A 112,766-nucleotide genomic window follows, 5' to 3' on the forward strand; every position below is an offset into this window, starting at 1 on the left:
GCACCAGTGGCAGCAGTGACCGGCGACGAGGGCGGGTGTCCGGCGTTCGGGCACCCGCCCCCGACCGTCACGGCGAGCGACGACCGGGGTGCGCGGGACTACCCTGGGTACGTCATGGACGGCCGCGTGCTGGTGGTCGAGGACGACGCCTCCATCAGGGAGGTCACCGCCCTCGGGCTGCGCCGCGCCGGGTTCCGGGTGGACACCGCCGCCGACGGTCGACAGGGTCTGGCCGCCTGGCGCGCCGGGTCGATCGATCTGATCGTGTTGGACGTGCTGCTGCCGGGCCTGGACGGCCTCCAGGTGTGCCGGGAGATCCGGCGCAGCAGCGCGGTGCCGATCCTCATGCTCACCGCCCGCACCGACACCATCGACGTGGTGGTCGGGCTGGAGTGCGGCGCCGACGACTACCTGCGTAAACCCTTCGACCTGCCCGAACTGGTGGCCCGGGTACGGTCGCTGCTGCGCCGCGCCGTCGGGACACCCGAGCCGGGCCCGCTGCGGATCGGTCGCCTGGAGATCGACCCTGGCGCCTTCGTGGCCCGCCGGGACGGTCACGAGCTGCCGCTGACCGCCACCGAGTTCCGGCTGCTGCTGGAGCTGGCCCGCCGCCCGGGGCAGGTCTTCACCCGCGAGCTGCTGCTGGAACGGGTCTGGGAGCAGGGCTACCTCGGCGACAGCCGGCTGGTCGACGTGGCGGTGCAGCGGCTGCGCGCCAAGGTCGAGGACGATCCGGCCAGTCCACGCCTGATCCGCACCGTACGCGGTGCCGGCTACAAGCTGACCGCGAGCTGAGCGGGGGAACGGCGATGGCCACGGACCCGGTACGCCCCGGCCGGCTACGTCGCCGCCTGACCGTCGCGTTCGTGCTGGTCGCCGGGGTCTCCGCCGGGGTGCTCGCCGGCGGGTCGTACCTGCTGCTGCGGCAGGCCAGCTACGACGCCTCACTGCACGCCGCCGCCGCGGACGCCCGGTACCGGCTGGTGCTGGCCGGGCAGTTCCTGCCGTTGACCGAGCAGCGCCGCACGGAGCTGCTCACCAGCTTCGAGGGCAGCGGCCGGCACGTGGTGCTGGTCGCCGGGGACGTGTGGCCCTCGCATCCGCAGCACGCGCCGGCACTGGGCGCACCGCTCCGGGCCACCGTCGCGGCCGGACAACTCGGCTACCAGCGCAGCGACGGGCCGCCCCGGCTGCTCGTGGTGGGCGGGCGGATTCCCGGCTCCACCGCCGAGCTGTACGTGATCACCGGCGAGGACGACGTCGCCGCCGACCTCGATCGGCTGCGCAACGCCCTGGCGGCCGGCTGGGTCCTGGTGACGGTGCTCGCCGCCGCGGTCGGACACACCCTCGCCCGGCGCACCCTGGAACCGGTCGGGCGGGCGAGCCGGGCCGCCCGGGCGATCACCGAAGGGCTGCTGGCCACCCGGCTGCCGGTGCGGGGCCGGGACGAGTTCAGCGCCTGGGCCGCCTCGTTCAACGAGATGGCGGAGGCGTTGCAGGCGAAGATCGTCGCGCTGCGTCGGGCGCAGGATCTCCAGCGGCGGTTCACCGCCGATGTAGCGCACGAGCTGCGTACCCCCGTCACCGCTCTGGTGGCCGCGGCCTCGCTGCTGCGCGAGCACCTCGACCAGCTGCCCGGCGACGCCCGACGCGCAGGTGAGCTGCTGGTCGACGACGTGGTCCGGCTGCGACGGCTGGTCGAGGACCTGATGGAAATCTCCCGGCTGGACGCCGGGCAGGAGGCCGTCGTGGTCGCCGACGTGGACGCACCGGCCCTGTTGCGCGCGATCGTGGCGACCCGAGGCTGGCAGGGTCGGGTCGAGGTCGACGACGAGCCGGTCCGGTTGCGCACCGATCCGCGTCGTCTGGAACGGGTGCTGGGCAACCTGATCGCCAACGCGGTGCAGCACGGGGAAGGTGAGCTCCGGGTCCGGGTCGCGCGGGCCGATGACCGGGTGGTCTTCGACGTCGACGACCAGGGGCCCGGCATCCCGGCCGCACACCTGCCGCGCCTGTTCGACCGCTTCCACAAGGTCGACCCGGCCCGCTCTGGCGGTGGCAGCGGGCTCGGCCTGGCCATCGCCCAGGAGAACGCCCAACTGCTCGGCGGCCGGCTCACCGTGCACAGTGCCGTGGGCAGCGGCACCCGGTTCCGCCTCGACCTGCCCGACCGTCTCGACCTGCCCGACCGCCTGGACGCCGATCGGTACGACGCTGGCTCGTCGGACGTCACCGGTGGTGCCGGGTGAGCCGGCAGCCGGTCAGCACCACGGCGCGGCGGCGGTCGGCCGGAGTTGCTGCCGTGGTACTGGTCCTCGCCGTGGGATGCGCGCCGTCGCGGTCCGGATCGCTCGGCCCGGCACCCAGCGTTCCCGCGCCCACCACCGGCGTACCCACCACTGCGGCTGCGCCCGGCCGGCCCGCCACCGTCGCGTCGTCGGCCGCCACGCCGGCGGCCGGCAGCTCCGCTCCCCCGCCGCCGAGCACCGGGCCCGTGGCCGGCAGCCGGCCTGCGAACCTCACCCTGGAGCTGTGGTACGTCCGCGACGGTCGTCTCGCCCCGACCCGTCGCGCCCGCCCCACCACCGTCGCCACCTCGCGGCTGGCACTGACCGAACTGGTCGCCGGACCGAACCCGACGGAGGCCAGCACCGGTCTGGTCACCCTGCTGCCCGCCGCCGAGGTGAGCCGGATCGAGGCCGGGGTGGCCACGGTACGCCTGCCCGGGGCCCCCGATCCGGGCACCGCACGACTGCGCGAGGCGCAGGTGGTCTACACGCTCACCCAGTTCCCCACCGTCCGGCAGGTCGCCTTCGGCGCCGCCGCACCGGCCGGGCGCGTCGACTACGCCGACCTGCTGCCCGCGATCGTGGTCACCCACCCGGTCATCGGAGACCGGGTGACCAGCCCGGTCACCGTCAGCGGCAGCGCCGACGTGTTCGAGGCGACCGTCAGCGTCCGGGTACGCGACGCCACCGGCCGACAGCTGGCCACCGCGTTCACCACCGCCACCTGCGGCACCGGCTGCCGGGGCGGCTACCGGGTCACCGTCGGCTACCGGCTGGACCGTGAGCAGCCCGGCACCATCGAGGCGTACGAGGTGTCGGCCGTCGACGGCAGCCCGATCAAGCTGATCTCCGTACCGGTGACGTTGGCCGCCACCCGGTAACGCCGAGCGGCCCTGCACCCGGCGGCGGTGGTCAGCGGCGCTTGCGGCGGCCTCTCGTGCGGGACCGCTGGCTTACCTGCGGCTTGGACAGCACCAGCGTGCCCGCCTCGGCGGTCACCCGGCCGGCGGTCGGCGGACCGATGAGCTCCTGCTCCGGCAGCCGCCGTTCGAGGTCGGTGATGATGGCCTGCACCCGGGCCAACTGCTCGCGGACCGACGGCTCGTCCTCGGCGTGCCCGCCAATCGGGCGATCGCTGCGCTGGGCGGCGACCTGCTCGTCCTGGTGCGCCTCCTGCAACGCGGTCAGCACCAGACCCACCAGCAGATTGGTGAGCAGGTAGCAGGCGGCCACCATGTAGGAGACGTAGTACAGCACCGCCCAGCCGGTGACCTCCCGGCCGGCCTGGAGCGTGTCGGTGATGCCGTCCAGCGACAGCAGCAGGAACAGGGTGAGCATGGCCTGCCCCACGCTGCCGTACTCCTGCGGATAGGCGGCCCCGAACAGCATCCAGCCCAGCATCGCGTACCCGTACAGCAGCAGCGCGGTGACCAGCAGGAAGCTGCCCAACCCCGGCAGGCTGCGCCGGATGCCGACCAGGATCACCCGCAGGCTCGGGAAGAGCCGGAACGCGCGGACGATGCGGGCCAGCCGCAGCAACCGCAGCAGGGTCACGTTCTCCCGGACACCGGGCAGCAGCGGAGCGACCACGATCACCAGGTCGAAGACGTTCCACCGGTCACGGAAGAACCCGAAGGGGGCCAGCGCGTGGGCACCGAAGCGCACCAGCAGTTCCAGCACGAACAGGGTGAGACAGACGTACTCGACCGTCCGCAGCGCGGTGCCCACGATGGCCACGACCCCGCCGTACGTCTCCAGGCCCAACGCCATCGCGTTGACGATGACCACGGCGAAGCTGGCCAGATTGAACCAGGAGGCGCCGACAAGAGCCTGGCACCTGGCGGCGAGCCGGCGCAACGGACTACGGACAGTGCGTGCCATCTTACTCCTCGACCGGCTCACGACCGGACGGCAGCCTATGACACCCGTGGACCGCATCCGCACCCGGATCGGCCACAAAGGACAGTTTCCTGGTCACCCCGCTGAAGCCCGGACCTGTCCCCCACCGGCTCGACCGCCCGGCCCGGCAGCGGCTCGATCGTCCGGCCGGGCGACGGCTCAGCTGGCCCGCAGTTCGGCGGGATCGGTGGTGGAGCGGTGCATCAGCACGCTCGCCCCGATCACCAGGAGCACGGCCAGCAGCGAGATCGACATCACCGCGACGACGTCGACCCAGGGCACCGAGGCCTGGAGGGTGTGGGTGACCTGGCGGTACTCCAGGTGACGCTCGGCGTCCGGTCCGGCGCACTCGGCCGGGGTGCCGACGCAGACCGTCCGGCCCCACCCCGCGGTGGCGGTCGTGGTGAAGGCCCGCATTCCGGCCAGTCCGACCAGGCCCGCGATGGCGATACCGGGTACCGCCGGCAGCAGCACCCGCCAACACAGGGCACGGGCCAGCACCGCCCTCGGGGTGCCGCCGGCCACCAGGGCGGCGATGGCCCGGCGGCGGGCCACCCCGGCCTCGACCAGGGCGATCAGCAGGGTGAGTGCGGCCACCCCGATGAGACTGACCAGCACCGCGTCGACCAGGGTGCGGACCTCCGACCGGAAGGCCGCGGTGCCGCCGAGATCCAGGGGCGGGGTGTCGTAGCCCAGCGCCGGGTCCAGCATCGCGGCAGTCCGCACCGCCACCTCGGTGTCCAGCCAGGAGTGCAGCATCATCGCGGCGGCACCGAAGGCGGTGACGACCAGGATGACGGTGAAGCTGCGGCTGCCGGCGTGCGGATCGGCGAGGATCTGCCGGGCCGCGATCAACGCGCTGGGTCGCCGGGTCACCCGCAGCAGCAGCCGGGCGCTACGGTAGCCGATCCAGGCCACCGTGAACATCAGACCGAGCAGCATCACGACAGTGCAGCCGAGCAGGGCGATGACGAACAGGTCGTCCCGGTTGGCACCGAACCCGCCCTGCCGGACGTACTCGCTGCGCATCACCGCACCTGTCGACACCAGGCCGCCCAGGCCGAGCCCCAGCAGCAGGCTCGGCCAGGCCCGTACCGGCTGTTGCCGGCTCTGCCGCAGCACCCCGAAGGGAGTGATGGCCACCCGACGCAGCAGGACGACGGTGAGCAGCGTGGTCAGCAACGGCACCCCGACCGCGATGGCGACGATCGCCGTGACCGACGGCAGCACGTCCGTCGGCAGTGGCCGTACCCCGGCGGGGTCCGGGCGGTCGAGCAGCACCCGCCCGACGAGGTAGCCGACCACGCCGACCACCGCGCCGATCATCGCCGCCAGCCCGGTCTCCACGGCGGCGACCCAGGTGATCTGCCTCGGGGTGGCGCCGGCCATCCGCAGGGCCGCCAGTCGGCGGTTGCGGGCGGGCGCCCCGAGTCGGGCGCACTGGGCGACCAGGAACAGGATCGGGATGCTGCACAGCAGCATCGCCACCGCGACATTGAGCAGGAGATTCGGCTCGGTGAGCATCCGGTTGTGGTACCGACCGACGGCCGGCTCGATGCTGAGCACGGTGGCGCAGCAGAGCAGCACCAGCACCGCGACCGCCGCTCCGGCGGCGGTGACCGGCACCCGGGCCCGGTCGCTGCGGGTGCCGACGAAGGCCAGGCGGAACAGGCCTGCCGGTCTCACCGCGCCTCCCCGCGGATCACGACCCGCCGGTCACCGTCACCCCGACCGCCGCTGCTGTCGCCCCAGCCGTAGCTGTTGTTCCGGCCGTCGTTGTCCACGCGGCCGTCGCGCATGGTGATCTCCCGATCCGCGTACGCGGCCACCTGCGCGTTGTGGGTCACCACCAGTACCGTCGTGCCGTGCTCACGGGCCAGCCGGACCAGCTCCACCATCACCTGCTCACCGGCGAGACTGTCCAGCGCCCCGGTCGGTTCGTCGGCGAAGAGCACCTGCGGCTCGGTGACCAGGGCGCGGGCCAACGCCACCCGCTGCTGCTGACCGCCGGACATCTCGCCGGGCCGCTTACCGGCCAGGTCGCCGACGCCCAGCCGGTCGAGCAGCGCCTGGGCCCGTACCGCGGCGTCGCGGTAGCTGTGGCCGCCGAGTTGCAGCGGCAGGGTCACGTTCTCGATCCCGGTCAGTTCCGGCACGACCTGACCGAACTGGAAGAGCACCCCGAAGACCGTACGGCGTAACCGAGAGCGCTCCGCTTCGCCGGCGGTGCCGATCTCCCGCCCCTGGAACCGCACGCTGCCCCGCTGCGGAGCCAGGATGCCGGACAGGCAGTGCAGCAACGTCGACTTGCCACAGCCGCTCGGGCCGGTGACCGCCACGATCTCGCCCTGGTCGATGCTCACCGACACGTCGCGCAGGGCCGCGGTCGGCCCGTACCACTTCTCGATGTGCTCGGCGTGCAGGATCGGCGTGCTCATGACCGTACCTCCGCGCGAAGCTGACCGATCCGGTCCAACGTGGTCGCCATCCAGCGCAGGTCGGCATCGAGGTGATTGAGCAGGTAGTCGGCGGCGGCCAGTTCCGTCACCGAGGCGCCGCCACCGGTCTTGACGGCGGTCAACTCCCGCATCCGGGCCAGGTGGGCGGCACGTTGCGCGGCCAGGTACGACCGGGCGGTCGCCTCGTCCGGCGTGGCGAGCAACGCGACGATGACCTTGACGAACAACTCGCCCGACACATGCACCGCAGGCGGTACGACCCGGCTCAGCCACCCGTCGAGCGCGGTCCTACCCTCCGGTGTGAGCCGGTAGGCCACCCGGTCCGGCCCGCCGACGCGCTGGTGGGCCGCCTCCACGATGTGCCCGTCGCGCAGCATCCGAGCCAACGTCGTGTACAGCTGCCCGAAAGCCAACGGCCGAACCCCGAGCAGCCTGCGGTCATGCTCACGCTTGAGCTCATAACCATGGCTGACCCCCTGAGCGGCAAGAACACCAAGCAGCACATGTGCGGTCGACATGGCCCCACTATTCCCTGTGAGAATAGTGCCGGTCAACCCCGCTCCCGCCGACAGCTGACGACGCTGGTTGCCGGAGTCAGCCGCGCTCTGCGAGGTCGCGCGGCTCGGTGGCGAGGAAAACGCGGATGGCCTCGGAGATGGCGGGCCAGTCCGCGCCAAGCTCGAGGAAAATGCCGAGCACGGCCGCGACCTTGTCGATCCCGAGGTGCCGGCAGAGCTCGGCGGTGACGTCGGCGAACCCCGCACTGGTCGTACCGGTCGACAGCGGCGTCCGCCCGCAACCGGGACGCGACGGTGCCAGCACGGTGACATCCGCATCGGCGAACACGGCCTCGTCCCACGCCAGCCCGGCCCGCAGATGCCCACCGTGCAGAACCACCACGACGCTGTCGCCCCGCCGCTCCAACCGGTACTCCACCGCACCCCCTCGCCGCCCCCTCCGCGCCGATCTTGCACTCATGGTCGCCGATACGTGACTTGTGCGGCTTATGTCGCGACGGAAAGCGCAAGATCGACGGGGTGAGGGGGGCGGGGTGGTGGGGGGATGACAAGTGTCATGGGTGGGAGGTGCGCGGTGCCCTACCGCTGGTGAGGGGGTGCGGGAAAACTGATCCGCAACGCAGCCGAGCCGACCGGGCACGGAGAGCAGTCGGGTGAGGACGGGCTGGCCGTTCGTGGGGCGGCCGACATGAAACAGCTGTGGGTAGTCCAGATACCCACAGCTGGCTTCATCCTAGCCGGATCTGCTCGCCCGTGCATGAACCAAGATGCGCCACTTCAGGAGATACGACATGCGCGACTTCGGAGCAGACAGCATCAGCGTGATCCGTGCGCGGGCCGCAGCGCTCGCGGCCTCCTGGCTCGACGGTGAGGCCGGGGCCCCGCAGGACCTGCTACGGGTGGAGAACCTGGCCACCGAGCCGACCGAGCCGGTTCCGTGCTTCTGCCTCGGCACGTTCTGCTGGGTCGGCACGCCGTTGCCGGAGTAACACCGATGTCCGGGCTGCCCTCGGCAGGGCACGCGCTGCTGCTCGACCCGTCCACCCGCGACGACCCGACCCTCTACCGGCGGCTGCACGCCGAGGCGCCTGTTCTGCGTACCGCCGGGTTGTGGCTGGTGTCGGGCTACCAGCAGGTGTCGAGGCTGGCCGGTGACCCCCGACTGGTGATCGACCCGCGGGCCGGCGACCCGCCGTTGCCCCTGACCCAGTCGGAACGACTGGAGTCGATCTTCGGTCGGATGCTCAGCTTCCGCGACGGTGCGGCCCACCGACGTCTGCGGCAGCTCGTGTCCGGGGCGTTCAGCGCCCGCCGCACCAACGCCCTCGACCGGACCGTACGCGACCTCGTCGCCGACCTGATCGCGCAGGCCGGCGACGCCGAGTTCGACGTGGTGCCGGCGATCGCCGAGCGGCTGCCCGTGCTCACCACCTGCCGGCTGCTCGACCTGCCGACCGAGCACTGGTCCCGGGTCGACGAGTGGGCCCGGACCCTGACCGGCCAACTGTTCCGCTTCGGCCAGTCCGCCGACCAGCTGGCCGAGGTGCATCGTCAGGTCGACGAGATGACGCGGTTCATCGACGATCTCGCCGCGCAACGCCGCGACCGGGCCGGTGACCTCGTCGCGGAGCTGCTCGACGCCGCCCAGGGCGCCGATGCCCGGCTCAGCCACGACGAGTTCGTCTCGTTCGTGGTGCTGCTGTTCATCAACGGCCTGGAAACCGCCACCGCGGCCATCTCGATCTGTGTGGCGCACCTGCTGCGCCGCCCGGAGCTGGCCGCGCGGCTGCGCCGGGAACCCGACCACGCCCCGGAGGTGGTCGACGAGTGCCTGCGCCTGCAGAGCCCGGTGTGGCTGGCCGCCCGGCGGGCGCTCGCACCGATCGAGGTGGACGGTCAGCTGATCGCGGCCAACGATCCGGTGTTCCTGCTCTGGGCGGTGGCCAACCGGGATCCGGCCGTCTTCGCGCACCCCGACGAGTTCCGGCCCGGTCGCGCCGGTCGACATCTCGCGTTCGGGCGCGGGCCGCACCACTGCCTCGGCGCGGCGATGGCCCGGGTCCAGGCCGCCGAGGTGCTGCGACAACTGGCGGCGTACGAGCACCTGCGGGCGGGACCCGGCCCGGCCCGGCGGCGGCACACCACCGCCCTGCACACGTACGACTCGCTGCCGGTGACGGTCACGCCGGCCGGCGAGCCCCTGTCGAGGCGAACGGAGGCGAGGCTCCATGCCACGAGCCGGTGAACTGGACGACGTCGTACGCCTGACCACTCGACGTAGCTGGGCCCTGCTGGCGGCCGTGCTGCTGGCGCTCGGCGCCGGCACGACGTGGGCCGTGGTCGCCCGGATCGAGTCGACGGTGTCGCTGGACGGCATCCTGCTGGCCGGTGCGGGTCCGGCCCTGGTGACCGCACCGGCCTCGGCGACGGTCGCCTCGGTCAGCGCGGTCGTCGGCCGGCCGGTCGCGGCCGGAGAGGTGCTGCTGACCCTGCGGGGCACCGACGACGACGATGCGGTGCCGGTGACCAGCCCGGTGGCCGGGATCCTCACCACCCTGACCGCCCGCCCCGGCACGCAGGTCAAGGGCGGCGCCACCCTCGGCGTCGTCGACCGCGCCGATCAGCGGCTGTCCGCGCTGCTGCTGCTCGACGCCGGTCAGCCGGCCGCCATTCCGGCCGGGGCGCAGGTTCGCGGCGCCGGCCTGACCGGCACCGTCACCCACGTCGAGGCGTACCCGCTGAGCACGGTCGAGCTCGCCGGCCGGTACGGCATCGGGCGGTTGCCCGGCCACGACGACGACCGGCTGGTCCGGCCGGTGCTTGTCGACCTCGGGGTGTCGGCCTGGCCGGGCGCCACCCTGACCCCGATCCGGCTGGACCTCATCGTCGGTGCCGAACGGCCCGTCGACGTACTGCTGGGAGGTGGTCGCTGATGGTCGTGCTCGCCGACAGCCAGGCCACCACGCCGCCGGCGGAGGAACCGCAGCCGCAGCCACGCCGACAGCGGGCCGTACGCACCGTCGAGACGCCGCAGATGGAGGACGCCGACTGCGGTGCGGCCTGCCTGAGCATCATCCTCACCCACCACGGTCGGCGGGTGCCGCTGGCCGAACTGCGGGACCGCTGCGGGGTCGGTCGGGACGGGATGACCGCCTCCGGGTTCGCGCGGGCCGCCGCCGGCTACGGCCTCAAGGTCACCGGCCGGTGGATCGAGACCTCCGACCTGGACATGGCCTCCCGGGTGCCGGTGCCGGCGGTGGTGTTCCTCGACGGCCGGCACTACGCGGTGCTGGAGGGCGTCCGGCGCGGTCGGGCCTGGATCAACGACCCGGCCGTCGGCCGGCTGCCGTTGACGCCGGCCGAGTTCGCCACCCGAGCCAACGGCCCGGTGCTGGTCGCCACGCCGACGCCGGAGTTCGAGCCGGGTGGTGAGCGCTGGCCGTTCGCCCGCGCGGTGGCACAGCGCATCCGGCCGTACGCGCCGATGATCCTCGCCGGGGCGCTGCTCGGCGGCGTCGCCGCGGTGCCCACCCTGCTGGCCTCGTTGACCATGCGGGCGGTACTCAACCGGGTGCTGATCCTCGGCGACCTGGCCTGGCGGCCGGCGTTGCTGGCGATCCTGGTCGGCGGTGCGCTGCTGGCCGCGCTGGCCGGATGGGCCCAGCAGCGGATCTTCGCCACCGCGCTGGCGGCGATGGCCACCCGCTTCTCCAGCCGCTACCTGACCGCGCTGCTGCGGCTGCCCGGCGAGTTCTTCCACCGCCGACACCTCAGCGGCCTGGTCAACCGCACCCAGATGAACGACGGCCTCGCCATCGCGCTGTCCGAGCGGGTGGTGTTGCCCGCCGCCGCCGCGGTGACAGTGGCCGGGTACGGCCTGTTCATCGGCTATCTGGCACCCCGGCTGCTGGTGGTGATGTCGTTGGCGATGGCGGCACAGATCGTGCTGCTGAACGTGGTCCGGCGGCGGGCGGGCCCGCATCAGCAGCGACTGCTGTTCGAACAGTTGCGGCGGGACAGCACCGCGCACAGCGGACTCAAGATGATCGAGTCGGTGAAGGCAGACGGCGCCGAGCGGTGGCTCTTCGCCTCCTGGGCCCGGTCCGCCGGCCGGACCCTGGACGCCGCCAACGCGCTGGCCTCGGCGACGCTGGGCGTGATGGCGCTCAGCGCGGCGGTCGGCCCGGCCGCGTTGGCCGGGCTGGCGTTGGTCGGCGCGCACGACGTCGCCGCCGGCCGCATCGACCTCGGTACGCTGCTCACCGCCCAACTGGTGGGCGGTGCGATGCTCGCCCCGCTCGGGCTGCTCGTCGGGCTGGGCTCGGAGATCCAGGTGACCCGGGTGCACGTCTCGGTGATCGACGACGCCCTGGCCGCCACCCCGCATCCGGCCCGGGCCACCGTGCTGGCGCCGGACGCGCCGCCGGAACCGGCCCAGCCGGCCAGACTGTCCGGCCGCATCGAGTTCGACCGGGTCAGCTTCGGCTACGACCGGCACCGCCCGCCGCTGGTCCGGGACATCTCGTTCGCCGTCGAGCCGGGCCAGTGGGTGGCCCTGGTCGGTGTCAGCGGCAGCGGCAAGTCGACCCTGGCCAGGCTGGCCGTCGGCGCGGCCGAGCCGTGGAGCGGGGCGGTGCTGCTCGACGGCCGGCCCCGCGAGACGTACTCCCGCCGGACGCTGGCCGCGTCGATCGGCTACGTGGAGCAGCAACTGCGACTCTTCGAGGGCAACCTGCGCGACAACCTGACGCTGTGGGATCCGACCCTGCCCGAGGAGCGGTTGCGCGCCGCCCTGGTCGACGCCCGCATCGACCGCCTGGTCGAGCAGCGCGGTGGCCTGGACCACGGCGCGGTCAACGAACACGCCCGCAACCTGTCCGGCGGTGAACAGCAGCGCCTGGAACTGGCCCGGGCGCTGGCGGCCGACCCGCCGCTGCTGGTGCTCGACGAGGCGACCAGCGCGCTCGACGCGACCACCGAGTTCGCGGTCCTGGAAGCACTTCGCCGACGGGGGGTCACCTGCATGTTCATCGCCCACCGGATCTCGACCGTGCGGGACGCCGACCTGATCCTGGTGCTCGACCGGGGTGAGATCGTGCAACGCGGCACCCATGCGGAACTGATCGACACCGACGGCGTCTACCGCCGGCTGGCCACCGACGGACGGTCGGCATGACCACCGTCGACCCGACCACGGACACGCTGACCGCCGAGCGGACCGACACCGTCGTGGGCCGGGCCGCTGCGGATCTCGCCGCGGTCGACGAGGCCTGGCGGCGGCTCGCCGCGGCCGCCGCCGAACGGCCCGAGCGACCGGACGACGACGCCGCGCGGACCCTCGCCGCCCACTACGACCTGCCGCCGCCCACCCCCGGCACCGGGCTGGTCGCGGCGTTGCGCGCCGCCGGTCTGCACTGGACCGAGGTACGACTCGACGGACACTGGTACCGGCGTGGCGCAGCACCGTTGATCGTGTTCCCGGCTTCCGGTCCGGCCGTGGCACTCCTGCCGGCCCGGGGTGGCTACCGCACCGCCGACGGGCGTCGGGTCACCGCGGCCGACGCCGATGCGTACGACCGGACCGCCTGGCAGGTCTACCCGCCGCTGTCGGCCGGGCAGCCGGTGACCACCCGTCACCTGCTCCGGTTCGCCGCCCGGGGCGCCGGGCCCGACCTGCGTTTCCTGCTCACGGCCGGGCTGCTCGCCGCGCTGATCGGCGGTGTCCTGCCGTTCCTGTCGGCGTGGATCATCACCGGGGTGGCCGGTGGCAGTGTCGGCGGGCAGCTGCTGTGGAGCCTGGCCGCGCTGATCGCCAGCTTCGTGGTGGCGAACGCGCTGCTGCTCTCGGCCCGCAACGCCGCCCTGGTGCGGCTGCAGGGGCGGTTGCAGCTGCGCCTGGAACCGGCGGTCTGGAGCCACCTGCTCAGCCGGGACCTGCGCGCGCTCGAGGAGATGGGCACCAGCGACCTGGTGCAGCGCGCGAACTCGGTCACCGAGATGCGCAAGGCGCTGTCCGACAGCGTCGCCGCCGGCGTGCTCGGCAGCGCCTTCGGGCTGGTCAGCCTGGCCGCACTGATCTTCGTCGACCCGGTGGTCGGCGGTTGCGTGCTCGTCGCGACCCTGCTGCTGATGGCCACGGCGAGCTTCGCCGCCATCCGCCAGCAGCGCCACGAGTTGGCCAACCGGGAGGCGTTCGCCGCCGTCGCCGGCTTCCTGCACACCGCCCTGCTGGCGATCGAGAAGATCCAGGTCGCGGCCCGGGAGGAGCGGATCTTCGCCGGTTGGGCGCAGCGATACGCCCGGCAGCGGTCCACCGACGCGGCGACGCTGCGCTGGCAGGCGCGGGTGGCGGCCTGCTCGGCGGCGTTGCAGCCGACCCTGCTGGCCACGCTCGGCATCGTGGTCGCCCTGCGCCAGGACGTCGCGCTCGGCACCTTCGTCGCGGCCAGCATCGCGGTCGGGCAGTTCGCCGCCTCGGTCGGCATGCTCCAGGGCGGTGTGATCTCGGCGTTCTCCCTGGTCGCCGCGTACCGACGGCTGGTGCCGGTGCTGACCGCTCCGCCGGATGTCGTGCCGGGCACGGCCGATCCGGGTCGGCTGCGGGGGCGGGTGCAGCTGCACGAGGTCACCTTCACCTATCCCGGCACCGGTCGGCCCGTCCTCGACCGGGTCAGCATCACCGCCGAGCCGGGTGAGTTCATCGCCGTCGTCGGCCCGTCCGGGGCCGGCAAGTCCACTCTGATCCGGCTCTTGCTCGGCCTCGTACCGCCCAGCTCCGGCGCGGTCCGCTACGACGGGCGAGACCTGTCCGAGCTGGACGTACGGGCGGTCCGGGCGCAGCTGGGCGTGGTGCTCCAGCAGGCCCGGGCGGTACGCGGCTCGATCCGGGACAACGTCGCCGCCGGCACCGAGGACCTCACCGACGAGGCCGTCTGGCAGGCCCTGCGGCTGGCCGGCCTGGCCGACGAGGTCCGGGACATGCCGATGGGGTTGCACACCATGGTCAGCGAGGACAACAAGGCCTTCTCCGGCGGTCAGATCCAGCGGCTGATGGTGGCCCGCGCCCTGGCCAAGCAGCCGCCGGTGCTGGTACTCGACGAGGCCACCAGCGCGCTGGACAACATCACCCAACGCAAGGTGACCGACCGCATCGCCGACCTCGACGTCACCCGGATCGTCGTCGCCCACCGGCTCAGCACCATCCGTGCCGCAGACCGCATCTACGTGCTGGACAACGGCCGGATCGTGGCCGAGGGCACCTTCGACCATCTGGTCGCCACCGCACCGCTGTTCGCTCGACTCGTCGCCAGGCAGGAGGTCACCTGATGACCACAACCAGCGCATCCCTCGGTCTGGGTGCGATGTCCGCTCCCGACACCCTGCTCGGTCTCGGCGGTGCCGACGAACGGCTGCTCAACGTCATCGCGTTGGCCGCGCCGTTCGACGAGCGGGAGGCCGGCGTCTACTTCGCCCCGGTCCGCACCGGCGGGCGTCGTAAGCTCGCCGAACGGTCGCAGCGGTGGCTGCGCTCCGCGGTCGCCGACGACGACGTGTCCCTGCGGGCTCTGCTGCTGCACCGCCAGCAGACCAACCGGGACCTCGGCGCCGGCCTGGTCGACGTGGTCGTCCGCGACCCGGGCAAGCTGCCCGACTGGGCGTACGCCCTGGTGGACTTCCTGCTCGCCCAGCCGCCCACCGCCGCGCAGGACCCGGCCGCCGAACTCGTCGGCGGGGTCTTCGTCTCCTTCCAGCGGGCGGCGATCCGGCTGACCGGGCTGCGGCAGAACAACCTGCGTGGCGTCGCCCTGACACCGGAGGCCGCCGACGACGTCACCGGTCAACTGGTGCAACGCCTGATCAAGGTGTGCCACGCCGCGCTCGGCTTCGAACTCCAGATCGCCGACGGTGCGGCGACCCCGGTCAACTGGTACGGGCGCGCCGGCATCGACGTCAGCCGGCTCGGCTGGCTCGGCCGGCTGGAGAGCCTGCCGGGTCTGGCGTACCTGATCGGGGTGACCTGCCTCAACTACAAGCGGGCCGTCGGTGAGATCTTCGACCGGCTGCACCAGGACCTGCCGATGCTGCGCCGGGAACTGTGGGCCTGGGCGGACCCGGGTGCTCTCGCCTCGTACTCCGGTGACTCCGGTGACCTGCACGACAGCGGCCGTACGGTCAGCCTGTTGTCGTTCGCCGGCGGCCAGCGGGTCGTCTACAAGCCCAAGGACCTCAGCAGCGTCGCCGGTTTCATGGACGTGCTGACCTTCCTCAACACCCACGGGCTGCCGCTGGACCTGACGACCCGGCGGGTGCTGCTGCGCGACGGCTACGGCTGGGAGGAGTACGTCGTGGCGCGGCCCTGCGTCAGCGGCGAGGACCCGGCCCGCTTCTACCGGCGGCTCGGCATGCTCACCCGGCTGGCGCAGCTGCTGGAGTGCCGCGACCTGTGGGCGGACAATCTCATCGCCATCGGCGAACGGCCGATGTTCATCGACCTGGAGAACGTGCTTCAGGGCCGGATGCGTAAGCCGGTGCTGCTCGGCCCGCGCGCCGAGGCGCTGTGGCACGAGATCGAGGAGAGCGTCGCGAAGACCGCCGTGGTGTCGTACCCGAGGATCGGGGTGCCGGGCCGGCGGGCACACGACATCGGCTGCTGCGCGCCGATGCAGGAACAGTTGGCGGTCGACTCCGACGGTTTCCCGGACGGGTGGGAGCCGCCGCCGTACCGGCCGATGGTCGACGGCCGCTACGTCGACCCGGCGGCGCACGCCGACGACGTGTTGACCGGATACCGCGAGATGGACGCCTGCCTGGTCGCCAACGCCCGGGCGCTGGCCGCCGAGCGCGGCCCCCTGCACCTGCTGTCCCGGGCCCGGGTCCGCTACATCTGGCGCAGCACCTGGGACTACCTGACGATGCTGCAGGTGGCGTCCGGGCCGCTGGCGTTGACCGACGGGGTGGCCCGGGAGATCGTGCTGGCCCGGCTGTTCCGGGGCGCCCGCGAGGTGCTGCACACCGACCCGCGCCGCACCGACAGCCTGGAGATGATCGAACGGGAGATCGAGGCGCTGCGCCGGCTGGACATCCCGCTGTTCCAGTCCGAGCCGATGACCTCGACGGTCCGTACCCCCGAGGGCTCCCGGGTGGAGAACCACTTCTCCGGCACCGCCTGGCAGCGGCTGCGGGACCGCCTCGACGAACTCGTCGAACGGGCCGAGTGCGGCGCCCCGATGCCGGAGGAGGCGCTGGCCGCCTGCCTGGACTTCGCCTCCGGCGGCCGGCCGATCTGGGCCCCGCCGCCCGGTGACCCCGACGGCCGCCGCGACCCGGCGCTGCTGGGCATCTCCGTCTACCACCCGAAGGCGTTCCGGGTCGAGGTCGACCACGGTCAACTCCTGGCGGGCGCCTGCGCGGCGGCCGACGACATCATCGCCGCCGCCGTACCGGTCGGCGACGGGCAGCACGGCTGGGTCGGCGCGGTCCACTACCCGGCGTTCGGGCTCGACCAGCTCGAACCGCTGCACGGCGACCTGCTCACCGGCACCGCCGGGATCGCGGTCTTCCTCGCCGAGCTCTACCAGACCACCGGCAAGCCGACCTACTGGGCGTTCGCGCAGGACGCGCTGGCCGCCACCACCGAGTTCACCACGGTCGCCGGGCAGGCCAGCCTCTACCGGCGGATGGCCGGTGGTCGGCAGCCCGTCGGCGGGTTCGTCGGCATCGGCGCGACCATCTACGCCCTGGCCCGCTGCGGGCAGGTGATCGGCGACCCGCAGCTGCTGGCCCAGGCGCAGAGCCTGGTGCCCACCGCCCGTGACCTGCTGGCCGCCGGCACGAGCGTCGCCGACCCGGTGACCGGCCGGGCCGGGCTGCTGCTGGCCCTGCTCAAGCTCACCGAGGCGCAGCCCTGCGCGGCGGCCGACGAACTGGCCGCGAGCCTGTACGAGCAGCTCCTCGCCGAACTGCCGGGCGGAGTTCCGGCGCCCTACCCGGCCGGGGTCGCGCTGCTCGACGCGTTGCCGTCCGGGGCGCCGGGGGTGGCGATGGCGTTGGCCCGCTACGCCGAGCGGAACGGCCTGAGCGTCGACGACGAGGAGCTGGCGCCGGCCGTCGGGTCCACCCCGGGCGCACGGCTGGCGGCGACGGTGGCCGCGGCGGCGCTCGGCCGGGCCCGGCCCGCGCAGGCGCAGGCACCGACGCCGGCCGGGTCACCGTCCAGCGTCGACCTGCTCGACCGGATCGAGCTGGGCCTGGCGGCCTGGCGGGGTGACGGCGACGAGCAGCAGCACACGGCCGCGCACGCCGCCGCCCGTACGCTGCTGAGCCGCCGCGCCAGCCAGGGCCGCTGGTTCCCGGACCGGCGGCGCGCCGACCGGACCCAGCTGTCCGCCGTGGACGGTCTCGCGGCCGCCGGGCTGGCCTGCCTGGCCCTGGCCGAAGAGGACGTTACCTCGCTTCGAACGATGAGCTGACGGGAGAGATGCCATGACGATCCGTCCACGGGTACGCCGCAACCTGCGCCTGGAGAACCTGCCCGGTGAGGCCGTGTACGTGTTCTCCGAGCGTGGCCACCAGGTCATCGAGGGCGAGCTGACCGAGCGGGTCCTGCCGCTGCTGGATGGCAAGCACGACGTCGACGACGTGCTCGACGCCCTCCACGACGAACCGCCGGAGCGGGTGCTCTACCTCATCGAGCGGTTGATCCGGATGGGGGTCGTGCTGCGGGTCGACCCGGAGCTGCCGCAACGCGAGTCGGCCTTCTGGGACATGGCCGGTACCAGCGCCGAGGTGGTCGCCGACCGGCTCGCCGCGGCCACGGTCGGCCTGTCGGTCGTCGGCGAGGTCGACCCGGAGCCGCTGCTGGCCGCGCTCGGGGCCGCCGGCCTGCGGGTCACGCCGGCCGGCGCCGGCCCCGCCAGCCCGGTCGACCTGTCGGTGGTGGCCACCGACAACTACCTCAACCCGGAGCTGGCCGAGCTGAACGACGCGGCGCTGCGCAGCGGTCGCCCGTGGCTGCTGACCAAGCCGGTCGGTTCGGTGCTGTGGATCGGCCCGACGTTCAAACCGGCGAGCCGGGAGCACGGCTGCTGGGCGTGCGTGGCGTTCCGGCTGGCCGGACACCGGCAGGTCGACGAGTACCTGCGCGACAAGCTCGAACACGTCGGCCCGCTGCGGGTGCCGCTGGCCGACCTGCCGACCACCCGGGACATCGGTGCGCGGCTGACCGCGCTGGAGGCGGTCAAGCACGTCGCCGGCCTCGGCACCGAGCAGGAGAACGGCATCCTCACCCTCGACACGATCTACTTCGACACCCAGCGGCATCCGCTGCACCGCCGCCCGCAGTGCCCGTCCTGTGGGGAACCGGAACTGGTCGCCCGGCGGTTCGCCGCACCGGTTCGCCTGCAGTCGCGGGCGAAGACCTACACCGGCGACGGCGGCCACCGGGCCCAGCGGCCCGACGAGGTGCTCGCCCGGTACGCGCCGCAGGTCAGCTCGGTCACCGGCGTGGTACGGGAACTGCGTCCCTTCGCCACCGGCCGGGACTTCGTCAAGGGGTACTACGCCGGGCACAACTTCGCCCGCCGGGTGCACAACCTGCGGCATCTGCGCAGCGGGTTGCGCAGCATGGCGGCCGGCAAGGGCACCACCGACACCCAGGCCCGGGCCAGCGCGATCTGCGAGGCGATCGAACGCTACAGCGGCCTGTTCGTCGGCGACGAACCCCGGATCACCGCCACCCTGGCGGAGTTGGGCGACCGGGCGCTGGCCCCGAACGACCTGCAGCTCTACAGCCCCCGGCAGCACGAGAACCGGGTGGCGTGGAACGCGGCGCAACGGTCGAGCTTCCAGATCGTCTGCGACCCGCTGCCGGCCGACCGGCCGATCGAGTGGAGCCCGGTCTGGTCGCTGACCCACGAGCGGCACTTCCACGTGCCGACCGCGCACCTGTACTTCCAGTACCCGAGCCGACCCGGTGAGCTGTTCGCGTCGGCCTGCTCCAACGGCAACGCCGCCGGGTCGAGCATCGAGGACGCCGTGTTGCAGGGCTTCCTGGAACTTGTCGAACGCGACAGCGTCGCGCTGTGGTGGTACAACCGGCTCAACATGCCCCGGTTCGACCTGGACAGCTTCGGCGAGCCGTGGTTCGACGAGTTCCGCGAGGTCTACGCCGGGCTCAACCGCGAGCTGTGGGTGCTGGATCTGACCGCCGACCTCGGCATTCCGGTGGCCGCGGCGATCAGTCGCCGCACCGACAAGCCGGCCGAGGACATCCTGATGGCCTTCGGCGCCCACCTGGACGCGAAGACCGCGGTGCAGCGGGCGCTCAGCGAGATGAACCAGTTCCTGCCGGCGGTCATCGACGTGCAACCCGACGGCAGCGGCTACGCCTATCCGGACCCGGTCCAGCAGGGCTGGTGGCGGCACGCCACGCTGGCCTCGGAGGGTTACCTGGCGCCGTCGGCGCGGGTGTCGACCGCGACCACGCACCGCAACCTGGCCTCCGACGACCTGAAGACCGACGTGGACACCGTACGCGGGCTCGTCGAGCGGGCCGGCATGCAGATGCTGGTGCTCGACCAGACCCGGCCCGACCTGGAACTGCCGGTGGTCAAGGTGATCGTGCCCGGGATGCGGCACTTCTGGGCCCGGTTCGGTGCCGGGCGGCTCTACGACGTACCGGTGCGACTCGGCTGGCTCGACCGGGCCACGCCGGAGGACGCCCTCAACCCCATTCCGATGTTCCTGTGACCCCGTCCATGGTTGTTGAAAGGGGTGCGATGACCCTGACCCAGTCGACCCGGCCGTACGAGCGACTTCTGCGGCTGGACCCGTCGAGCCGGCTGACCTCCGGCGGCGGGCAGCTCGCCCTGTGGTCCCGGTTCGGCCGGGTCGCCGTGGGCGAACGCGACCGGCCGATGGTCGCGGTGCTGCAGGCCCTCGCCACGACCGAGGTGACACCGACCGACCTGGAGCGGCTGGCGCTGGCCACCGCCGGGGCCACCGCGACCGACGACGAGATCGCCGTACTGGCCCGGCTGCACTGGCTGCTCGACCGGATCGGCAACGCGCTGGAGCAGCAGATCGGTCCGGCCGGTGAGCCGGGCTGGCTGCGGGTGACCGCGTTGACCGGCGACCTGCGGTTCACCCACCGCCCGTACACCGGTAATGCTGCGGTGGCGCTGTCCCGGCTGGCGCTGCTGCGCCGCCGGGACGGCCGGATGGTGGTCGAGTCGGGCCTCGCGCCGTTTCGGGTCGGTGTGCTGCACGAGCAGGCGCTCGCCCTGGTCGGCGCGCTCGCCGAGCCGCGCACGGTGGCGGACCTGGCCGCCCGGCTGGGGTTGGACGAGACCGCGATCCGGCACCTGGTCGGTTTCCTCGCCGCCGCCCAGCTCACCGACGCGGTCGACCCGGCCGCCGACCAGTGGGACCCGCACGAGCTGTACTTCCACTCCCGCAGCCGGTGCGGGCGCACCGACGAGTCGTTCGGGGCCACCTTCCCGTTCGTCGACGTACGGCCACCGCTGCCGCCGGTCAAACCGGCCCCGGCCGGCCCGGCGGTGGTACTGCCCCGACCGGACTTCGACGCGTTGCGGGCCACCGATCCGCCGCTGGTGCTGGTGCAGGAGGCCCGCCGGTCGGTGCGGGGATTCGGTGTCGAACCGATGACGCTGGCGCAACTCGGCGAGTTCCTCTACCGGGTCGGTCGGGTGCGCTCGGTGTACGGGCCCGACCACGACAACCGGATGCCGTACGAGGGCGTCGACCGGCCGTACCCGACCGGGGGCGCCTCCGGTGACCTGGAAATCTACGTCACCGCGCACCGGGTGGCCGGTCTGCCGAGGGCCGCCTACCACTACGACGCCTGGGAACACCGGCTGGTCCAGGTCTGCGACGATCCGACGCTGATCCAGGGGCTGCTCGCCGGTGCCGCGCAGGCCACCGGCGGCACCCCCACACCCGACGCGCTGATCACCTTCACCTCCCGCTTCGGCCGCCTGACCTGGAAGTACGACGCGATGGGGTACGCGGCCACCCTCAAGCACGTCGGGGTGGCCTACCAGACCGCGTACCTGGTCGCGACCGCGATGGGGCTGGCCCCCTGCGGCCTCGGCAGCGGGGACGCCCACCTGTCGGCGCGGGCCTTCGGGCTGGACTGGCAGGTCGAGTCGTCGGTCGGCGAGTTCATGCTCGGCAGCCTGCCGCGCTGGGCCGACGGCACCGACCCGCACCAGGGCCGGACCAACTGGCGCGGCGCCAACGACCCGGACTGGGCGAGACGGGCCGGCCGGTTGCTCAGCGCCGCCCGCCACGACCGCGCCGTACCGGAGGAGCCGTCATGATCGAGGTGAACGACCTGACGGTGGCGTACGGCTCGGTGCACGCCGTCCGAGGGGTGAGCTTCCAGGTGACGCCCGGTGAGGTGGTGGCCCTGCTGGGCCGCAACGGCGCCGGGAAGACCAGCACCATGCAGGTGCTGGCCGGGCACCGGGCGGCGACCTCGGGGCGGGTACGGGTGGCCGGCGGCGACCCGTACCGGGACCGGGCGACGGTGCGCCGCCACGTCGGCATCATGTTGCAGGAGGCCGGTTTCCTCGGTGAGTTGACCGTGGCGGAGACGGTGCAGGCGTGGCGCCGGTTCGGCCGGGATCCGCTGCCCCGCGACGAGGTGCTCGATCTGGTGGACCTGCGCGCCCAGGCCCGGATCCGGGTCGGCCGGTTGTCCGGCGGGCAGCGCCGCCGCCTGGACCTGGCGCTGGCGATCCTGCACCGACCACAGGTGCTGTTCCTCGACGAGCCGACCACCGGGCTGGACCCGGAGGCCCGGCAGAACACCTGGCAGGTCATCGAGGGGTTGGCGCTGGCCGGCACGACAGTGCTGCTGACCACGCACTACCTGCAGGAGGCGGAACGGCTGGCCGGTCGGGTGCTGATGATGGAGGCCGGGCGGCTGACGGTCTCCGGCGACCTGCCGACCGTGCTGTCCGCCGGGACGGGCACGGTCAGTTTCGCAGCCGACCGGCTGCCGGAGGATCTGCCCGCCGACTGGCCGGCCGAGTACGCCGCCGGCCGCGTCGTGATCCGTACCCGCAGGCTCGACGAGACGGCCGCCGAGGTGTTCGCCTGGGCGGCGGCCCGGGGCCGGGTGCTGCCGCAGGTGGTGGTCCGACCGGCCAGCCTGGAAGAGGTCTACCTGGGGCTGAGCGATGATCGGCAGGGCGGCCCGATCGGTGCCGTGCCGGAGAAGGTGGGGCACCGATGAGCGCGGTGACGGTGGTCGGCGGGTCGGTGGCGGTGTGGCGGCTGGAGCAGCGGCTGTTCTGGCGCAACCGGGCCCTGGTGGTGCCGACGTTCCTGGTGCCGGTGGCGATGTGCGTCAGCATCCCGTTCACCGTGCCGGCGGGCCTGGACTGGGACGGGGTGCCCTACCGGGGTCACTTCCTGACCGCCATGATCGCCATGATCACGGTGTACTCCACGTTCACCACCCTGGTGGTGACGTTGACCAGCCGACGGGACGCGTTGATCCTCAAACGGTTACGCGGCACCGAGCTGCCCAACCGGTCGATCCTGGCCGGCAACGTGCTCACCGCGTACGTCCTCAGTGGGTTGCAGTTGGTGTTGCTGCTGACCATCGGGCTGCTCGCCCTGGGCGTGCCGGCGCCGGAGAATCCGCTCCTGCTGATGGTGGCCCTGGCGTACGGGACCGCGGTGTTCGCCGTGCTGGCGGCCGCCTACACGGCACTCATCCCCAATGCGGAAAGCGCACAGATTCTCTGCATTCCCGTGCTGTTCGCCTGTTTCGCCTGCTCGGGAATTTTCGTGCCATTGTCGGTCTTCCCGGACTGGCTACGGACGATCGCGGAACTGCTGCCGGTCACCGCGTTGGCCGACGCGGTCCGGGCCGCGTTCTACGGAGGCGGCGCGCTGCCCCGGGACGCGGCGGTGCTCGGTGTCTGGTGGGCGGTCGGTGTGATCACCACACGGCGCTTCTTCCGCTGGGAAGGAAAGCGGTAGGGCGGTCGAATAACGGCATCTGTTCGGCTGGTTGTTGCCCCCCATCGACGAATGTGAGGATTTCCGGGCAAGTGCTTGGGGGTAACTAGAGATGGTCGACGTGGGCAGTGCGCCCCATGCGGCGAGTGCGACGACGGGCGTCGCCGTACGGACCGCCCAGACGCTGGTCTTCCTCCTCTCCATCGCCTACCTGAGCATTCCCGCTTCCCGCGTGATCACCACACAGCCGGTGCCGAACGCCGGGCTGGCCCTGCTCGCGCTGACCGGGGTGGCGCTGCTGCAGTTCCGGCACACCTGGCACGGGCTGCGCGGCGAGCCGCCGGTCACCTGGTCGTGGACCCTGCTGCTGCAGGCGATCCTGTCGTACGCGCCGGCCCCGCTGGCCGGCGACGCGTGGCTGGGCGTGCCGTCCTTCCTGGCCGCCTCCCTGCTGATCACCCTGCGTTCGCCACTGTCCTATGTCGCCTACCTCGCGGTGGTGCTGGCGGAGATCCCGTTCGCCCTGCTCGTGCACGAAGAACCCAGCGACATCGCGTACGCCACGCTCGGCGTCGCGCTGACCGGCGCGGTGGTCTTCGGTTTCGTGAAGATGGCGACCCTGGTGTGGGAGGTGCACCGGCTGCGGGCCACGCTCGCCCACCGGGCCGTCGACGTCGAACGGCTGCGCTTCGCCCGCGATCTGCACGACGTGCTCGGGCACCAGCTCTGCGCGATCGCGCTCAAGGGCGAGTTGGCCGCCGCCGTCCTGCACAGCCGCCCGGAGTCCGCGGAGCGGGAGATCAACGAGGTGATCGGGCTGGCCCGGGAGGCGCACCGCGACATCCGGGAGGTGGTGGCCGGGTATCGCAGCGTCTCGCTCGCCGGCGAGATGACCGGGGTGACCTCGGTGCTCACCTCGGCCGGCATCGAGTGCGAGGTGGACACCGTGCCACTGGACACCCTGCCGCCCGACGCCGCCACCCCGCTGGCGTTCGCCCTGCGGGAAGGCGCCACCAACGTGCTGCGGCACAGCATCGCCCGGCACTGCTCGATCACCCTACGACCGCAGGACGACGGCCTCGTACTGCGGATCGTCAACGACGGCGTACCTCCCGGACCACCGCATCCGGCGGGCAGCGGTCTGGAAGGTCTGCGGGAGCGGCTGCTCGAACTGAACGGGCAGCTGCACGCCGGCCCGGTCGGTGGCGGATCTTTCGAACTTGTGGTCTTCGTGCCGAGCCTGGTCACGAAGGCAGCGATGGTGGAGGCAACCCGATGATCAGGATTTTGCTGGCCGAGGACATGCACATGGTTCGCGGTGCGCTCGTCGCGCTGCTGTCCCTGGAGCCGGACCTCGAGGTGGTGGCGGAGGTGGCCGAGGGCACCGCGATCCTGCCCAACGCGTTGACACACCGGCCCGACGTGGCCGTACTCGACATCGGACTGCCCGGCATCGACGGCCTGGCGGCGGCCGGCGCGCTGAGCCAACAGTTGCCGACCTGCCGGACCATCATGCTGACCAGCCACGCCGACTCGGCGAACATCGCCCGGGCAATGCTGATCGGGGTCTCCGGCTTCCTGCCCAAGGACGCCCCGCCGGCCCGGTTGGCCGACGCCATCCGGCGGGTGCACCGGGGCGAACGGGTGATCGACTCCGAGATCGTCGTGGCGGCGTTCCACCATGGCCCCAACCCGTTGACCGAACGCGAGCGCGACGTCCTCACCCACGTCGCCAAGGGCTCCGACGTCGCCGACGTCGCCGCGAAGCTCTATCTGGCACCGGGGACCGTCCGCAACTACCTGTCGGCCATCATGTCGAAGATCGGGGCCCGCAACCGGGTGGACGCGATCCGCATCGCCCGCGACCGGGGCTGGATCAGCGCCTGACCAGGACCGACGCCACCCTCGCACCGCGCGAGGGTGGCGTCGTCGTGTCCACGGTCCGGCGGTCGCACATGACACTCGTCATGCACAGATCGTGTCGATGATGACTGTTTGAGATCGCTCGCCTGACGCCACCATGTGTGTGGCCGATCCGCCGGAGAGCAGCAGACCGGTGACTCTCCGGAGGCGGCCCGGTGCCGCAATCCTGCGTCCACCGGAGCAGCGGACAGTCCAGATGTCCGCTCCTCGCACATCGCCAAGCGCCGGCCCCCGCCGGCGCGGTACGAGGAGGATCGTCATGGCCGAAGGGATCTACGTCCTGTCGGACGAGGACCGCCGGAAGTTTGCCAAGATCGTGTCGAGCGCCTGGTCCGACACCGAGTTCGCTGACCGCTACCAGAACACCCCGTACGAGGTGCTGGCCGAGCACGGCATCGACTACCCCGCCGCGGTGGCCCCGCCGCTGCTGCCGCCGAAGCCGAGCGGCGACCTGAGCATGGAGGCGCTGGAGGCCGTCGCGGCCGGCGCCGCCGAGGGCACGCTGGGCAGCGCGAGCTCGATCAGCACCATCGGTGGTACCGCCTTCACCGCCAGCACCGCCGGCACGTTCGGCATCGAAGAGCCGATCGTCAACTGACCCACCCGGTGCCGGCGTCCCGCGCCGCCTGTCCCGCTGTCCCCCGTCAGCGCCAGGCAGCGCGGGGCGCCCCGGCCCGGTCGCGTGGAGGGAGAAACCGATGGCCTCTGTACCGGCGGAACACCGTACCCGCTTTGCTCGGTTGGTCGCCGATGCGTGGTCCGATCCCACCCTCGCCAATCGATACCAGCTCGACCCCGCCGCCGTCCTGGCCGAGTACGGGATCGTGCTCGGTGCCGACGACGAGATTCCCGATCTACCGCCCGCGCCGGGCGAGATCGCCGTCGAGGACCTGAGCACCACGGCCGGCGCGGCGATGGCCACGATCGGCACCGTCAGCTGCCCGGGTGCCTGTGTCGGGATGAGTGCCTGAGATGACCTCCGGCACCGTTCAGTCCCTCACCCCGGCGGCGGGCGCTGACACGCCCGCCGCCGGGCAGGTTCGCCGGGCCCGGGCGGTCGTGGTCACCCGTACCGTCGCGTACGTCTTCACGGTCGTCATGCTCGCCTTCGGTCTGCTGCCCATCGTCACCGCGGTCACCGAGGGTCGCTCCTGGTGGGTGGTGACCGTCGGCGCCGGCGGCTTCGCGGTCGTCGCCACCGCCTTCATCCGGCTCGTCACCCACGCCATGCGCCATCCGTGGAGCAACCGCAGGCGTGACGACGCCCTGCTGGTCACCGGCATCGTGCTGCTGCTGCCGGTGCTCGTCGACCGGAACTGGCAGGTGATCGGCTTCCTGGCGCTCGCCGCCGTGGCGGTCACCTTCCGTCCCCGCTACGGCCTGCTCCTGGCCGTCGGGGTGCTCGTCCTGATCACGGTGGAACGGATCATGCTCGACACCCCGGGCGTCGTCTTCCTGACCGTGCAGGACGTGCTCACCGGCGCCGCGCTGGCCGGCATCATCGTGCTCGTCGCGTTCATCGAGGAACTGTTCGCCGCCCGGGCCGAGGTCGCCCGCCTCGCCGTCGACGCGGAACGGGTCCGGTTCGCCCGCGACCTGCACGACACCCTGGGCCACAACCTTTCCGCCATCGCGCTCAAGAGCGAACTCGCCCTGCGGCTGCTCGACCGCGACTCGGCCCGCGCCCGGTCGGAACTCAACGACGTGTACGGCATCGCCCGCGACTCGCTGCGCGATGTCCGCACGGTCGTCAAGGGCTACCGCCGCGACTCGCTGCAACGGGAGCTGGAGGGCGTGCAGTCCGTCCTGGTCGCCGCCGGCGTGCGGTGCGAGGTCGCGACACCGGTCGAGGCCCTGCCCGCACCGGTCGAGGAGGTGCTCGCCTGGGCCGTCCGCGAGGCGGCGACCAACCTGCTGCGCCACAGCAGCGCCAGCCGCTGCCACATCAGCATGCACCGCTCCGCCGACGAGGTACGCCTCGATGTCGCCAACGACGGCGCGGCCTCCCCCGCGCCCACCGACGACATCGGTGGCAGTGGGCTCACCGGTCTGGCCGAGCGCCTGGCCCCGCTGGGCGGAACCCTCACCGCCGGGCACCGCGCCGGCGGCGAATTCGTCCTCACCGTGCTCGTACCGTGCTGACAACCGAGGAGAAGCCATGATCAGGGTGTTGGTGGCTGAGGATCAGAACCTCATCCGGGGTGCGTTGGTGGCCCTGATGTCGTTGGAGAGCGACATCACCGTGGTCGCGGAGACCGAGCGCGGTGACACCATCCTGGCCGAGATCGAACAGCACCGGCCGGACGTCGCGGTGGTCGACATCGACCTGCCCGGCATGGACGGCATCGTCGCCGCCCAGCGGCTCAAGGACGCCGGTTCACCGGTCCGCATCCTGGTGCTGACCAGCGTCGGCACGCCGGGCAACTTCGACCGGGCCATGCAGGCCGGGGTGGCTGGTTTCCTGGTCAAGGACGCGCCGAGCGATCGGCTGTGCCGCGCCATCCGGGATGTGTACGCCGGACGCCGGGTCATCGACATCGAACTCGCCGACAGCAGTTCCGCGTCGGCCGGGCCGGCCGAACGTCCCCGAACCGGCCCGCTGACCCAGCGCGAACGCGGCATCCTGGCCGCGCTGCACGACGGCATGCCGGTAGCGGCGCTGCGGTCGGTCTTCGGGCTGTCGAGCGCGACCCTCCAGGCGCACGTGGTGGCCGCCGTGTCGAAGACCGGGGCACCCGACCCGCACGAGGCGGCCCGGGTGGCGTACCACAAGGGCTGGCTGTAGCCCGCGTACCTCACCGGTACGGGGTGAGCACACCGGACAGATACTGGCGTCGTCGCTCCGGCTCGAACTTCTCGATCGCGTACCGCAGCATCACCCGAGGCATGTCCCGGTGCCACCGGGACAGGAACTCCTCGGCCACCGCCCGGTCCCGGTTGCCCACTTCACGCAGCATCCAGCCGACGGCCTTGTGGACGAGGTCGTGCGGGTCGCCCCGCAACCGCTCGGCGAGCCGCAGGGTCCACCCGAAGTCGCCGGCCTTGATAAAGGCGAAGGTCGCCATGATCGCCATCCGCCGCTCCCACACCAGCTCGGAACCGGCCCACCGATCGAGGACCGCGCGGTCCTTGTCGATCAGCCAGGGCCCGACGAGGTACGGTGCGCACGAGTCCACCAGGTCCCAGTTGTTGATCCGCTCCGTGTTGGCCAGCACCAGCCGGAAGATCGCCTCGCGCTCCCTTTCGTCGCCCTTGGCGAACTTCCGCACCAGCACGAAGATCGCCGTCAGCCGCTCCTCATGCACGTCGCCACCCAACAACGTCGCCACGTCATCCAGCGACAACTGACGCCAGTACCGCCCAGCCACCCGCCGCTGCTCCGGCACGGTGACACCGATGGCCCGATCCCCCTCGCCATACCCACCCGGCACCATCTGCAGGTACCGACTCACCCCCGCCGCCCGCCCGGCATCCGCCACCTGAGCAAGCGCCGCCCGAACATCCCCCACCCCACCCACAACCACCCAACCTACCCCCACCCCGCCCCACGTCCCCGCCGCGCGTCCCCGCCGCGCGTCCCCGCCGCGGGTCCCCGCCCGTCGATCTTGCACTTTTGGTCGCCGATACGTGGTGTTTCGTGGCTTATGCCGCGACAGGAAGTGCAAGATCGACGGGGAGAGAGCGAGGGCGCGGGGCGAGGAGCGGGAGCGCGGGGAAAGAGGGGCGCAGGGAGGGAGGAGGGGTTAGAGGAGTAGGCCGCCGGTGGCGCGGAGGGTTTGGCCGGTGATCCAGCGGGCGTCCGGGCCGGCGAGGAAGGCCACCACGTCGGCGATGTCCTCGGGGCGGCCGAGGCGGGCCAGCGCGGTCGACGCCACCGCCGCGGCCAGCGCCTCGGGCGGGTTGCGCTCGCGCAGCAGGTCGGTGTCGGTGGCGCCCGGGGCGACGGCGTTGACCGTGATGCCCCGGCCGCCCAGTTCGCGGGCGGCGACGGCGGTGAACTGCTCCAGCGCCGCCTTGCTGGCGCAGTAGAGGACGGCACCGGGGGCAGGTACGACGGTGTTCAGGGTGGAGATGTTGACGATCCGGCCGTGGTCGCGCATCACCTCGGCGGCCCGCCGGATCGCGAGGGCGGCGAACTTGACGTTGACCGTCATCACCAGGTCGAACTGTGCGCCGGTCAGCTCCGCGATGGCCGAGGGCGGGTTGATCGCCGCGTTGTTCACCAGGATGTCCAGGCCGTCGGGCACCGCGCCGAACAGCGCGTCGAGGCTGCCCAGGTCGGCCTGGTCGGCGCGGACCGCGGTGACCTGCGCGAACTCGTCGGCCAGCTCGGCGGCGGCGGTCACGTTGTCGCGATAGCTGAACACCACCCGCGCGCCGTCGGAGGCGAGACGCCGTACGACAGCCCGTCCGATCCCCCGCGAACCGCCGGTCACCACCGCCGTCTTTCCCCGCAACGTCATGCCTGCGACGTTAGGCGGGCGGTGTCCGGAGGTCTTGCAGGAATGCGAACAGCGCCGCCGGGGTGAGCCCGGCCAGCGCCCGCATCTCCCGGGTGAGGTGCGACTGGTCGGCGTACCCGCACTCGACCGCCTGGGACAGCCCGACGCCGGGGCGACCGAGCCGGTGCACCGCGTACTGGAGGCGGGCCACCCGCGCCACCGTCTTGGGTGACATGCCGATGTGCCGCCGGAAGCCCAGTTCCAGCCCGCGCCGGCTGATCCCCAGGCCGGCTGCCACCTCCCCCACCGTCCGACCTGGCCGGTGCAGCCGCCACCACGCGCGGGTCACCACCTCCTGCGGCGGACGGTTCCGCTCTGGCAGCCACGCGGCCAGCAACGCGTCCAGCAACGCGAAGCGCGCCGCCCAGTCCGACGCCGACCCCAGGCGATCCGCCAGCTCGGCCGCCCGGGGCCCGAGCACCGCCGCCGGGTCCACGGTGGCGCCGACCAGCTTCGCCGCCGGTACGCCCCACAGCGCGGACACCCCCACCGGCGTCAGCCCGATCGCCACCCCGTGCCGCCACTCCGCCTGCTCGTGTACGGAGTGGACGCCCCGCGCACCGGTCACCCAGCTGCCCCGCCCGCCGAAGTCCACGATCAACGTGGTGAGGTCCAGCGGCAGCATCCGACGCCGTAGCCGCCCGTCGACCGCCGCCCGAAACCCCGCATAACCGAGCACGTACGGCCGTAGTCGATCGCAGGCCGGCCGACCGGGCACCGCGACACAGCCGGCGTACGGGGAGGTGGGCAGGGAGTGCAGCAACGGCAGCGCGCCGGCCATCGGACCACCTCCCCGCGCGGGTCGCCCCGCACCAGCACGGCAGTGCAGGTCGTTCGGCTCGGCGTGCCGTACGCCTGCACTGCCACGTCTTCATCGTCGCCCAGCCACCGCGCTGCCGCCCGGTGACCATGGCGTGTGGTTGGTCAGCCCTTGACGCAGACCACCTGCTTGAGGTGGGCCACCACCTCGACCAGGTCCTCCTGCTGGGCCATCACCTCGGTGATGTCCTTGTACGCGCCGGGGATCTCGTCGACCACCCCGGCGTCCTTGCGGCACTCCACCCCGGAGGTCTGCGCGGCCAGGTCGTCGGTGGTGTACGTCCGCTTGGCCTGGGCGCGCGACATCCGCCGCCCCGCGCCGTGCGACGCCGAGCAGTACGCCGCCTCGTTGCCCTTGCCCCGCACGATGTACGACCCGGTGCCCATCGATCCGGGGATGATGCCCAGGTCACCGGCACCGGCCCGGATCGCGCCCTTGCGGGTGACCAGCACGTCCACCCCGTCGTAGCGCTCCTCGGCCACGTAGTTGTGGTGGCAGCTGATCGGCTCGTCGTAGCTGACCTGCCCGAAGCGGTCCCGGACCAGGTTCATCAGCACGGCGAGCATGACCGCCCGGTTGCGCCGCGCGTACTCCTGCGCCCACCACAGGTCCCGCCGGTAGGCGTCCATCTCCGGCGTGCCGGACAGGAACACCGCCAGGTCCCGGTCGGGCAGGTCGGCGTTGTGCGGCAGCCGCCGGGCCACCGCCATGTGCAGTTCGGCCAGCTCCTTGCCGATGTTGCGCGACCCGGAGTGCAGCATCAGCCAGACCCGGCCGTCGTCGGCGCCGCCGGACTCCAGGCAGACCTCGATGAAGTGGTTGCCGCCGCCGAGGGTGCCCAACTGCCGGCGGGCCCGCGTCTCCAGCTGCGCCACCCGACGGTCCAGGTCGGCGAAGCGCTGCCAGAAGTCGATCCAGCCGCGCTGCTCCAGACCCCGCACCCGACGCGGATCGACCGGATCGTCCCGCTGGGCGAAGCCGACCGGAATGGCGTCCTCGATGGCGCGACGCAGCCCCGCGAGGTCGTCGGGCAGATCGTCGGCGGTCAGCGAGGTGCGTACCGCCGACATGCCGCAACCGATGTCCACGCCGACCGCAGCCGGCGACACCGCCTGCCGCATCGCGATCACCGACCCGACCGTCGCCCCCTTACCGAAGTGCACGTCCGGCATCACGGCAACCCCCTGCACCCACGGCAACACCCCGATGTTGCGCAGCTGCCGCGCCGCCTGCTCCTCGATCCCATAAGGATCCGTCCACACCCGCACCGGCGCCCGCGTCCCCGCCAACACCTCGTACCCCACGACGCCTCCCCCTCAATTCCCCGCCGATCTTGCACCTCTGGTCGCTGATACGTCACTTCTGCGGCTTATGCCCCGACAGAAAGTGCAAGATCGGCGCGCTGTGGTGAGCGTGGGTGAGGTGCGCGGCGGGCTGGGAGAGAGGGTATGAGGGGGTGTGGGGGGTGGCAATGGATATTGGGGTCAGGGGGTGTTGGTGGTGGTGGAGGAGGAGAGGCGGTCTAGGTGGGGGGCTAGTTCGTCGGTGAGGAGGAGGTCGGTGCGGATGTCGTCGTGGGGGTAGGCGGCGCGGCCGACCATGTGGGCGGCTACCGGGGCGGTCGCCAACTGGAAGACGCCGATCAGGACCAGGGTGGTGATGTCCACGCCGGTGCGCAGCCGCAGGCCGCAGCCGAGCAGCACCAGCAGCAACCCGAGGACCTGCGGCTTGGCCGCGGCGTGCATGCGGGCGAGCAGGTCGGGGAAGCGCACCAGGGCCATGCCGGCGGCGAGGCTCAGCAGGGCGCCGCTGATCAGACAGACGGCGGCGACGATGTCGAGTACGGCGTCCAGGCTCATTTGTCGTTTCTCCGGGCGGCGAAGCGGGCGACGCTGACCGAGCCGACGAATCCGAGGACCGCGAGCACCACCAGCACCGGAAGCGCGGTGGCGTCCTTGCTGTAGGCGGCCTCGGTGGCGATGGCCGCGACGATGATGGCCAGCAGCACGTCGGTGGCGACCGCACGGTCCAGGATCGACGGACCACGGATGATCCGAGTGAGGGTGAGCGCGCCGGCCACGGCGAGCAGCGCGGTGACGGTCACGGCGACGATGGTCATGCCGCTGCCCCTTCCAGGTCTAGCGGTGGCGGTGGACGTTCACGGACGCGACGTTGTTCGTCCGGCGAGCCGATGGCGGCGACGATGCGCTCCTCCAACTCCAGCACCCCGCGCCGGAACTTCTCCACCTCGTCCAGGCTGTCCACGTTGATGACGTGGATGAACAGGGTGCCGGTGGCGCGGTCTGCCTCCAGGATCAGGCTGCCCGGCACCAGCGACAACGCCTCCGCCGCGAGGGTGAGGTTGAGGTCGGTGTTCACCCGCAGGCGCACCGCGATGATGGCGCTGCGCGGCACGTGCCCGGGACGCAGCGCCATCCAGGCGATCTGCACGGAGGCGACGACCAGGTCACTCAGGAAGCGCACCAGGAACCGGAGCGTGCCCAGCGGATGGATCCGCCCCGCGAAGGTCACCGGCGGCAACGGGAAGACCGCCAACAGGACGGCGGCCACCACGAGCCCACTGATCAGGTTGGCCCACGACAGCGTGCCCCAGAGCAACATCCAGACGACCACCAGGAAGATCACCGCAGTGATCCGGTTACGACGCCGGGCGGCCGGGGTCAGTGGCGAGCTGTTCGGCGGGTCGGTCGGCTCGGCCGGGGTCATCGAGTCGGGTCTCACGGCGCACCTCCCGGGAAGACGGCGTCGACGTACGGGGTGCGTTGCAGCAGGTCGTTGGCGGCGTCCGTACTCAGGTCGAACAGCGGGCCGGCCACCACCGTCAGCACCAGCCCGAAGACCACCAGGGCCACCGTCGGCGCGATCATCAGACCGGGGAGCACGGCACCGGTCTGCCCCGGGGGAACGGACTGCTGCGGTTGCACCGCCCCCTCGGTGCGGGCCGCCTGCTCGGCGTCGTCGGCCGCCGGCATCTCCGGGTGCGGCGCCCGCCAGAAGGCCAGGTTCCACACCCGTGCCACCGCGTACAGGGTGAGCAGGCTGGTGAGCAGACCGCCGCCGACCAGGATCCAGGCCAGCACGCCGCCGTCGTCTATGCCGGCCTGCACCAGGCCGAGCTTGCCGAGGAACCCGGAGAACGGTGGTATGCCGGCGAGATTCAACGCCGGTACGAAGAACAGCACGGCGAGGATCGGCGACAGCCGGGCCAGGCCACCGAGGCGGTCCATGGCGGTGCTGCCCCCTCTTCGCTCGACAAGCCCGGCGGCGAGGAAGAGGGTGGTCTGGATGGTGATGTGGTGCACCACGTAGAAGATCGCCGCGGACAGTCCGAGTGACGAGGTGAGCCCGACGCCGAAGAGCATGTAACCGATGTGGCTGATCAGTGTGAAGGACAACAATCGCTTGATGTCGGACTGGGCGACCGCGCCGAGGATGCCGACCACCATGGTCAGCACCGCCGTCACCAGCAGCAGGGTCGCGGTCCGCCCGCCGGGGAACAGCAGCGTCTCAGTACGGATGATCGCGTACACGCCGACTTTGGTCAGCAGGCCGGCGAAGACCGCGGTGACCGGGGCGGGTGCGGTGGGATAGCTGTCCGGCAACCAGGCCGACAGCGGGAACACCGCGGCCTTGATGCCGAAGGCGAGCAGCAGCATGCCCTGCAACAGCAGCCGGATGTCGTCGGGGAGGGCGTCGAGCCGGTCGGCGAGCTGGGCCAGGTTGAGCGTGCCGGTCGAGGCGTACACCAGACCGATGGCGACCAGGAAGATCACCGACGAGAGCAGGCTGACCACGACGTAGGTGGTGCCCGCCCGGATCCGGGTCTCGGTGCTGCCCAGGGTGAGCAGCACGTAGCTGGCCACCAGCAGGATCTCGAAGCCGACGTAGAGGTTGAACAGGTCGCCGGAGAGGAAGGCGTTGCAGACGCCGGCGGTCAGCACCAGGTAGGTGGGGTGGTAGACCGACAGCGGAGTCTCCTCGTCGCCGTCGGCCATACCCTGCCCGATGGAGTACACCAGCACGCACAGGGTCACCGCGGCGGAGACCACGAGCATCAACGCGGCGAGCTGGTCGGCCACCAGCACGATGCCCAGCGGGGCGACCCAGCCGCCGACCTCCACCACCAGCGGTCCGTGCAGGCTGGACTGGATCAGCAGCATCGCGGCCACCGCGACGGTGGCCGCGAGCACGGTGAGGCTCACCCACCGCTGGGCGCGGGGACGCCCGAGCAGCAGCAGGGTCAGGGCCGCGCCGAGCAGTGGCATCACCACCGGCAGCGGTACGAGGAACGTCATCCGGCCCGCACTCCGTTCGCCGTGGTGGACAGCTTCCGCTCGTCCGTTGTCGGGGATTCCTCGTCGTCGTCGCCGTCGACGTCGTCGTCGGGTACCTCGTCGCGGTCCGCGAGGTCCATGATCCGGCGGTCCTCGACGTCGTCCTGCACCTCGTCGTGCCCGTTGAGGTGCCAACTGCGGTACGCCAGGGCGAGCAGGAAGGCGGTCATGCCCAGGGTGATCACGATGGCGGTGAGGATCATCGCCTGCGGCAGTGGATCGCTCATCTCCTCCTGCGGGGCGCTGCCGACGATCGGCGGGGCACCAGCCCGACCACCGGTGAGCAGCAGCAGGTTCGCGCCGTTGCCGAGCAGGATGACACCCATCAGCACCCGGGTGAGGCTGCGTTCCAGCAGCAGCGTCACGCCGGCGGCGACGAGCACGCCGACCACGATGACGTAGGTGAGGTTGGGGCTCACACCAGCTCCTTTTCCCGTACCTCGTCGCCCTCGGTCTCGTGTTGGCGGTCCATCTCGGCGCCGAGGCTGCGCAGGATGTCCAGCACCAGGCCGACGACGATCAGGTAGACACCGACGTCGAAGAAGGCCGACGTGACGAAGTGGATGTGACCCAGCACCGGTAGGTGGAAGTCGAGCAGGGCGCTCTGCAGGAACTCCCCGCCGAGCAACATGGCGGCCACGCCGGTGCCGACGGCCACGAACAGCCCGGCACCGAGCACCACACCGGCGTCGACGGGTGCGGCGCCGTTGAGTTCGGTACGACCACCGGCCAGGTACCGCACGGCCAGGGCCAGACCGGCGACCAGGCCGGCGGCGAAGCCACCACCGGGGGCGTTGTGGCCACTGAACAGCAGGTAGATGGAGAACAGCACGATGGCGTGGAACAGCAGCCGGGTGATCACCTGGAGGATGACCGACTGCGACCGGGCGGTGGCGCCGGTGGTCAACCAGCGGGGCCGGTTGTACTCGGTCGGACCGTCGCCGGGGATGTCACCGCGGCGGCCGAGGTCGCGGGCATGGCGGAAGATCAGGCTGGCCACACCGGTCGCGGCCACCACCAGCACCGCGATCTCACCCATGGTGTCCCAGGCCCGGATGTCGACCAGGGTCACGTTGACCACGTTCTTGCCGCCGCCGTAGGAGACCGCCTCGTCGGGGAAGGCGACGGAGATCGGTACGGCCTGGCGGGCACCGGCCGCCACGTAGGCCATGCCGGCGGTGACGGCGCCGACGGCCACCCCGATCGCGACCCGGCCACGCCGGCTGGAACGGATCGGGCGTTCGGAGAACTTCGCCGGCAACCGGCGCAGGACCAGCACGAACATCACGATCGTGACGGTCTCCACCAGGAACTGGGTCAACGCCAGATCGGGTGCGCCGTGCAGGATGAACATCAGCGCGATGCCGTAGCCGGCCACGCCGACCAGGATCATCGCGGTGAGCCGGCGCAGGGCGCGGGCGGCCATCACGGCGGCGATCACCACCATGGCGGCGGCGACTCCCTGCAACGGGGTGTCCCACAGATGGAAGCGCTGTGGCCAGGGACTGCCGGCCAGCAGCGCACCACCCGGCAACACGACCATCACCACCAGGATGACGCCGAGGTAGAACGGCAGCGAACCACGCTGGGTCCGACCGGTCAGCTCGACCGCGAGCCGGTCGATGGCGTTGATGCACTTCTTGTACGCCACGGCACCGTCGAACGGCAGCCGCATGGTGGCCCGGACCCGCTCACGACGCATCAGGTCGAACAGGCCGGCACCGCCCGCCACGGCCAGCACGGACAGGCCGAGCGCCGGGGTCAGGCCATGCCACAACGCCAGGTGGTAGCCGGGTTCGGCGGAGCGGTACAGGTCGGCGTACGGGGCCAGCAGGCGGTCCACCGCCGGGGCGAGGACACCGACGGCGACACCGGCGACGGCCAGCACGGCGGCCGGGGTGAGGATCGCCCAGGACACCGGCCGGACCGTGGTGGGCTCGACGCCGGGCTTGTCGGCGAAGGCGCCCCACAGGTAGCGCAGGGTGTACGCCACGGTCAGCGCTGAGCCGAAGATCACACCGGCGAGTACCGCCAGGTCGGCGGTGCCGCCGTGCAGCAGCGCCTCGACCGCGGCCTCTTTGGCGACGAACCCGGCCATCGGCGGCAGACCGGCCATGGAGGCGGCGGCGAGCCCCGCCACCACGGCCAGGGCGGGGGCGCGACGCCCGACGCCGCTGAGTTCCCGCAGGTCACGGGTGCCGGTGGCGTGGTCGATGATGCCGACGGTGAGGAAGAGGGTGGCTTTGAACAGGGCGTGGGCCAGCACCATCGCCACGCCGGCCAGGGCGGCGTCCCGGGTGCCGGCACCGAGGATCACCATGAGCAGGCCGAGCTGGCTGACCGTGCCGTACGCCAGCAGCAGCTTGAGGTCGACCTGGCGCAACGCCGACCAGCCGCCGAGGAACATCGTGATCAGGCCACCGACGAGCAGCACCGGCCGCCACGGGGTGACCTCCGCGACGGCGGGGCCCATCAGGGCGACCAGGAAGACGCCCGCTTTGACCATGGCCGCCGCGTGCAGGTACGCGCTGACCGGTGTCGGCGCGGCCATGGCGCCCGGCAACCAGAAGCTGAACGGGAAGATCGCCGACTTGCTCAGCGCGCCCAGCAGGATCAGCACCAGCGCGACCGCCAGGTAGCCGCCGCCGGGCAGGTTCTCGGCGACGACGGACCAGCGGTAGCTGCCGGCGTGCTGGCCGAGCATGACGAACCCGGCGAGCATCGCCAGGCCGCCCAGCGTGGTCACCAGCAACGCCTGCATGGCGGCGCGGCGACTGGCCCGCTTCGCCGGGTCGTAGCCGATCAGCAGGTAGGAGAAGACGGTGGTCAGCTCCCAGAACACGTACAGCAGCAGCAGGTCGTCGGAGACCACCAGGCCGAGCATCGCACCGGCGAAGGCCACGAACACCGCGACGAAGCGCCCCAGGCCGGGGTCGTCGGAGCGGAAGTAGCGGGCGCTGTAGGCCAGCACCAGCGCACCCACGCCACCGACGAGCACCACCATCAACCAGGACAGCGTGCCCATCCGCAACGCGAGTTCCAGATCGAGTTGCGGCACCCAGGTCACGGTCTCGACCACGGGCTCGCCGGAGCGGACGTCACCGGTGTGTGTCAACGCCCACGCCAGCGTCGCTCCAGGGACCAACGCGACCACATAGAGGGCGTGCCGTCCCCAGAGTCGCACCAGCGCCGGGGCGATCACGGCTGTCAGCGCATGGACCGCCACCAGAACCAGCACACACCCTCCTCGGGAGATCATCAGTCGGTGCAACGACCCTATCCGGTAAGGACCGCTGTCTGCATCTGCCGTGAATTGGATCAAAGGTGTGTCCGGCGACAGAGCACTCAGAACGACGGCGGAGTTCACCACCGTTTCACCGTCGGCAGTACGGGCGAAACCCGCTGCCGGTCAGCGGGCCCGTTCGATCACGGACGTCCGTTCAGTCCTTGGACACCCGACGTCCCCTCCCGTCGTCGCGGTCGATCCGCAACTCGCGCTCCAACTCGACGATGAGGGTGCGCAGATCGTCGAGGCGTTGACTGATCGCGATGCGGTCCACCTCGTCGGGAACCCCGTCGCCGTCGGAGTCGTAGCCCGGGGCGAGCCCTTCGGTCATCTCCAACCGGCGGGCCTCCTCCATGGAGTTGACGAAGACGGCGATCAGGATGTTCAACAGCAGGTTGACCGTGATCACCACGAAGCTGGCGTAGTAGAGCACCGTCCACGGCGACACCTCCATGCCCTGCTCGATGAGGTCCGGCAGGGTCTCCAGGGAGAGCAGCACGAACAGGGTCAACAGGGACCGTCCGATGTCCCCGTACTGCTCCGGATAGACCTTGCCGAAGATCAGCCAACCGGCCATGCCGTAGACGTAGAGGGTCACCACGGCCAGGGCGAAGAAGCCGCCGATACCGGGCAGACTGCGCCACAGCGCCGCGACGATCGTGCGCAGGCCGGGCGAGAACCGCACCAGACGCACCATGCGCAGCACCCGTACGACGCGCAACAGCGCCGAGTCGCCGTGCAGCACCGGCACGAATATCGCCGCGATCACCAGGAAGTCGAAGACGTTCCAGCCCTGCCGGAAGAAGTCCTGCGGTCGGCGGCCGTAGGCCAGCAGCCGGATGGCGATCTCGATGACAAATATCACCCGGAAGACCCACTCGACGGCATGCAGCGCGGTGCCCGCCGCACCCAGGTCGGGGTAGGTCTCCAGGCCGAGCACCGCGCCGTTGGCCAGGATCACCGCGACGATGGCGAGCTCGAACGGACGGGAGTGGGAGATCCGGGCGCACGCGTCGGCCAGCCTGGACCGCGACGGATCGACCGGCCCGCTTCGCTGGGCCGGCACCTGCGCGTCCCTCACCGGGCGGCTGACCTCGGCTCGCGCGCTGGGGCCGGCTGCGCCAGCCACCGTGCGTCACCTAGGCATCGACGTACGGCAGTCATGGCCGACAGCCTACGGGTCGACGTCGGCCGACATCACCCGCCCAGCCGTCGGATCATGTTCATCACGGTTTCCACCTGGGCGCCGCCCTTGATGGGATAGTTCGTCGCGCCGAGGTAGCCCCACCAGTCCCAGCAACCGTTCGGGTTGGCGGCGGCGGTGACGGCCTGCGGGTAGAGCACGATCATCGCGTTGGTGTCGGCGTACTGGTTGAGGTTGGCCCGGTCCACGAAGGCGGTACCGACCCGGCTGTGGCCCTGGAGACAGCCGTGCAGGGCGACGAGCAGGCGGCAGGTGCTGCCGGCCGCGCAGGACGCCGGGACGTAGGCGAACCCGTTGGCGTCCATGCTCGCGGCGCCGGCCCGGCCGCCGGGGGCGAAGGTGTTCTGGCTGAAGCGCACCAGCGTGCCGCCGAGCGGCCCGGTGTTCGGCGGTTGCACCGAGCCGAACAGCTTGCGCAGGAAGGCGTTCTGCGGGTCGGTGCCGCAGTCGTTGAGGTACGGCGCCGCCGTGCCCGAGCAGCCGACCGTCCCGTACGGAGTGACCCAGCCGTGCCCGGCGGACGAGGTGTTGTCGTACTGCACGCTGGCGCCGAAGTGCTGCTGGTAGCGGACCAGGTCGTCGCTGACCGACCGCTTGACCGTGGTGTCGGATCGACCGTGGAAGACGTAGACCGGTTCGCCGGACAACCCGCTGACCGGGTCGATCCAGCTGTAGCCGGCCCAGGTGCGGGTGTAGGTCTGCAGCGCGCTCAGGTACGTCGGGTAGAGGTTGTCGCCGCAGCCGTAGAGCGCCTGGGCGACGTTGTTCTGGGCGCAGTAGTACGGGCCGGCCGCGAACAGCGCCGCTCCCCTGATCCGCTGCGAGTAGGCCACCTGGAGTTGCGTCGCCAGGTACGCCCCGGAGGAGACGCCGGCGACGTACACGCCGGAGACGCGGTAGGTCGACAGGCTCGCGGAGACGGGGGTCCTGGTGTGCACAGTGGGCGCGGCGGACGCGGGCGCGGTGGGGGCGATCAGCAGCGCCGCGACGGCTCCGGCGAACAGTCGTAGGGCGGGTTTCAGCATGACGCTCTCCCTGGTACGAGGTGAGCGCCGGCGGTGATGTCGGCGTACGGCGACGCTAGCGTGATCCAGGTCACCGGCGACATGAGCGCGGCACACACCCGACGGGTCCGCGTTGTGGTGTCGGTCGATGCCTCGGCTCCGGAATCGTTAGATTGGACCGTTATGGCGCTGATCCGTTGTGACTTCTTCGCCGAGACGCTCGGCCTCAGCACGTCGATGACCGTGATCCTGCCGCAGCGGACCGAGTCGCAGATCGGGCTGACCGGCGCGGACGTCCCCGGCGACCCGCCGGTGCTGTACCTGTTGCACGGGCTCAGCGACGACGACACCATCTGGCTGCGCCGTACCGCCATCGAACGGTACGTCGCACCGCTCGGTCTGGCGGTGGTGATGCCGCAGGTCGGGCGGAGCTTCTACGCCGACGAGGAGCACGGCAACCGGTACTGGACGTTCCTGCGTGAGGAACTGCCGCAGCTGTGCCATGGCTTCTTCCGTCTCTCCGACCGCCGGGAGGACACCTTTGTGGCCGGGCTGTCGATGGGTGGCTACGGCGCGGTGAAGTGGGCGCTGCGCGAGCCGGACCGGTTCGCCGCCGTGGCGAGCCTCTCCGGCGCGCTCGACCTCGCCTTCCGCGCCGAGCACCCGACCCGTCCGATCGACCCTCGGGTGTGGCACACCGCCTTCGGTGACCGTCCGGTGCGCGGCACCGACGACGATCTGCTCACCCTGCTGGACTCGGCCGGTGTCGCACCTCCGCTCTACGTCGCCTGCGGCACCGAGGATTTCCTGTACGAGGACAACGTGCGGTTCGTCGAGCGGGCCCGGTCGGTGGGACTGCCGCTGACCGTGGACTTCTCCCCCGGCGAGCACGACTGGGCGTACTGGGATGCGAAGATCGCCGACGTGCTCGCCTGGCTGCCGTTGGCGGACCGGGGCGGTCAGCCGACCGAGGAGCGGGCGACCGGCAGGTCGAAGTAGGTGTCCGGCCAGGGTTCGTCGCGGTAGCGGAAGTGCCACCATTCCCGGTCGTAGCCGACGAATCCGCCGTCGGTCATCAACCGGTGCAGCAGCCGTCGGTTCTCCCGGGCGGTCGGGCTGACCCGGGTGGAGTCGGTGTGCGCGAGCGGGTCGAAGCAGTCGAAGCCGGTGCCCATGTCGACACTGTTGTCGCCGAAACGCTGCGGCTGGGCGGCGGTGCAGGCGACCAGGGGTTGGCCGGGCACGTATCCGGCCTGCTGGCGGGCGGGCAGGTCGACCAGGGTGAGGTCGACCGTGCTGCCCCGGCTGTGCGCGGTGGGTGCGCCGAGGTAACCCTGGTCGAACAGGTCCGACTTGGCCACCCGGGGATAGAACTCGGCCTTCATCTGCTCCTCGTCGGGGCGGCGGGCCCAGGCCACGAACTCGTCGGCGGCCGACTGCGGGCGGTAGCAGTCGTACACCTTGAGGGTGTGGCCGGTGGCCAGGGCGGCGTCCTGCACCCGGCGCAGCGCCTCGGCGGCCTGGGTGGTGAGCAGGCAGAGCGGTTCGGGGTAGCCGGTGACGGGCCGGCCGACGAAGTTGTGTGGGCCGAAGTACCGGATGTCGGTCAGGATGCGCGGGTCCACGTCGGAGAGGATGACGAAGCCCGGCAGCGTCGGCGCCGACGACGGGCTCTCGGAGGGCGAGGGGGTCGCGGACGGTGGCGGGGCCGGCTCGGGTCGACCGCAGCCGGTCACCGTGACCAGGCCCGCCGTCAGCCCCACCAGCACCGTCGACCAACGCACCATCTGCCGGTCAGCCGCGCGAGGTCGGGGCGCGGCCCGCGGTGCGCAGCCGGCGGCGGCGGCTGATCAGCGCGCCCACCAGGACGGTCAGGCCGACCGCGAGGAGCACGTACGAGGCGGACCGGAGCGGATCGGCCAACGGGTGCCGGTCGGTCGCCTCACCGCCGGAGGCCCCACCGGGTAGCGCCTGGGGTGGCAGCGTGCTCGGCGGCGCGGAGGCGGTGGTGGCGCCGGGGCGTACCAGCACACCGACCGAGGCGTCGCGGGGCAGGGCGAAGCCCCAGTCGAGCAGCGCCGCGCCCTGTTGCCAGCCGCGCTGGTCGATCACGTCGGCACCGAGCAGGGTGACCACGAGCCGCCGCCCGTTGCGCTCGGCGGCCCCGACGTAGGTGTGCCGGGCCAGGTCGGTGTAGCCGGTCTTGCCGCCCAGCGCCCCGGGGTAGCGGTAGAGCAGCTGGTTGTCGTTGTCGATGGTGAAGCCCTTGGTGCGCTGCTTCGGCTGGGCGGGGATGTCCGCCTCCCGGGTCGCCACGTACCGTCGGAAGTGCTCGTCGTCGAAGCAGGCCCGGGCGATCAGGGCCAGGTCGTACGCGCTGGTGAACTGCCCCGGACCGTCCAACCCGGACGGTGTCGCGGCATGGGTCTGGTACGCCCCGAGCTGCCGGGCCTGCTCGTTCATCGCGCGCAGCCCACCGGCCATCCCGTCCGCACCGCCGCCGAGGCGGGCCAGCGCGTTCGCCACCTCGTTGCCGGAGCGCAGCAGCAGTCCCAACCAGAGCGTCTCGATTCGGTACCGGCCGCCGGCCACCAGTCCCACCGCCGAACTGCCCGGCTCGATGTCGAGGTCGCCCGCGGTGATGGTGACGACCTCGTTGGGGTCCAGCCGGGGCAGCATGGTCGCGGCCAGCAGCAACTTCTGCACACTCGCCGGGGTGGCGTACTCATGCGGCCCGCAACCGCCCAACACCTCCCCGGTGTCCAGATCGGCCACCACCCACGAGGTGGCGGCCACCTTCGGCGGTGTCGGCGTCTGCGGTGGCACGACCAGTCCGGCGGTGGCCAGCCGGGCACCGCCGATCGCCCGCGCGACCGGGTCCGGGGACGGGGTCGCCGACGGGGTCGGGCCGGGCGCGGGTGGCGCCGGGCGGGGGCACGGCACGGGTGCCGCCGCGCTGGCACGGGTGGCGGGCACCAGCGGTGATGTCAGAAGCGCCGCGATCACCGCCACGGCCAGGCCGGAGACTCTCACAGCCACCGACACTATCGGGTGAATTCCGGCCAGTCCGGCGAATCGACCAGCACGGAGGTCTCCCGTACCGTCGGCACGACGGCGGCCGAGCACCTGGGGCCGTGAGTTACCGGCGCTGCCCGGAACGGCCGCGCCGCGCGACGACGACGGCCAGCGTGATCGCGACCGCGCCCACCGCCAGCGCCACGTACATGCCTGCGCCGGGGGTGTCACCGACCGTGGCCGAGGTGGTCACGTTCACCGGCGGTACGGCGTCCACCTGCGGCGTCGGTGACGGTGCGGCGTCGAACTCCCCCGGTTCGACCAGGCGGCCCACCGAGACGTCGCGGGGCAGGCCGAATCCCCAGTCGAGCAGCGCGGCCCCCTGCTCCCAGCCGCGCAGCGGCTGAGGTTCGGCACCGAGCAGCGTGACGACCAGGCGTCGTCCGTTGCGCTCGGCGGCGCCGACGTAGGTGTGGCGGGCGTAATCGGTGAAGCCGGTCTTGCCGCCGAGCGCACCCGGATACCGGTAGATCAGCTGGTTGTTGTTCTGGATCTCGAAGCCCTTGGCGCCCAGCGCCTTCTGCGCCGGGATGCGGGTCCGTTCGGTGCGCACGTACGTGCGGAAGGTGGGGTCGGCGAAGCAGGCCCGAGCGATCAGCGCCAGGTCGTACGCGCTGGTGAACTGCCCCGCAGCGTCCAGTCCGGACGGCGTGACCGCGTGGGTCTGGAGGGCGCCGAGCCGGCGCGCCTGCTCGTTCATGGCCCGCACGCCCCCGGCCACGCCGTCGGGTCCGCCGCCGAGGCGGGCCAGCGCGTTGGCCGCCTCGTTGCCGGATTGCAGCAGCAGCCCCAGCCAGAGCGTCTTCACCCGGTACCGACCCTCGGGGAGCAGCCCGACCGCCGAACTACCCGGCGCGATGTCCAGGTCCTCCCGGGTCACCGTGACGACCTCGGTGGGGTCCAGCCGGGGCAGCATGGTCGCGGCCAGCAGCAACTTCTGCACACTCGCCGGGGTGGCGTACTCGTGCGGCCCGCAACCGCCCAGCACCTCCCCGGTGTCCAGATCGGCCACCACCCACGAGGTCGCAGTCACCTTCGGCGGCGTCGGCGCCTGCGGCGGCACGACCAGCCCCGGGGTGGCCAGGGCGTCACCGCCGACGACGCGGTGCTCCGCCACCGACGGCGGCGGCGTCGGGCGTGGTGACCGGAGCACCTTCGGCGCCTTCGCCTTCGGACAGGGCGTCGCGACAGGAGCGGCACGCTGGGTGTTCACCGACGCACCAGCAGTGACCGGAACGACGCCCGTCACGAGTACGGCGACAACGGTGGCCAGCGCCCGGAAATCCATGAACACGCACCCTAACGGCAAGATCCCGACCGTCGCATCCCCGCCCGCGCGCCCCCGAGCCCGCCGGTGCACGGCGAACCGGTTGAACCGTTCATTCGCCCCCCCCCGTATCCACGAGCGAACCAGACCCCACGCTCGGACCTGCGGCGGGAGCGCTCCCGTACCGGGTCCGGCCACACCCGGAAGGCGTGGCAGGCAGGCGCATCCACCGCCGCGGCCGGCCGCCCTCCGGGCATCCATCGCGCAGCAGCCGGCCGTGTCCGACCCCCGTCGACCCGCCCGGCCGGTCAATCATGAGGAGAGATGCATGGTCAGGCGTACGCTAGGACAGCGCAAGCACGCGGCCTGGAAGCTCGGCGGCGTCGGCGTGGTCGCGGTCGCGCTGCTCGGGGCCGGCCTCACGCTGGCCTCGGCCGACGACGGCGCCAGCACCGCAGCGCAGACGGCGAACTGCCCGACGGTACGGGACAAGCTCGGCAACGTGCCCGCCGCCGCCCTCGCCGGTGTCGAGCAGGAACTGGCCAACCTCGACAAGCAGATCGAGGAGGCCAACGCCCGCCTCGCCCAGCAGGCCGCCGACCCCCAGGGCGGCGCGAACTTCATCAACAACGCCATCCTCGGCCCGCTGGCCAGCAAGCGCGTCGCCGCCCTCGACCGCATCGGCATCAACATCAACCGGGTCGGGGGGCAACGCCCCGACCTGGCCAGCCTCGCCAACTGCGGCCTCAACCCCCCGGGCACCCGCAGCGCCCTCAACGGCAACGCCGGCAACGCGGGCGGCAACGCCAACGCCGGCGGCGACAACGCCGGAGCCGGCAACAATGCGGGCGGCAACAACAACGCCGGTGGTGGCAACAACGCCGGTGGTGGTGTCGCGCAGACGGTGAGTTGCCCGAGCGTCGCCGACCGGCTGCCGGCCGTACCGGCGCAGGCCGCCGCCGAGGTGCAACGCGAGCTGGCCAACCTGGACAAGCAGATCGCCGAGGCCGACGCCCGGCTGGCGCAGCTGGCGATCCGGCCCGAGGGCGGCCCCAACTTCGTCCGCAACGCCGTGATCGGCCCGCTGGAGGACCGGCGCGTCGCCGCCATCAACCGGATCGCCACCGCGATCGGCCGGGTCGACGGCAACCGTCCGGGCAACCTGGTCAACCTGGCCCGCCCCTGCTCGGCGCGCTGACCCCGCAGCAGTGAGCGGCCCGGGACGGATGGACGGTTCTCCGTGCGTCCGTCCCGGGCCGTTTCGACGCCCCGGGATCACCGCAGGTCGAGCTGGCGCAGATAGTCGTGCAGCGCGGCGGAGGCGGCCAGCCGACGCAGACTGCGTTGATGCAACTCCTGTTCCCGGCGGGCCAACTCGGCGCGGACCCGCTGCGCGCTGCCGGTGGTACGCAGCTCGGTGAGCACGGCCGTGATGATGTCGAACGGGTAGGCGCCCCGCCGGAGCAGGGCGATCACCTGGGCGGCCCGTTGCTCGGCCTCGTCGTACACCCGGTAGCCGGTCGCCGGCTCGCGGACCGGCCGGAGCAGGCCCCGGGCCTCCCAGAAGCGCAGCTGCGAGGTACGGACCCCGACCAGGTCGGCCACCGCGCCGACGCGGACCGCTCGACGCTGCGCGACGCCCCGCGGGTCCGAACTGGTCACCACCGTCTCGAAGGCGCCGAGCACCCGGGCGATCTCGGCGCGTTCGCGGCTCAGCTCCGCATGGCCGGCGTCGAGCGCGGCCAACGCGGTGGCCAGATCGCCCCGATGCACGGCGACCATGATCTCGCGGGTGCGAGCCCAGCCGTGCCCGTCGGCCAACGCGCGGACCACGGCGAGGGCGCGTTGGTGCGCCGCCGTGAAGATCCGATAGCCGCTCGGCGTACGGTCGGCCGCCGGTAGCACGCCGAGGTCGAGGTAGTTGCGCACCTGCTGCACGGAGATCCCGGCCGAGGCGGCGAGGTCGATCCCCCGCAGCCGTCGCTCGTGGTCCGTCACCAGCTCGCCCTCACCGTTCCACGTCGTTTGAGACTTTGCGGCATCTTACGGGCTGAGCGCCAGCGCAAATCCGGCAAAAGTCTCTACGTGGTGATTAATGAGACACTTGAATGCGGCCAGGCCATCGCACGCCAGTTCCCGGGCGGGAGTCCGTCCACGATCGAGCGAAGGGTTCGCATGCAGCAGCCAGCACGGTCCGCCGCCGACAGCCATGACGTGATCGAGGTACGCGGCGCGCGGGAGAACAACCTCGCCGACATCTCGGTCGACATTCCCAAGCGCCGGCTGACCGTCTTCACCGGGGTCTCCGGTTCCGGCAAGTCCTCGCTGGTCTTCGGCACGATCGCCGCGGAGTCGCAGCGGCTGATCAACGAGACGTACAGCGCCTTCCTCCAGTCGTTCATGCCCAACGCCTCCCGACCCGACGTGGACTCGCTACGCAACCTCACCCCGGCGATCGTGGTCGACCAGGAGCGGATGGGTGTCAACTCGCGTTCGACCGTGGGCACCGCCACCGACGCGTACGCGATGCTGCGCATCGTCTTCAGCCGGCTCGGCAGACCGTACGTCGGTGGCGCGGGGGCGTTCAGCTTCAACCTGGCCGAGGGGATGTGCCCGGCCTGCGAAGGGCTGGGCCGCGTCGCCGATCTCGACGTCGACGAACTGGTCGACCGGGAGAAGTCCCTCAACGGCGGCGCGATCACCGTGCCCAACTTCGCGGTCGACACGTGGTACTGGCAGACCATCGTCGGCTCCGGGCTGTTCGACCCGGACGCCAAGCTCCAGGACTTCACCCCGCAACAGTGGGCGGACTTCCTGCACAAGCCGGCCACCAAGATCAAGGTGGGTGGCACGAACCTGACGTACGAGGGCCTCGTCGTCAAGGTGCGCCGGCTCTACCTGTCCAAGGACCGCGAGTCGATGCAGCCGCACATCAGGGCCTTCGTGGACCGGGCGGTCACCTTCACCACCTGCACCGACTGCGGCGGCACCCGGCTCAACGCCGCCGCGCTGTCCTCTCGCATCGCGGGCCGCACCATCGCCGAGTGCTCCGCCATGCAGATCAGCGACCTGGCCGAGTTCGTCCGCGGCATCGACGACGAGTCGGTCGCCCCGTTGACCGGGAACCTGCGGGACCTGTTGGACTCGCTGGTCGAGATCGGCCTGGGCTATCTCAGCCTCGACCGCGAGTCCGCCACCCTCTCCGGTGGTGAGGCGCAGCGGGTCAAGATGGTCCGGCACCTCGGCTCCAGCCTCTCCGACATCACGTACGTCTTCGACGAGCCGACCGTCGGGCTGCACCCGCACGACATCGCCCGGATGAACGACCTGCTGCTGCGGCTGCGCGACAAGGGCAACACGGTGCTGGTGGTCGAGCACAAGCCGGAGACCATCGCGATCGCCGACCACGTCGTCGACCTCGGCCCCGGCGCGGGCACCGCCGGTGGCCGGATCTGCTACACCGGCGACGTGGCCGGGCTACGCCGGTCCGACACCCTCACCGGCCGGCACCTGGATCACCGGGTACGGCTGCGCGAGCGGGTTCGCACCCCGCGCGGGCACCTGGCCATCCGGCACGCCGACCTGCACAACCTGCGCGACGTGAGCGTGGACGTCCCGCTCGGGGTGCTGACCGTGGTCACCGGGGTGGCCGGCTCCGGCAAGAGTTCCCTGATCCACGGTTCACTGCGCCGCCGCGACGGGGTGGTCGTGGTGGACCAGTCCCCGATCCGCGGCTCGCGGCGCAGCAACCCGGCCACCTACACCGGCCTGCTGGATCCGATCCGGACCGCCTTCGCCAAGGCCAACGGGGTGAAGGCCGCGCTGTTCAGCGCGAACTCCGAGGGCGCCTGCCCGACCTGCAAGGGCATCGGGCTGGTCTACACCGACCTGGCGATGATGGCCGGTGTCGCCTCGGTCTGCGAGCAGTGCGAGGGCCGCCGGTTCACCGCCGAGGTGCTCACCTATCGACTACGCGGTCGCACCATCAGCGAGGTGCTCGCCATGTCGGTGGCCGAGGCGCAGGAGTTCTTCCCCGGCGGGCCGGCCCGCGCCGTGCTGGACCGGATGGCCGCCGTCGGGCTGAGCTACCTCACCCTCGGCCAGCCGCTGACCACACTCTCCGGCGGCGAGCGGCAACGGCTCAAGCTGGCCATCCACATGGCCGACAAGGCCAGCACCTACGTGCTCGACGAGCCGACGACCGGCCTGCACCTGGCTGACGTCGACCAGCTGCTCGCGTTGCTCGACCGGCTGGTCGACGCCGGCAACACGGTCGTCGTCATCGAGCATCACCAGGCGGTGATGGCACACGCGGACTGGCTGATCGATCTCGGCCCGGGCGCGGGGCAGGACGGGGGTCGGATCGTCTTCACCGGTACGCCTGCCGACCTCGTCGCGCACGCAGACACGCTCACCGCCCGGCACCTGCGCGAATACGTGGCCCGCTAGCGCAGCCGGCGTAGCCAGCGGCGCTGCCAGGGGGTTTCCACGGCGCCGGGGCGGTAGGCGGCCCGTACCCAGGCCACGGACTGCTCGGCGGGGAGGCCGTCGAGGATCGCCAACGCCGCCAGGGCGGTGCCGGTACGCCCGGTGCCGCCCCGGCAGGCCACCTCCACCCGCTGTCCGGCGTAGCCGCGGCGCAGCGCCTCCCGCAACGCGTCCAGGGCGTCGGCCCGGTCCGTCGGCACCCAGAAGTCGGGCCACCGTACCCGCCGATGCTCCCAGGCCGGTGTCGGTCCGGGCGCGAGCAGCAGCCCGAAGTCGGCCGGCGAGGCGGGATCGGCGATGCGCCGTCCGCGTACCCGCACCCCGCCGGGTAACTCGACCACCCCGACGGTGTCCTCCCAATCACCCATGACCGCATCCTGCACCACCGACCCACCGCCGACCATCAACCGGGCGGCAGGCCGTGGCAGCAGACTGTTCGGCGGTCGGCGTGTCGGGCAGTTCGACTGCCACGGTTCGGGGTGGGTGGGGTCAGTGCGGGCGGTGGTGCTGGTCGGGGTGATGGCCCTCGGCCCAGGCGCTGCGGTAGATGGTGCCGCGGCCGTGCGGGTCGGGGATGCCGGCCGGTTCGGCGTCGGTCAGCCCGGCCCCGGTGTCGTTGGACCGCAGGCCGCCGGCGCGCCGGGATCGACGCAGCCGGGTCACCACGAACCAGATCAGAGCGAGTACGCAGGCGACGATGACCAGGTTCTGCAGGATGCCGGCGTACGACTCGACCAGGTGCCAGTTGTCCCCGAGCAGGTACCCGGCCAGCACGAATGTGGTGTTCCAGATCAGGCTGCCCAGCGTGGTGTAGACCGCGAAGGTGAGCAGCGGCATCCGCTCCACGCCGGCCGGGATGGAGATCATGCTCCGGAAGATCGGGATCATCCGGCCGAAGAAGACCGCCTTCACCCCGTGCCGGAGGAACCATTCCTCGGTCCGGTCGATGTCGCTGAGCTTCACCAGCGGCAGCTTGGCGGCGATCGCGCGGACCCGTTCCCGTCCCAGGGTGGCGCCGATCCAGTAGAGCGCCAGGGCGCCCAGCAGCGAACCGAGGGTGGTCCAGAAGATCGCGCCGATCACGCTCATCCGGCCCTGGGCCGCGACGAACCCGGCCAGCGGCAGGATCACCTCGCTGGGAATCGGCGGGAACAGGTTCTCCAACGCGACGGCGAGGCCCGCGCCCGGTCCACCGAGCCGCTCCACCAGGTCGGTGACGAGGCCGACCAGCCCGTCCTCGGGTGGCGCGGACTGACTGAGCACGTCGGCAGCGGAGACGGTACGCGGAAAGTGAATCACCCTTACCACCCTACGAACTACACTCCGATGGCGCTGCGTCGGTATCGACTCCTGGCCACCGGAACTCCTAGGCTGGGCCACAGTGGAGACTGCATTCGACCGGGTCCCGTTGCGGATCGCGGTGGCCCAGCCGACGTGCCGCGCGTACGACGTCGGCGCGAACGTGGCGGCGCACGCGGCGCTTGTCGCTGCGGCGGCGGCCCGGGTCGTGGTCTTCCCGGAGCTGTCCCTGACCGGCTACGAGTTGGACGCCGCACCTGTCGACCCGGCCGATTCTCGGCTGGCCCCGCTGGTCGACGCCTGCGCGGCGGCGGGATCGCTGGCCCTGGTCGGCGCGCCGGTGGCCGGCGACCACATCGCCACCCTGGCGGTCGACGGCACCGGTGTGCGGGTGGCCTACCGCAAGATGTGGCTCGGCGGGGCCGAGCCGCGCCGCTTCACTCCCGGCCCGGAGCCGGTCGTGCTCGCCGTGAACGGTTGGCGGCTCGGGTTGGCGATCTGCAAGGACACCGGGGTGGCGGAACACGCGGCCCGCACCTGCGCCCTGGGCGTCGACGTCTACCTCGCCTCCGTGGTGGAGTCCGCAGCCGACGTGGCGGTGCCCGACGAGCGGGCCCTGCGGATCGCGACCACGCACCGCGTGCACGTCGCGGTGGCCAGCTTCGCCGGCCCGACCGGCGGCGGTTTCCACGAGACGGCGGGCCGCTCGGCGATCTGGGCACCGGACGGCTCGGTGCTGGCCCGCGCCGCCAGCGACCCCGGCGAGTACGCACCGGCCACGCTGACCTGAGGTCAGTTTTCCTTCGGCAGGGCGGCCTCGACCCGGTCGAGCAACTCGTCCATCCGGTCGGCGAAGTCGGCGGGAACCCGCCCCTGCTCGGTTTCCTTCTCGATGCGCTCGCGCAGGTCCTCGATCCGCTTCTGCCGATCCTTGGCGCGGCCGGCGGCGACCTTGGCGAGGTCCTTGCGCAGCCGGTCGGCCACCTTGCCGTCGAGGCCGTCGGTCAGCTGCGCCTCGGTGAGCAGCGCGATGAACTCGGTGGCGAACTCCCGCAGGTTGACCGGCTCGGGCGGCGCCGGCGAAGGGCTGGGTCGCTTCGCCGGCGGCGTGGCCGATGCGGGTGGGGCGGCCGGGGTGCTGGCGGGCGCGGCGGTGGACTGCCCGTCGTCGTCGCCGGGGGCCAGCAGCACACCGAGCCCCACGAGCAGCACCAGGACGGCGGCGACCAGCACACCGACCGGGGGACGTCGGCGTCCGGGTCGGCCCGGGGCAGGTCGGGACGCCGCCGGGGGCAGCAACCCGGGCGGCCCCTCGGGACCGTACGGGTGGTGGGGCGAGCGGACGGTCCGGTGCACGTCGCCAGCCACGACGGCGGACCAGTTGCCGGCGCGGTCGACAAGGGTCGGCGGATGCCCCGGGGCCGCTGCGGTGACCGGCTCGGCAGGCCCGGTCGGGGGCGTGACGATCGGCAGCACGGCGGTGGACGGACCGGCCGGGCCGGTGGCGGCGGCACGGAACCGGGCGGCGAGCTGACCGGCGGTGGGCCGCCGCACCGGGTCCGGGTCCAGGCAGGCCAGCACCAGAGCGGCGATGTCGGTGGGCAGCCCACTCACCCGCGGCGGCGGCACCGGCCGGCGGTCGGCGTGCACCACCAGGGCGTCCTCCCAGCTGCCCACCGGCAGCGGCACGTCGCCGGTGAGGGCGCGGTAGAGCAGCACGCCGAGCGCGTACACGTCGCTTGCCGGATTCGGTGCAGCGGCCTGCAACCGCTCGGGAGCGGTGTACGCGGGCGTACCCATCATGGGTTCGACGGCGGCCTGTCCGGTGCCGGCGGCCAGCGGCCCGGCGAGCGCGGCGATGCCGAAGTCCAGCACCTTGGCACCGGTCTCGGTGAGCATGACGTTGCCGGGCTTGATGTCGCGGTGCACCACGCCGATCCGGTGGGCGGCGGCCAGCGCGGCGGCGACCTGGGCGGCCATCCGCAGCGCCGACGGCCAGGGCAGCGGCCCGTCCGCGAGCCGGTCGGCGAGGTTGCGCCCGTCGACCAGTTCCATCACCAGGTACGGCACGATCGCCTCGTCGAGGCCGGCCTCGCCGTAGTCGTACACCTGGGTGACGTTCGGATGGGCGAGCCGGGCTGCGGCGCGGGCCTCGCGGCGGATGGCGGCCCGCAGATCGGGGTCGGCGGCGAAGCCGGCGGCGAGCACCTTCACCGCGACGGACCGCCCGAGCACCTCGTCGTCGGCACGCCACACCTCGGACATGCCGCCGAGGCCGATGCGCTCACGAACCACGTAGCGGTCGTGCAGGCGCAGGTGCGGGGTGAACGGCGACATCAGGGCCCAGTCTGCCTGGTCGATCGGCCCGCGCACCACCCGACGGTGCAGGTGGTGCGCGACGTGCCCCGGTTCGTGGCGATGGTGCTGCCCGCCGTTACCGGGTGCAGTGCGGGGTGGCGGTCTGCGGGGCGGGCTGGATCTGGTCGGCCAGCCGTCGCAGGGTCACGGCGGCGAGGTGGCGGGCACCGCTCAGCCGCGGGGTACGCGGCGGATCGGGAACGATCGGCGCGTCCGGCCGAGCGGAACTGACGTGTCGGGTGACCGCGTCGATGGCGAAGACGAAGCCGGTGGGCTGTTCCATGGTCAACTCCTCGGGGCGGGTCCGGTGCTGGTCCGGACGACGAGCGTGGTGGGCAGCAGGATCTGGTGTGCGTCGGTGTCCACGGGCGGGTCGAGCAGCAGTTCCGCCGCGCGACGCCCCTTCTCCACGCCGGGTTGGCGGACGGTGGTCAGGCCGGCGGGCGCCGCTTCGGCGATGTCGTCGAAGCCGGTGACCGCGAGGTGTCGGCCGGTCTCGCGCAACGTGTCGAGCGCGCCGAGGGCGAGCACGTCGGCGCAGGCCAGCACGGCGGTGATCGGCTCGGGCAGGGCGTCCGGCGCGCGCACGGCGGCGGCACCGGCGGGGCGGCTGTTGTCGGCCGCCGACAGGATCGTCAGCTGCGACCAGTCGACCCCGACCGCCGCGAAGGCGTCGGCGAACCCGGCGAGCCGTTCCCGGGTGGTGGGGTGCGGCACGTCGGCCACGTCACCGACCTGTACCGGCCCGGGTGCGGCGTCGGGCAGCACGCTGTCGGCGAGCAGGGCGACCCGCCGGTGGCCGAGCCCGGTCAGGTGTTCGGCCACCGACCGGGCGGCGGCCCGCTCGTCGATGCCCACCCACCGGTCCTCGGCGCGTGGACGGTCTGAGGTGGTGACGAAGGGCAGTCCACGGCCCCGGATCGCGTCGACGATCTCCCCCTCCTCGTCGCCGCCGCAGTAGACGCAGAACCCGTCGACGGCAGCGTTTTCCACGGCCTTGCGGGCACCGGCCGCGTCGGCGGGCAGCGGCACCAGCAGCAGGCTGCTGCCGTGCCGCTCGGCCGCCTGTGCCACGCCGGTGAGGAACTGCGTGGCGAAGGGGTCGGTGAAGGCGTAGGAGAGGCGGGAGGTGAACAGCACCCCGATGGCGCCGACGTAGCCGCGGCGCAGGGACCGGGCGGTCGGGTCCGGGCCCGGATAGCCCATCTCCCGTGCCGCGTCGAGGATGCGTCGGCGCAGCTCGGTGGAGAGCTGGTCCGGGCGACTGTAGGCGTTGGAGACGGTGCTGCGGGAGACACCGACCGCCTCGGCCACCGCGCGCAGGGTGGGTTTCACCGGCCCCTCCCCTCTCTGGATCGATTCAGACTGGATCGATCCAGAGATTAGTCGCACCGACCGAGGAGTGTCAATCGAATGACCGAACGTGACGGTGGACGGTCAGTGGCGGATCAGGCGGCGTCGAACTCCGCGATCATGCCCTTCAGGATCTCCGGCGTACGCTCCGGCGGTTCGGCCTCGACACAGAGGCGTTCCATGGCCACCGCGTAGAAGTCGAGGTCTTCCCGCTTGTCCAGGTAGAGCGCGCTGGTCAACTGTTCGATGTAGACGATGTCGGGCAGGTCCTGGTCACCGAAGCGCAGGATCGTGAAGGCACCGCCGGCGGCGGCATGCCCACCGGCGGCGAACGGAATGACCTGCAACCGCACGTTCGGCGTACGGGTGGCCTCGAGCAACGCCTGCAACTGCCCACGCATCACCGTCGGCCCGCCGATCGGCCGACGCAGCGCCGCCTCGTCGACCACCGCCCACAGGCGGGGCGGACGCGGTCGGCGCAACAACTCCTGACGACGCATCCGCAGGTCCACCCGGCGCTCGATCTCGTCCAGGCCGGCCCGACCATGACCGAGCAGCACCACGGCTCGGGCGTACTCGCGGGTCTGCAACAACCCCGGCACGAACTGGACCTCGTAGCTGCGGATCAGCGCCGCCGCCGCCTCCAGGCCGAGGTACGACTGGAACCACGACGGCAGGACGTCGCCGTACCGGTGCCACCACCCTGGATTGTTGGCGTCGCGGGCCAGCTTGAGCAGGGCGGCACGCTCCTGCTCGTCGGTGACGCCGTAGAGGGTGAGCAGGTCGGCGACGTCGCGCTCCTTGAAGCCGACGCGACCGAGCTCCATCCGGCTGATCTTCGACTCGGACGAGCGGATCTCCCATCCGGCGCTCTCCCGGGTCACCCCGCGCGACTCCCGCAGCCGCCGCAGCTGTGCGCCCAGCAGCATCCGCAGCACGGTCGGGCCTGCCGCCGGGCCCTCCTCGGCGGAAACCATGGTCACCTGCCGTCCTCCGCATGCCATCGTCGGTCGCGCCGGTGGACCGGCCCGACCGACGTGTAAGCATGCCATGAACCTTCAGTGAGGTGAACATCCCCCGCGTGGGGCAAATCCCGCCGATGGGATGAGCGAGTCAGTCGATCAAGTGGTCGAAGTCGCCGTCGCGGGCGCCGAGCACGAACGCCGCGATCTCGTCCACGGTGTAGATCAGCGCCGGCCCCTCGGGGTGTCGGGAGTTGCGCATCGCGATGCCCGCTCCGCCGGGCAACTCCGCCAGTTCGACGCAGTTTCCACTGGGATTGCTGCGGCGGCTCTTCAGCCAGGCGAGGGGAGGCAACTGGTTGGCGGGTACACCGTTGGGCGGCTGCTGCATGGGGGCGTCTGTTCTCTCCGATAGGCGCCGGCGCCGTGGGAGGAGCGGTAGCGGCACGAGGGTGTGGGTTTCTCGTTCACTTGCACGTGCATCTGCTATTGCATCTGCAATGGACAGCGAGCATGATAGCGCATGAGTATGGTGCCCATCCGCTCACAATCAGTTACGCAAATCTGGTTGTCACCAGGGAAAACGAGGCATCTGGCGGCACTCGTCAGCCAGAGGATGGGCGCGCGTTGCGGCGAGGGGAGGACGGGGTGCCGGATCCGCTGACCGTCGCGTCCGGCGTCTGTGCGGTGGGAGCCCTGCTCTCCTCCTGGCAGCTGAGCCGCCGAGCCGTACGTGCCGAGGCCGAGATCGACCGCCTCCAAGCCGAACTCACCGCCGAGCGACACGCCGCCAGCCATGACCCGTTGACCGGTCTGCCCAACCGGCGCGCCTTCTACCGGCTCGCCGCGGCGCTGCTCACCGACAACGCCGGCCGACCGCTCGTCGCCGTAGTGCTCGACCTGGACAACTTCAAGCAGATCAACGACCGGTACGGCCACGCCGCCGGCGACAAGGTCCTGATCAGTGTCGCCGAACGGCTGGCCGCCTTCGCCGGCGACAACCTGGTGGCCCGGCTCGGCGGTGACGAGTTCGCGGGGCTGCTGTCCAGCCCGACGGTCGACCACCGCTGGCTCGACCACGCCACCGGCCGGCTCTACGAGATGCTCGCCGCACCGATCCCGCTGGGCACGGCCACCGTGCGGGTGACCGCCTCGGTCGGTCTGGCCCCGGTGCACGGCACCCAGCTCACCGAGGCGCTCGACCGCGCCGACGCGGCGATGTACGAGGCCAAGGCGATCGGCGCAGCCCGCGCCCACCGGGCGTTGCACGACGCCCCGCATCTCGCCGAGTGCTGACCGCGCCGATCCGACGCCACCCCGGTGCGCCGGGGCTCAGTGCCAGCCGGGACCCGGCATGGCGCGCTTCAGTGCCAGCCGTAGCCGGCGCGGAGGGCTGCACTGACCCGGTCGAAGCGGGGCCGGTCCAGCACCGCGCCTTCGCGCCGGATGCCGTCCTCCCGCATGGTGAGCACCCGGTCGAGCCGTACCCAGCTGGGTCGCTTGTCCCGGTCCCACTCCCCCGGCCCGAGGGCCAGCCAGTGCCGTTCGCCGTCGCGATCGCGGCTGGAGAGCATCAGCCCGAACAGCGTCCGGCTGTGTCGACCCACCACCAGCACCGGCCGGTCCTTACCCTGGCGGGGATCGTCCTCGTAGGACACCCAGGTCCAGACGATCTCCCCCGGGTCGGCCTGGCCGTCGGGCTCCGGAGCGTACGACAGTTGCCGGCGTTGCAGCGCACTGACCTGGCGGGGCCGCGCGACCTTGGCCGGGGTCGGCCCGGGACGCCGCGGGGCCGGAATCACCGCGCTGACGCGGGCCGCCATACTCCTCAACAGACCTGCCACGGCGGCAGCCTATCGGCTGGCGCCGACCGCCCCTACGCCAGGGAGGCGTCTGTTCGACAGCCGAACGGCCAGGACGGGTCAGCTCGACAGCCGAAGCGCAGCAGCGGCGCAGAACCGCAGCTGACCGGCGGCCGGGGGCCGAGGGCCGAGGGCCGAGGGCCGCTCAGGGCCAGGTCTCGTCGGGTCCGCTGATCGGGTCGATGCTGCCGTCGGCGGCCGTGGGCAGCCCGGCCACCAGGGCGCGGAACTCGTTGACGGTCACCGCCTCGCGCAGCGTCGCGAAGACCGCCGCCGAGCCGAGGCCCGCGGTCTGCTCGTCGACTCCGGCCCGCTCGCCGACCCGGCGTAGGAAGTCCCCCGGCCCGGTCGTGAACGGGTCACCGGCGGTGTCGCTCAGCTCGTCCGGCAGGTATCCGGTGGGATCGGTGGTCGGTTCACCGGTCATCCGTTCCGCCAGGGTCCGCAGTACCGCATGCGCCACACCGGCGGACAGGTCCGGTGAGAGCCCGGACCGACGCGACACCGCGTCGACGAATAGGGGAAACCGCACGGCACCCTCCCCTCGTCAAGCCCGCGCTGGTTACCCCCGCCCCGGCCGGATAAACGGTGGCCGGGACGCGGGCCGTCGTTCACCTCGACCCGGAGCCCTCGTCGGTCGACCGGGACAGTCGGGCCTCGCGCCAGTCGGCGGCACGATCCTGGTCCACGCTGTAGCACAGCTCCCGGGGAGCCTCCGGCCGACCGGGTGACCTGTCGAACGGAAGCCCCCGCCCCGCGTAGTCGTGGTGGGCCTTCAACAGCCGGGTCAGCCCCGCCATCGCACCGATGATCTTCTGCCGGGGCCGGCCGGTGCGCTGGCTCAACTCCTCGACGGTGAACCCCCGTCCCGGCTCGGCCGACAGCGCGTCGAGCAGCGCCGCGACCGTACGGTGGGTGGCGCTGGCACCCCGGCTGAGCCGCCGCAGTTCGTCGACCGTCCAGCCCTGGGTCGGCGCGTCGGGCCGGGGTGTGGACCGGTGTCGGGGCAGCGGGGCGGTCCGCTGCCGGGCGTCGAGGTCGGCCAGCAGGCGGGCGACGTGCGGCAGGTGCGCCACCGGCACCGCCACCAGGACCATGCCGGGCGGGGCGGCCGACGTCGGCGGGCCGGGCGGTTCCCGGTTCGCCTCGGTCACGACGTCGACGGCGTGGTCGCGGTGGGCACGAAGCGGTAGCCGAGGCCGCGTACGGTCACGATCATCGGCGCCTGGTCGCCGTCGAGGGCGAGCCGCCGACGGAGCCGCTTGATGTGCACGGTCAGGGTGTTGGAGGTGTCGTCGGAGATCCCGCCCCACCCGGCGGCGAGCAACTGCTCACGGGTGACCGTCCGCTCGGCGTGGCTCATGAAGAAGTACAGCAGCCGGAACTCCTTCATCGGCAGGGCCACCACCCGACCGTGGTGGCTCACCTCGAACGTCGCCGGATCCACCCGCAGCCCGCCGATTTCGATCGGCGGGTCGAGGGCACCGGAGGTCTCCGGGCGGATCGCCCGCAGGATCGGCAGCACCTCCGCCGCCCGGTAGGGGCGGCGGACCCCGGCGGTCGCGCCCGCCTTCAACGCCGCGGCGGCCACCCCACCGTCGTCGTCGCCGACGCCCACCACCGTCGGGATGCCGGCCCGGCGGGCGAGCAGCCGCACCACCTCGGTGCTGCTCATGGTGGTCAGCCCCGAGGCGACGACGGCGGCGTCCGGTTGCAGGGCGCCGGCGTCCAGCAGCGCCTCGGCGGCGTGCGGATAGTGGTGTGCGCGTACCCGATGATCGGCCAACTCGGCGACCAGCGCACCACCGACGCTCTCGTCGTCGTCGATCACGAGCAGCACGAAACGCCCGTTCGAGCCCACCGTCATCGTCGCTTTCGTCACTCAGCCGAAGCGGCCGGTGATGTAGTCCTCCGTACGCTTGTCGGCGGGGTTGGTGAACAGCTTGCCGGTCTGGCTGAACTCGACCAGCCGACCGTGACGCACCTGCTTGTCGTCCACCTCGGCGGTGAAGAAGGCGGTGTAGTGGCTGACCCGGGCCGCCTGCTGCATGTTGTGCGTGACGATGACGATCGTGTAGTCGCTGGTCAGCTCGAACATCAGGTCCTCGATCTTCGCCGTGGCGATCGGGTCGAGCGCCGAGCAGGGCTCGTCCATGAGGATGACCTCGGGCTTGACGGCGATCGTCCGGGCGATGCACAGCCGCTGCTGCTGGCCACCGGAGAGCGCCAGGGCGCTCTTGCGGAGCTTGTCCTTGACCTCGTCCCAGAGGGCGGCCTTGGTGAGCGCCTCCTCGACGTGGTCGTCGAGGCGGCCCTTGATGCCGTTGATCCGCAGGCCGTACGCGACGTTGTCGAAGATGGACTTCGGGAACGGGTTCGGCTTCTGGAACACCATGCCGATGCGCCGGCGGACCTGGATCGGGTCGACGTCGCGGGCGTACAGGTCCTGGCCGTGGAAGGACACCTCGCCGCTGACCCGGGCGCCGGGGATCGGGTCGTTCATCCGGTTGAGCGCCCGCAGCACCGTGGACTTGCCGCAACCCGACGGCCCGATCATCGCGGTGACCTGGTTCTGCTGGATCGGCATGGTGGTGCCGCGCACCGCCTCGTAGCTGCCGTAGTAGACGCTGACGTCACGCAGCTGCATCACCGGCGCGTCGGTGGGTTCGACACCGGAGGCGGTGCTGCCGGGGGCGTGCACCGCGACGGAGGGGCGGGTGGTGAGGTTGTTGCTGGCCATGTCAGCGCTCCTTGATGGCGAACCGGCTGGAGATGAAGCGGGCGATGACCGTGAAACTGAGCACGATCACGATGAGCGTCAGTGCCGCACCCCAGGCCCGGTCCTGGGCGGCCGGGAACGAGGTACTGGCGTTGCGGAAGATCTGCGCCGGCAGGGCGGTGTTGGAGCCGTCGAAGAGGTTCCAGTTCGGCGTGAAGACGATGCCGGTGACGATGATGATCGGCGCGGTCTCGCCGGCCGCGCGGGCCACGGCCAGCAGTGAGCCGCTGGTGATGCCGGAGATCGCCGCCGGCAGCACCACGGTCAGCGTGGTCTTCCACTTGCGCGCGCCCAGCGCCATGCTCGCCTGGCGCAACTCCTCCGGCACCAGCCGGAGCATCTCCTCGCTGCTGCGGATGACCACCGGCAGCATCAGGCAGGCCAGCGCCAGCGCACCGGCGAAGCCGGTCTGCTGACCGACGAGCAGCACCCAGCTGATGTAGACGAACAGACCCATCACGATCGACGGCACGCCGGTCATCACGTCGGCCATCAGCCGGATCACCCGGGCCAGCGGCTTCTGCTTGCCGTACTCGTTGAGGTAGATCGCGCCGAAGACGCCCAGCGGGATGGCCATCAGCGCGGCGGCGCCGGTGATGACCAGCGTGCCGATGATCGCCGGCGCCATGCCGCCGCCTTCGCGGCGGTACGAGTTCGGGATGTCCTCGGTCAGGAAGGACAGGCTCATCACCCCGGCGCCCTTGCCGATGACCGTGTAGGTCACCAGGGCCAGCGGGATGACGGCGAGCAGCACGGCCCCCCAGATGGCGGCCGTGGCGAGGTGGTTGGTGAACCGGCGACGGCCCGACAGGGCGGCCCGGGTCAGGTCGGGTCGGCCGGCGGCCGGGCGGGTGGCGGGTGGTGCGGTGACGCTCACGCGACGCTTCCCTTCATCCGGGCCTCGGCCCGACGGACGACCGTCTGGGCGAGCACGTTGATCAGCACCGTCATCGCGAAGAGCACGACGCCGAGGCCGATCAGGGCCGCGGTGAAGGTGCCGGTGGACTCGCCGAACTGCTGCACGATCACGGCGGCCATCGAGTTGCCGGGGGCGAACAGGTTGGCGGTGATGTTGGTGGCGCCACCGATCACCAGGGCCACCGCGATCGTCTCGCCCATCGCCCGGCCGAGGCCGAGCATCACCGCGCCGACGACGCCACCGAAGCTGTGCGGGAACACCGCGCCCCGGATCATCTCCCAGCGGGTGGCGCCGAGCGCGAGGGCGGCGTCCTTGTCCGCGCGCGGCACGGTGCTGAACACCTCGCGGGTGATCGAGGTGATGATCGGCGTGACCATGATCGCCAGGATGAGACCGGCGGTCATGAAGTTCCGGCCGCTGCTGACCGGGCCGAAGATGCTGCCCAGCACCGGTATGCCGCCGAAGACGTCGTGCAGCCACTGGTAGACCGGCACCATGGCGGGCGCGACGACCAGGATGCCCCAGAGACCGAACACCACCGACGGTACGGCGGCCAGCAGGTCGATCACGGTCACCGCCGGCCCGCGCAGCCGACGCGGCGCCAACTCGGTGAGGAACAGGGCGATGCCGACCGAGACCGGCACCGCGAACAGCAGGGCGATCAGTGACGAGATCGCCGTGCCGAACGCGAACGACAGCGCGCCGAAGATCGCGTCACCGGCGGCCGGGTTCGGGTCCCAGGTCCGTTCGGTGAGGAACCGCAGGCCCATCGCGTCGAACGCCGGCCAGGCCTCGCGGACGGTGGTGATCAGGATCAGCCCGAGAATCGCCAGCACCAGCAGGCCGGTGCCGAGCGTCCACCAGGAGAAGACGCGGTCGCCGAGGGCGCTGCTGCCGCGTTGGGACAGCGTCGACCGGGCGGTGGGGGTCTTGTTCGTCAAGGTCATCTTCACTCCAGCTCAGGTACCCGGCTAGGGACGGGATCGCTTCGATCCCGTCCCCAACTGGCGATCTTGATCCTGATCAGCCCTGGATCTTGTCGACCTGGGCCAGCGCCTTCTCCTTGAGGGAGGCGGGCAGCGGCGCGAAGTCGATCTCCTTGGCCAGGTCCTGGCCGTCGTTGAGCAGGTACGTGAGGAAGCCCTTGACCAGCTCGGCCTTGGCGGCGTCGCCGTACGAGGTCTTCACGATGATGAAGGTCGGAGCGGTGATCGGGTACGAGGTGGCACCGGCGGCGTTGAGCGGGTTGTAGCTCAGGTCTGCGGCGATCTCGGCGCCCTCCAGGCCGGCGGTGGTGCCCTCGAGCGTCGGCTCGACGAACTGGCCGTCCTTGTTCTTGATGGCGGCGAACTTCAGGCCGGTGGCCTTGGCGTCGCTGAGGTCCACGTAGCCGACGGCACCGTTGGTCTGCTGCACGATCTGGGCGACACCGGTGTTCTTCTCGCCACCCTGGGTGCTGGCCGGCCAGTTCACGGTGTCACCGCTGCCGAGCTTCCAGGTGCCCGCCGCAGCAGCGTCGAGGTACTTGGTGAAGTTGCTGGTGGTGCCCGAGCCGTCCGAGCGGTGCGCGACCACGATCGGGGTGCTGGGCAGCGTCACGCCCGGGTTGTCGGCCTTGATCGCGGCGTCGTCCCAGGTCTTGATGTCGGTCTGGAAGATCTTGGCGAGCGTCTCCGGGCTGAGCTGGAGCTTGTCCACGCCCTGCAGGTTGTAGGAGATCGTGATCGGCGCCGCCACCGTCGGGACGTAGAGGAACGAGCCGGCGGCCACGCCGTCGGTGTCCTTGACCAGGCTGTCGGTGCCGGCGAAGTCGACCAGACCCTCACCGAACTGCTTCTTGCCGGTGCCCGAACCGGTCGCGTTGTAGGTGACCGTCACCTTGCCGGCCTCACCCTTGAAGGCCTCGATGACCTCTTGGTAGTACGCGTCGGGGAAGCTCGCGCCGGACGCCTTCAACTCACCGGACAGGTTCGCGTAGGCGCTGTCGCCGCCGCTGTTGCTGCCGGGCTCCGTGCTGTTGTCGTTGCTTGCGCAGCCGGTAAGCGCGAGCGCGGCAAGCGCGACGCCGGCGAGGACGCGCCGCGAAAGCACGTTGCGGTTCACCAGGTAAGCCTCTCTATCGGGGTGCATCAGCCCGTCCGGGCCGTACGCGAATCAAGCTGTCAGGCCCAGGTAGCCGTACTCCCGGCGCCAGGTGAACGAAAAATGAACTTGGCGGCACCGGTGATGGCCGACCGGGAACGGGATGTGACGTTCTGGCGCACCGACGCGCCGAATGCCCGGTATGGGCATCCGATCTCAGAGCCGGACGGTCCCGGTCACCAGGTAGACGACCTGCCGGGCGACGTTCACCGCCTGGTCGGCGTAGCGCTCGTAGTAGCGACCGACGAGCGCCAGGTCGATCGCCGACTCCACGCCGTACGACCAGCCGGAGACCAGCATCGACAGCAGGCGTTCCTGCGCGGCGTCGACCTCGTCGTCGTCGAGGCCCAGCTGCATCGCGTCCAGCGGGTCCCGGGTGGCCAGCACCATCGTCGCCTTGTCGGCGATGCGGGCCGCCGCGTCGGCCATCTCGGTCAGCACCGGCACCGCCGGCTGCGGCACCACACCCACCGGATGGCGCATCAGGACCACCTTGGCGACGTGTACGGCGAGGTCACCCATCCGGTCCAGGGCGCCGGCGATCCGCAGCGCGCACACCACCAGACGCAGATCGGAGGCGACGGGCTGGTGCCGGACCAGCACCTCGGGGATCATCGCCTCGGCCTCGGCGCGGCGGCGGGCCAGGATCGCGTCGTCGGCGATCACCGTCTCGGCCGCGTGCCGGTCGACGTCGAGCAGGGCGACGCTGGCGCCCCGGATCGCCGTACCGGCCTCGCGGCTCATCGTCGCCAGGATTCCGGTGAGCCGGTCAAGTTGCTCGTCGTAGCTGTCGCGGCCCATCGCCCCTCCGTCCCACCGGGGCCACGGCCCGTCCTGCCGCAGTACCCGCCCAACGTCAGGCTGAGCACCGCGGCACGGCGCTGCCGCGCTCGCCGGGGCCCTGGCCAGCAACCTACCTGCCGGACCCGCTCCGCGCCCGCTCCGCAATCCGCCGGCAGGGCTTTGTTAAGCGGGTGCCCTTGCTATACACCAGGCGTTAACAAGGTGCCCTTCCTTACACCTCGGCGAGGAGGTCGAGCAGGAGGGCGGCGGTCCAGCTGAAGGCCGGGGAGCCGAGGCCCGCGCCGGTGTCCGGATGGAAGTACTCGTGGCACCCGGCCGTGGCCGCCAGCTCGATCATCGACGCGCCCAGGCCGGCGGCCAGCCGAGGGTGCCCGTGCGCCAGCAGCCCGTACCGGACCAGCCAGTTGATGTTCATCCAGCTGGGGCCGCGCCAGTAGCGCAGCGGCTCGAAGTCGACGGCGGTGCGGTCGTGGCTGGGCAGCGGGCGGGTCATCCGGGCGGCGAGCCCGAACCGGGGCGAGCCGGCCTCGACGAGAATCGCCTCGACCTGCGTGGTGGGCAGGTCGGGCAGGATCAGCGGGGTCAGCCCGAGCACCGTCCGGGCCGGGGTGAGCCGGCCGGTCCGCAGGTCGCGGGCGTGGAAGGTGCCGGTCGTCGGGTCGTACAGCCGGTTCACCAGCGCCGTGGTGATCGCCGCCGCGCGCTGTCGGTGCGGGCCGGGGTCCGCGCCGATCTCCCGCGCGATGTGCGCCAGCGCCGACTCGGCCGCGCCCATCGCCGCGTTGAACAGCGGACACTCCACCAGGAACGGGTGCCGGTCGGCCAGCTGTTCGTCCCGGTAGCCGGTCGCCCGGTAGGCGGTGACGATCGCGACGTAGCGCGCGTAGTCCAGGTCCGTGGGGCGGTGCGCGGCGGCGGCGTGCACGATGTCGCGCCGACGGTACGCCCGCAGCACCGCCGCCTCGGTCGGCACGGCGGCCAGCGGCTCGTCCCAGGCCGGGCTGTTGTCCAGCCCGGACTCCCACGGATGCACGATGCTGGCCAGCCCGGCACCGCCGACGTCCCGGTGGCTGCTCAGGTAGTGCTGCTGGGCCACCAGACGCGGATAGAGCCGGCCCAGCGCGGCACGGGCCGGCTCGGACGGCGCCCGGCGGTAGGCGTGCCAGGCGGCCAGGGCGTGCACCGGCGGCTGGACCAGCCCGGAGGTGGCCGTACGCGGTGTGCCGGGCACCGAGGTGGTGGCCCAGAAGGCCGGTCCGGGGAAGTAGGCGTCGTCGGCGACCACCGGGTTGAAGACGATGTGCGGCACCCGCCCGTCGCGCCACTGGGCGTCGAACAGGCTGGTCAGCTCCGCCCAGGCACGCTCGGGGCGCAGGTGCGCCCAGCCGATGGCGATGAACGCCGAATCCCAGCTCCACTGGTGCGGGTAGAGGGTGCGGGAGGGCACCGTGTGGTCGTGTTCCCAGTTGCCGTCGAGGGTGGCCCGGGCCACCGCGACGAGGGCGGCCCGATCCCCTGCTGCGGTGTCGGCAGCCGGGGTGCCCCCCGGCCCGACCGCCGGCACAACCTGTTCCACCATGTGTCACATCCCGGTAGCGCTGGGTTCCAGCATAGGCTCCGGCCGATCCGACGCCCGCGGCACCTGACCGTCGGCTCACGGTGGCAGCGTTCACGGGATAGTCTAGGAACCCGCGCATATCGGTCGAAGGTGTTCGATGAACCTGACCCGATCCCTGCGATACGGGGGCGGCCGCAGGTCCAGTGGCATGACGAGGCGAAGGAGCCCCGGATGAAGCAGTCGCGGCAGGGTCCCACGGGCACCCAGGGCGCGGACTACACCGAACGGTTGCAGCAGCTCAGCGGTGCCCGCTGGAAGCGGGTCCTGGACGTGCAGGCGCCCTACCGGTGGAACCTGCGCCGGCTGCGCCTGGGCCGGACCCTCGACGTCGGCTCGGGACTCGGCCGCAACCTGATCAACCTCGGCGAGGGGGCGGTCGGGGTGGACCACAACCCGACGTCGGTGGCGCACAGCCGCGCGCTCGGCCTTCAGGCGTACACCACGGAGGAGTTCTTCGCCTCCGAGCACGCCCGGCCGGGCGCCTTCGACTCGCTGCTCGCCGCGCACCTGCTGGAGCACATGCCGGCCGAGCAGGCCCGCGAGGTCGTCGCCTCGTACCTGCCGTTCGTCCGCCCCGGCGGCCGGGCGGTCTTCATCACCCCGCAGGAATGCGGCTACCACAGCGACTCGTCGCACGTCCGGTTCGTCGGCTTCGCCGAGGCGGCCGAGGACTGCGGCGCTCTCGGCCTGAGTGTGCAGCGGCAGTACTCCTTCCCGTTCCCCCGCGTCGCCGGTCGGGTGTTCACCTACAACGAGTTCGTGACGGTGGCCCGACTGCCCTGAGCGCCGCTGGTTACGGTGGTCCGATGAGCAAGCGCAGCGCCACCCCGGGCAGCCCGACCCGCTGGGCCACCGACACCGGACCGGAACACTCGCAGTGGTACGTCGACCGGTTCCGGCAACTGGCCGCCGAGGGCGCCGACCTGGCCGGTGAGGCACGGCTGGTCGACGCGCTGGTGCCGCCCCGCTCACGGATCCTCGACGCCGGCTGCGGCACCGGCCGGGTCGGCGCCGAACTGGCCGCTCGCGGCCACACGGTCGTCGGCGTGGACGCCGACCCGGTGCTGGTCGAGGCCGCCCGCGCCGACCATCCGGGGCCGCGCTGGCTGGTCGCCGACCTGACGACGTTGGATCTCGCCGCGGCCGGGGAGCCGGAGCCGTTCGACGCGGCGGTGCTGGCCGGCAACGTGATGACCTTCGTGGCCGCCGGCACCGAGGTGGCGGTGCTGCGTCAGGTGGCCGCGCACGTACGCCCCGACGGGGTGATCGCGATCGGTTTCGGCACCGACCGGGGCTATCCGCTGGCCGACTTCGACGCCCATGTGGCCGCCGCCGGGCTGCGGCGCGACCACCGCTTCGCCACCTGGGACCTGCGTCCGTGGCACGACGACGCGGACTTCGCCGTCACCGTGCTGCGCCGTCCCGCCTGACCACGTCACGCCTCTCGGGCCGCGCCGCCCTCCAGACCGGCTGCGCCCTTCGGGCCTGGTGCGGCCTCGCCGTGGGAGGTGCGGCCGATGGGCAACGGGTGGATCGGGGTGATCGTCGGGAGGTAGGCGATCGCGTCGAAGCTCTCGGTCAGCGACGGCAGTTCGTAGTAGTGCTCCTCGTCGCGTTCCGCCTCGTAGAGGCCGGAGATCAGGCGGGTGCGCCAGGGCCGGTCGAGCCGGTGCGCGAGGTCGGCGGGAGGTGGGCCGCGCAGGTCGACGACCCGTTCACCGGCGCGGTCGAGCAGCGCCTCCACCGACGTCGGGTCCGGCGGCGGGATCTCGGTGCCCGGTATCCGGCCCCCGCCGACGGTGATGTGCACGGCGGCGTACCCGCTGCCCAGCGCGGCCCGCAGGTGGGCACCCATCATCGTGTCGCCGTGCGCCGCGACGTGGGCGCTGCCCTCCCAGAGGACGACGCGGTCACCGGTACGCCGGTGGTGATCGAGCAGTCGCCCGGCGGCGTCGCGTTCCTCCCGGGGGGTGTCCCGGCCGACACCGATGGCGTTGGCGTGGAAGTCGACGATCGCGTCGACCAGTTGCAGCGCCTCGTCGCTCCCCGGGCCGCCGGTCACGCCGGCGACCAGGTCACGGGCGGTACGGGCGAGGTCGACGAACGGTACGCCGGGGTGGCTGCCGAGCCGGCGTTGGACGTGCTCACCGTTGTCGTGGGCGGTCCGGACGACGTCGAGGAGTTCACCGACCCGGGTGGCGGTCGCCGGGTCGATCCGGGCGAGCAGTTCGGTGACCCGGTCGTAGTCGGCGGGCAGGGTACGCGGGGCGTTGACCGCGACGAGGCGTACCCGGTCGTGCGGGTGGGTCTCGTTGTGTCGACGGAGCCGGATGAGCGCGTCGCGCATCTCGACCGTCCGCCACGGGCCCCACGCCTGGGCGAGGGCCGCTGTCAGGTCGACGTCCTCGCCCCGGACGAACCGGTCGTAGCGGTCACCGACCCGCTGGTTGTCCAGCAGCGCGATGGTCCGGGAGCCGCGCCGGATGAGCGCGTGGGTGGTCTGCTCGACCAGCCGGAAGGGTTCGGTCGCCTCGCGGGTGCTGGTGCCCAGGCCGACGACGGTGGCCGTCCCGACGAGGGCGGCGAGTCTCTGCGCGGTGCGGTGCTCGTCCATCCCCCGACGATGGGACTTCAACCACTGTTGAAGTCAAGTCCGCGAGGTCAGCGGGCCGGGTCGTGCCGCCCGATCTCGCACAGCTTGGCGCCGGACTCCATCGCGGCCAGTTGCGCCTTGAGGTGGCGTACCCGCCCTTCCACCTCGGTCACCAGCCGGCCCGCGACCCGCTCCCAGTCCTCGGGCTGCGGCTCGGCGGGGAGGTCGGTGAACAGGTCGGCGATCTCCCGCACGCTCAGGCCGACCCGTTGGGCGAGCTTGGCCACCTGGATCCGGCAGGCGGCGGAGGGGTCGAAGCGACGTTGGTTGCCGGCGGTGCGGACCGCGGTGACGATCCCGTGGTTCTCGTAGAACCGGACGGCCGACGGCGCGACACCACTGTCGGCGGCCACCTCGCTGACGCTGTACGTGCGCTGCCCGAGAACCGTCACGCACGGCAGAATAGGCACCTCGCCCAGTTGACTTCAACTAATGTTGAAGTTGCAGGCTGGTGGACATGAGCGGTCCGACCGAACACCACAGCCCTCCCACCGACGTACGCATCGCCGTGATCTCGGGCAGCGTCCGGACGGAGCGGATGGGCCCGACGATCGCCGGCTGGGTCGTCGCCGCCCTCGACGACGCCACCGTCGATCTGATCGACGTCGCCGACGTCACCTTGCCGGACGACAGTCTGCTGTGGCCCGGCGGTGGCCCGAGGAGCGAGGTGGCCGACCGGATAGCCGCGGCCGACGGGTTCGTCTTCGTCACGCCGGAGTACAACCACAGCTATCCCGCCGCGCTGAAACGGCTGATCGACTGGCACTACGCCGAGTGGCGGCTCAAGCCGGCGACCGTGGTGGCCTACGGTGTGCAGGGCGGGCACGCGGCGATCGAGCACCTACGTGGGGTGCTCGCCGAACTCGGCGTGGTGGCGACCCGCCGGACGATGGGTCTGCGCGCACCGTGGCAGTTCCTCGACGATCAGGACCGGTACGCCCCGGACCCGGAGGTCTCCCAGGGCCTGGTCGCGACCCTGGCCGAGCTGCGCTGGTGGGCGCAACTGCTGGCCGAGGCCCGCCGCGACCGGCCCCTGCCGGTCTGACCTCACTGCCCGGCCGGAATGAACTCGCTGGCCGGTCCTGCTTCGCTGACCGGGCCCTGCCGGGCTGAGGTCGGTCGTCGGTGGGACCGGTCCCTACGGGGGCAGCCGACCCGGCCGCGGGCTCGGTGCCGCAGTGGCACCGAGGGCCGTGGTCGGGTCGGCTGGGCGTCAGCCGGTCAGTCCGCCGAGTTCAGCCGGGCGAGGTGCTCCTCGTCGAGGGTGAGGGCGACCCCGTCCAGGGCGGCGTCGAGCTGGTGGAGCTTGCTGCCACCGAGGATGGGGCGGATGCCCTGGCTGACCAGCCAGGCGAGCACCACCTGGCCGCGCGTCGTGCCGGTGTCGCGGGCCACCGCGTCCAGCGCCGCCAGCCGGCGGGTGTTGCCCGGATGGTCGTAGACCTGCGGGATCGACTTGGCCGGATTGTCGTACGCCCCGCCCAGCAGCGGGGTGTAGGCCCAGACCTCCATCCGGTGCGCGCGGGCGAAGTCGAGTTGCTCGTCGCTGAGCACCCCGTGCGGGTGGACCACGCCGTCCGGTCGGGTGCCGGGGCGTACCCGCAGATAGGTGGCGTTCAACTGGAACGCGTCGATCGGCATGAGGCCCCGGGCGGTGGCGTACGCGCGGGCCCGTTCGATCCGCCAGGCCGGATGGTTGGAGGCACCGACCCGGCGTACGGTGCCGGCGGTGACCTGTTCGGCGATCGCGTCCACGCTCTCCTCGATGGGCGTGGCGCGGTCCTCCTGGTGCAGCCAGAGCAGGTCGACGTACTCGGCTCCGAGCCGGTCCAGGCTGCCGGCGAAGGCGTCGCCGATCGCCCGACGGCTCAACCCCGCCCGGTGCGCGGGCCAGGAACCCTTCCACAGCGGCTCCGCACCGACCTTGGTGGCGATGCGCACCCGGGCGCGGACGCCGGGGCGGGCGGCGAGCCAGCGGCCGAGGATCCGCTCGCTGTCCCCGCCCCGTCCGTCCGGGCTGTGCCAGAACGCGTAGCAGTCGGCGGTGTCGATCCATTCGCCACCGCGTTCCACGAACCGGTCCAGCAACTCGAACGACGTCTTCTCGTCGACGAGAGTGCCGAAGGTCATCGCGCCGAGCACGAGAGCGGAGACGGCCGGGCGTCGAGCCTCATCGAAATGATCCGAAGTCATGCGACCACGATTCAACCTGGAGCGCGCTCCAGGTCAAGCGGTACGGTCCGGAGGGTGAGGACGTACACACCCGCCGAGGCGGCGCGGCACAGCGGTTTCTCCATCGACACCCTGCGCTACTACGAGCGGGAGGGCATCCTCGCACCGGTGGCGCGTACGCCCGGTGGGCGTCGGGTCTACCGCGACAGCGATCTGTCCACTCTGGATTTCCTGCGCTGCCTGCGCGACGCGGGCATGCCGATCGAGCGGCTGCGCCGCTACGGCGAGTTGTGCCGCGACCCCGACACCGTCGCCGAACGCGTCGAGTTGCTGCGCGAACACGCCGCCGCCGTCGAGCAGCAGATGGACCAGCTTCGAAGCTGGCAGGCCCGGGTCGAGGAAAAGCTCGCCTGGTACGAGAGGCAACTCGACCAGAGCTGAACACCACCGACGCCGCCGGTGGCAGATGGTGCCACTTGTGTGAAATAGGCCATTTTATGCTTGTTTGCAAGCTTGGCTTGGTAGTTGGCTGGTCGGCATGGCACGCATCGCATACAACGCAGCCGACGCGGCGGCGTTCAAGGCCAACCGACACGTCACCGAGGACAGCCTCGCCGCCTGGCAGGCGGCCGTGATCCGGCACCTCGACCCGCAACCGGGGATGCGGGTGCTCGACCTGGGCTCCGGTACCGGGAGTTGGGCGCGGGCCTTCACCACCTGGCTGCCCGACGCCGAGATCATCGCCGTCGAACCATCAGCGGCCATGCGGGACCACAGCGTCTTCGCGCCGGTCCTGGCCGGCGACGCGGCGCACATCCCATTGCCCGACGGCAGCGTCGACGCGGTATGGCTCTCCACCGTCGTCCACCACATTCCCGACCTGCCCGCCGCCGCACACGAACTGCGCCGAGTGCTGCGCCCCGACGCCCCGGTGCTCATCCGGTCGGGGTTCGCCGGCCGACCCGAGAGGATCAGCCTGTTCCGCTACTTCCCGGAGGCCATCGCGGTGCTCGACACCTTTCCGAGCATCGCCGACGTCGAAGCCGCCTTCGGCGCGGCGGGCTTCACCCTTCTCGCCGTCGAGCAGATCCCCGAACTCACCGCCACGTCGCTCGGCGAGGTGGCCGCGAGCCTGCGCCGGGAGGCGCACACCCTGCTGCAACTGATCGACGACGACGCGTACGCCGCAGGGCTGCGGCGACTGCACCAGGCCGCCCAGGTGGAGAGTGGACCGGTGATCGACGCGCTCGACCTGCTCGTCCTGCGCTGACCGCGTTTCGGGCAGGCGGACGATCGTCGACTCCACTACGGTCATCGGTGGACAGCAGCAGGTCGCCGGAAGGACCGTGATGCCGGGTCGGTTCGTTTACTGGATGAACGTCTCCGTCGATCTGCGGATCGAGTACGCCCCGGGCGAGGCGGGCGGCGGCACGTGGATGCGCATCTCCGAGCCGCTGCACCGCGTCTTCAACGAACGGGCCCGGGTCATGTCGCTCGCGGTCGAGGGCCGCACGATCTACGAGACGATGGAGTCGTTCTGGCCGGCCGCCCGCCACGACGACTCGCTGCCCGACTTCCTGCGCGAGTACGGCGAGATCTGGACGTCGATGCCCAAGGTGCTGGTGTCGCGCACCCGCACGCACGCCGACCACAACACCCGGATCATCGGCGGCGACGACGCGATCGAGCAACTGGCGAAGCTACGCGCCGAGACCGACGGTGTCATCGGCGTCGGCGGCGCCACCCTGGCCACCCAGCTGCTGCGGGCACGACTGCTCGACGAGGTGCTGCTGTTCACCCATCCGGTCGTGCTCGGCAGCGGCCGGCCCCTGTTCGACACGCACGACGAGCCCCTGGAACTGGACCTGCTCGAACAGGCCTCCTTCGACGAGGGTGTGACGATGCACCGGTACGCCCTCCGGGGCACCCGCCCCGCGTCGTGAGCGCCACCTGGCCGGCCACCACCGTGATCCGTCCTGCCCGCGACAGCGACGCCGACGCCGTCGCCGAGGTGTTCCTGGCGTCCCGAGCAGCCGCCATGCCCTACCTTCCCCGCCTGTACGACGACGAGCAGACCAGAGCGTGGATCACCCAGGTGATGCTGCCGGCCAGCACCACCTGGGTCGCCGAGTCCACCACGACCGGCGAGATCCTCGGCTTCGCCGCCCTCGACGGCAACCTGCTGGCACACCTCTACCTGCGGCCCGACGCCCGCCGGCAGGGCATCGGCACCGCCCTACTCACCAGAGCACAACAGGCCAGCCCAACCGGGCTCACCCTCCGCGTCTTCACCCGCAACACCGCAGCCCGAGCCTTCTACGAGCATCACGGTTTCCACCCGGTCGACAGCAACAACGGCAGCCGCAACGAAGAGAACGAGCCCGACCTCACATACCACTGGCCCGGCCCACCCTGACGCCACCGCCCGACACACCCTCTCCAGCCCACGTTGATCAAGAAGTTTGCGTCGTCAACGTGCCTGTCGCTGACGCAAACCTCTTGATCAACCCTGCGACCTTCAGGCTCCGTTGATCAAGAGGTTTGCGTCGGTAGCTTGGCTGTGGGTGACGCAAACCTCTTGATCAACGTCGGGGGCGGCGAGGGGGTGGGGGCGGGCCTTCGTCGGTGGTGGGGGTGGCGGGGTTCAACTGGGTGGTTGCGGTTCGGGGAGGGTGGTGGCGGCGTTGCGTAGGGCGGCGATGCTGGCGAGCACTGCGGGGTGGTCGGCGGCGCCCTGCCGGTAGGCGATCCGGGTGCGGCGACGGATGGGCAGGGGGACCAGGCGGGTGCCGGCGGGTGATCCCTCGACGGCCAGCTGGGGCACCAGGCCGACGCCCTGACCGGCGGCGACCAGGGCGAGGACGGCGGTGAAGTCGTCGGCGTGGTGGCGGACGGTCGGGCGGAATCCGGCGAGGTCACAGGCGTGCAGGGTGACCGCATGGCAGAGCGTTCCCGGGCTGCCGATGATCCAGTCGGCGCCGCGTACCGCGCCCATCGGATCGTCGGGCACCGGGTGGGTGGCGGGCAGCGCGAGGAAGACCGTCTCGTCCAGCAGCGGCGTCGAGTCCAGCGCCGGATCGGTCTGCACCGGCACGATGTCATAGTCGTGCACGAGGGCGACGTCGAGGCGACGCTCACGCAGCGCGGCCGGCACCGCGACCGGATCCAGCTCGGTGACCAGCAGATCCAGCCCCGGATGCTCGCGGGCCAACTCGACCAGGGCGGGTAGCAGCAGGGGACGCACCGCGCTGGGGTACGCCCCGATGCGTACCGTGCCGAGCAGTCCACCGCGAGCGGCGGCGAGGGTGGCCTCGGCGGCCTCCATCCCGGCGAGGATCACCTCGGTGTGTCGTACCAGTGCCGTCGCGGTGGCGGTGAGGCGTACCCCTCGTCCGACCCGTTCCAGGAGCACGACGCCGGTCTCCCGTTGCAGCGCGGCCAACTGCTGGGAGACGGCGGACGGTGAGTAGGTGTGCGCCTCGGCGACGGCGGCGATGGTGCCGAGGCGGGCCAGGTCACGCAGCAGACGCAGCCGGCGGACATCAAGCATCAGCTCAGCTTACGGATTCGTGGAGGAATCGGAACTGGTGCTTCACGCTGTGCCGTCGCAGGCTGGTGGCATGACACCGACCGGACTGTACGTACCGCTGATCACGCCCTTCGACGCGCGCGGCGAGGTCGACCAGGATGCGCTGACCCGTCTCGCCGAGCAGGTGCTCGCCGACGGCGCCGACGGTCTGGTGGCCCTCGGCACCACCGGCGAACCGCACGCGCTGAACGCCACCGAGCAACGCACGGTGCTCGACACCCTCGGCGCGGCCTGTCGGCGACACCGCGCCGGGTTCATGGTCGGCGCGCACACCGCCGAGGACCTGCGCGCCCTCGCCGGACGCCCCGGCGTCACCGCGGCGCTCTGTCTGGTGCCGCCGTTCCTGCGCCCCGGCGAGGAGGCGGTGCTCGCGCACTTCGCCCGGCTGGCGGAGGTCTCCCCCGTGCCGCTGGTCGCCTACCACGTGCCGTACCGCACCGGGCAGGCGCTCTCCGCCGGGGCGCTGCGTCGCCTCGCCGACCTGCCTCAGGTGGTGGGCGTCAAGCACGCGGTCGGCGGCATCGACGCCGACACCATCGCCCTGCTCGCCGACCCGCCACCGGGCTTCGCGGTGCTCGGCGGCGAGGACGCGTACCTCTCGCCGCTGCTCGCGCTCGGCGCACACGGCGGCATCGTCGCCTCCGCGCACCTGGCCACCGCCGACCACGCCGCCCTGGTCGCGGCCTGGCGCGACGGGGATGCCGCCCGCGCCCGGCCGCTCGGGCACCGGCTCGCCATCCTCTCGGCTGCGCTGTTCGCCGAACCCAACCCGTCGGTGATCAAGGCGGTGTTGCACGCCCAGGGACGCATCCCGACCCCGACCCCGCGCCCACCACTGCTGCCCGCCACCGCCCAGGCCACGGCAGCGGCGCTGGCGTGCGCGGAGCAGGTGGCCGGGCCACCGGCCCTGGTCCGCTGACCGCCCCTCTCGGTGCCGACGAGGGGCATCAGACCGGGTCAAGGCGGCGCTTGAGCAGGCAGAACTCGTTTCCTTCCGGATCGGCGAGGACGTGCCAGGATGCCTCCGCAGGCTGACCTATGTCGACGAGTTCGGCCCCGAGGCCCAAGAGGCGTTCGAGCTCGGCGTCCTGATCGCGGTCGGTGGCGTTGACGTCGATGTGCAGCCGGGCATGCCCGTTCGTCGGCTCGTCGGTGCGGATGAGGAAGATCGTCGGCTGGGGACCGCCGAACCCTTCGCGCGGACCTATCTCGATGCAGCCCTCCCCCTCGCGATCAAGCACTATGAAGTCCAGGACCTCGCACCAGAACCGCGCCAGCACCTCGGGCTCGCGGCACTTGAGCACAAGCTCACTGATACGGCATGCCATTGACGACACCTACTCTCGGCGTGGGATTGGCCGCACACGCATCTCATGGGCGGCTGGAAATCTAGGAGGTGACGGCCCGGCGGGCCGCCTGTGGGTCCAGGCTCGCTCCGGCCGGGACCAGGCTCACCAGACCCGCCGGCAGCCGGACGGGACGGGTCTGCCCGTAGCCGAGCATGGCGGCGACCTCGGCGTCGGCGAGCACGTAGCGTCGGCCCAGGTCGGTGACCACGCAGAGCGCGCCGCCGGCGGCGCCCGGGGTCGCTGTCGCCTCGACCAGGGCGCCGCTGCCCGGCTCGACCAGCACGTGGTCGGCCACGGTCCGGCCGGCCGTCGCCGCGACGGTGGGCGTGGCGGCGGCCAGGTCGGGCAGGGTCGCGTCCAGGCGCAGGTCGACGCCGGTCGGGTCGTCGCCGACGAGGGCACAGAGCACCGGTGAGCCGGGGGCGGCCAGTCGGGGCGGCGCGGTCGGTGGCGCGTCGGGGCCGTCGGGCGCGAGATCGGGCAGCTTCGGCAGGGCGGCGAACCGCCCGAGGCTGATCTGCTCCGGTTCGCGTTGGCCGGTCCGGGCCAGTTGCAGGCCGGCCTGCAACTCGGTGACGCCGGCGAGGCCGTCGCGCAGCACCACCGCGTACTGTCGGCCGCCGCCGGAGTTGCTGACCAGCAGGACGTCGCCGATCCGGGCATCGACCACCCGGTCGGAGGGCTCCCCCAGGTCGGGCAGGTGCAGTGGGGCGAGGTCGAGCCCGGCGGGCACGGTGTTGAGCACGGCCGCGGCGACCGGGACGGCCCGGGCGCGGGTCGTGGCCAGCGCGGCCAGCACCCGGTCGGCGTCGCGGATCAGGTGCCGACGCTGCTGCCGTACCAGGTGCAGCCGCCCGCCCGGGTCCCGCAGGATCAACGCCTCGTCGCGCAGCGGCCGCCCGCCGGGGTCGCCGGTGCCGATCAGCAGCACCGACCGGGGATCGCGCCGGCCGGCCTGCGGGCCGGTGGAGCAGACCGTCCAGGGGGCGGCGGAGAGCCGGTCGGCCGCCGGCAACGAGTCGGGTGCGTCGGCGATGCCCAGGGGCAGACCACGGGGTACGCCGTCGATGGAGCGCCGCGACACGAGCACGGTCCTCGGCTGTTCGGCGCCGATGACCAGCAGCGCCGAGGTGTAGTTGGGCACTGGGTGCAACCGGTTGTCCCGGTAGACGAACCGGGCCCCCGATTCCTTCTCCACGATCACGGCGGCGGTGTCGCGCCACTTCGCCGCACCACCGGTGAACAGGCCGTAGAGGGCGAAGCCGCCCAGCCCGATGACCGCCACCAGGACGCTGGCCAGGCCCGCCCCGGCGAGCCGGCGAAACGGGGACTGCGCGGGGTCGGTCTCGCGCATCACCAGCGCGGCGACCACCCGCTGGAGGGTGAACTGGTAGGAGTGCAGCTGATCCTGCCGCGACGGCATCGCTTCCCTTCCGGCGATCTGATCGGCGCACAGAATATGCGGTGCGTCGATGTCTCGCCGACCGTCCGCCACGACGACGCCGCCGCACCGGCGGCTGCCAACCGGCATGAACCGGGCGTTACCGGGTAGCTGACCGGGCGGGCCGTCCGGATCGACCAGGCGGCGGGTTCGGGAGGTGGGAGATGCGCGCGCTGCTCTGGGTCGTCGGAGTCGTCGGAGGAATTATCGTCCTGCTCGGCCTGCTCCTCGAAGCGGTCCGCTGGCTGGTGATCATCGGCCTGGTCGCGCTCGCCGGGGTGATCATCCTGGCCTTCGTCCGGGGACGTCAGTCGGCCCACAACTATCCGAACCGCCACTGAGCTCAGGTCGACCCGATCGGGCATCCCGCGCCAACCGGGGCGTGGTCCTGCGGTGGCTACGACGCCCAGGCGGTGCAGACCGCCCGCGCGCCGCGCCACCGCAGACTGTACGCGGATCAGGTGCCGGCGGGAACGAGGGCCGGGGTCGGGTTCTCCTCGATGACGGCGGGCCGGCGACGGTTCGGCAGGGAGAGCCGGAAGATCTTCTTCCAGGCCGAGAAGACCTGCCGGGGCAGCGAGCCGGTGACGTACTTGAGGCCGTACCGGTCGAACAGGGCCCGCACCTCGGGGGCGATCTCCTGGTAGCGGTTGCTCGGCAGGTCGGGGAAGAGGTGGTGCTCGATCTGGTACGACAGGTTGCCGGTCATGATGTGCATCAGCCGGCTGCCGCTGATGTTGGCCGAGCCGAGCATCTGCCGCAGGTACCACTCGCCGCGGGTCTCGCCCTCGATCGACGTCTTCTCGAAGGTCTCCACCCCCTCCGGGAAGTGCCCGCACATGATCACGGCGTGGCTCCACAGGTTGCGGATCAGGTTCGCGGTGAAGTTGGCGGCCATGGTGTGGAAGAACGACGGACCGGACAGCACCGGGAACAGCACGTAGTCCTTGAGCACCTGGCGGCGCAGCTTGCGGCCGGTGGCCTTCAGGTTGGCGCGGAACTGCGGGTCGTTCTTGAAGCTGCCGTCCTTGAGCTTCTCGCGCAGCTCCAGGTCGTACGCGGCGATGCCGTACTCGAAGAAGCAGGCGTTGACGAAGTTGTAGAACGGCTGACCCAGGTGGGCCGGGTGCCAGGGCTGGTCCTCGTCGACGCGCATGATGCCGTAGCCGAGGTCGTTGTCCTTGCCGACGACGTTGGTGTAGCGGTGGTGCAGTTCGTTGTGCGACTGCTTCCACTGCTCGGCGGGGCTGACGTGGTCCCACTCCCAGGTCGTCGAGTGGATCTTCGGGTCGCGCATCCAGTCCCACTGGCCGTGCAGGATGTTGTGCCCGATCTCCATGTTCTCCAGGATCTTCGCCAGGGACAGCCCGGCGGTGCCGACGATCCAGGCCGGCGGGAACAGCGAGAACAGCAGCACGACTCGGCTGCCGACCTCCAGCTTGCGCTGGGTCGAGATGACCTTGCGAATGTAGGCGGCGTCCCGCTCACCCCGGTCGGCGATCACCCGTTCCCGGATGGCGTCCAGTTCCTTGCCGAGGGTTTCGATGTCCTCGGCGCTGAGGTGCGCGATCGGGTTGACGGCTTTCTTCTGGATGACGGTCACGTCGACGTTCTCCGATCAAATTTCGAGTTCACAGGCGCCGGCCGCGGCCGACACGCAGGTCTGCACGCGTACGCCGTCGCCCGGCAGGGCGGTGGTGAGCTGCCCGTTACGCAGGTCACGGACCGCGCCCTGGCGCATCGGCAGCACACAGCCGAAACAGATACCCATCCGGCAGCCCGAGGGCATCAACACTCCGGCGTTTTCTCCGGCGTCGAGAAGAGGGGTGCCGCCGTCGGCCTCGACGGTGACCGACGAGCGGGTGAAGGTGACCGTGCCGCCGTCACCGGCGGTGATGATGGTCGGCCGGAACCGTTCGGTGTGCAGCCGGTCCGTGACGCCCCGCGCGGCCCAGTGCTGCTCGACGGCGTCCAGCAGACCGATCGGGCCACACGCCCAGGTCTCGCGTTCGCAGTGGTCGGGCACCAGGGTGTCGAGCTCGGCCACGTCCAGCAGGCCGTCGACGGTGGTGTGCCGCTCCACCAGCCGGATGACACCGCGCGCGGCCAGGTCACGCAGCTCCGCGCCGAACACCACGTCGGCCGAGGTCGGCGCGGAATGGATCAGCACCACGTCGCTGCCGGCCAGGGCGCCGCTGCGCAGCATCCCGGCGACCGGGGTGATGCCGCTGCCGGCGGTGAGAAACAACACCCGCGACGGCGCCGGCTGGGGCAGGACGAAGTCACCGATCGCCTGGTCGAGCTGCACGATGGTGCCGGGGCGTACCCGGCGCACCAGGTAGTTGCTGACCACCCCGTCGGGGATCGCCTTCACTGTCACCGTGATCGGGTCGGTCCGTCCACCCGGCGCTGACGTCACCGAGTAGGCCCGCCACAGGCGTACGCCGTCGACGTCGACACCGAGTCGGATGTACTGTCCGGGCACGTGGCCACGCCAGCTGCGGCCGGGCTGGATCACCACGGTCGCCGCGTCCGGGGTCTCCGGGCGTACGGCGACGATGCGGCCGCGCAGGTCGGCGCCGGCCCGCAGCGGCGCGACCATGTCGAGGTAGTCCGCGGGCAGTACCGGCGTGGTCACCGTCTCGGCGAGCCGCCACAGGCGGCGCCGGAGGGACCCTTTCGCACCCGGTGGCGGAACGGTGGCGGTCATATAACGATGGTCGCGGCCTGCTGGCATAAAATCTTGGCCAGCGAAGGTAAAGCGATCCATCCCTTTTGTGCGGGGAGAACAACGTGGCGGACATTTCCGGCACCACTCATCGGGCATCCCGCCTCGAACTGGAGCAGCGGGTGGCCCGCGAGCTACGTGACCGGCTGCCGCTGGTCGCCGCGCAGACGGTCAGCGCGATCACGGCTGAGGTGCCCAGCTACTCCGGCACCCTGACCGGGCAGATGCGGGACAAGATCGAGAACGCGGTGCAGATCGCGTTGGGTACGTTCCTGCAACTGCTGGAACGCCCGCAGACCAGCGCGGCCAGCACCCCGTTGGTGCCGGCGCTGGAGGCGGCGTACGCGCTGGGCAGCGGTGAGGCCCGCTCCGGTCGCAGTGTGGACGCGCTGCTGGCCGCCTACCGCATCGGCGCCCGGGTCTCCTGGCGGGAGATGGCCGCGGCCAGCGTGGCGCTCGGGCTGCCCGCGGCCACGGTGGCGGAGTTCGCCGAGCTGATGTTCGCCTACATCGACGAGCTGTCCGCGGCCAGCGTGGCCGGGCACGCCGACGAGTTGGCAAGCGCCGGCCGCGCCCAGCGCCGCAACCTGGAACGGCTCACCCAGCAGCTGCTCGCCGGTGAGCCGGAGGAGGTGCTGCTGCGCAGCGTCGAGCGGGCCGGCTGGCCGGTCCCGGAGACGCTCACCGTCGCCCTGCTGCCGCAGGCCAAGCTGCGCGGCGCGCTCGCGCTGCTCGACGAGCACACCTTGGAGAGCAGCGAGGAGCTACCCGCCGGTGAGCCCGGCGAGGAGAGGGCCGTGCTGCTGGTGCCGGACATGCACGGGGACCGGCGTCGCCAGCTCGCCCGGGTGCTGCACGGCCGCCGCGCGGTGCTCGGCCCGGCCCGCCCGTGGGCGCACGTCAGCTCGTCCTACCGGCGGGTGGTCCGGGTGGTCGGACTGGGCATCGCCCAACCCCCCGACGGTGAGCCGCTGGACACCGACCGGCATCTGGCCGAGCTGCTGCTCAGCGCCGACATGGAGGCCCTGACCGACCTGCGCGCCCGGGTCCTGCAACCGCTGGCCGACCTGCCCTCGGCCACTGCGGAACGGCTCGCCGAGACGCTGCGTTCCTGGCTGCTGCACCAGGGTCGACGCGACGACATCGCCGCCGACCTGTTCGTGCACCCGCAGACGGTGCGCTACCGGATGGGACAACTGCGCCAGCTCTACGGCGACCGGCTCACCGACCCGCGCAGCGTGCTCGACCTCACGGTCGCGTTGGCGCTGCCGACCGGAATCGCCACCGCGAGCTGACGGGCGGGACCTCATTCCAGGGTGCGGGGTCCGAGCAGGCGGATCTCCTCGACGTCCAGCCGCGCCTCCAGCTCACGTTGGACGGCGTCGTCGATCTGCCGGCGGTCCCGCAGCCGGGTGATCTCGCGCCGCTTGTGGTCGAGCGCCGCCAGGCGCAGCTGGTGTTCGGCCTCCCGGGCGGCCGCCGTCTCGTCCTCCGGGTCGGACTGGAGTCCGTCGAGGTGGCTCTCGTACTCGTCCTGGATGCGGCGCATGGTGTCCGGGTCGGCGCCGACCCGGTCGGCGAGGTCGGGCAGGGCGTGCAGGGTCTGCTGGATCGCGTGGCGTTGCGCCTGCCGCTTCTCGTCGGTGCGGTCCGGATCCCCGGTCAGCTTGGCCCAGCTCATCAGCAGCGGCAGGGTGGTGCCCTGCACGAGCATGGTCAACAGGATGACTGCGGCGACGAAGAAGATGATCAGGTCGCGCTCGGGGACCGGCTGGCCGTTGATGGTGAGCGGAACGGCGAGCGCCGCCGCCAGGGAGACCGCACCACGGAACCCGGCCCAGCCGGCCACCGTACGGACCCGCCAGTCGACCCGCCGGTCGCGGTGGACCTTGCGCCAGTCCACCAGGCGCAGGATGAGGGCCATCAGGTGCACCCAGAGCATGCGTACCGCCACCAGCACCACGGCCACCACCACCGCGATGAGGAGGGCGCGGGTCAACGCCAGGCTGGTGACCTCGCGTACCGCCCGGGGGATCTGGAGCCCGACCAGCACGAAGAGGCCGCCGTTGATGAGGAAGGTGGTCAGGTCCCAGAACGACAGGGCCAGTACCCGGGAGCGGGCCCGGATCACCCGAGGGCTGGCGTAGGCGAGGATCAGCCCGGCGACCACCACCGCGAGCACCCCGCTCTCGTGGACGGCCTCGGCGAGGAAGAACGCGGCGAACGGGGTGAGGACGCTGACCGCGCCCTCCCGCAGCGGATCGTCCAGGTGCTTGCGGATTCCGATCACCACGATGCCGACCAGCAGCCCGGCCGCGATGCCGCCGAGGAAGGACAGGCCGATCCGCTCGACCAGTTCGAAGGCGTTCGGTGCGGCCCCGCCGCCGAGCAGGCCGAGTGCCACGGCGAACAGCACCAGAGCCGTACCGTCGTTGATCAGGCTTTCGGTGTGCAGGGTGGTGAGCAACCGCCGGGGCATCTGCTTGGCCAGCCCGGCGACCGCCGCCGCGTCGGTCGGGGCGAGCACCGCGCCGAGCACCCAGGCCACCGCCGGGTCGATGCCGAAGCGCTGCACGACCAGGGACACCCCCACCATCGTGACGCCGACCAGCACCACCGCCAGCATGGCGATCACCGTGATGTTCGCCCGGACCTCACGCAGGCTGGTGGTCAGGCTCTCCCGGTAGAGGATGGCCGGCAGGAACAGCAGCAGCACCACCTCCGGCGCGAGCATCACGTGGGAGAACGGCGGCAGCAACCCCAGCAGCGCACCGAAACAGATCAGCAGCACCGGTGGGGCGACCCGGTACCGTCCGCCGACGGTCGTGCCGATCAGCACGGTGATCCCGAGAACGATGATCAGCAGCAGTTCCTGCACGTCGCCCCCTGTTCGTCGCCCACCACATGGTGGTACGCCGAACGCCCTCACCGGGTCGATTCGCCAGCTAACCGCGCAGGCCGGCGGCCCTACCTGCTACCGGCGTCAGCCCGGGTGGCGCTGCCGGTCACCGGCGGGAGCCGGCGGCCAGGTCCTCCTCGATCCGGCGGGCGGTGGCCAGCAACGGTGGCAGCAGTTCCCGGCGGATCGCGTCGAAGGTGCCACGGCTGGCGTGGGCGGAGACGTTGACCGCGGCGATCACCGCGCCGTCGTCGCCGTGGATCGGGGCTGCCAGCGACCGCAGCCCCTCCTCCAACTCCTGGTCGACGATGGCGTACCCCTGGCCGGCGATCCGGTTCAGGGTGGTGCGCAGCTTCGCCGGGTCGGTGATGGTCCGCCGGGTCAACTGTCGCAGTTGCGCCGTGGCGAGGTAGTCGTCCAGCCAGTCGGCCGGCTGGGCGGCCAGCAGCACCCGCCCCATGGAGGTGGCGTACGCGGGGAACCGGGTGCCGACGCTGATCCCGACCGTCATGATCCGCTTGGTGGGCACCCGGGCCACGTAGACCACCTCGTCGCCGTCGAGGACGGACACTGAGCAGGACTCGTGCACCTGCGCGACAAGCGCCTCCATGTGCGGTTGGGCGACCTCCGGCAGGCTCAGGCTGGACAGGTAGGCGTAGCCGAGGTCGAGGATGCGCGGTCGCAGGGCGAACAGTCGCCCGTCGGTGTGCACGTAGCCCAACTCGACAAGGGTGAGCAGGAACCGGCGGGCGGCGGCCCGGGTCAGTCCGGTGGCGCGGGCCACCTCGCTGAGGGTCAGTTGCGGGTGTTCGGCGTCGAACGCGCGGATCACGGCCAGGCCCCGTTCCAGGGACTGGACGAACTCCCCCGATCGCGCCGCGTCGGTCACTGGGCCTCCTGCCGCAGGGTTTCCTGAGCCACCTTGAACGCCCGGTTCGCGGCCGGTACGCCAGCGTAGACGGCCACCTGGAGCAGCACCTCGCGGACCTCCTGCGGGGTCAGTCCGTTGCGCAGCGCGGCGCGGACGTGCATCGCCAGTTCCTCGTCGTGGTGCAGGGTGGCCAGCACGGCGAGGGTGATGCAGCTGCGGGTGCGCCGGTCCAGGCCGTCCCGGGTCCAGATCTCACCCCAGGCGTACCGGGTGATCAGGTCCTGGAAGTCGGCGGTGAACTCGTCGGTGCCGGCCACCGCCCGGTCGACGTGCGCGTCGCCGAGCACCTGCCGGCGTACGGCCATGCCGGCGTCGTGTCGCTGCTTGTCGGTCACGGGTTCGTCCCGCCTTCCGGCTCGAAGTGGGCGCGCAGCAGCAGGGCCACAGCGGCGGGCTGTTCGACGTTGGCCAGGTGCGCGGCGTCGTCGACGACGGCCAGCCGCGCGGCCGGGATCCGTTCGGCGATGTCGGCGGCGTGCTCGGGTGGGGTGGCCGGATCGTCGGCGGCGCCGATCACCAGGGTCGGTGCGCGGACGGCCGCCAGGTCGGCGCGCAGGTCCATGGCGGCGATCGCCTCGCAGCAGGCGGCGTAGCCGGCCGGCGGGGTGGCGGTCAGCATGTCCCGGTAGCCGGCGACCGTGTCGGGTCGGGCGGCGGCGAAGCCCGGGGTGAACCAGCGGGACACCACGGTGTCGGCGATGGTGCCCAGCTGTCCGGCGCGGACACCGGCCGCCCGGGCCCGCCACACCTGCGCCGGGCCCAGGCGGGCCGAGGTGCAGAGCAGGGCGAGCCGGTCGATCCGCTCGGGGGCGTGCGCGGCCAGCCACATGCCGACCATGCCGCCGAGGGAGAGCCCGGCGTAGTGCGCGGACCCGACCCCCAGGTGGTCGAGCAGCCCCAGCACCTCCCGGCCGAGCAGGTCGATGGTGTACGGCCCGGGCGGCACCGGTGAGCCGCCGTGACCGAGGTGGTCGTAGCGGACCACCCGGAACCGGCCCGCCAGGGCGGCCACCTGCGGCTGCCACATGGCCCCGGTGGTGCCCAGGGAACTGCCCAGCAGCAGCACCGGCGCGTCCGGCGGCCCGTCGATGGTGGCGTGCAGTGTCATCCGGTCCCCCGCTCGTAGGCGTCCAGGGCGCGGTCGACAAGCGCGGCCGTGCTGCCGAGCCAGCCGGCCGGGTCCAGCGCCGCGTCGACGTCGGCCTCCGACAGGTGGGCCCGTACGTCCGGGTCGGCGAGCAGGGCGTCCCGGAAGGAGGCGGCGGTGGTGGCCCGGGCGACCAGGTCGTGTGCGGCGGCGCGGCCCAGCGCCGGTGCCAGCCGGGTGGCGACGGCCTCGGCGAGCAGCAGGCCACCGGTGGCGTCGAGGTTGGCCCGCATCCGCTGCGGGTGTACGCGCAGGTTGCCCAGCATCCGGGCGGTACGGGCGGCCGCCCCGCCGGCGAGGTGCAGCAGGTCGAGCAGGGGTTCCCATTCGGCGTGCCAGCCGCCGGTGGCCCGTTCGTGCTCCTGACCGGCGGCGGCGAACAGGGTGCCGACGAGTCCGGGGCCGCGGCGGGCGGCGGCGGTGACCAGCACCGAGTCGACCGGGTTGCGTTTGTGCGGCATGGCCGACGAGCCGCCGCGCCCCGGACCGCCCTCGGCGACCTCGCCCACCTCGGTCTGGGCGAGCAGGCCGACGTCGAGGGCGATCTTGCCGGTGGCGGCGAGCAGCCCGCCGAGCGCGGCGGCCAGGTCGAGCACCGGCTGACGTCGGGTGTGCCAGGGCAGCGGGCCGGCCGCCAGGCCCAGGTGGGCGGCGAAGCGGTCCGCCACGACCAGGCCGCTGCGCCCGTACCCGGCGAGGGTGCCCACCGCCCCGCCCAACTGTGCGGGCAGCGCGGCGCGTGCCTGCGCCAGCCGGGTCCGGGCGTCGTGCAGGCCGAGCAGCCAACCGGCCGCCTTGAGTCCGAAGGTGGTGGGGGCGGCCTGCTGGCCGAGGGTGCGGGCCACCATGACGGTGTCGCGGTGGGCGCGGGCGAGGCCGGCGGCGGCGGCGGTGGCGGCGTCGAGGTGGCGCAGCAGCGGCACGCCGGCCCGGGTGACCACCAGGGCCAGGGCGCTGTCGAGGATGTCCTGGCTGGTCGCGCCGTGGTGCACCCAGGCGCGGGCCGGTGGCGCGACGGCGGCGGTCAGCTCGCGGACCAGCGGGACGACGGGGTTGCCGGCGGCCTCGGCGGCCGTACCGAGCGCCGCCGGGTCGTACCGGTCGGCGTGGCAGTGCCGGGCGATCTCGTCGGCGACCGGCCCGGGCAGCAGACCGGCGTCGGCGCCGGCCCGGGCGAGCGCCGCCTCGGCGTCGAGCAGCGCCTGCAACAGGTGACGGTCGTCGAGTTCGGCGTCGACGTCGACCGCGCCGGACAGGCCGCGCAGCAGCGCCTCAGACGGCGAAGAAGACGGTTTCATGCTCTCCCTGCAGGCGGATGTCGAACTGGTAGCCGTCGGCGGCCGGGCGGGCCACGAGCGTGTCGCGGCGGCCGGGGTCGACGGTACGCAACACCGGGTCGGCGGCGTTGGCCGGCTCGTCCGGGAAGTAGATCCGGGTGACCAGGCGGTGCAGCAGCCCCCGGCCGAACACCGACAGGTTCAGGTGCGGCGCCTCGGTCTCGCCGTCGGGGGTGGGCAGCGGTCCGGGCCGTACGGTGTGCAGCGCGTACCAGCCCTCGGCGTCGGTGTCGGCGCGACCGAAGCCCCGGAAGCCGGGCACGGTGGCCGCGCGGGCGCCGCGCGGGTCGTCGGGGTGGTCGAAGTGCCCGTCCGGGTCGGCCTGCCAGCTCTCCACCATCGCGTCGCCGACCGGGGTGCCGGTGCCGTCGACGATCCGGCCCCGGATCCAGAACGCCCCCGGGGTGCCCTCGGGCACCACGTACGGGCCGTCCGGCCAGCTCAGACCGATGTGCAGGTACGGCCCGACGGTCTGGGCGGGCGTGACGCCCAGGCGCTCACTCATCGTCGTCCTCGTCCTCGAAGGGGGTGGCCTCCCGGCCCCGCAGCACGATGTCGAACCGGTAGGCCAGCGCCCACTCCGGTCGGGTGGCGGCGTGGTCGTAGCGGGCCACCATCCGCTCGCGGGCCTGCGGGTCGCGGACCGAGTTGAAGATCGGGTCCTGGGAGAACAGCGGGTCGCCGGGGAAGTACATCTGGGTCACCAGGCGCTGGGTGAACGCCCGACCGAACAGCGAGAAGTGGATGTGCGCGGGCCGCCAGGCGTTGTCGTGGTTGCGCCACGGGTACGCGCCGGGCTGCACGGTGACGAACTCGTAGCACCCCGCCTCGTCGGTGAGGGCACGCCCGACGCCGGTGAAGTTGGGGTCCAGTGGCGCCGGCCAGTTGTCGACGGCGTGCCGGTACCGGCCGGCGGCGTTGGCCTGCCAGATCTCCACCAGGGTGTGCGGCACGGCCCGGCCGTCGCCGTCGACCACCCGACCGTGCACGATGATCCGCTGCCCCTGGGGCTCGCCGTCGTGCTGCCGGGTCAGGTCGTGGTCGAGTTCGCCGAGGCGTCCCTCGCCGAGCAGCGGGCCGGTGATCTCGGTGAGCCGCTGCGGCAGGTAGGTCAGCGGCTGCTGCGGCGCGCGGATGACGGTGGACTTGTAGCCGGGGCTGAGCAGCGGCGGGTGGGCCTCGACGTCGTCGCGCCGGTAGCCGGGCAGCAGCAGCGCCCGGGTGGTCTCGTTCATCGGTGTCCCTTCCGGCGTCCGGTGCATCAGTGTGCGGTTTTCTTGGTGGCTTCCAGGGCGCGCAGCACGGTGAGTTCGTCGGTGGTCGGCGGCTCGCCGGTGCTCACCTCGTCGGCGACGGCCAGCGGCCAGCCGGTGGCGGCACGGACCTGGTCGACGGTGACGCCGGGATGCAGCCGGGTGAGGGTGAGTTCGCAGGTCACCGGGTCGGCGGTGAGCACACCCAGGTCGGTGATGACGGTCTTCGGGCCGCCGCCGCGCAGCCCGAGCCGTTCCCGGTCGCCCGGACCGGAACCGTACCCGACAGAGGTGACGAAGTCGACGCGGTCGATGAACGTACGCAGGCTCTGCCGGACGATGACCACCACCTCACCGCAGGAGGCGGCGATCTCCGGGGCGCCACCGGCGCCGGGCAGGCGGACCTTCGGGTCGGTGTAGTCGCCGCCGATGACCGTGGTGTTGATGTTGCCGTATTTGTCGAGTTGGGCGGCGCCGAGGAACCCGACGTCGATGCGGCCGGGTTGCAGCCAGTAGTTGAAGACCTCGGGTACGGAGACCACGGCGTCGGCGGTGTCGGCGAGGACACCGTCGCCGATGGACAGCGGCAGCCGGTCGGGTTTGGCGCCCAGGCAACCCGACTCGTAGATCAGCACGAGGTTCGGGGCGTGGGTGACCCGGGCCAGGTTGGCCGCGGTGCTGGGCAGCCCGATGCCGACGAAGCAGGCGGTGCCGTCGCGCAACTGTCGGGCGGCGGCCACGGTCATCATCTCGTCGGCACTGTAGTCGGCGCTCACGCCGGCACCTCCACGTCGAGCACGTGCCGGGCGATCCACTCCTCGAAGCTGGCGCGCTCCCGGCTGATCGCGTCCCAGGCCCGGTAGAAGTCGTTGTCCCGCACCGAATAACCCTGGGTGTACGACGGGTGCGCGCCACCGGGCACGTGCGCCACGGCGGTGACCGCCCAGCCCGGCAGGATCACCTGCCCGGGTACCGGCTCCAGATCCTCGACGATCTCCTCGACGGTGACAAGTGACCGCCGCGCGGCCAGCACCGCTTCCTTCTGCACCCCGGTGATGCCCCACATCTGCACGTTGCCGGCGCGGTCGGCGCGTTGGGCGTGCACCACTGTCACGTCGGGTCGCAGGGCGGCGACGGCGGTCAACGTCTCCCCGGTGAAGGGGCATTCGATCGGGCGGATGTTGGCGGTGTGCCGGGGCAGGTCGGTGCCGGTGTAGCCGCGCAGCACCGCGAACGGCAGGCCGCTGGCGCCGGCGACGTACCGGTTGGCCATCCCGGCGTGGCTGTGTTCCTCCAGTTCCAGCGGCATCGGCCAGGAGTTCTGCACGGCGTCGCGGAACCGGTGCAGGGAGCCGACGCCGGGGTTGCCACCCCAGGAGAAGACCAGCCGGCGGGCACAGCCGGCACCGATGAGCTGGTCGTAGATGACATCGGGGGTCATCCGGACCAGGGTCAGATCGCGCCGTCGCTGTCGGATGATCTCGTGGCCGGCGGCGAACGGGATGAGGTGGGTGAAGCCTTCCAATGCCACCGTGTCCCCGTCGCGGACCAGCTCCGCGACGCCGTCGGCCAGCGAGACGAGCTTCGCCATCAGCTTCCGCCCTCCCGGGTCCAGGACCGCCGCCGGTGTTCGGCATGCGGACTCGCGTACACATCTCGAACGTAGTGGCCCGGGCCGAGCTCCGTCAACGCGTCGGATTCCGGTGCGCGGAATGTCCGGGGCATCCGTTGACTGGCCCGACGGCCCGTGCCATGTTCTGAACGAGAACGATCGTTCGTTTTCCGAACAGCCTGTGGAGCGCTCCTTCGGACCACACCCACCCCGCAAGGAGGATCACCATGTCCCTGCTCGACACCGGCGCCTGGCACGGCACGCTCTACAGCGACGGCTGGGTGGAGGCGGCCGGCGGCACCGCCGCGGTCCGCTCCCCCGCCACCGGCGAGGAGATCGGGCGGGTCGGCCTGGCCGACGCCACCGACGTCGCCCGTGCCGCCGCGCGGGCCGCCGAGGCGCAGCGCGCCTGGGCCGCCACCAGCTACCAGGAACGGGCCGCGGTGCTGCGCCGGGCCGGTGCGCTGTGGGAGCAGCACGCCGCCGAGGTCGGCGACTGGCTGGTCCGCGAGGCGGGGTCGATCCCGCCGAAGGCCGGCGTCGAGACCAGCACCGCCGCGCAGGAGTGCTACGAGGCGGCAGCCCTGGCCTCGCGTCCGCTGGGCGAGATCATCCCGAGCGCGCAGCCCCGCCTGAGCCTGGCCCGACGGCTGCCCGTCGGCGTGATCGGGGTGATCGCGCCGTTCAACTTCCCGCTGATCCTGGCCATCCGCTCGGTCGCGCCGGCACTGGCGCTGGGCAACGCGGTGGTGCTCAAACCCGACCTGCGTACGGCCGTGTCCGGCGGGTTGACGCTGGCCGCCGTCTTCGCCGAGGCCGGGCTGCCCGACGGGCTGCTGCACGTACTGCCCGGTGGGGCGGACACCGGTGCGGCGCTGGTCGCCGACCCGCACGTACGGGTGATCAGCTTCACCGGGTCGACCGCCGCGGGCCGCAAGGTCGGCGAGGCCGCCGCCCGGCACCTCAAGCGGGCCCACCTGGAACTCGGCGGCAACTCCGCCCTGGTGGTGCTCGACGACGCGGACCTGGACCTCGCCGTCTCCGCCGGCGCCTGGGGTTCCTTCCTGCACCAGGGGCAGATCTGCATGACCACCGGCCGGCACCTGGTGCACGCCAGCCTCGTCGAGCGCTACGTCGAGGCCCTCGCCGAGAAGGCCGACCACCTGCCGGTCGGTGACCCGGCCAAGGAGCGGGTGGCGCTCGGGCCGATCATCGACGAGACCCAACGCGACAAGATCCACGCCTTGGTCACCGCGAGCGTCGACGCGGGTGCGCGGTTGGCCGCCGGTGGCCGCTACGACGGGCTGTTCTACCGCCCGACCGTGCTCGCCGACGTCACCCCGGCCACCCCGGCGTACGCGCAGGAGGTCTTCGGGCCGGTCGCGCCGGTGCTCAGCTTCACCGACCTGGACGAGGCCGCCGCCCTGGCCGCCGACACCGAGTACGGCTTGTCGCTCGGCATCCTCAGCCGGGACGTACCGAAGGCGCTGGCCCTGGCCGACCGGATCCCCAGCGGCATCGTGCACATCAACGACCAGACGGTCAGCGACGAGGCGGTGGCCCCGTTCGGCGGCGTCCGCGCCTCCGGCACCGGCTCCCGCTTCGGCGGCGGGGCGGCCAATGTGGAGGCGTTCACCGAGACGCAGTGGTTGACCGTGCAGGGTGACATCACCCGTTACCCGTTCTGAGTCGGAGGCAGCGATGGCGGGCGGCAGCCGCTCCCCCGGCGCGTCGGTGACCTCGCGGGTGCTGGCCGTGCTCGGCGCGTTCGACGCGGCCCATCCGGCGTTGACGCTCAGCGACATCGCCCGGCGCAGCGGCCTGCCGTTGGCCACCACGCACCGGCTGGTCGCCGAACTGGTGACCGGCCGGGCGTTGGCGCGCGGCGTCGACGGCACCTACCGCATCGGGGTACGGCTGTGGGAGATCGGGCTGCTCTCGCCGCTGCACGGCCAACTGCGCGAGGTGGCGCTGCCCTACCTGCAGGAGCTGTACACCACGGTCCGGGAGAACGTGCACCTGGCGGTCCGCGACGGCGACGAGGCGCTCTACGTGGAGAAGGTCACCGGGCACCGCGCGGTGCCGACCGTCTCCCGCGCCGGGGGCCGCCTGCCGCTGCACGCCACCGGGGTCGGCAAGGCGCTGCTGGCGTACGCCCCACCGGAGGTGATCGCCGCGCACCTGCGCGGGCCGTTGCGCCGCTGCACCCCGTACACGATCACCGAGCCGGGTCGACTGGCGCGTGAGCTGGCGGCGATCCGCGACCGCGGCTGGGCGCGGACCCACGAGGAGATGACCCTCGGTTCCTGCTCGGTCGCGGTCGTGGTGCCGGGGCCCGACGGCACGGCGCTGGCCGCGATCGGTGTCGTCGGGCACAGCCTGGGCACCGCGCCGCAGCGACTGGTCCCGGCGCTGCGGGCGGCGGCCGACCAGGTGGCGGCCCGGCTCGCCGACGAGCCGCACGCGACGCAGCGCGCCACCGCCTGACCGGCGCAGGTTGGCCTTCCACTGGGTGGAAACCGACAGCGGCGGGCCGGGGCGGCAGCGGGCAGGCTGAGGCGGTGGGAGACGGCGACGAGGTCGCCGACGAGCAAGGAGGCACGGATGCGTACCCAGGTCGGCATCGTCGGAGCGGGACCGGCCGGTCTCATGCTGTCGCACCTGCTGCACTTGCAGGGCATCTCGTCGGTGGTGCTGGAGAGCCGCAGCCGCGACTACGTGGAGCACCGGGTACGCGCGGGCGTGCTCGAACAGGGCTCGGTCGACCTGCTGCGCGCCACCGGCCTGGGTGATCGGCTGGACCGGGAGGGCCTGCGGCACGAGGGCATCGAGCTGCGCTTCGACGGCGAGTCGCACCGGGTGGCGATGACCGAGCTGACCGGCCGGGCGATCACCGTGTACGGGCAGCAGGAGGTGGTCAAGGACCTGATCGCCGCGCGGCTGGCCGCCGGTGGCACGATCCTGTTCTCCGCCGAGGCGACCCGACTGTCCGGCCTGGAGTCGCCGTCGCCGGTGGTGCACTACCGGTACGAGGGGCGCGACGAGGAACTGCACTGCGACTTCGTGGTCGGCTGCGACGGCTTCCACGGGGTGAGCCGCTCGGCGGTCCCCGACGGGGTGCTGCACACCTACGAACGCACCTACCCGTTCGCCTGGCTGGGTGTCCTGGCCGCCGCCGCGCCGGCGGTCGACGAGCTCATCTACGCCCACCACGAACGGGGTTTCGCCCTCTACAGCATGCGCTCGCCGGAGATCTCCCGGCTCTACCTGCAGGTTCCGGCGGACGAGGACATCGCCGACTGGCCCGACGAGCGGATCTGGGCCGAGCTGCGGACCCGGCTGGAGACCGTGCCGGGCTGGAGCCTCAACGAGGGGCCGATCCTGGAGAAGGCGATCACCCCGCTGCGCAGCTTCGTGGTCGAGCCGATGCAGTGGCAGCGGCTGTACCTGGCCGGCGACGCCGTGCACATCGTGCCGCCCACCGGCGCGAAGGGCATGAACCTGGCTCTGGCCGACGTGGCGCTGCTCGGTGACGCCTTCGCCGCCTGGTACGCCGACGGTCGCACCGATCTGCTCGACGACTACTCGCGTACCGCCCTGCGTCGGGTCTGGCGGGCTCAGCAGTTCTCCTGGTGGATGACCTCGATGCTGCACCGCCTCGACGCCGACGACCCGTACGAGGCGAAACTCCAGTCGTCGGCGCTGCGCTACCTGACCACCTCCCCCGCGTACGCCACCAGCCTCGCCGAGAACTACGTCGGCCTGCCGGCGGTCTGAACGGGCGGGAACCGGAGTGGACTGCTGTCCGACTAGGTACCCGTAGCGGCGGGCGTCCGGGCGAGACGCAGCATCACTGACCCGAAGGGCACGGGCCAGGCTACCTGAAGGCCCCTACTCCGATCGGAAAAGTGCATGTCTCTGACCGACGTCTCCGGCCCGCCGGAGTCCGCTCCCGAGCCGTCCACTGTCGAGTCACCGTCGAGCCGGCCGCAACGGCGGTCGTCCCCGCTGGCGGCGCTGCTGGTACGGCTGCACTTCTACGCCGGCATCCTGGTCGCCCCGTTCCTGGTGGTCGCCGCGTTGACCGGCCTGGCGTACACCGTCACGCCGCAACTGGACCGGGCGTTGCACGGTGACCAGCTGATCGTGACCACGAGCGGCGAGCAGCCACGACCACTGGCCGAGCAGATCACCGCCGCGCGGGCGGCCCACCCGGACGGCAGCCTGGTGGCCGTGTCACCCGGCACCGCGGACCGTACGACAGCTGTGGTGTTCGCGTTGCCGGAGTTGGGCGACCGGCAGCACACCGTCTACGTCGACCCGTACACCGGAACGGTCGCCGGGCAGTTGACCACCTGGTTCGGTTCCACCCCGGTCACCACCTGGCTGGACGACCTGCACCGCAACCTGCACCTCGGTACCGTCGGCCGGCACTACTCGGAGATCGCCGCGAGTTGGCTGTGGGTGCTGGCGCTCGGCGGTGTCATCCTGTGGTGGCGTCGCCGCGCCACCGGGCGGGGACGGGTGCGGCACCTGCTGGTGCCGGACCTGTCGACCGGGCGCGGAGTGCGCCGGACCCGCGGCTGGCACGCCACTCTCGGCGTCTGGCTCGCCGTGGGCCTGCTGGTCCTCTCGGCGACCGGGCTGACCTGGTCCCGGTTCGCCGGAGGCAACTTCTCCGCCGGCCTGACCGCGCTCGACGCCGCCCGCCCGACCCTGTCCACGAGTCTCACCGCCGCTCCCGCTGACGGTGGCGGGGAACACCACCACGGCGGCGGACCGTCGCCGACCGCCGATCCGGCGACCTTCGACCGGGTGCTCGCGGTGGCCCGGGACGCCGGGCTGGACGGCCCGGTCGAGATCAGCCCGGGTGAGGCCGGCGACGCCTGGGTGGTCGCCCAGACCGACAACACCTGGCCGGTCGGCTGGGACCGGGTCGCCGTGGACCCCGAAGCCGGTACGGTGACCGCGCGCAGCGACTTCGCCGACTGGCCGCTGCTGGCCAAGCTCAGCGCGCTCGGCATCCAGGCGCACATGGGTGTGCTGTTCGGCCTGGTCAACCAGATCCTGCTCGCCGCCCTCGCGATCGGTCTGCTCTGCGTCATCGTCTGGGGCTACCGCATGTGGTGGCAACGCCGCCCCACCCGGGTCGACCGGCGGGCCCTCGTCGGCGTCCCGCCTGCTCGGGGTGCCCTGCGCGGGCTGCCGTGGTGGGCGCTGCTGCCCGGTGTGCCGCTGGTCGCCGCGCTGGGCTGGGCCCTGCCGTGGTTCGGTGTGACGCTGCTCGGCTTCTTGGCCGTCGACGTGGCCCTGGGCCTGGCGGCCCGACGACGCGCGGACCGCCGGCCGGTGACGTCCGCCGGCTGATCGCCGACGCCGTCTCGGCGCGATGGTGGCTTCGGGCGTACCCGGTCACCGCCATCGCGCCGAAACGGAGTCGATCACCACGGTTGCGGGTCAGTCGACGACCGGGCTGCGCCGTTCCAGCAGCGTGACGTCGCGCCAGCGGCCGTGGTGGCGGGCCACCCGCTCGCGGACGCCGACCACCCGGAATCCGGCCCGACGGTGCAGGGCCAGGCTGGCGGTGTTCTCCGGGAAGACCGCGGACTGGATGGTCCAGATGCCCGCCGCCTCGGTCGAGGCGATCAGGCCGTCGAGCAGCAGCCGGGCCACTCCCCTGCCCTGTGCCGCCGGGTCGACGTAGACGGAGTGTTCCACCACACCGGCGTACACCGGCCGGGTCGAGGTGGGCGACACGGCGACCCAACCGAGCACCGCCCCCGCCTCGTCGACCGCCACCAGCCGGTGCGCCGGCAACCGCCCGGCGTCGAAGGCCGCCCACGTCGGGGCGACGGTCTCGAAGCTGGCCTGTCCACCGTCCAGCCCTGCCTGATAGATCGCCAGCACCCGGTCGGCGTCCGCGGCCGTCATCGGCCGCAACACCACCTCGGCCATCGGCCCCCGCTCTCGTTCGCTCCGTACCTGTTCAGGGTCGGTCTCCGGGGTCCGGAACGCGCCCGCACCTCACCGTACTCCGGCACCTCACGGCGTAGATCATCGGCAGCACGCCGGCCCGCCGCCGAGGGGTTCTCGACAGCGGGCCGACATGGTGCAGGGCAGGTCGGGTCAGCGTTCGGTGAGGTAACTCTCCACCGCGTCCGCTGCCTTGGTGGTGCCGCCGTTGGCCCGTACCTCGGACCGGGCCTCGGTCAGGCGGCCGCGCAGCGCCGTGTCGTCGGCGACCGCGTCGACGGCCGCGCGCAGTGTCTCGGTGGTGACCTCCTCGGCGGGCAGCAGCCGGCCGAGACCGGCGTCGGCCAGCTGTTGCGCGTTGGCGAACTGGTCGACCGCCTGCGGGATCGCGACCGTGGGCACCCCGAACCAGAGCGCCTCGGTGCAGCCGCCCATGCCGGCGTGGGTGACGAAGGCCGAGGCGTGGGCCAGCACCACCAGTTGCGGCACCCGGCGATGCACCTCCACGTTGCCGGGCAGCGGTCCCAGGTCCGCCGGGTCGACCTTGTCGCCGATGGCGATCACCACGTGCCACGGCGAGTCGGCGAACCCTTCCAGGCAGGCCCGGTACACCGGCAGTTGGTCGTTGTACGCCGTACCGAAGGAGACCAGCAGGACCGGCCGCCCGTCGGTGGGCGGCGTCCACCCCGGCTCGGTGAGCCGGGCCGGGTCCAGGCACGGGCCGACGAAGCGGACCGTCTCCGGCACCCGGTCGGCGTTCGGTTGCATCACCCGTGGGATGAGCGACAGCACCCGCTGCGGGAACGTGACGAAGGTACGCGAATCCTGGTGGATGCCGTGGTCGGCCAGCCAGGCGTCGAAGGTGGCGTAGTAGTCCCGCCCGGACGCCGAGGAGGTCAGCGCGGTGAAGAACTCGGCCATGTCCTGCTGGTAGCCGGTCCAGGCGACCATCGTCGGTGACAGTTGCACCGCCGGCACGCCGTACCGTTCGCCCAGCAGCGGGCCCGGTAGCCCGCCGATGTCGTAGAGCACGAGGTCCGGCTGGTCCGCGTCGTAGCGTGCGGTCACCTGCGGCAGCACCGCGATGCCCTCGTCGAGGAAGAACCGCATCGCGGTGGCCGGGTCCTCCGGCCACGGCGTGTCGCCCTGCGGCAGGATCGTCGGGTGGGCGATGGGCTCGGCGCCGGTCGGCGCGACCAGGCCGGTGAGTGGTTCGCCGACCACGTAGGTCACCCGGTGTCCCCGGTCGACCAGTTCGCGGATCAGCGCCAACGAGGGGTAGATGTGGCTCGGCGCGGTGCAGCCGACCATGGCGATATGAGCTGGTTTACGCATTCGAGATAGGTCCCGTCGAGTCGGAGAGACGTGTGTCATCCGAGGGTCGAGGCGACGCGGACCGGACCCGGGCCACTCACCGAGGCGAGGGCGTCACCGGGTCGACGAGGCACCGGTCAACGACCGGTGCGACGCGCGCCGCCTCAGGCGGAACGCAGGCGCATGAAAGCGATGATCATGCGTACGACCCTAGTGCGGCAGATCAGACCCGTCAAACCGGAAACGCCGGTACGTCTTGTCGGCCGCGGACATCAGCCGGTACTGTCCCGACAATAGCCACCGATCAACCCGCCGCCACCCCGACCGGCCGGCATCTGCTCTGGTTTCGGCGGCCCGCCGTGGACTGGCAGTCCCAGGCCCTGCCGATCGGCAACGGACGCCTCGGTGCCAGGCTCTTCGGCCAGCCCGACCACGAACGCATCCAGTTCAACGAGCAGAGCCTGTGGGGCGGGGTCGACGGCTACGACAACGCCCTGGCCGGGCAGCCCGACGACGTGTTCGACCCGAGCATGACCGGCTTCGGCTGCTACCTGGCCTTCGGTGACCTGCACCTGCGCTTCCACGCTCACCAGCAGCCGGATGTCGACTACCGACGGGCGCTGGACCTGGAATCCGGCATCCACACCACCCGCTTCGGCGCGCCCGGTCGAGGCGTCCGGCGGGAGGCGTTCGCCAGTCGTACCGCCGACCTGCTGGTCTTCCACTACACGGCCGAGCGGGCCGACGCGCTCGACTGCGACATCACCCTGACCAACGCACAGGACGCGACCGCGACCGCCGACGCCGCGACCATCGCCTTTCGCGGCACGCTGGGCAACGGGCTGCGGTACGCCGCGGCGCTCCGGGTGGCGGCCACCGACGGGCAGGTCAGAGCCGACGGCCAGGGGTTGCGGGTACAGTCGGCGACCCGGCTGACGCTGCTGCTGGACGCGCGTACCGACTACCGGCTCGACGCCGCCGCGCGGTGGCGGGGCACGGATCCCGAGCCGGCGGTACGCGCGGCGCTCGACGCGGCGGCCGGGCAGCCCTACGCCACGCTGCGCGCCGCACATCGGACGCAGAGCAGGGCGGTGGCCGACCGGGTACGGGTGAGCTGGGGTGCCAGCCCCGACGAGGTCGTGGCGTTGCCGACGGACGAGCGGCTGGCCCGCTACCGCGCAGGCGGCGTCGACCCGGAACTGGAACAGACCATGTTCGTGCTCGGCCGGTACCTGCTGCACAGCTCCTCGCGGCCCGGTGGCCTGCCCGCCAACCTGCAAGGGCTGTGGAACGACAGCAACCAGCCGCCCTGGGCGGCGGACTACCACACCAACATCAACGTCCAGATGAACTACTGGTGCGCCGAGAGCACCGACCTGGGCGACAGCCATCGGGCGCTTGTCGAGTTCGTCCGGCAGGTGGCGGTGCCGAGCCGGGTCGCCACCCGCAACGCCTTCGGCGCGCACACCCGAGGTTGGACGGCCCGCACCAGCCAGAGCATCTTCGGCGGCAACTCGTGGCAGTGGAACACCGTCGCCAGCGCCTGGTACGCCCAGCACCTCTACGAACACTGGGCCTTCCAGCAGGACGTCGACTACCTGCGCGACACCGCCTACCCGATGATCAAGGAGATCTGCGAGTTCTGGACCGACCGGCTGGTCGACGACGGCACCGGCCACCTCGTCGCGCCGCAGGGCTGGTCGCCGGAGCACGGCCCGCGTGAGGACGGCGTGCCGTACGACCATCAGATCATCCGGGACCTGTTCCAGAACTACCTCGACTGTGCCGCCGCCCTCGACGTCGACCACGACTACCGGGCCATCGTCGCCGACCTGCGTTCCCGGCTCGCACCGGACCGGGTCGGGCGGTGGGGTCAGCTCCAGGAGTGGCGAGCCGACCGCGACGACCCGGACGACCGGCACCGCCACACCTCGCACCTGTTCGCTGTTTATCCGGGCCGCCAGATCACCCCGGCGGGGTCACCGGAACTCACGGCCGCCGCGCTGGTGTCGTTGACGGCCCGCTGTGGTCGACGCGACGGCGGCCCGGTCAGCGACGCCACAGTCACCGGCGACAGCCGCCGGTCGTGGACCTGGCCCTGGCGGGCGGCGATCTTCGCCCGGCTGGGCCAGGCGCAGCAGGCGTGGGCCATGCTCCGCGGGCTGCTGCGGCACAACACCCTGGACAACCTGCTGTGCACCCACCCGCCGATGCAGCTGGACGGCAACTTCGGCGCCACCGCGGCGATCGCCGAGATGCTGCTGCAGAGCCACGACGGCACCATCCACCTGCTGCCGGCACTGCCACCACACTGGACCGACGGCAGCTTCGCGGGGCTGCGGGCCCGGGGCGGCTACCGGGTCGACTGTGTGTGGCGGGCGGGCCGGGTCACCGACTTCACGGTCACCGCCGACCGCGCGCCCCACCGCGACCCGGTGGCCGTCCGGGTCGACGGGCGGGACGTGCTTGTCGAGCCGGCACCCGGCTGACCGGTCTCAGGACGTCAGCAGTCCCTCGGCCGCCAGGTCGTCCCAGAGCACGTCGGGCACCGGCTTCGCGAGCAGGTCGGCGTTACGTCGCACCTGCTCGACGCTCTTGACCCCGACGACCACGGTCGCCACCGCCGGATGCCGGGCCACGAAGGCCATCGCCGCCTGCGGCAGGGTCACCCCGTGCCGCCGGCAGGTGGCAGCGATGTGGACCGCCCGGTCGTACACCGGTTGTGGGACAGGACGGTAGTCGTACATCCGGCCTGGTTCCTCGGTGGCCAGCACACCGCTGTTGAAGACCCCGGCGGCGAGCACCGACACCCCGCGTTCCTGGCAGGCGGGCAGCAGACGCTCCTGCGCCGACTGGTCGAGCAGCGTGTACCGGCCGGCGAGCATCACGGTGTCGATGTCGGTCTCCACCACGAACCGGTGCAGCATCTGCCACTGGTTCATGCCGACACCGATGGCACCCACCACACCCTGCGCCCGCAGGTCGTGCAGCGCCGGGTACGCCTGCTCGACCGCCTGCCGCCAGTGGTCGTCGGGGTCGTGCAGCAGCACCACGTCGATGCGGTCGAGTCCCAGCCGGTCGAGGCTGGACTCCAGCGACCGGCGGACCCCGTCGGCGCTGAAGTCCCACTCGCGGACGTGGTCGGCCGGCACGTCGAAGCCGCCTTCCTCGTCGCGCAGGTGCGCGGTCTGCGGCGAGGGCACCAGCAGCCGACCGACCTTGGTGGACACGGTGTACTCGTCGCGGGGCCGGTCGGCCAGTACGGCGCCCAGCCGGCGTTCGGACAGGCCGAGGCCGTAGTGCGGGGCGGTGTCGAAGTAGCGGATGCCCGCCTCCCACGCCGCGTCGAGGGCGGCGTGCGCGGTCTGCTCGTCGACCCTCCGGTACAGGTTGCCGATCCCGGCCGCGCCGAAGCCGAGCGGACTGACGGTCACCGTCGAGCTGCCGAGCCGTCTCATTGCTGCCTCGATTCTGCGGTGGGGTCCGTTGTCGGTGGGCGCAGCCGCAGCCCGTGCATCCCGCCGTCGACGGCGAGCACGGTCCCGGTGGTGGCGGCGGCCAGTGGGCTGGCCAGGTAGGCGACCGCCGCCGCGACCTCGGCCGGGGTGACCAGCCGGCCGATGGGCTGGCGGGCGCGCAGGGCCGCGTACTCGGCGGTGGGGTCGTCGGCGGCGTCGACCAGGCGGCGTACCCACGGGGTGTCGACGGTGCCGGGGTTGACGCAGTTGACCCGGATGCCCTCGCCGACGTGGTCGGCGGCCATGGCGAGGGTCAACGCCTGCACCGCCCCCTTCGTGGCGCTGTAGAGGGCCCGGCCGGGCAGGCCGGCGGTCGCCGCGATCGAGCAGGTGTTGACGACGGCGGCGGACGCGGAGACCCGCAGGTACGGCAGGGCGGCCCGGGTGACCCGGACGATGCCGACGACGTTGACGTCGTACACCCGGTGCCACTCGTCGTCCGACTGTGCCTCGATGGTGCCCTGCGCGCCGGCACCGGCGTTGTTGACCAGGATGTCCAGCCCGCCGAGCCGCTCCACGGCGGCGCGCACCGCCGCGTTCACCGACTCGGCGTCGCCCACGTCGCACCGGATGGCGTGCAGGGGCGCGGGCACCTGCGACGGGTCGAGGTCGAGGCAGGCCACGGCGGCACCGCGCGCGGCGAGCAGCTCGGCCACCGCCAGGCCGATGCCCGATCCCCCGCCGGTCACCACGGCGGACAGCCCGGCGAACTCCCCGCTCACGCGGTACCGACCGGCTGGCGTTGCCGACCGAGCCCGTCGATCTCCAACTCGATCACGTCGCCGCCGCGCAGGTACGGCTTCGGCTCGGGCATCCCGAGAGCCACCCCCGCCGGGGTGCCGGTGTTGATGACGTCGCCCGGCTCCAACACCATGAACTGGCTGACGTAGTGCACGATTTCCGCCACCCCGAAGATCATGTTCTTGGTGTTGCCGTCCTGGCGCAGGATGCCGTTGACGCTGCACCGCAGGCCCAGCTGCTGCGGGTCGGGCACCTCGTCGGCGGTGACCAGCCACGGGCCGAGCGGGTTGAACGTCTCGCAGGACTTGCCCTTGTCCCACTGGCCGCCGCGTTCCAGCTGGAACTCGCGCTCGGAGACGTCGTTGGAGATCGTGTACCCGGCGACGCAGTCCCACGCCTCGGCCGGGCTCGCCAGATAGCGGGCGGTACGGCCGATCACGACGGCGAGCTCGACCTCCCAGTCGGTCTTCCGGCTGCCCCGAGGGATGAGCACCTGGTCGTTCGGCCCGACCACGGTGTTCGGCGCCTTCATGAACAGGACCGGCTCGGCGGGCGGCTTCGCACCGGTCTCGGCAGCATGATCGGAGTAGTTCAACCCGACGCAGACGATCTTGCCCGGTCGGGCGATCGGGGCGCCGATGCGGGCCGTGGGATCGGCCTCGGGAAGCGTGCCGCCGTGCACCGCCGCCCGAACCTCGGCCAGGCCGTCCCCGCCGAGGAACGCCCCGTCGATCTCGGACACCAGGCCGGACAGGTCGACCAGTCGGCCGACCCGGTCCAGTGCGGCGGGCCGCTCCTGCCCGACCGCCCCCACTCGCAGTAGCTTCACCGTGCACCCTCCGGCCAGACATCGGATCTATCGCCCTGGTTCTATCCGGATCATCGAGCACCGGCAAGCCCTGACGGGAAACTCAGGTGGCGGCGCGTTCGGCGGTCTCGATGGCGGCGTCGGTGACCCAGAACATGCCGACCAGCAGGATCAGCGCCAGCACGCCCATGATGACGAAGACAGCTTGGAGGCCGAACAGCTCGGCGAGCCCGCCACCGACCAACGCCCCCAGCGGCATGCTCCCCCAGGCCAGCAGCCGGTAACCGCTGTTGACCCGCCCGAGCAGGCGGTCCGGGGTGATCTGCTGGCGCAGCGAGACCGTGATGACGCTCCAGGAGGTGAGCAGGATCCCGCCGACGAAGAAGACTCCGCCGAGGACGAACGGGTTGGTGCTCACCGCCGGTACGCCCACGACGACCGCGATCGCGACCATCGCGACGCCGAGCGCGCGGGCCCGGCCGAGCAGCCGCTCGATCCTTGCGGCGACGAGCGACCCGAGCACGATGCCCGCCGCGAGGGTGGTGAGCAGGAGGCCGTAGCCGGGCTCGCTGAGCCCGATGGCCGAGTTCGGCCCGACCGCGTACAGCACCAGCACCGCGAAGGTGGCCGTGGTGGTGAGGTTGCTGACCCCGACCATCAGTGCCAAGGTCCGCAGCAGCCGGTGTCGCCAGAGGAACCGTACGCCTTCGGCGATGTCGGCGCGCAGTGTGCTCGTGCCCTGCCGCGCCACCCGGAACCGGCCGCCGACCAGCAGCAGGGCCACCACCGCGGCCGCCCAGAGCCCGGCCGGCCCGAGCATCGCGTACGCGACTCCGCCGGCGACGAGGAAGCCGGCCAGCGGCGGGCCGAAGAACTGGTTGGCGGCCAGTTCGACGGCGTAAAGCCGTCCGTTGGCGCGGGGTAGCGCCGCACGTGGGACGAGTTGCGGCAGGATCGACTGGGCCGAGGTGTCGTACAGGGTCTCGGCGGTGCCCGCGCCGAAGGCCACCAGGTAGAGCAGCCAGATCGACCCGGCGTCGAGGGCCACGGCCAGGGCCAGCGCGCCGAGCAGGGCCGCCCGGAGGCTGTTGGCGGCCAGCATCACCTGCCGCCGGTCGAGCCGGTCGACGAGCGCGCCGGCCGGCAGGGCGAACAGCAGCCACGGCAGGCTGAACGCGGCGGCCACCCCGGCGACCAGCACCGGTGAGGTCGTGTAGCTGACGGCGGTCAGCGGCAGGGCGATCTTGACGATCCCGTCGGCGAGGTTGGACACCGCCGACGCCGACCACAACCGCCAGTACCGGCCTCCCAGACCGCCCGAGGCCGTGCCCGTCGACTCCGCAGCGGCCGGCTCCGCACCGGTCGGCTCCGAGCCGGCCGGTTGCCTGGTCGCTACCGACTCTTCCGCCCCCGTCACCGCCAGATCATCGCAGACCGCGCAATCCCATTCGGCCCCACGCGAGGCCGTCTGCGCGCGGCGATCGACCGGCCGGAAACGACCGTGGAGAACTGCGATCATGGATGACCGGAATTATCGATATTCACAAGCATCTTGCTCCGACCCATGGTGCACGCCCATACTTTGGCTACACGCGAAGCAGCGGATTGGCACGAATTGCACCGTTGGCACGGCGAGGTGGACGGACACCAGGTTCCGTAGGGCAGCACCTCGCGCATCGCGACGCCGGTCCTCGTCCTCGGTCCACGCTTACCTGCCGTGGCCCGGTCCGGCGCGCTGTCGTAGTCCATGGAGGTGGACGTGAACCGAACCGTAGCGGCGCTGGGATCCCTGGCTGCCGCATCCCTTCTCGCCGTGACGGGCGTGCTCTTCGCCCCGTCACCGGCCTCCGCTGCGTCCCTGGTCGAGGTGACCAACTTCGGCACCAACCCGGGCAACATGCGGATGCACATCTACGTGCCGGACGTCCGGCCCGCCAATCCCGCCGTCGTGGTCGCCATGCACGGCTGCGGTGGCAACGGCCCCGGGTTCTACTCCGGCAGTGAGTTCGGCCGCCTCGCCGACCAGTACGGCTTCGTGGTCATCTACCCCACCGCCACCCAGCAGGCCGGCTTCGGCAACTGCTTCGACGTGTGGTCGGCCGCCTCGAAGCGGCGCGACGGCGGCAGCGACCCCGTGTCGATCATGTCGATGGTCAGCTACGCCCAGCGCCAGTACGGCGGCGACCCGCAGCGGGTGTACGCCACCGGCAGCTCGTCGGGCGGCATGATGACCCAGGCCCTGATGGCGCTCTACCCGGACGTCTACAAGGCCGGGGCGGCGTTCATGGGAGTGCCGTTCAACTGCTTCGCCAACGCCGCGGACTTCCCGCCCACCAACAGCCAGTGCGTCAACGGTCGGATGGACCGGACCCCGCAGCAGTGGGGTGACGCGGTCCGGCAGGCGTACCCCGGTTACACCGGTCCTCGCCCGCGGGTGCAGCTGTGGCACGGCACCAACGACAACCTGATCCCCTTCCAGCTCCTGCAGGAGTCGGTGGAGCAGTGGACGAACGTGGCCGGGCTGAGCCAGAACCCGACCCGCACGGACACCCCACAGGCGAACTGGAACCGGCGTCAGTTCGCCGACTCCACCGGCACGGTGCGGGTGGAGGCGTACGCCATCCAGGGTGCCGGGCACAGCCTGCCGTCGACCGGCATGGCCCGGGCCGCCATCGACTTCTTCGGTCTGACCAGCAGCACCCCGCCGCCCACCACCCCGCCGCCGACGACTCCGCCGCCCACCACTCCCCCGCCGACCACGCCGCCGCCCACCACTCCGCCGCCGACGACCCCGCAGCCGATCGCCTGCAAGGTGCAGTACACGGCCGAGTCGTGGAACAACGGCCTGGTCGCCAACCTGATCGTCACCAACACCGCCCCGAGCACGGTCAACGGCTGGACGGTGCGGTGGACCTGGCCCAACAGCCAGCAGGTCACCAACGCCTGGAACGCCACGATCACCCAGAGCGCCAACCAGGTGACCGCGCGCAACGTCGACTACAACAGCACGATCGCGCCGAACCAGAGCATCAGCTTCGGTTTCCAGGCCACCCACAACGGCACCAACACGCCGCCCGACCGTTTCACCTTCAACGGAGTCGCCTGTAGCTGAGTCCTCGACCAGCCGATGCCCCGGCCGTCCCCGGCCGGGGCATCGGCGCGTCCACTCAGGAATCCGTCCGGTCGATCGGCGGCAGGTCGATCGCGACGCCGGTCAGGCGTTCGCTCTCCGCCCAGAGTCGCTGCGCCACGGCGACCTCGAGAGCCCGAACGCTGCGGCTCGCAGGCACCGGCGGACCGGAGTTCTCCATCCGGTACGCCGGACCCCAGTAGCTGCCGCCTTCGGCGTCCGGGTCGGTGGCGGCGCGCAGAATCGGCAGCACCCCGTCGGCCAGCGGCATCGCGACGTACCGGCCGATGCCGTTGACAACCGTGACGAAACGGTCCCGGCCCTGGCTCGGCCCGGTGTATGTCCAGCCGGGATGGGCGCCGGTGACCCGCAGCGGCGAATTGGCACCGACCAGCCGACGGTGCAACTCCAGGGTGAACAGCAGGAGCGCCAGTTTGCTCTGCCCGTAGGCGGCGAACCGCGCATAGCGCCGCCGCTGCCAGTTGAGGTCGTCGAGGTCGATCCGCCCGGTGCGGTGCGCGTTACTGGCCACGTTGACGACACGGGCCTGCCCGCCGGCCAGCAGCGCGGGCAGCAGCCGGCCGGTGAGCGCGAAGTGGCCGAGGTGATTGGTGCCGAACTGGAGTTCGAAGCCCTGCCGGGTACGCCGCAGCGGCGGATACATCACCCCGGCGTTGTTGATCAGCAGGTCGAGTCGGTCGTGCTCGGCCCGGTAGGCGGTGGCGAACGCGGCCACCGAGTCGAGATCGGCCAGGTCGAGCGGGAGGCAACTCACGTCGCCGTGCGGGTACTGCGCGCGAATCAGGTCGGCTGCGGACTCACCCTTGCCGCGATCCCGGCAGGCCAGCACCACCCGCGCGCCCTTGCCGGCCAACACCCGGGCCGTTTCGAGGCCGAGCCCGCTGTTGGCACCGGTGACGATCACCGTACGCCCACTCTGGTCAGGAATGTCGTCGTACGTCCAGCGGCGCATCCGTCGCTCCTCGGTCCGTGTGCTGCGGGCCTGGCCGGTGCGACAAGGTTGACCTTGCTCGATCGTCTCGTCAAGCCGGTCCGCCGGCGGACGTACGATGACGCCGCCGGCGGACCGGGTGAGCTCAGCCGATGGTGCAGAGGGTGCCGTTGAGCCGGAACGCCGTCGGTACGACGTTCGGCCCGCTGTACTCGCCGACGAAGCCGACAGTGGTCGAGGCCCCGGCGGAGAGTCGACGGTTGTCGTCGTTGTTGGTCACCCGCACGGTGCTGCCGACCTGTTCCCAGGTGGCGCTCCACCCGCTGCCGACCCGCTGCCAGGAGGTGGGCCAGGTCCAGGTCAGGGTCCAGCCGTCGACCGTGTGCTCGCTGTTGTTGACGATGTCGACGTTCGCCACGTAGCCGTTGCCCCAGTCCGTGGTGCTGGCGAAGCGGACGGTGCATCCGCTGGTCGCCGGGCTGCCGGTGGTGAATGTCAACGGCGGTGACGCCCAGGAGACCCGTCCGGCGGTGTCGCGGGCCAGCACGTTGACTGTGTACCTGCGGCCCGGCACGAGGTTGCCGACGGTCAGGCTGGTCCCGGAGGTCTCGCCGAGCTGCTCACTGACCGCACCGTTCTGCCGGTGCACCTCGTACTTGGCGATCGGGGCGGCCCCGGCGGTGGCGGCCGGCCAGGTGATCGTCACGTCCCGGTCGGTGACGCCGGTCGCGGTGGGTTGGCCGGGCGCGCCGGGTGCGCCGGTGACCGCAGCCGCCGGCCGCACCACCAGGGTGGTCAGCGAGTACGGCGGCAGCGTACGGCTGGTCGCCTCGCCGCTGCGGGCGGTGGTGACCTCGGTGGCGCCGTTGGTGTGGGTGTGGACCGTCGGTGCTCCGCTCGCCGGGGCGAACCCGGCGTAGTCGATGGTGACCGGGTGGGCGTTCTCCGGATCCTTGTTGATCAGCAGGACCGCCACCTCCCCGTTGGCCCGCCGCACCGCGTGCGCGCTGACCAACGGCTGATCGGTCTCGGCGCGGATGAACTGGTCACCGGTGCGGGCGAACCGGCTCATCATGGACAGCCCGTGATAGGCCGCGAACGGGGTGTTCACCGGTGGTTCGCAGACCGAGCCGTCCGCGGTGCAGGTGCCGCTGGAGAGCAACCCGAAGTCGCCGTAGTCGGTCTGCCCTGCCACCGTACTCACCCGGCCGATGCCGTTGTGCACGTTCCACCAGTGCACGGTGAAGACCCCGTTGGCCAGCAGGCCGCTGTAGGCGTCGGCCAGGAACAGGGCGGCCGGTTGGCTGGTCATGCCCTCGGAGGTGACGTTGACCTCGGTGAGGCTGATCCCGATGCGGTCGGCCTCCGGCCCGGCGTACCGGTTGATTTGCTGGCGCAGCAGGTACACCGCGTCGGTGATGTGGTTGGTCCGGGGCAGCGACTCGGCGGCGCTGCCGCCCGGGTACCAGTGCACGTCCACGAAGTCGATCGACGGCCCGGCGATGGAGAGCACGGTCTGGTTCCACGGGCCCGGGTCGTTGCCTGCGGTCAGGCCGTCCGGCCAGTTGGCCGGCATGGTCAGCACCGCGCCGACCTTGATGGTCGGGTCGACGGCCTTCATCGCCTCGGCGTAGTCGACCACCAGGTTCGCGTAATACGTCGCGCTCTTGTCGGGGTGGTGGTCGGCCTCCCAGGCGGACCCGTAGTGACCGTTGCCGTAGTTCTCGTTGCCGACCGTCCAGTACCGCGCGCCGTAGCCCTTTGTCACGTTGGCGTACCGCACCCAGTCGGCCGCCTCCTGCGGCGTGCCGGTGCCGTAGTTGGCGATGATCATCGGCTCGGCGCCGACCCGCCGCACCGCACCCATGAAGGTGTCGAAGTCGGTGCCGGGGGCGACGTAGCCGCCGGGCGCGGTGTGGTCGCGCCAGTGATAGATGTCGGCGTACGAGCCACCCGGGTAGCGCATCATCTGCACCCCGGCGTCGCGCAGCAGGTCCGACGTCTCGGGGGTGGCCAGATACTGGTCCCAGATGGCGTGGTTGACGCCGAGCGCGGTGTCGGGCACCCGGGCCAGCCCGGCCCGCGCGTTCACGCTCACCGTCACCGGTGCCGTCGCCGCGTCGGCGCTCGGGGTGTCGACCCCGGTCACCACGCCGGTGGCGAGCAGCAGGCCCGCCACGAGCAGCGCACCCCCACGCCGGGGCAGTCGCCACGATCGGGCCGAGGATCGAACACCGTGCCTGTTCGGAAATCTCATGGTTGTCCTTTTTCGATCACGAGCGAGATCCGCCCGGTCGACAGCCCACGACCAGCGGCGGAGAAGAGAGAACGACCAGCTCACCTGCCGTCACCCGCCGCAGGCCCGAACAGGCCCCGGCTGCCCATCGGGCGACGGTCACTCGCGCGACAACACATCGACAGATCAGAATTGCACAGCGTACGGCGATCACTCAACGCCTCGGGCACAGAAGGCCGATGCGAGGCGGACGGGAAAAGCGCCCGTCCCGGCTCGGGGAACGGGCGCTTTCGCGCATTCGGGTCAGGCCCGCTCGTCGGTCAGGCCCGCTCGGTCACCTGGGCGACGAACGCCTTCCAGGCCACCGGCCCGAAGGCCAGCACTCCGCCGTCACGGTCCTTGGAGTCCCGAACCAGAACGACCCCGGAGAGATTGTCCGCGACCTCGACACAGTCACCGCCGTTCGCACTGCTGCGGCTGCTCTTGCGCCAGGTGGCACCGATCAGGTCCATGTCTCTGCCACTTCCCTCAGGAGCTCGATTGACTGCCGGTGGGACAGAGCCTCACCTCGCACATTCTCCCACGCAGCCATAAGGGCAACCAGCTCCGCCGGATCAGACACCACCTTGCCGTGCAGCTGCGTGTCCAGGTATCCGGCGGTGCGGTTGTCAGCGCTACTGGCGATCACGAACGGCCCGGAAAGACCAGCGTATGCCCCCGCAGACAGCGGTACCACGTGCACACGAACGTGCGGCAGATCCGCCGTCGCCGCCAACGATTCCACCTGCTGCCGCATCACCTCGGGCCCACCCACGCTGCGCCGCAGCGCTCCCTCGTCGATGACCGCGGTCAACCACGGAGGAGCATCACCGGACAGCACCGATTGACGTGCCATCCGCGCCGCCACCAGCCGCTCGATGTCATCCGGTGTGTACTGTCCGGCCGACCCGAACAGTGCCCGCGCATATCTCTCTGTCTGCAACAGCCCCGGCAGGACCAGCGGCTGGTATGAGCGCAGCGAGCGCGCCTCGCGCTCGATTGCTTCCCACGGACGGAACCACACGAGATCCCGATGCCGTCGATTTGTGTCCGGCCATATGTCCGACACATTCTGCCCGAGTGCGGCTGCTGCCGCGCTGCGGTGTGCCGGGTGCGGAATGCGTCCCTCGCGTAGCCAGCGGTCCGTCGTCTTGGGGTCCACGCCGATCTGGCCGGCAAGGGATTCTGTTGTGTGGCCGGCCCGCTGAAGCGCCACTCGTAGTGCGTCATTCACTGCGACACCTCTCGACACAAGGGATTCCTCGACACCATATCCCTACGCGGTGTCACTGTCTCCACACTGACGGCAAGGTGGCGGTAGGTGGTGTTCGCGGGCTGGACCAGTAGCCCCCGTGGGCACTGCACGGGGGCCGACCCGTCCGTACACCTTCGAGGGTCGGCCCCCTTTCACGACGCGTACCGACGGAGGGGTGGCCCATGCCCGCGCAGAAACCAGCGAACGCATCCGGCGGGACCGCGCCGAGGCGGGCCGCGAGCCCGACGGGTACGCGACCGGACGGCACGCCACGGGTCACTCCCGGCGCGTACCTGCTGACCCAAGCGGCGTCACCGCAGTTCAGCCAGCCGATCGTGGTCCGGGTGATCCGCGAGTTGATCGAGCGGCAACCGTACGACGGTTGGGCCTGGGTGGATTGTTACGTGCTCGACCGCCACGGCGACGCGACGGAAAAACGGCAGTTGTTCGTCCGCCCGGACGGGATGCGGCCGGTCCAGGTCCGACCGGTCCCGTACGCCGAGCGACACCGCGCCAAGGTCGGCCGGTGAGCGTGCCGTGCGCCCGGGATCACGTCGCCTCGCGCCCGACGTGGCGCTGTCGGGCGTGCGGGATCGCGTGGCCGTGCAGTGCGGCGAAGGTACGCCTGCTCGCCGAGTACCGGGGCAACACGCCCGGGCTGATGGTCTACCTGGTGATGCTGCGCGAGGAGGCCACCGCCCAACTGGCCGAACTGAACCCGAGCACCCCACCGCCGGACCTGCACCGACGATTTACCGACTGGGTCCCTGTCCGGTCGGGGTAGTCACGTCGGCTTTGGGTGCAGTTGTTGCTGCCCTGGCGACAACAACTGCACCCAGAGCCGGTGCCGAACCGAGTCGATCATGCCCGCCGCCCGCCGCCCGCCGCCCGCTGCCCGCCGCCCATCGCCTGCTGCCCGCCGCTCGCTGCCCGCCGCCCGCCGCCTGTCGCCTGACGCCTGACGCCTGACGCCTGTCGCCTGTCGCCTGTCGCCTGTCGCAGCCTGATCGCGCTAGCGGTCAGCTCAGTTTCGGGGTGGCTCGGGCGAGGAGGGTGGGGAAGTCGACGCCGGGGGGCAGGGTGCCGTAGGCGTGGCCGTGGTCTCCGGCGAGTCGGGAGGCGCAGAAGGCGTCGGCGACCGCCGGGTGGCCGTGGCGTACCAGCAGCGCGCCCTGCAACACCAGGGCCAACTGCTCGACCAGCCGACGGGCGCGTACCTCCCGGTCGGCGGGGTCGGCGAGGGCCGTCTGCACCTGGCGTACCGCCGCGTCGAGGCGCGGGTCGGCACCGGCGGCGGCGTCCAGCTCGGCGCGGAACGCCGCCAGCACCTCGGGTTGGCCGGCGAGCGCACGCAGCACGTCCAGCGCGGCCACGTTGCCGGAGCCTTCCCAGATGGAGTTCAGCGGTGACTCGCGGAACAGCCTCGGCATGCCGGATTCCTCGACGTAGCCGTTGCCGCCCAGGCATTCCAGGGCCTCGGCGGCATGGCCGGGCCACCGCTTGCAGACCCAGTACTTGCCGATGGCCAGCGCGATCCGCTTGAACGCCGCCTCGTTCGCGTCGCCTCGGGCGGCCCGGTCGGTGGCCCCGGCCAGCCGCATCATCAGGATCGTGGCGGCCTCGGACTCGATGGCCAGGTCGGCCAGGACGTTACGCATCAGCGGCTGGTCGATCAGCGCGCGGCCGAAGGCATGCCGATGCGTGGCGTGGTGCACGGCGGTGATCACGCCCTGACGCATGCCGGCCGCCGCACCGATCACACAGTCCAGTCGGGTCAGGTTGACCATGTCGATGATGGTGCGTACGCCCCGGCCCTCGTCGCCGACGCGCCAGGCCGCCGCGTGCTCGTACTCGACCTCGGCGGAGGCGTTGGAGCGGTTGCCGAGTTTGTCCTTCAGGCGCATCAGTCGCATCGGGTTGCGGGTGCCGTCGGGCAGCACCCGGGGCACCAGGAAGCAGGTGAGCCCGCCGGGTGCCTGCGCGAGGGTGAGGAACAGGTCGCACATCGGCGCGGAGGTGAACCACTTGTGCCCGACCAGCCGGTAGCTGCCGTCGGGTTGCGGGTGCGCGGTGGTGGTGTTGGCGCGTACGTCCGAGCCGCCCTGCTTCTCGGTCATCGACATGCCCGCGAGCAGTCCCCGCTTGGTCAGCGGCGGGCGCAGCCCGACGTCGTACGCCCGGGTGGTCAGCAGTGGTTCGTAGTCGGCGGCCAGGTCCGGTGCGTGCCGCAACGCGGGCACCGCGGCGTACGTCATCGAGATCGGGCAGCCGTGCCCGGCGTCCGGACGCCAGGTGTAGAACTTGGCGGCGCGGGCGACGTGCGCGCCGACCCGGTCGTCGGCCCAGGGCGCGGCGTGCAGGCCGTGCTCGACGGCGGTACGCATCAGCTCGTGCCAGGACGGGTGGAACTCCACCTCGTCGATGCGGTGCCCGTAGCGGTCGTGGGTACGCAGCACCGGCGGGTGTTCGTTGGCCAGCCGACCGTGCTCGATGGCGGGCTGGCTGCCGGCGAGCCGACCGAGGTCACGGACCTCGCCGACGGCCCAGCCGGCGCCCTCACGGGCGAGGCCCTCCAGCAGCGCCGGGTCGTCGGCGGTGTCGTGGTCGACCAGCGGGGGGACCTGGTTGGACACCTCGTGTGTGGTCACGGCGACACCCCCGGCGAGTGGTGCAGTTGCTTGGCGAACCAGTGATCAGGGTACGGGCTCGTGTTGTATCGCGGGATCTCCTCGTATCCGGCGCTGCGGTAGAGCCGGATCGCCTCGGTGAGGGCGCGGCTGCTGTCCAGGCGTACGCAGTCCGCACCGGCTGCCGCGGCGTGCCGTTCCAACTCGGTGAGCAGTCGTCGGCCGACGCCGAGCCCGCGTACCGTGCCGGAGACCCAGAGCCGCTTGATCTCGGCAGGCCCGTCGGGGTCGAAGCGGACCGACCCGCAGCCCACCGCCTCCGAGGCGAGGGTGGCGACCAGGAACACCCCGGCGGGCGGGACGAACTGCTGGTCGTCGTCGGTGTCGAGGGTGAACCCGGATTCGAACCGCTCGGCCAACTCCCCCGCGTACGCCCGCAGGCAGGCACGGGCGCGCGGATCGGCGGGCGAGCAGACCTCGACGGTGACCATCGACGCCATCAGCAGCCGTTGCACCTCGTTCATCGCGGTGGTGAGCCGGTCACGTTGGCCCACGGTCAACGGGGCGAGCATCGACCAGGCCAGTTCGTCGGATCGGCGATCGAGCAGTGCCCACTCGGCACGGCCGGCTTCGGTGAGCCGGGCCATGCGTACCCGCCCGTCGCCCTCGGCCGGTGTCACCGTCACCAGTCCCGCGCCCTCCAGGGTGCGCAGCAGCCGGCTGAGGTATCCGGCGTCGAGATCCAGCCGGTTGCGCAGCGCCGCGACCTCCGCCCCGGCCGGGCCGATCTCCCAGAGCAGCCGCGACTGGGCCAGCGGCCGATCACGGGCCAGGAACTTGTCGTCCAACGCGCCGACACGCTGGGTCACCGTGCGGTTGAAGCCCCGCACCACATCCACCAGTTCACGCTCCACGATGACTGACTTTAGTCAACCATTCTGCCCATCGGTAGGGCTGGTCCGCACTCGACACCCGGAGCACCCCATCGGGCAGCCAAAGGTCCGACGCCAGTCACCACCGGTCCACGTCGGTCAGCGCCGACAACGGCGCAGGGAGGTCGAGGTCAGTGCCGTCACCGCCGCCACGGCCAGCACACCGGCGCAGCCGTACAGCAGCGCCGCCACCGGCACGACCTCGGCGAGGGAGCCGAGCGCGTTGATCGTGAACATCAGCGGCAGGCTCTGCACGAGCACCAGCACCGACTGCACCCGGGACACGTGTGTGTCCGGGGCGACGGTCAGGATCAACGGGCCGATGTGGGTGGCGAAGCCACCCGATCCGACACCGATCACCATCCCGGCGGCGACCGAAACCGGCAACGAACCGGCCGCCGCCAAAGTGACCACGCCACCGGCGGCCACCAGCAGCGCGGCACCGCTGGCACGACCGGGGTCGGGCAGGGCGCCACGCACCAGCACGAGGATCGCGACGGTCGCGGTGCCGAGCGCCAACGCCGCGACGACCGCGCCGGTGGCCGGCGACGACCAGGTGCGCTCCCGCCCGAGCAACGGTACGAGCAGGCTGGACACCGGCAGCAGGAAGCCTGCGGCCATCCCGACCAGCAGCAGTGCGGGCCGCAGTACGGCATGCGAGGCGGCGATCCGCAGGCCGTCGACCGCGGCCCGCCACAGTGGTTGCGACGGCGGCTGCCCGGTCGGCAGTTCCGGCGATCCGCTCCGCCGTCCGTCCATGGCCGCACGGAGCACCACCAGGACCGCCAGCATCAGGGCAAAGCTGGAGGCGTTGGCCAGCGCCACTGCGGCCAGCCCGAGGGCGGCCAGCAGCAGGCTGCCCGCCGCCGGCCCGACGAACAGGGCGAGTTGACCGGCCAGCTGCCGGGCCGACATCGCCCGCGCCAGCCCGGCCGGCGGCACCAGTCGCCGGG

112 protein-coding genes (2 of these 112 running past the window's edge) are annotated in these 112,766 nt (G+C 71.9%); 43 read left to right on the forward strand and 69 right to left on the reverse strand.

Translation table 11 applies throughout. The features are described from left to right. The 3 genes from JMF97_RS09335 to JMF97_RS09345 all read left to right on the forward strand — a co-directional run. Positions 1 to 19 carry the end of an AMIN-like domain-containing (lipo)protein gene (locus tag JMF97_RS09335; protein WP_203221176.1) on the forward strand. Its footprint begins 620 nt before the window's first position, so only the last 19 of its 639 coding nucleotides appear in the window; its start codon lies beyond the left edge, outside the window; the stop codon is at positions 17 to 19. 95 nt (positions 20 to 114) lie between these two features. Continuing rightward, positions 115 to 795, forward strand: a complete 681-nt coding sequence (locus JMF97_RS09340) for a response regulator (protein WP_203221177.1) — start codon at positions 115 to 117, stop codon at positions 793 to 795. Between the two features lie 14 nt (positions 796 to 809). Next, positions 810 to 2,249 carry an ATP-binding protein gene (locus JMF97_RS09345; RefSeq protein WP_203221178.1) on the forward strand — a complete coding sequence of 480 codons (1,440 nt, stop codon included), beginning with the start codon at positions 810 to 812 and terminating at the stop codon, positions 2,247 to 2,249. On the opposite strand, the gene JMF97_RS31200 is transcribed toward JMF97_RS09345, so the two are convergent. Next, the gene (locus JMF97_RS31200) at positions 2,230 to 2,523 is read right to left on the reverse strand and encodes a hypothetical protein (protein ID WP_238359044.1); all 294 of its coding nucleotides are present in this window, start codon (positions 2,521 to 2,523) and stop codon (positions 2,230 to 2,232) included. The genes JMF97_RS09345 and JMF97_RS31200 overlap by 20 nt on opposite strands. Between JMF97_RS31200 and JMF97_RS09350 the strand changes: the two genes are divergently transcribed. Further along, complete coding sequence (locus tag JMF97_RS09350) at positions 2,495 to 3,169, forward strand: Gmad2 immunoglobulin-like domain-containing protein (RefSeq protein ID WP_307816837.1); 675 nt, start codon at positions 2,495 to 2,497, stop codon at positions 3,167 to 3,169. The genes JMF97_RS31200 and JMF97_RS09350 overlap by 29 nt on opposite strands. Before the next feature lie 31 nt (positions 3,170 to 3,200). On the opposite strand, the gene JMF97_RS09355 is transcribed toward JMF97_RS09350, so the two are convergent. The 5 genes from JMF97_RS09355 to JMF97_RS09375 form a co-directional block, all read right to left on the reverse strand. Further along, positions 3,201 to 4,169: an ion transporter gene (locus JMF97_RS09355; RefSeq protein ID WP_203221180.1), complete on the reverse strand. Its 969-nt coding sequence runs from the start codon at positions 4,167 to 4,169 to the stop codon at positions 3,201 to 3,203. 177 nt (positions 4,170 to 4,346) lie between these two features. Next, positions 4,347 to 5,873, reverse strand: coding sequence for an FtsX-like permease family protein (locus JMF97_RS09360; protein WP_203221181.1), 1,527 nt, complete (start codon positions 5,871 to 5,873; stop codon positions 4,347 to 4,349). After that, positions 5,870 to 6,625: an ABC transporter ATP-binding protein gene (locus tag JMF97_RS09365; protein ID WP_203221182.1), complete on the reverse strand. Its 756-nt coding sequence runs from the start codon at positions 6,623 to 6,625 to the stop codon at positions 5,870 to 5,872. Before JMF97_RS09365 ends, JMF97_RS09360 begins: the two co-directional genes overlap by 4 nt. Then, positions 6,622 to 7,164 carry a PadR family transcriptional regulator gene (locus tag JMF97_RS09370; protein ID WP_203221183.1) on the reverse strand — a complete coding sequence of 181 codons (543 nt, stop codon included), beginning with the start codon at positions 7,162 to 7,164 and terminating at the stop codon, positions 6,622 to 6,624. Before JMF97_RS09370 ends, JMF97_RS09365 begins: the two co-directional genes overlap by 4 nt. 76 nt (positions 7,165 to 7,240) lie before the next feature. Beyond that, on the reverse strand, positions 7,241 to 7,582 hold the full coding sequence (locus JMF97_RS09375; protein WP_203221184.1) for an alpha/beta fold hydrolase: 342 nt from the start codon (positions 7,580 to 7,582) through the stop codon (positions 7,241 to 7,243). A 373-nt stretch (positions 7,583 to 7,955) separates the two neighbouring features. On the opposite strand from JMF97_RS09375, the gene JMF97_RS09380 reads away from it, so the two are divergent. The 16 genes from JMF97_RS09380 (at position 7,956) to JMF97_RS09455 (ending at position 27,865) form a co-directional block, all read left to right on the forward strand. Continuing rightward, entirely contained in the window at positions 7,956 to 8,153 is a 198-nt protein-coding gene (locus JMF97_RS09380; protein WP_102660547.1) for a hypothetical protein, read from the forward strand. Between the two features lie 5 nt (positions 8,154 to 8,158). Next, positions 8,159 to 9,409: a cytochrome P450 gene (locus tag JMF97_RS09385; RefSeq protein WP_203221185.1), complete on the forward strand. Its 1,251-nt coding sequence runs from the start codon at positions 8,159 to 8,161 to the stop codon at positions 9,407 to 9,409. After that, positions 9,393 to 10,097: a hypothetical protein gene (locus JMF97_RS09390; protein WP_203221186.1), complete on the forward strand. Its 705-nt coding sequence runs from the start codon at positions 9,393 to 9,395 to the stop codon at positions 10,095 to 10,097. Before JMF97_RS09385 ends, JMF97_RS09390 begins: the two co-directional genes overlap by 17 nt. Next, positions 10,097 to 12,340 carry an ATP-binding cassette domain-containing protein gene (locus tag JMF97_RS09395; RefSeq protein WP_126713001.1) on the forward strand — a complete coding sequence of 748 codons (2,244 nt, stop codon included), beginning with the start codon at positions 10,097 to 10,099 and terminating at the stop codon, positions 12,338 to 12,340. Before JMF97_RS09390 ends, JMF97_RS09395 begins: the two co-directional genes overlap by 1 nt. Then, positions 12,337 to 14,490: an ATP-binding cassette domain-containing protein gene (locus tag JMF97_RS09400; protein ID WP_203221187.1), complete on the forward strand. Its 2,154-nt coding sequence runs from the start codon at positions 12,337 to 12,339 to the stop codon at positions 14,488 to 14,490. Before JMF97_RS09395 ends, JMF97_RS09400 begins: the two co-directional genes overlap by 4 nt. Continuing rightward, complete coding sequence (locus tag JMF97_RS09405) at positions 14,490 to 17,633, forward strand: DUF4135 domain-containing protein (RefSeq protein WP_203221188.1); 3,144 nt, start codon at positions 14,490 to 14,492, stop codon at positions 17,631 to 17,633. The genes JMF97_RS09400 and JMF97_RS09405 overlap by 1 nt, the downstream gene beginning before the upstream one ends. Positions 17,634 to 17,646: 13 nt before the next feature. Then, positions 17,647 to 19,911: a TOMM precursor leader peptide-binding protein gene (locus JMF97_RS09410; protein ID WP_203221189.1), complete on the forward strand. Its 2,265-nt coding sequence runs from the start codon at positions 17,647 to 17,649 to the stop codon at positions 19,909 to 19,911. A gap of 29 nt (positions 19,912 to 19,940) precedes the next feature. Further along, positions 19,941 to 21,503, forward strand: coding sequence for a SagB/ThcOx family dehydrogenase (locus tag JMF97_RS09415; protein WP_203221190.1), 1,563 nt, complete (start codon positions 19,941 to 19,943; stop codon positions 21,501 to 21,503). Continuing rightward, a complete protein-coding gene (locus JMF97_RS09420; protein ID WP_203221191.1) occupies positions 21,500 to 22,423 on the forward strand; it encodes an ABC transporter ATP-binding protein in 924 nt (307 codons plus the stop codon). Before JMF97_RS09415 ends, JMF97_RS09420 begins: the two co-directional genes overlap by 4 nt. Beyond that, positions 22,420 to 23,178 (forward strand): ABC transporter permease, encoded by a 759-nt coding sequence (locus JMF97_RS09425; protein ID WP_013733764.1) that lies wholly within the window; start codon positions 22,420 to 22,422, stop codon positions 23,176 to 23,178. Before JMF97_RS09420 ends, JMF97_RS09425 begins: the two co-directional genes overlap by 4 nt. A 100-nt stretch (positions 23,179 to 23,278) precedes the next feature. After that, positions 23,279 to 24,436, forward strand: a complete 1,158-nt coding sequence (locus tag JMF97_RS31965; protein WP_203221192.1) for a sensor histidine kinase — start codon at positions 23,279 to 23,281, stop codon at positions 24,434 to 24,436. Further along, on the forward strand, positions 24,433 to 25,044 hold the full coding sequence (locus JMF97_RS09435) for a response regulator transcription factor (RefSeq protein ID WP_203221193.1): 612 nt from the start codon (positions 24,433 to 24,435) through the stop codon (positions 25,042 to 25,044). Before JMF97_RS31965 ends, JMF97_RS09435 begins: the two co-directional genes overlap by 4 nt. 295 nt (positions 25,045 to 25,339) lie before the next feature. Next, entirely contained in the window at positions 25,340 to 25,678 is a 339-nt protein-coding gene (locus JMF97_RS09440) for a TIGR04351 family putative TOMM peptide (RefSeq protein WP_013733761.1), read from the forward strand. Positions 25,679 to 25,778: 100 nt separating this feature from the next. After that, positions 25,779 to 26,051, forward strand: a complete 273-nt coding sequence (locus tag JMF97_RS09445) for a TIGR04351 family putative TOMM peptide (protein ID WP_203221194.1) — start codon at positions 25,779 to 25,781, stop codon at positions 26,049 to 26,051. Position 26,052: 1 nt separating this feature from the next. Further along, entirely contained in the window at positions 26,053 to 27,222 is a 1,170-nt protein-coding gene (locus JMF97_RS09450) for a sensor histidine kinase (RefSeq protein ID WP_203221195.1), read from the forward strand. A 16-nt stretch (positions 27,223 to 27,238) separates the two neighbouring features. Beyond that, positions 27,239 to 27,865 (forward strand): response regulator transcription factor, encoded by a 627-nt coding sequence (locus tag JMF97_RS09455; protein WP_203221196.1) that lies wholly within the window; start codon positions 27,239 to 27,241, stop codon positions 27,863 to 27,865. Between the two features lie 10 nt (positions 27,866 to 27,875). On the opposite strand, the gene JMF97_RS09460 is transcribed toward JMF97_RS09455, so the two are convergent. From JMF97_RS09460 to JMF97_RS09515, 12 genes are all read right to left on the reverse strand, one after another. Next, positions 27,876 to 28,619 carry a DNA alkylation repair protein gene (locus tag JMF97_RS09460; protein ID WP_307816838.1) on the reverse strand — a complete coding sequence of 248 codons (744 nt, stop codon included), beginning with the start codon at positions 28,617 to 28,619 and terminating at the stop codon, positions 27,876 to 27,878. 204 nt (positions 28,620 to 28,823) lie between these two features. Then, the gene (locus tag JMF97_RS09465) at positions 28,824 to 29,543 is read right to left on the reverse strand and encodes an SDR family oxidoreductase (RefSeq protein ID WP_203221198.1); all 720 of its coding nucleotides are present in this window, start codon (positions 29,541 to 29,543) and stop codon (positions 28,824 to 28,826) included. Positions 29,544 to 29,553: 10 nt separating this feature from the next. Continuing rightward, positions 29,554 to 30,363 carry a helix-turn-helix domain-containing protein gene (locus JMF97_RS09470; protein WP_203221199.1) on the reverse strand — a complete coding sequence of 270 codons (810 nt, stop codon included), beginning with the start codon at positions 30,361 to 30,363 and terminating at the stop codon, positions 29,554 to 29,556. Positions 30,364 to 30,506: 143 nt separating this feature from the next. After that, on the reverse strand, positions 30,507 to 31,706 hold the full coding sequence (locus JMF97_RS09475; RefSeq protein WP_203221200.1) for an RtcB family protein: 1,200 nt from the start codon (positions 31,704 to 31,706) through the stop codon (positions 30,507 to 30,509). A gap of 180 nt (positions 31,707 to 31,886) precedes the next feature. Next, complete coding sequence (gene mnhG, locus JMF97_RS09480; protein WP_203221201.1) at positions 31,887 to 32,261, reverse strand: monovalent cation/H(+) antiporter subunit G; 375 nt, start codon at positions 32,259 to 32,261, stop codon at positions 31,887 to 31,889. Then, the gene (locus JMF97_RS09485; RefSeq protein WP_013733754.1) at positions 32,258 to 32,521 is read right to left on the reverse strand and encodes a monovalent cation/H+ antiporter complex subunit F; all 264 of its coding nucleotides are present in this window, start codon (positions 32,519 to 32,521) and stop codon (positions 32,258 to 32,260) included. The genes mnhG and JMF97_RS09485 overlap by 4 nt, the downstream gene beginning before the upstream one ends. After that, positions 32,518 to 33,144, reverse strand: a complete 627-nt coding sequence (locus JMF97_RS09490) for a Na+/H+ antiporter subunit E (RefSeq protein ID WP_307816840.1) — start codon at positions 33,142 to 33,144, stop codon at positions 32,518 to 32,520. Before JMF97_RS09490 ends, JMF97_RS09485 begins: the two co-directional genes overlap by 4 nt. Beyond that, positions 33,141 to 34,718 carry a Na+/H+ antiporter subunit D gene (locus tag JMF97_RS09495; RefSeq protein ID WP_203221202.1) on the reverse strand — a complete coding sequence of 526 codons (1,578 nt, stop codon included), beginning with the start codon at positions 34,716 to 34,718 and terminating at the stop codon, positions 33,141 to 33,143. The genes JMF97_RS09490 and JMF97_RS09495 overlap by 4 nt, the downstream gene beginning before the upstream one ends. Beyond that, complete coding sequence (locus tag JMF97_RS09500; RefSeq protein WP_203221203.1) at positions 34,715 to 35,176, reverse strand: Na(+)/H(+) antiporter subunit C; 462 nt, start codon at positions 35,174 to 35,176, stop codon at positions 34,715 to 34,717. The genes JMF97_RS09495 and JMF97_RS09500 overlap by 4 nt, the downstream gene beginning before the upstream one ends. Beyond that, a complete protein-coding gene (locus tag JMF97_RS09505) occupies positions 35,173 to 37,995 on the reverse strand; it encodes a Na+/H+ antiporter subunit A (protein ID WP_203221204.1) in 2,823 nt (940 codons plus the stop codon). Before JMF97_RS09505 ends, JMF97_RS09500 begins: the two co-directional genes overlap by 4 nt. 202 nt (positions 37,996 to 38,197) lie before the next feature. After that, entirely contained in the window at positions 38,198 to 39,109 is a 912-nt protein-coding gene (locus tag JMF97_RS09510) for an ion transporter (protein WP_203221205.1), read from the reverse strand. A gap of 131 nt (positions 39,110 to 39,240) precedes the next feature. Next, on the reverse strand, positions 39,241 to 40,272 hold the full coding sequence (locus tag JMF97_RS09515; RefSeq protein WP_203221206.1) for an extracellular catalytic domain type 2 short-chain-length polyhydroxyalkanoate depolymerase: 1,032 nt from the start codon (positions 40,270 to 40,272) through the stop codon (positions 39,241 to 39,243). Positions 40,273 to 40,434: 162 nt separating this feature from the next. On the opposite strand from JMF97_RS09515, the gene JMF97_RS09520 reads away from it, so the two are divergent. After that, positions 40,435 to 41,250 (forward strand): alpha/beta hydrolase, encoded by an 816-nt coding sequence (locus tag JMF97_RS09520; RefSeq protein WP_203221207.1) that lies wholly within the window; start codon positions 40,435 to 40,437, stop codon positions 41,248 to 41,250. Here JMF97_RS09520 and JMF97_RS09525 read toward each other — a convergent pair. From JMF97_RS09525 to JMF97_RS09535, 3 genes are all read right to left on the reverse strand, one after another. Further along, on the reverse strand, positions 41,211 to 42,038 hold the full coding sequence (locus tag JMF97_RS09525; RefSeq protein ID WP_203221208.1) for a M15 family metallopeptidase: 828 nt from the start codon (positions 42,036 to 42,038) through the stop codon (positions 41,211 to 41,213). The two genes, JMF97_RS09520 and JMF97_RS09525, sit on opposite strands and share 40 nt — an antisense overlap. Before the next feature lie 7 nt (positions 42,039 to 42,045). Then, a complete protein-coding gene (locus JMF97_RS09530; RefSeq protein ID WP_307816874.1) occupies positions 42,046 to 43,284 on the reverse strand; it encodes a D-alanyl-D-alanine carboxypeptidase family protein in 1,239 nt (412 codons plus the stop codon). A 106-nt stretch (positions 43,285 to 43,390) separates the two neighbouring features. Further along, the gene (locus tag JMF97_RS09535; RefSeq protein WP_203221209.1) at positions 43,391 to 44,614 is read right to left on the reverse strand and encodes a D-alanyl-D-alanine carboxypeptidase family protein; all 1,224 of its coding nucleotides are present in this window, start codon (positions 44,612 to 44,614) and stop codon (positions 43,391 to 43,393) included. A 307-nt stretch (positions 44,615 to 44,921) separates the two neighbouring features. On the opposite strand from JMF97_RS09535, the gene JMF97_RS09540 reads away from it, so the two are divergent. Beyond that, positions 44,922 to 45,791 (forward strand): hypothetical protein, encoded by an 870-nt coding sequence (locus tag JMF97_RS09540; protein ID WP_203221210.1) that lies wholly within the window; start codon positions 44,922 to 44,924, stop codon positions 45,789 to 45,791. 77 nt (positions 45,792 to 45,868) lie between these two features. Here the strand turns inward: JMF97_RS09540 and JMF97_RS09545 are convergent, their stop codons facing one another. After that, positions 45,869 to 46,591 carry a MerR family DNA-binding transcriptional regulator gene (locus JMF97_RS09545; protein WP_203221211.1) on the reverse strand — a complete coding sequence of 241 codons (723 nt, stop codon included), beginning with the start codon at positions 46,589 to 46,591 and terminating at the stop codon, positions 45,869 to 45,871. 177 nt (positions 46,592 to 46,768) lie between these two features. Between JMF97_RS09545 and JMF97_RS09550 the strand changes: the two genes are divergently transcribed. Next, on the forward strand, positions 46,769 to 49,042 hold the full coding sequence (locus JMF97_RS09550) for an ATP-binding cassette domain-containing protein (protein ID WP_203221212.1): 2,274 nt from the start codon (positions 46,769 to 46,771) through the stop codon (positions 49,040 to 49,042). On the opposite strand, the gene JMF97_RS09555 is transcribed toward JMF97_RS09550, so the two are convergent. After that, positions 49,039 to 49,449 (reverse strand): protein-tyrosine phosphatase family protein, encoded by a 411-nt coding sequence (locus JMF97_RS09555; protein WP_203221213.1) that lies wholly within the window; start codon positions 49,447 to 49,449, stop codon positions 49,039 to 49,041. The two genes, JMF97_RS09550 and JMF97_RS09555, sit on opposite strands and share 4 nt — an antisense overlap. A 121-nt stretch (positions 49,450 to 49,570) precedes the next feature. Beyond that, positions 49,571 to 50,380: a DedA family protein gene (locus JMF97_RS09560; protein WP_203221214.1), complete on the reverse strand. Its 810-nt coding sequence runs from the start codon at positions 50,378 to 50,380 to the stop codon at positions 49,571 to 49,573. A gap of 82 nt (positions 50,381 to 50,462) precedes the next feature. Here JMF97_RS09560 and JMF97_RS09565 point away from each other — a divergent pair, with 82 nt between their 5' ends. Then, positions 50,463 to 51,170: a carbon-nitrogen hydrolase family protein gene (locus JMF97_RS09565; RefSeq protein WP_203221215.1), complete on the forward strand. Its 708-nt coding sequence runs from the start codon at positions 50,463 to 50,465 to the stop codon at positions 51,168 to 51,170. 2 nt (positions 51,171 to 51,172) lie between these two features. On the opposite strand, the gene JMF97_RS09570 is transcribed toward JMF97_RS09565, so the two are convergent. The 5 genes from JMF97_RS09570 to JMF97_RS09590 all read right to left on the reverse strand — a co-directional run bounded on the left by JMF97_RS09570 (position 51,173) and on the right by JMF97_RS09590 (position 55,444). After that, positions 51,173 to 52,753 carry a serine/threonine-protein kinase gene (locus tag JMF97_RS09570; RefSeq protein WP_307816841.1) on the reverse strand — a complete coding sequence of 527 codons (1,581 nt, stop codon included), beginning with the start codon at positions 52,751 to 52,753 and terminating at the stop codon, positions 51,173 to 51,175. Positions 52,754 to 52,814: 61 nt separating this feature from the next. After that, a complete protein-coding gene (locus JMF97_RS09575; RefSeq protein ID WP_203221217.1) occupies positions 52,815 to 53,021 on the reverse strand; it encodes a hypothetical protein in 207 nt (68 codons plus the stop codon). 2 nt (positions 53,022 to 53,023) lie between these two features. Continuing rightward, complete coding sequence (locus JMF97_RS09580) at positions 53,024 to 54,073, reverse strand: LacI family DNA-binding transcriptional regulator (RefSeq protein WP_203221218.1); 1,050 nt, start codon at positions 54,071 to 54,073, stop codon at positions 53,024 to 53,026. 113 nt (positions 54,074 to 54,186) lie between these two features. Continuing rightward, positions 54,187 to 55,068: a Sco1979 family transcriptional regulator gene (locus JMF97_RS09585; protein ID WP_498043306.1), complete on the reverse strand. Its 882-nt coding sequence runs from the start codon at positions 55,066 to 55,068 to the stop codon at positions 54,187 to 54,189. Between the two features lie 136 nt (positions 55,069 to 55,204). Further along, complete coding sequence (locus tag JMF97_RS09590; RefSeq protein WP_013733736.1) at positions 55,205 to 55,444, reverse strand: DUF397 domain-containing protein; 240 nt, start codon at positions 55,442 to 55,444, stop codon at positions 55,205 to 55,207. Between the two features lie 257 nt (positions 55,445 to 55,701). Between JMF97_RS09590 and JMF97_RS09595 the strand changes: the two genes are divergently transcribed. Next, entirely contained in the window at positions 55,702 to 56,349 is a 648-nt protein-coding gene (locus JMF97_RS09595) for a GGDEF domain-containing protein (protein ID WP_203221220.1), read from the forward strand. Between the two features lie 68 nt (positions 56,350 to 56,417). On the opposite strand, the gene JMF97_RS09600 is transcribed toward JMF97_RS09595, so the two are convergent. The 10 genes from JMF97_RS09600 to JMF97_RS09645 all read right to left on the reverse strand — a co-directional run bounded on the left by JMF97_RS09600 (position 56,418) and on the right by JMF97_RS09645 (position 65,138). Beyond that, positions 56,418 to 56,897 carry a type II toxin-antitoxin system PemK/MazF family toxin gene (locus JMF97_RS09600; RefSeq protein WP_043720777.1) on the reverse strand — a complete coding sequence of 160 codons (480 nt, stop codon included), beginning with the start codon at positions 56,895 to 56,897 and terminating at the stop codon, positions 56,418 to 56,420. A 163-nt stretch (positions 56,898 to 57,060) separates the two neighbouring features. Then, positions 57,061 to 57,447: a DUF2267 domain-containing protein gene (locus JMF97_RS09605; protein ID WP_203221221.1), complete on the reverse strand. Its 387-nt coding sequence runs from the start codon at positions 57,445 to 57,447 to the stop codon at positions 57,061 to 57,063. A gap of 79 nt (positions 57,448 to 57,526) precedes the next feature. Continuing rightward, a complete protein-coding gene (locus JMF97_RS09610; RefSeq protein ID WP_203221222.1) occupies positions 57,527 to 58,069 on the reverse strand; it encodes a hypothetical protein in 543 nt (180 codons plus the stop codon). Beyond that, entirely contained in the window at positions 58,066 to 58,782 is a 717-nt protein-coding gene (locus JMF97_RS09615) for a response regulator transcription factor (RefSeq protein WP_203221223.1), read from the reverse strand. Before JMF97_RS09615 ends, JMF97_RS09610 begins: the two co-directional genes overlap by 4 nt. A gap of 15 nt (positions 58,783 to 58,797) precedes the next feature. Beyond that, complete coding sequence (gene pstB / locus JMF97_RS09620; protein ID WP_412101336.1) at positions 58,798 to 59,562, reverse strand: phosphate ABC transporter ATP-binding protein PstB; 765 nt, start codon at positions 59,560 to 59,562, stop codon at positions 58,798 to 58,800. A gap of 94 nt (positions 59,563 to 59,656) precedes the next feature. After that, entirely contained in the window at positions 59,657 to 60,571 is a 915-nt protein-coding gene (pstA, locus tag JMF97_RS09625) for a phosphate ABC transporter permease PstA (RefSeq protein ID WP_013733729.1), read from the reverse strand. Beyond that, on the reverse strand, positions 60,568 to 61,560 hold the full coding sequence (pstC, locus tag JMF97_RS09630; RefSeq protein WP_043724358.1) for a phosphate ABC transporter permease subunit PstC: 993 nt from the start codon (positions 61,558 to 61,560) through the stop codon (positions 60,568 to 60,570). Before pstC ends, pstA begins: the two co-directional genes overlap by 4 nt. Positions 61,561 to 61,636: 76 nt before the next feature. After that, the gene (pstS, locus tag JMF97_RS09635; protein WP_203221224.1) at positions 61,637 to 62,716 is read right to left on the reverse strand and encodes a phosphate ABC transporter substrate-binding protein PstS; all 1,080 of its coding nucleotides are present in this window, start codon (positions 62,714 to 62,716) and stop codon (positions 61,637 to 61,639) included. Positions 62,717 to 62,911: 195 nt separating this feature from the next. Beyond that, on the reverse strand, positions 62,912 to 63,556 hold the full coding sequence (phoU, locus tag JMF97_RS09640) for a phosphate signaling complex protein PhoU (protein WP_203221225.1): 645 nt from the start codon (positions 63,554 to 63,556) through the stop codon (positions 62,912 to 62,914). Positions 63,557 to 63,770: 214 nt separating this feature from the next. Then, positions 63,771 to 65,138 (reverse strand): MGH1-like glycoside hydrolase domain-containing protein, encoded by a 1,368-nt coding sequence (locus JMF97_RS09645; protein WP_203221226.1) that lies wholly within the window; start codon positions 65,136 to 65,138, stop codon positions 63,771 to 63,773. Between the two features lie 210 nt (positions 65,139 to 65,348). On the opposite strand from JMF97_RS09645, the gene JMF97_RS09650 reads away from it, so the two are divergent. Next, the gene (locus tag JMF97_RS09650; RefSeq protein ID WP_203221227.1) at positions 65,349 to 65,960 is read left to right on the forward strand and encodes a class I SAM-dependent methyltransferase; all 612 of its coding nucleotides are present in this window, start codon (positions 65,349 to 65,351) and stop codon (positions 65,958 to 65,960) included. 23 nt (positions 65,961 to 65,983) lie between these two features. After that, complete coding sequence (locus JMF97_RS09655) at positions 65,984 to 66,607, forward strand: class I SAM-dependent methyltransferase (RefSeq protein ID WP_203221228.1); 624 nt, start codon at positions 65,984 to 65,986, stop codon at positions 66,605 to 66,607. 5 nt (positions 66,608 to 66,612) lie between these two features. Here JMF97_RS09655 and JMF97_RS09660 read toward each other — a convergent pair whose 3' ends face one another. Continuing rightward, on the reverse strand, positions 66,613 to 67,791 hold the full coding sequence (locus JMF97_RS09660; protein ID WP_203221229.1) for an erythromycin esterase family protein: 1,179 nt from the start codon (positions 67,789 to 67,791) through the stop codon (positions 66,613 to 66,615). A gap of 47 nt (positions 67,792 to 67,838) precedes the next feature. Next, entirely contained in the window at positions 67,839 to 68,222 is a 384-nt protein-coding gene (locus JMF97_RS09665; RefSeq protein WP_307816842.1) for a MerR family transcriptional regulator, read from the reverse strand. A gap of 65 nt (positions 68,223 to 68,287) precedes the next feature. Here JMF97_RS09665 and JMF97_RS09670 point away from each other — a divergent pair, with 65 nt between their 5' ends. Next, positions 68,288 to 68,875: an NADPH-dependent FMN reductase gene (locus JMF97_RS09670; RefSeq protein ID WP_203221230.1), complete on the forward strand. Its 588-nt coding sequence runs from the start codon at positions 68,288 to 68,290 to the stop codon at positions 68,873 to 68,875. Positions 68,876 to 69,051: 176 nt separating this feature from the next. Here JMF97_RS09670 and JMF97_RS09675 read toward each other — a convergent pair whose 3' ends face one another. Beyond that, on the reverse strand, positions 69,052 to 70,023 hold the full coding sequence (locus tag JMF97_RS09675) for an aldo/keto reductase (protein WP_203221231.1): 972 nt from the start codon (positions 70,021 to 70,023) through the stop codon (positions 69,052 to 69,054). A 54-nt stretch (positions 70,024 to 70,077) separates the two neighbouring features. Here JMF97_RS09675 and JMF97_RS09680 point away from each other — a divergent pair, with 54 nt between their 5' ends. The 4 genes from JMF97_RS09680 to JMF97_RS09695 all read left to right on the forward strand — a co-directional run bounded on the left by JMF97_RS09680 (position 70,078) and on the right by JMF97_RS09695 (position 72,418). Next, a complete protein-coding gene (locus JMF97_RS09680) occupies positions 70,078 to 70,443 on the forward strand; it encodes a MerR family transcriptional regulator (RefSeq protein ID WP_203221232.1) in 366 nt (121 codons plus the stop codon). 97 nt (positions 70,444 to 70,540) lie between these two features. Further along, positions 70,541 to 71,272, forward strand: a complete 732-nt coding sequence (locus tag JMF97_RS09685) for a class I SAM-dependent methyltransferase (protein WP_203221233.1) — start codon at positions 70,541 to 70,543, stop codon at positions 71,270 to 71,272. Between the two features lie 79 nt (positions 71,273 to 71,351). Then, on the forward strand, positions 71,352 to 71,945 hold the full coding sequence (locus JMF97_RS09690; protein WP_203221234.1) for a dihydrofolate reductase family protein: 594 nt from the start codon (positions 71,352 to 71,354) through the stop codon (positions 71,943 to 71,945). After that, positions 71,942 to 72,418: a GNAT family N-acetyltransferase gene (locus JMF97_RS09695; RefSeq protein ID WP_307816843.1), complete on the forward strand. Its 477-nt coding sequence runs from the start codon at positions 71,942 to 71,944 to the stop codon at positions 72,416 to 72,418. The genes JMF97_RS09690 and JMF97_RS09695 overlap by 4 nt, the downstream gene beginning before the upstream one ends. Before the next feature lie 228 nt (positions 72,419 to 72,646). Here the strand turns inward: JMF97_RS09695 and JMF97_RS09700 are convergent, their stop codons facing one another. Beyond that, a complete protein-coding gene (locus JMF97_RS09700; protein WP_203221235.1) occupies positions 72,647 to 73,552 on the reverse strand; it encodes a LysR family transcriptional regulator in 906 nt (301 codons plus the stop codon). A 70-nt stretch (positions 73,553 to 73,622) separates the two neighbouring features. Between JMF97_RS09700 and JMF97_RS09705 the strand changes: the two genes are divergently transcribed. Then, positions 73,623 to 74,510, forward strand: a complete 888-nt coding sequence (locus tag JMF97_RS09705) for a dihydrodipicolinate synthase family protein (RefSeq protein WP_203221236.1) — start codon at positions 73,623 to 73,625, stop codon at positions 74,508 to 74,510. Positions 74,511 to 74,538: 28 nt separating this feature from the next. Here the strand turns inward: JMF97_RS09705 and JMF97_RS09710 are convergent, their stop codons facing one another. Next, a complete protein-coding gene (locus JMF97_RS09710; RefSeq protein ID WP_203221237.1) occupies positions 74,539 to 74,919 on the reverse strand; it encodes a VOC family protein in 381 nt (126 codons plus the stop codon). A 61-nt stretch (positions 74,920 to 74,980) separates the two neighbouring features. Continuing rightward, positions 74,981 to 76,363, reverse strand: a complete 1,383-nt coding sequence (gene eccB / locus JMF97_RS09715; protein WP_203221238.1) for a type VII secretion protein EccB — start codon at positions 76,361 to 76,363, stop codon at positions 74,981 to 74,983. Between the two features lie 182 nt (positions 76,364 to 76,545). Here eccB and JMF97_RS09720 point away from each other — a divergent pair, with 182 nt between their 5' ends. Beyond that, entirely contained in the window at positions 76,546 to 76,722 is a 177-nt protein-coding gene (locus JMF97_RS09720; RefSeq protein WP_203221239.1) for a hypothetical protein, read from the forward strand. A 116-nt stretch (positions 76,723 to 76,838) separates the two neighbouring features. On the opposite strand, the gene JMF97_RS09725 is transcribed toward JMF97_RS09720, so the two are convergent. Both JMF97_RS09725 and JMF97_RS09730 read right to left on the reverse strand, forming a co-directional pair. Next, a complete protein-coding gene (locus JMF97_RS09725; protein WP_203221240.1) occupies positions 76,839 to 77,984 on the reverse strand; it encodes a fatty acid desaturase family protein in 1,146 nt (381 codons plus the stop codon). 15 nt (positions 77,985 to 77,999) lie between these two features. Further along, a complete protein-coding gene (locus tag JMF97_RS09730; protein WP_203221241.1) occupies positions 78,000 to 79,091 on the reverse strand; it encodes a ferredoxin reductase in 1,092 nt (363 codons plus the stop codon). Between the two features lie 83 nt (positions 79,092 to 79,174). Here JMF97_RS09730 and JMF97_RS09735 point away from each other — a divergent pair, with 83 nt between their 5' ends. After that, positions 79,175 to 80,404, forward strand: coding sequence for a PucR family transcriptional regulator (locus JMF97_RS09735; protein ID WP_203221242.1), 1,230 nt, complete (start codon positions 79,175 to 79,177; stop codon positions 80,402 to 80,404). An 11-nt stretch (positions 80,405 to 80,415) separates the two neighbouring features. Here the strand turns inward: JMF97_RS09735 and JMF97_RS09740 are convergent, their stop codons facing one another. From JMF97_RS09740 to JMF97_RS09780, 9 genes are all read right to left on the reverse strand, one after another. Beyond that, positions 80,416 to 81,987 carry a Na+/H+ antiporter gene (locus JMF97_RS09740; protein ID WP_203221243.1) on the reverse strand — a complete coding sequence of 524 codons (1,572 nt, stop codon included), beginning with the start codon at positions 81,985 to 81,987 and terminating at the stop codon, positions 80,416 to 80,418. Between the two features lie 127 nt (positions 81,988 to 82,114). After that, positions 82,115 to 82,897, reverse strand: coding sequence for an IclR family transcriptional regulator (locus JMF97_RS09745; RefSeq protein WP_203221244.1), 783 nt, complete (start codon positions 82,895 to 82,897; stop codon positions 82,115 to 82,117). Next, a complete protein-coding gene (gene pcaC / locus JMF97_RS09750; RefSeq protein WP_203221245.1) occupies positions 82,894 to 83,274 on the reverse strand; it encodes a 4-carboxymuconolactone decarboxylase in 381 nt (126 codons plus the stop codon). The genes JMF97_RS09745 and pcaC overlap by 4 nt, the downstream gene beginning before the upstream one ends. Next, positions 83,271 to 84,047 (reverse strand): 3-oxoadipate enol-lactonase, encoded by a 777-nt coding sequence (gene pcaD / locus JMF97_RS09755; protein ID WP_203221246.1) that lies wholly within the window; start codon positions 84,045 to 84,047, stop codon positions 83,271 to 83,273. The genes pcaC and pcaD overlap by 4 nt, the downstream gene beginning before the upstream one ends. Continuing rightward, positions 84,044 to 85,384 carry a 3-carboxy-cis,cis-muconate cycloisomerase gene (pcaB, locus tag JMF97_RS09760; protein WP_203221247.1) on the reverse strand — a complete coding sequence of 447 codons (1,341 nt, stop codon included), beginning with the start codon at positions 85,382 to 85,384 and terminating at the stop codon, positions 84,044 to 84,046. The genes pcaD and pcaB overlap by 4 nt, the downstream gene beginning before the upstream one ends. Further along, positions 85,359 to 85,928 (reverse strand): protocatechuate 3,4-dioxygenase subunit alpha, encoded by a 570-nt coding sequence (gene pcaG, locus JMF97_RS09765; protein ID WP_203221248.1) that lies wholly within the window; start codon positions 85,926 to 85,928, stop codon positions 85,359 to 85,361. Before pcaG ends, pcaB begins: the two co-directional genes overlap by 26 nt. Beyond that, entirely contained in the window at positions 85,921 to 86,658 is a 738-nt protein-coding gene (gene pcaH / locus JMF97_RS09770) for a protocatechuate 3,4-dioxygenase subunit beta (protein ID WP_203221249.1), read from the reverse strand. Before pcaH ends, pcaG begins: the two co-directional genes overlap by 8 nt. A gap of 26 nt (positions 86,659 to 86,684) precedes the next feature. After that, positions 86,685 to 87,452 (reverse strand): CoA-transferase subunit beta, encoded by a 768-nt coding sequence (locus JMF97_RS09775; protein ID WP_203221250.1) that lies wholly within the window; start codon positions 87,450 to 87,452, stop codon positions 86,685 to 86,687. Then, positions 87,449 to 88,267 carry a CoA transferase subunit A gene (locus JMF97_RS09780; RefSeq protein ID WP_203221251.1) on the reverse strand — a complete coding sequence of 273 codons (819 nt, stop codon included), beginning with the start codon at positions 88,265 to 88,267 and terminating at the stop codon, positions 87,449 to 87,451. The genes JMF97_RS09775 and JMF97_RS09780 overlap by 4 nt, the downstream gene beginning before the upstream one ends. 248 nt (positions 88,268 to 88,515) lie before the next feature. On the opposite strand from JMF97_RS09780, the gene JMF97_RS09785 reads away from it, so the two are divergent. The 4 genes from JMF97_RS09785 to JMF97_RS09800 all read left to right on the forward strand — a co-directional run bounded on the left by JMF97_RS09785 (position 88,516) and on the right by JMF97_RS09800 (position 93,655). Further along, positions 88,516 to 89,976, forward strand: coding sequence for a benzaldehyde dehydrogenase (locus tag JMF97_RS09785; RefSeq protein ID WP_203221252.1), 1,461 nt, complete (start codon positions 88,516 to 88,518; stop codon positions 89,974 to 89,976). A gap of 13 nt (positions 89,977 to 89,989) precedes the next feature. Then, on the forward strand, positions 89,990 to 90,775 hold the full coding sequence (locus JMF97_RS09790) for an IclR family transcriptional regulator (protein ID WP_203221253.1): 786 nt from the start codon (positions 89,990 to 89,992) through the stop codon (positions 90,773 to 90,775). 117 nt (positions 90,776 to 90,892) lie between these two features. Next, a complete protein-coding gene (locus JMF97_RS09795) occupies positions 90,893 to 92,065 on the forward strand; it encodes a 4-hydroxybenzoate 3-monooxygenase (RefSeq protein WP_203221254.1) in 1,173 nt (390 codons plus the stop codon). 135 nt (positions 92,066 to 92,200) lie between these two features. After that, positions 92,201 to 93,655 (forward strand): PepSY-associated TM helix domain-containing protein, encoded by a 1,455-nt coding sequence (locus tag JMF97_RS09800; protein WP_203221255.1) that lies wholly within the window; start codon positions 92,201 to 92,203, stop codon positions 93,653 to 93,655. Between the two features lie 90 nt (positions 93,656 to 93,745). Here the strand turns inward: JMF97_RS09800 and JMF97_RS09805 are convergent, their stop codons facing one another. Together JMF97_RS09805 and JMF97_RS09810 are read right to left on the reverse strand one after the other, a co-directional pair. Further along, entirely contained in the window at positions 93,746 to 94,243 is a 498-nt protein-coding gene (locus JMF97_RS09805; protein ID WP_203221256.1) for a GNAT family N-acetyltransferase, read from the reverse strand. Between the two features lie 171 nt (positions 94,244 to 94,414). Next, entirely contained in the window at positions 94,415 to 95,596 is a 1,182-nt protein-coding gene (locus JMF97_RS09810) for a macrolide family glycosyltransferase (RefSeq protein ID WP_238359048.1), read from the reverse strand. A 32-nt stretch (positions 95,597 to 95,628) separates the two neighbouring features. Here JMF97_RS09810 and JMF97_RS09815 point away from each other — a divergent pair, with 32 nt between their 5' ends. Then, entirely contained in the window at positions 95,629 to 98,064 is a 2,436-nt protein-coding gene (locus JMF97_RS09815) for a glycoside hydrolase family 95 protein (RefSeq protein WP_307816845.1), read from the forward strand. A gap of 6 nt (positions 98,065 to 98,070) precedes the next feature. On the opposite strand, the gene JMF97_RS09820 is transcribed toward JMF97_RS09815, so the two are convergent. From JMF97_RS09820 to JMF97_RS09835, 4 genes are all read right to left on the reverse strand, one after another. Beyond that, entirely contained in the window at positions 98,071 to 99,009 is a 939-nt protein-coding gene (locus tag JMF97_RS09820; protein ID WP_307816846.1) for an aldo/keto reductase, read from the reverse strand. Between the two features lie 20 nt (positions 99,010 to 99,029). Continuing rightward, on the reverse strand, positions 99,030 to 99,815 hold the full coding sequence (locus tag JMF97_RS09825) for an SDR family NAD(P)-dependent oxidoreductase (RefSeq protein WP_203221258.1): 786 nt from the start codon (positions 99,813 to 99,815) through the stop codon (positions 99,030 to 99,032). After that, positions 99,812 to 100,663: a fumarylacetoacetate hydrolase family protein gene (locus JMF97_RS09830; RefSeq protein WP_203221259.1), complete on the reverse strand. Its 852-nt coding sequence runs from the start codon at positions 100,661 to 100,663 to the stop codon at positions 99,812 to 99,814. The genes JMF97_RS09825 and JMF97_RS09830 overlap by 4 nt, the downstream gene beginning before the upstream one ends. Before the next feature lie 82 nt (positions 100,664 to 100,745). Then, positions 100,746 to 101,954: an MFS transporter gene (locus JMF97_RS09835; RefSeq protein WP_412101335.1), complete on the reverse strand. Its 1,209-nt coding sequence runs from the start codon at positions 101,952 to 101,954 to the stop codon at positions 100,746 to 100,748. A 435-nt stretch (positions 101,955 to 102,389) separates the two neighbouring features. Here JMF97_RS09835 and JMF97_RS09840 point away from each other — a divergent pair, with 435 nt between their 5' ends. Further along, entirely contained in the window at positions 102,390 to 103,754 is a 1,365-nt protein-coding gene (locus JMF97_RS09840; protein WP_203221260.1) for an extracellular catalytic domain type 1 short-chain-length polyhydroxyalkanoate depolymerase, read from the forward strand. A gap of 55 nt (positions 103,755 to 103,809) precedes the next feature. Here the strand turns inward: JMF97_RS09840 and JMF97_RS09845 are convergent, their stop codons facing one another. The 4 genes from JMF97_RS09845 to JMF97_RS09860 all read right to left on the reverse strand — a co-directional run bounded on the left by JMF97_RS09845 (position 103,810) and on the right by JMF97_RS09860 (position 108,233). Beyond that, positions 103,810 to 104,745 carry an oxidoreductase gene (locus tag JMF97_RS09845; protein WP_203221261.1) on the reverse strand — a complete coding sequence of 312 codons (936 nt, stop codon included), beginning with the start codon at positions 104,743 to 104,745 and terminating at the stop codon, positions 103,810 to 103,812. Positions 104,746 to 104,869: 124 nt separating this feature from the next. Continuing rightward, a complete protein-coding gene (locus JMF97_RS09850; RefSeq protein WP_203221262.1) occupies positions 104,870 to 106,903 on the reverse strand; it encodes a cellulose binding domain-containing protein in 2,034 nt (677 codons plus the stop codon). A 377-nt stretch (positions 106,904 to 107,280) separates the two neighbouring features. After that, complete coding sequence (locus JMF97_RS09855) at positions 107,281 to 107,472, reverse strand: DUF397 domain-containing protein (RefSeq protein WP_203221263.1); 192 nt, start codon at positions 107,470 to 107,472, stop codon at positions 107,281 to 107,283. Continuing rightward, positions 107,463 to 108,233 carry a DUF5753 domain-containing protein gene (locus JMF97_RS09860; RefSeq protein WP_203221264.1) on the reverse strand — a complete coding sequence of 257 codons (771 nt, stop codon included), beginning with the start codon at positions 108,231 to 108,233 and terminating at the stop codon, positions 107,463 to 107,465. Before JMF97_RS09860 ends, JMF97_RS09855 begins: the two co-directional genes overlap by 10 nt. A 203-nt stretch (positions 108,234 to 108,436) precedes the next feature. On the opposite strand from JMF97_RS09860, the gene JMF97_RS09865 reads away from it, so the two are divergent. After that, positions 108,437 to 108,784, forward strand: a complete 348-nt coding sequence (locus tag JMF97_RS09865) for a hypothetical protein (RefSeq protein WP_203221265.1) — start codon at positions 108,437 to 108,439, stop codon at positions 108,782 to 108,784. Continuing rightward, positions 108,781 to 109,038, forward strand: coding sequence for a flavin reductase (locus JMF97_RS09870; RefSeq protein ID WP_203221266.1), 258 nt, complete (start codon positions 108,781 to 108,783; stop codon positions 109,036 to 109,038). Before JMF97_RS09865 ends, JMF97_RS09870 begins: the two co-directional genes overlap by 4 nt. Positions 109,039 to 109,273: 235 nt before the next feature. On the opposite strand, the gene JMF97_RS09875 is transcribed toward JMF97_RS09870, so the two are convergent. The 3 genes from JMF97_RS09875 to JMF97_RS09885 all read right to left on the reverse strand — a co-directional run. Then, positions 109,274 to 110,902, reverse strand: a complete 1,629-nt coding sequence (locus JMF97_RS09875) for an isovaleryl-CoA dehydrogenase (RefSeq protein ID WP_203221267.1) — start codon at positions 110,900 to 110,902, stop codon at positions 109,274 to 109,276. After that, complete coding sequence (locus tag JMF97_RS09880) at positions 110,899 to 111,795, reverse strand: bifunctional helix-turn-helix transcriptional regulator/GNAT family N-acetyltransferase (RefSeq protein WP_203221268.1); 897 nt, start codon at positions 111,793 to 111,795, stop codon at positions 110,899 to 110,901. Before JMF97_RS09880 ends, JMF97_RS09875 begins: the two co-directional genes overlap by 4 nt. A gap of 117 nt (positions 111,796 to 111,912) precedes the next feature. Next, a protein-coding gene (locus JMF97_RS09885; protein ID WP_307816848.1) for an MFS transporter crosses the window boundary here: on the reverse strand, positions 111,913 to 112,766 show its 3' portion. It continues 406 nt past the right edge of the window; only the last 854 of its 1,260 coding nucleotides appear in the window; the start codon falls outside the window, past its right edge — the gene reads right to left on this strand; its stop codon occupies positions 111,913 to 111,915.

This window comes from Micromonospora fiedleri (assembly GCF_016774385.1).
GTDB classification, from domain to species: domain Bacteria; phylum Actinomycetota; class Actinomycetes; order Mycobacteriales; family Micromonosporaceae; genus Micromonospora; species Micromonospora gifhornensis.

Coding starts and splice junctions, on each gene's coding strand:
- JMF97_RS09650 (WP_203221227.1), top strand. CDS start 65,349: ATGAAGCAGTCGCGGCAGGGTCCCACGGGCACCCAGGGCGCGGACTAC.
- pcaH (WP_203221249.1), bottom strand. CDS start 86,658: ATGAACGAGACCACCCGGGCGCTGCTGCTGCCCGGCTACCGGCGCGAC.
- JMF97_RS09515 (WP_203221206.1), bottom strand. CDS start 40,272: ATGCTGAAACCCGCCCTACGACTGTTCGCCGGAGCCGTCGCGGCGCTG.
- JMF97_RS09590 (WP_013733736.1), bottom strand. CDS start 55,444: ATGCAGCAGCCGCCCAACGGTGTACCCGCCAACCAGTTGCCTCCCCTC.
- phoU (WP_203221225.1), bottom strand. CDS start 63,556: ATGGGCCGCGACAGCTACGACGAGCAACTTGACCGGCTCACCGGAATC.
- JMF97_RS09465 (WP_203221198.1), bottom strand. CDS start 29,543: ATGACGTTGCGGGGAAAGACGGCGGTGGTGACCGGCGGTTCGCGGGGG.
- pcaB (WP_203221247.1), bottom strand. CDS start 85,384: ATGAAACCGTCTTCTTCGCCGTCTGAGGCGCTGCTGCGCGGCCTGTCC.
- JMF97_RS09705 (WP_203221236.1), top strand. CDS start 73,623: ATGACACCGACCGGACTGTACGTACCGCTGATCACGCCCTTCGACGCG.
- JMF97_RS09795 (WP_203221254.1), top strand. CDS start 90,893: ATGCGTACCCAGGTCGGCATCGTCGGAGCGGGACCGGCCGGTCTCATG.
- JMF97_RS09425 (WP_013733764.1), top strand. CDS start 22,420: ATGAGCGCGGTGACGGTGGTCGGCGGGTCGGTGGCGGTGTGGCGGCTG.
- JMF97_RS09865 (WP_203221265.1), top strand. CDS start 108,437: ATGCCCGCGCAGAAACCAGCGAACGCATCCGGCGGGACCGCGCCGAGG.
- JMF97_RS09400 (WP_203221187.1), top strand. CDS start 12,337: ATGACCACCGTCGACCCGACCACGGACACGCTGACCGCCGAGCGGACC.
- JMF97_RS09685 (WP_203221233.1), top strand. CDS start 70,541: ATGGCACGCATCGCATACAACGCAGCCGACGCGGCGGCGTTCAAGGCC.
- JMF97_RS09345 (WP_203221178.1), top strand. CDS start 810: ATGGCCACGGACCCGGTACGCCCCGGCCGGCTACGTCGCCGCCTGACC.
- JMF97_RS09390 (WP_203221186.1), top strand. CDS start 9,393: ATGCCACGAGCCGGTGAACTGGACGACGTCGTACGCCTGACCACTCGA.
- JMF97_RS09385 (WP_203221185.1), top strand. CDS start 8,159: ATGTCCGGGCTGCCCTCGGCAGGGCACGCGCTGCTGCTCGACCCGTCC.
- JMF97_RS09485 (WP_013733754.1), bottom strand. CDS start 32,521: ATGACCATCGTCGCCGTGACCGTCACCGCGCTGCTCGCCGTGGCCGGC.
- JMF97_RS09405 (WP_203221188.1), top strand. CDS start 14,490: ATGACCACAACCAGCGCATCCCTCGGTCTGGGTGCGATGTCCGCTCCC.
- JMF97_RS09845 (WP_203221261.1), bottom strand. CDS start 104,745: ATGCGCCGCTGGACGTACGACGACATTCCTGACCAGAGTGGGCGTACG.
- JMF97_RS09535 (WP_203221209.1), bottom strand. CDS start 44,614: ATGGATTTCCGGGCGCTGGCCACCGTTGTCGCCGTACTCGTGACGGGC.
- JMF97_RS09340 (WP_203221177.1), top strand. CDS start 115: ATGGACGGCCGCGTGCTGGTGGTCGAGGACGACGCCTCCATCAGGGAG.
- JMF97_RS09585 (WP_498043306.1), bottom strand. CDS start 55,068: ATGGTTTCCGCCGAGGAGGGCCCGGCGGCAGGCCCGACCGTGCTGCGG.
- JMF97_RS09655 (WP_203221228.1), top strand. CDS start 65,984: ATGAGCAAGCGCAGCGCCACCCCGGGCAGCCCGACCCGCTGGGCCACC.
- JMF97_RS09540 (WP_203221210.1), top strand. CDS start 44,922: ATGGTCAGGCGTACGCTAGGACAGCGCAAGCACGCGGCCTGGAAGCTC.
- JMF97_RS09420 (WP_203221191.1), top strand. CDS start 21,500: ATGATCGAGGTGAACGACCTGACGGTGGCGTACGGCTCGGTGCACGCC.
- JMF97_RS09690 (WP_203221234.1), top strand. CDS start 71,352: ATGCCGGGTCGGTTCGTTTACTGGATGAACGTCTCCGTCGATCTGCGG.
- JMF97_RS09435 (WP_203221193.1), top strand. CDS start 24,433: ATGATCAGGATTTTGCTGGCCGAGGACATGCACATGGTTCGCGGTGCG.
- mnhG (WP_203221201.1), bottom strand. CDS start 32,261: ATGAGCCTGGACGCCGTACTCGACATCGTCGCCGCCGTCTGTCTGATC.
- JMF97_RS09550 (WP_203221212.1), top strand. CDS start 46,769: ATGCAGCAGCCAGCACGGTCCGCCGCCGACAGCCATGACGTGATCGAG.
- pcaG (WP_203221248.1), bottom strand. CDS start 85,928: ATGAGTGAGCGCCTGGGCGTCACGCCCGCCCAGACCGTCGGGCCGTAC.
- JMF97_RS09410 (WP_203221189.1), top strand. CDS start 17,647: ATGACGATCCGTCCACGGGTACGCCGCAACCTGCGCCTGGAGAACCTG.
- JMF97_RS09525 (WP_203221208.1), bottom strand. CDS start 42,038: ATGGTGCGTTGGTCGACGGTGCTGGTGGGGCTGACGGCGGGCCTGGTC.
- JMF97_RS09555 (WP_203221213.1), bottom strand. CDS start 49,449: ATGGGTGATTGGGAGGACACCGTCGGGGTGGTCGAGTTACCCGGCGGG.
- JMF97_RS09785 (WP_203221252.1), top strand. CDS start 88,516: ATGTCCCTGCTCGACACCGGCGCCTGGCACGGCACGCTCTACAGCGAC.
- eccB (WP_203221238.1), bottom strand. CDS start 76,363: ATGCCGTCGCGGCAGGATCAGCTGCACTCCTACCAGTTCACCCTCCAG.
- JMF97_RS09495 (WP_203221202.1), bottom strand. CDS start 34,718: ATGACGTTCCTCGTACCGCTGCCGGTGGTGATGCCACTGCTCGGCGCG.
- JMF97_RS09450 (WP_203221195.1), top strand. CDS start 26,053: ATGACCTCCGGCACCGTTCAGTCCCTCACCCCGGCGGCGGGCGCTGAC.
- pstB (WP_412101336.1), bottom strand. CDS start 59,562: ATGCAGCTGCGTGACGTCAGCGTCTACTACGGCAGCTACGAGGCGGTG.
- JMF97_RS09675 (WP_203221231.1), bottom strand. CDS start 70,023: ATGACTTCGGATCATTTCGATGAGGCTCGACGCCCGGCCGTCTCCGCT.
- JMF97_RS09415 (WP_203221190.1), top strand. CDS start 19,941: ATGACCCTGACCCAGTCGACCCGGCCGTACGAGCGACTTCTGCGGCTG.
- JMF97_RS09670 (WP_203221230.1), top strand. CDS start 68,288: ATGAGCGGTCCGACCGAACACCACAGCCCTCCCACCGACGTACGCATC.
- JMF97_RS09810 (WP_238359048.1), bottom strand. CDS start 95,596: ATGCGTAAACCAGCTCATATCGCCATGGTCGGCTGCACCGCGCCGAGC.
- JMF97_RS09780 (WP_203221251.1), bottom strand. CDS start 88,267: ATGGCGAAGCTCGTCTCGCTGGCCGACGGCGTCGCGGAGCTGGTCCGC.
- JMF97_RS09855 (WP_203221263.1), bottom strand. CDS start 107,472: ATGGACCTGATCGGTGCCACCTGGCGCAAGAGCAGCCGCAGCAGTGCG.
- JMF97_RS09660 (WP_203221229.1), bottom strand. CDS start 67,791: ATGGACGAGCACCGCACCGCGCAGAGACTCGCCGCCCTCGTCGGGACG.
- JMF97_RS09840 (WP_203221260.1), top strand. CDS start 102,390: ATGGAGGTGGACGTGAACCGAACCGTAGCGGCGCTGGGATCCCTGGCT.
- JMF97_RS09370 (WP_203221183.1), bottom strand. CDS start 7,164: ATGTCGACCGCACATGTGCTGCTTGGTGTTCTTGCCGCTCAGGGGGTC.
- JMF97_RS09380 (WP_102660547.1), top strand. CDS start 7,956: ATGCGCGACTTCGGAGCAGACAGCATCAGCGTGATCCGTGCGCGGGCC.
- JMF97_RS09440 (WP_013733761.1), top strand. CDS start 25,340: ATGGCCGAAGGGATCTACGTCCTGTCGGACGAGGACCGCCGGAAGTTT.
- JMF97_RS09365 (WP_203221182.1), bottom strand. CDS start 6,625: ATGAGCACGCCGATCCTGCACGCCGAGCACATCGAGAAGTGGTACGGG.
- JMF97_RS09615 (WP_203221223.1), bottom strand. CDS start 58,782: ATGACGGTGGGCTCGAACGGGCGTTTCGTGCTGCTCGTGATCGACGAC.
- JMF97_RS09710 (WP_203221237.1), bottom strand. CDS start 74,919: ATGGCATGCCGTATCAGTGAGCTTGTGCTCAAGTGCCGCGAGCCCGAG.
- JMF97_RS09805 (WP_203221256.1), bottom strand. CDS start 94,243: ATGGCCGAGGTGGTGTTGCGGCCGATGACGGCCGCGGACGCCGACCGG.
- JMF97_RS09455 (WP_203221196.1), top strand. CDS start 27,239: ATGATCAGGGTGTTGGTGGCTGAGGATCAGAACCTCATCCGGGGTGCG.
- JMF97_RS09700 (WP_203221235.1), bottom strand. CDS start 73,552: ATGCTTGATGTCCGCCGGCTGCGTCTGCTGCGTGACCTGGCCCGCCTC.
- JMF97_RS09790 (WP_203221253.1), top strand. CDS start 89,990: ATGGCGGGCGGCAGCCGCTCCCCCGGCGCGTCGGTGACCTCGCGGGTG.
- JMF97_RS09575 (WP_203221217.1), bottom strand. CDS start 53,021: ATGGAACAGCCCACCGGCTTCGTCTTCGCCATCGACGCGGTCACCCGA.
- JMF97_RS09720 (WP_203221239.1), top strand. CDS start 76,546: ATGCGCGCGCTGCTCTGGGTCGTCGGAGTCGTCGGAGGAATTATCGTC.
- pcaD (WP_203221246.1), bottom strand. CDS start 84,047: ATGACACTGCACGCCACCATCGACGGGCCGCCGGACGCGCCGGTGCTG.
- JMF97_RS09470 (WP_203221199.1), bottom strand. CDS start 30,363: ATGGCCGGCGCGCTGCCGTTGCTGCACTCCCTGCCCACCTCCCCGTAC.
- JMF97_RS09520 (WP_203221207.1), top strand. CDS start 40,435: ATGGCGCTGATCCGTTGTGACTTCTTCGCCGAGACGCTCGGCCTCAGC.
- pstC (WP_043724358.1), bottom strand. CDS start 61,560: ATGACCTTGACGAACAAGACCCCCACCGCCCGGTCGACGCTGTCCCAA.
- JMF97_RS09645 (WP_203221226.1), bottom strand. CDS start 65,138: ATGGTGGAACAGGTTGTGCCGGCGGTCGGGCCGGGGGGCACCCCGGCT.
- JMF97_RS09445 (WP_203221194.1), top strand. CDS start 25,779: ATGGCCTCTGTACCGGCGGAACACCGTACCCGCTTTGCTCGGTTGGTC.
- JMF97_RS09355 (WP_203221180.1), bottom strand. CDS start 4,169: ATGGCACGCACTGTCCGTAGTCCGTTGCGCCGGCTCGCCGCCAGGTGC.
- JMF97_RS09730 (WP_203221241.1), bottom strand. CDS start 79,091: ATGACCGCCACCGTTCCGCCACCGGGTGCGAAAGGGTCCCTCCGGCGC.
- JMF97_RS09800 (WP_203221255.1), top strand. CDS start 92,201: ATGTCTCTGACCGACGTCTCCGGCCCGCCGGAGTCCGCTCCCGAGCCG.
- JMF97_RS09395 (WP_126713001.1), top strand. CDS start 10,097: ATGGTCGTGCTCGCCGACAGCCAGGCCACCACGCCGCCGGCGGAGGAA.